At 59.6% G+C, this 115,343-nt stretch carries 97 protein-coding genes, 2 tRNA genes and 8 pseudogenes (1 of these 107 running past the window's edge); 37 read left to right on the top strand and 70 right to left on the bottom strand.

Translation table 11 applies throughout. The annotated features are described in order from the left end of the window. Window positions 1-2,010: the 3' portion of a glycosyl hydrolase 2 galactose-binding domain-containing protein gene (locus tag LRP59_RS06365; protein ID WP_002513684.1), read on the top strand. The gene continues 555 nt to the left of window position 1, outside the view; 2,010 of the gene's 2,565 nt are visible here — the last part of the coding sequence; the start codon falls outside the window, past its left edge; the stop codon is at window positions 2,008-2,010. Between the two features lie 70 nt (window positions 2,011-2,080). On the opposite strand, the gene LRP59_RS06370 is transcribed toward LRP59_RS06365, so the two are convergent. Then, window positions 2,081-3,613 (bottom strand): RNA polymerase sigma factor, encoded by a 1,533-nt coding sequence (locus tag LRP59_RS06370; protein WP_002513685.1) that lies wholly within the window; start codon window positions 3,611-3,613, stop codon window positions 2,081-2,083. A gap of 346 nt (window positions 3,614-3,959) precedes the next feature. Here LRP59_RS06370 and LRP59_RS06375 point away from each other — a divergent pair, with 346 nt between their 5' ends. After that, window positions 3,960-4,898 carry an RNA polymerase sigma factor RpoD/SigA gene (locus LRP59_RS06375; protein ID WP_002513686.1) on the top strand — a complete coding sequence of 313 codons (939 nt, stop codon included), beginning with the start codon at window positions 3,960-3,962 and terminating at the stop codon, window positions 4,896-4,898. A 56-nt stretch (window positions 4,899-4,954) separates the two neighbouring features. Here LRP59_RS06375 and LRP59_RS06380 read toward each other — a convergent pair. The 7 genes and pseudogenes from LRP59_RS06380 to LRP59_RS06410 all read right to left on the bottom strand — a co-directional run bounded on the left by LRP59_RS06380 (window position 4,955) and on the right by LRP59_RS06410 (window position 16,594). Continuing rightward, window positions 4,955-5,850: pseudogene (locus LRP59_RS06380) on the bottom strand (acyl-CoA thioesterase). A gap of 163 nt (window positions 5,851-6,013) precedes the next feature. After that, window positions 6,014-10,099, bottom strand: coding sequence for an ATP-dependent RNA helicase HrpA (hrpA, locus tag LRP59_RS06385; RefSeq protein ID WP_002513688.1), 4,086 nt, complete (start codon window positions 10,097-10,099; stop codon window positions 6,014-6,016). A gap of 444 nt (window positions 10,100-10,543) precedes the next feature. Further along, complete coding sequence (locus tag LRP59_RS06390) at window positions 10,544-11,398, bottom strand: universal stress protein (protein WP_002513689.1); 855 nt, start codon at window positions 11,396-11,398, stop codon at window positions 10,544-10,546. Window positions 11,399-11,481: 83 nt separating this feature from the next. Beyond that, a complete protein-coding gene (locus tag LRP59_RS06395) occupies window positions 11,482-12,414 on the bottom strand; it encodes a T3SS (YopN, CesT) and YbjN peptide-binding chaperone 1 (protein ID WP_002521694.1) in 933 nt (310 codons plus the stop codon). Window positions 12,415-12,578: 164 nt separating this feature from the next. Then, window positions 12,579-15,431: a vitamin B12-dependent ribonucleotide reductase gene (locus LRP59_RS06400; protein WP_002513692.1), complete on the bottom strand. Its 2,853-nt coding sequence runs from the start codon at window positions 15,429-15,431 to the stop codon at window positions 12,579-12,581. A gap of 81 nt (window positions 15,432-15,512) precedes the next feature. Continuing rightward, a complete protein-coding gene (gene nrdR / locus LRP59_RS06405) occupies window positions 15,513-16,019 on the bottom strand; it encodes a transcriptional regulator NrdR (protein ID WP_014604456.1) in 507 nt (168 codons plus the stop codon). A 224-nt stretch (window positions 16,020-16,243) separates the two neighbouring features. After that, window positions 16,244-16,594, bottom strand: coding sequence for a hypothetical protein (locus LRP59_RS06410; RefSeq protein ID WP_002513694.1), 351 nt, complete (start codon window positions 16,592-16,594; stop codon window positions 16,244-16,246). A 267-nt stretch (window positions 16,595-16,861) separates the two neighbouring features. Here LRP59_RS06410 and LRP59_RS06415 point away from each other — a divergent pair, with 267 nt between their 5' ends. After that, a complete protein-coding gene (locus tag LRP59_RS06415; RefSeq protein ID WP_148378340.1) occupies window positions 16,862-17,536 on the top strand; it encodes a LexA family transcriptional regulator in 675 nt (224 codons plus the stop codon). A 109-nt stretch (window positions 17,537-17,645) separates the two neighbouring features. Here the strand turns inward: LRP59_RS06415 and LRP59_RS06420 are convergent, their stop codons facing one another. The 4 genes from LRP59_RS06420 to miaA are packed head-to-tail and all read right to left on the bottom strand — an operon-like array spanning window position 17,646 to window position 22,921. Next, a complete protein-coding gene (locus LRP59_RS06420) occupies window positions 17,646-19,694 on the bottom strand; it encodes an ATP-dependent DNA helicase (protein ID WP_002533081.1) in 2,049 nt (682 codons plus the stop codon). Further along, window positions 19,684-21,165 (bottom strand): GTPase HflX, encoded by a 1,482-nt coding sequence (gene hflX / locus LRP59_RS06425; protein ID WP_148378338.1) that lies wholly within the window; start codon window positions 21,163-21,165, stop codon window positions 19,684-19,686. The genes LRP59_RS06420 and hflX overlap by 11 nt, the downstream gene beginning before the upstream one ends. A gap of 54 nt (window positions 21,166-21,219) precedes the next feature. Continuing rightward, window positions 21,220-22,041 (bottom strand): diaminopimelate epimerase, encoded by an 822-nt coding sequence (gene dapF / locus LRP59_RS06430; RefSeq protein ID WP_002513698.1) that lies wholly within the window; start codon window positions 22,039-22,041, stop codon window positions 21,220-21,222. 4 nt (window positions 22,042-22,045) lie between these two features. After that, window positions 22,046-22,921, bottom strand: coding sequence for a tRNA (adenosine(37)-N6)-dimethylallyltransferase MiaA (gene miaA / locus LRP59_RS06435; RefSeq protein ID WP_230606396.1), 876 nt, complete (start codon window positions 22,919-22,921; stop codon window positions 22,046-22,048). Between the two features lie 202 nt (window positions 22,922-23,123). Here miaA and LRP59_RS06440 point away from each other — a divergent pair, with 202 nt between their 5' ends. Continuing rightward, a complete protein-coding gene (locus LRP59_RS06440; RefSeq protein WP_002513700.1) occupies window positions 23,124-23,324 on the top strand; it encodes an antitoxin in 201 nt (66 codons plus the stop codon). Between the two features lie 150 nt (window positions 23,325-23,474). Here the strand turns inward: LRP59_RS06440 and miaB are convergent, their stop codons facing one another. Continuing rightward, complete coding sequence (miaB, locus tag LRP59_RS06445; RefSeq protein WP_002513701.1) at window positions 23,475-24,953, bottom strand: tRNA (N6-isopentenyl adenosine(37)-C2)-methylthiotransferase MiaB; 1,479 nt, start codon at window positions 24,951-24,953, stop codon at window positions 23,475-23,477. Between the two features lie 60 nt (window positions 24,954-25,013). Beyond that, window positions 25,014-26,555, bottom strand: coding sequence for a YfcC family protein (locus LRP59_RS06450; protein ID WP_002513702.1), 1,542 nt, complete (start codon window positions 26,553-26,555; stop codon window positions 25,014-25,016). Between the two features lie 163 nt (window positions 26,556-26,718). Between LRP59_RS06450 and LRP59_RS06455 the strand changes: the two genes are divergently transcribed. Continuing rightward, window positions 26,719-27,618 carry an aldose 1-epimerase family protein gene (locus tag LRP59_RS06455; protein WP_002513703.1) on the top strand — a complete coding sequence of 300 codons (900 nt, stop codon included), beginning with the start codon at window positions 26,719-26,721 and terminating at the stop codon, window positions 27,616-27,618. A 40-nt stretch (window positions 27,619-27,658) separates the two neighbouring features. Here LRP59_RS06455 and rny read toward each other — a convergent pair whose 3' ends face one another. From rny to recA, 3 genes are read right to left on the bottom strand one after another with little or no spacing between them, the layout of a single operon-like run. Continuing rightward, a complete protein-coding gene (rny, locus tag LRP59_RS06460; protein WP_002513704.1) occupies window positions 27,659-29,365 on the bottom strand; it encodes a ribonuclease Y in 1,707 nt (568 codons plus the stop codon). Window positions 29,366-29,390: 25 nt separating this feature from the next. Next, window positions 29,391-29,939 carry a recombination regulator RecX gene (gene recX, locus LRP59_RS06465; RefSeq protein WP_074025685.1) on the bottom strand — a complete coding sequence of 183 codons (549 nt, stop codon included), beginning with the start codon at window positions 29,937-29,939 and terminating at the stop codon, window positions 29,391-29,393. Next, a complete protein-coding gene (gene recA, locus LRP59_RS06470) occupies window positions 29,936-30,982 on the bottom strand; it encodes a recombinase RecA (protein WP_002513706.1) in 1,047 nt (348 codons plus the stop codon). The genes recX and recA overlap by 4 nt, the downstream gene beginning before the upstream one ends. Before the next feature lie 151 nt (window positions 30,983-31,133). Between recA and LRP59_RS06475 the strand changes: the two genes are divergently transcribed. Beyond that, window positions 31,134-31,319, top strand: coding sequence for a hypothetical protein (locus tag LRP59_RS06475; protein WP_002532826.1), 186 nt, complete (start codon window positions 31,134-31,136; stop codon window positions 31,317-31,319). Here the strand turns inward: LRP59_RS06475 and LRP59_RS06480 are convergent. Then, on the bottom strand, window positions 31,293-31,487 hold the full coding sequence (locus LRP59_RS06480) for a DUF3046 domain-containing protein (RefSeq protein ID WP_002532130.1): 195 nt from the start codon (window positions 31,485-31,487) through the stop codon (window positions 31,293-31,295). The two genes, LRP59_RS06475 and LRP59_RS06480, sit on opposite strands and share 27 nt — an antisense overlap. A 396-nt stretch (window positions 31,488-31,883) precedes the next feature. Between LRP59_RS06480 and LRP59_RS06485 the strand changes: the two genes are divergently transcribed. Beyond that, a complete protein-coding gene (locus tag LRP59_RS06485) occupies window positions 31,884-32,642 on the top strand; it encodes a DeoR/GlpR family DNA-binding transcription regulator (protein WP_002517774.1) in 759 nt (252 codons plus the stop codon). 101 nt (window positions 32,643-32,743) lie between these two features. Here the strand turns inward: LRP59_RS06485 and LRP59_RS06490 are convergent, their stop codons facing one another. The 4 genes from LRP59_RS06490 to rimO form a co-directional block, all read right to left on the bottom strand. After that, on the bottom strand, window positions 32,744-33,019 hold the full coding sequence (locus LRP59_RS06490) for a helix-turn-helix domain-containing protein (protein ID WP_002513709.1): 276 nt from the start codon (window positions 33,017-33,019) through the stop codon (window positions 32,744-32,746). Window positions 33,020-33,120: 101 nt separating this feature from the next. After that, on the bottom strand, window positions 33,121-33,606 hold the full coding sequence (locus tag LRP59_RS06495) for a CinA family protein (RefSeq protein WP_002513710.1): 486 nt from the start codon (window positions 33,604-33,606) through the stop codon (window positions 33,121-33,123). Next, window positions 33,603-34,217: a CDP-diacylglycerol--glycerol-3-phosphate 3-phosphatidyltransferase gene (gene pgsA, locus LRP59_RS06500; RefSeq protein ID WP_148378332.1), complete on the bottom strand. Its 615-nt coding sequence runs from the start codon at window positions 34,215-34,217 to the stop codon at window positions 33,603-33,605. Before pgsA ends, LRP59_RS06495 begins: the two co-directional genes overlap by 4 nt. A gap of 108 nt (window positions 34,218-34,325) precedes the next feature. Beyond that, window positions 34,326-35,750 (bottom strand): 30S ribosomal protein S12 methylthiotransferase RimO, encoded by a 1,425-nt coding sequence (gene rimO / locus LRP59_RS06505; RefSeq protein ID WP_002521706.1) that lies wholly within the window; start codon window positions 35,748-35,750, stop codon window positions 34,326-34,328. Window positions 35,751-35,781: 31 nt separating this feature from the next. Here rimO and LRP59_RS06510 point away from each other — a divergent pair, with 31 nt between their 5' ends. Continuing rightward, a complete protein-coding gene (locus tag LRP59_RS06510; RefSeq protein WP_002513713.1) occupies window positions 35,782-36,588 on the top strand; it encodes a fructosamine kinase family protein in 807 nt (268 codons plus the stop codon). A gap of 381 nt (window positions 36,589-36,969) precedes the next feature. Here the strand turns inward: LRP59_RS06510 and pyrE are convergent, their stop codons facing one another. The 10 genes from pyrE to mgrA form a co-directional block, all read right to left on the bottom strand. Further along, entirely contained in the window at window positions 36,970-37,620 is a 651-nt protein-coding gene (pyrE, locus tag LRP59_RS06515; protein ID WP_002513714.1) for an orotate phosphoribosyltransferase, read from the bottom strand. Window positions 37,621-37,647: 27 nt separating this feature from the next. Further along, on the bottom strand, window positions 37,648-38,358 hold the full coding sequence (gene pyrF / locus LRP59_RS06520) for an orotidine-5'-phosphate decarboxylase (RefSeq protein ID WP_002513715.1): 711 nt from the start codon (window positions 38,356-38,358) through the stop codon (window positions 37,648-37,650). Window positions 38,359-38,383: 25 nt separating this feature from the next. Next, window positions 38,384-39,307, bottom strand: coding sequence for a dihydroorotate dehydrogenase (locus LRP59_RS06525; RefSeq protein WP_002513716.1), 924 nt, complete (start codon window positions 39,305-39,307; stop codon window positions 38,384-38,386). After that, window positions 39,304-40,098, bottom strand: coding sequence for a dihydroorotate dehydrogenase electron transfer subunit (locus LRP59_RS06530; protein ID WP_002513717.1), 795 nt, complete (start codon window positions 40,096-40,098; stop codon window positions 39,304-39,306). The genes LRP59_RS06525 and LRP59_RS06530 overlap by 4 nt, the downstream gene beginning before the upstream one ends. Beyond that, complete coding sequence (gene carB / locus LRP59_RS06535; RefSeq protein ID WP_002513718.1) at window positions 40,098-43,304, bottom strand: carbamoyl-phosphate synthase large subunit; 3,207 nt, start codon at window positions 43,302-43,304, stop codon at window positions 40,098-40,100. Before carB ends, LRP59_RS06530 begins: the two co-directional genes overlap by 1 nt. Further along, the gene (locus LRP59_RS06540) at window positions 43,304-44,392 is read right to left on the bottom strand and encodes a carbamoyl phosphate synthase small subunit (RefSeq protein ID WP_002513719.1); all 1,089 of its coding nucleotides are present in this window, start codon (window positions 44,390-44,392) and stop codon (window positions 43,304-43,306) included. Before LRP59_RS06540 ends, carB begins: the two co-directional genes overlap by 1 nt. Then, window positions 44,389-45,726: a dihydroorotase gene (locus LRP59_RS06545; RefSeq protein ID WP_002513720.1), complete on the bottom strand. Its 1,338-nt coding sequence runs from the start codon at window positions 45,724-45,726 to the stop codon at window positions 44,389-44,391. The genes LRP59_RS06540 and LRP59_RS06545 overlap by 4 nt, the downstream gene beginning before the upstream one ends. Further along, entirely contained in the window at window positions 45,723-46,667 is a 945-nt protein-coding gene (locus LRP59_RS06550) for an aspartate carbamoyltransferase catalytic subunit (protein ID WP_002513721.1), read from the bottom strand. The genes LRP59_RS06545 and LRP59_RS06550 overlap by 4 nt, the downstream gene beginning before the upstream one ends. Continuing rightward, window positions 46,664-47,239, bottom strand: coding sequence for a bifunctional pyr operon transcriptional regulator/uracil phosphoribosyltransferase PyrR (gene pyrR, locus LRP59_RS06555; RefSeq protein ID WP_002513722.1), 576 nt, complete (start codon window positions 47,237-47,239; stop codon window positions 46,664-46,666). Before pyrR ends, LRP59_RS06550 begins: the two co-directional genes overlap by 4 nt. A gap of 151 nt (window positions 47,240-47,390) precedes the next feature. Then, complete coding sequence (gene mgrA, locus LRP59_RS06560) at window positions 47,391-48,401, bottom strand: L-glyceraldehyde 3-phosphate reductase (protein WP_002532134.1); 1,011 nt, start codon at window positions 48,399-48,401, stop codon at window positions 47,391-47,393. Window positions 48,402-48,445: 44 nt separating this feature from the next. Between mgrA and LRP59_RS06565 the strand changes: the two genes are divergently transcribed. The 3 genes from LRP59_RS06565 (at window position 48,446) to LRP59_RS06575 (ending at window position 51,363) form a co-directional block, all read left to right on the top strand. Then, entirely contained in the window at window positions 48,446-49,027 is a 582-nt protein-coding gene (locus LRP59_RS06565; RefSeq protein WP_002513724.1) for an isochorismatase family protein, read from the top strand. A 99-nt stretch (window positions 49,028-49,126) separates the two neighbouring features. Further along, window positions 49,127-49,618 (top strand): glycoside hydrolase family 3 N-terminal domain-containing protein, encoded by a 492-nt coding sequence (locus LRP59_RS06570; RefSeq protein WP_252236831.1) that lies wholly within the window; start codon window positions 49,127-49,129, stop codon window positions 49,616-49,618. Further along, window positions 49,549-51,363 (top strand): glycoside hydrolase family 3 C-terminal domain-containing protein, encoded by a 1,815-nt coding sequence (locus tag LRP59_RS06575; RefSeq protein WP_097920930.1) that lies wholly within the window; start codon window positions 49,549-49,551, stop codon window positions 51,361-51,363. Before LRP59_RS06570 ends, LRP59_RS06575 begins: the two co-directional genes overlap by 70 nt. Before the next feature lie 104 nt (window positions 51,364-51,467). On the opposite strand, the gene LRP59_RS06580 is transcribed toward LRP59_RS06575, so the two are convergent. From LRP59_RS06580 to aceE, 3 genes and pseudogenes are all read right to left on the bottom strand, one after another. Next, complete coding sequence (locus tag LRP59_RS06580; protein ID WP_002521710.1) at window positions 51,468-51,923, bottom strand: DUF3052 domain-containing protein; 456 nt, start codon at window positions 51,921-51,923, stop codon at window positions 51,468-51,470. Between the two features lie 65 nt (window positions 51,924-51,988). Then, a pseudogene (locus LRP59_RS06585) lies at window positions 51,989-52,766 on the bottom strand (endo-beta-N-acetylglucosaminidase H). A 291-nt stretch (window positions 52,767-53,057) separates the two neighbouring features. After that, on the bottom strand, window positions 53,058-55,844 hold the full coding sequence (gene aceE, locus LRP59_RS06590) for a pyruvate dehydrogenase (acetyl-transferring), homodimeric type (RefSeq protein ID WP_002513731.1): 2,787 nt from the start codon (window positions 55,842-55,844) through the stop codon (window positions 53,058-53,060). Window positions 55,845-56,181: 337 nt separating this feature from the next. Here aceE and LRP59_RS06595 point away from each other — a divergent pair, with 337 nt between their 5' ends. Continuing rightward, on the top strand, window positions 56,182-57,303 hold the full coding sequence (locus LRP59_RS06595) for a CdaR family transcriptional regulator (RefSeq protein ID WP_002525627.1): 1,122 nt from the start codon (window positions 56,182-56,184) through the stop codon (window positions 57,301-57,303). A gap of 21 nt (window positions 57,304-57,324) precedes the next feature. Here LRP59_RS06595 and LRP59_RS06600 read toward each other — a convergent pair whose 3' ends face one another. Then, window positions 57,325-58,770 (bottom strand): sugar porter family MFS transporter, encoded by a 1,446-nt coding sequence (locus LRP59_RS06600; RefSeq protein WP_002513734.1) that lies wholly within the window; start codon window positions 58,768-58,770, stop codon window positions 57,325-57,327. Between the two features lie 162 nt (window positions 58,771-58,932). On the opposite strand from LRP59_RS06600, the pseudogene LRP59_RS06605 reads away from it, so the two are divergent. The 6 genes and pseudogenes from LRP59_RS06605 to LRP59_RS06630 all read left to right on the top strand — a co-directional run bounded on the left by LRP59_RS06605 (window position 58,933) and on the right by LRP59_RS06630 (window position 63,943). Continuing rightward, window positions 58,933-59,303 (top strand): annotated as a pseudogene (locus tag LRP59_RS06605) (NifB/NifX family molybdenum-iron cluster-binding protein). Continuing rightward, complete coding sequence (locus LRP59_RS06610) at window positions 59,300-60,214, top strand: 2-dehydropantoate 2-reductase (protein WP_002513736.1); 915 nt, start codon at window positions 59,300-59,302, stop codon at window positions 60,212-60,214. The pseudogene LRP59_RS06605 and the gene LRP59_RS06610 overlap by 4 nt, the downstream one beginning before the upstream one ends. A gap of 188 nt (window positions 60,215-60,402) precedes the next feature. Beyond that, complete coding sequence (locus tag LRP59_RS06615) at window positions 60,403-61,275, top strand: ACP S-malonyltransferase (RefSeq protein ID WP_002533088.1); 873 nt, start codon at window positions 60,403-60,405, stop codon at window positions 61,273-61,275. Beyond that, a complete protein-coding gene (locus tag LRP59_RS06620; RefSeq protein WP_002513738.1) occupies window positions 61,272-62,270 on the top strand; it encodes a beta-ketoacyl-ACP synthase III in 999 nt (332 codons plus the stop codon). Before LRP59_RS06615 ends, LRP59_RS06620 begins: the two co-directional genes overlap by 4 nt. A gap of 82 nt (window positions 62,271-62,352) precedes the next feature. Next, window positions 62,353-62,598: an acyl carrier protein gene (locus LRP59_RS06625; RefSeq protein ID WP_002513739.1), complete on the top strand. Its 246-nt coding sequence runs from the start codon at window positions 62,353-62,355 to the stop codon at window positions 62,596-62,598. 73 nt (window positions 62,599-62,671) lie between these two features. Then, window positions 62,672-63,943: a beta-ketoacyl synthase gene (locus LRP59_RS06630; RefSeq protein ID WP_002513740.1), complete on the top strand. Its 1,272-nt coding sequence runs from the start codon at window positions 62,672-62,674 to the stop codon at window positions 63,941-63,943. A gap of 83 nt (window positions 63,944-64,026) precedes the next feature. Here LRP59_RS06630 and LRP59_RS06635 read toward each other — a convergent pair whose 3' ends face one another. The 6 genes from LRP59_RS06635 to LRP59_RS06660 all read right to left on the bottom strand — a co-directional run bounded on the left by LRP59_RS06635 (window position 64,027) and on the right by LRP59_RS06660 (window position 69,526). Continuing rightward, window positions 64,027-64,524, bottom strand: coding sequence for a DUF3145 family protein (locus LRP59_RS06635; protein ID WP_002513741.1), 498 nt, complete (start codon window positions 64,522-64,524; stop codon window positions 64,027-64,029). 77 nt (window positions 64,525-64,601) lie between these two features. After that, a complete protein-coding gene (locus LRP59_RS06640) occupies window positions 64,602-65,318 on the bottom strand; it encodes a YggS family pyridoxal phosphate-dependent enzyme (RefSeq protein ID WP_002513742.1) in 717 nt (238 codons plus the stop codon). A 48-nt stretch (window positions 65,319-65,366) separates the two neighbouring features. Then, window positions 65,367-66,329: a VWA domain-containing protein gene (locus tag LRP59_RS06645; RefSeq protein ID WP_002533090.1), complete on the bottom strand. Its 963-nt coding sequence runs from the start codon at window positions 66,327-66,329 to the stop codon at window positions 65,367-65,369. Next, window positions 66,320-67,288: a VWA domain-containing protein gene (locus tag LRP59_RS06650; RefSeq protein WP_002513744.1), complete on the bottom strand. Its 969-nt coding sequence runs from the start codon at window positions 67,286-67,288 to the stop codon at window positions 66,320-66,322. Before LRP59_RS06650 ends, LRP59_RS06645 begins: the two co-directional genes overlap by 10 nt. Further along, window positions 67,285-68,289, bottom strand: a complete 1,005-nt coding sequence (locus tag LRP59_RS06655) for a DUF58 domain-containing protein (RefSeq protein ID WP_002533091.1) — start codon at window positions 68,287-68,289, stop codon at window positions 67,285-67,287. The genes LRP59_RS06650 and LRP59_RS06655 overlap by 4 nt, the downstream gene beginning before the upstream one ends. Before the next feature lie 49 nt (window positions 68,290-68,338). Then, window positions 68,339-69,526 carry a MoxR family ATPase gene (locus LRP59_RS06660; RefSeq protein ID WP_148378329.1) on the bottom strand — a complete coding sequence of 396 codons (1,188 nt, stop codon included), beginning with the start codon at window positions 69,524-69,526 and terminating at the stop codon, window positions 68,339-68,341. An 82-nt stretch (window positions 69,527-69,608) separates the two neighbouring features. On the opposite strand from LRP59_RS06660, the gene LRP59_RS06665 reads away from it, so the two are divergent. Further along, window positions 69,609-70,541, top strand: a complete 933-nt coding sequence (locus LRP59_RS06665) for a hypothetical protein (protein WP_002533650.1) — start codon at window positions 69,609-69,611, stop codon at window positions 70,539-70,541. Further along, the gene (locus LRP59_RS06670; protein ID WP_002513749.1) at window positions 70,541-71,338 is read left to right on the top strand and encodes an HAD hydrolase family protein; all 798 of its coding nucleotides are present in this window, start codon (window positions 70,541-70,543) and stop codon (window positions 71,336-71,338) included. Before LRP59_RS06665 ends, LRP59_RS06670 begins: the two co-directional genes overlap by 1 nt. 77 nt (window positions 71,339-71,415) lie before the next feature. On the opposite strand, the pseudogene LRP59_RS06675 reads toward LRP59_RS06670, so the two are convergent. The 3 genes and pseudogenes from LRP59_RS06675 to LRP59_RS06680 all read right to left on the bottom strand — a co-directional run bounded on the left by LRP59_RS06675 (window position 71,416) and on the right by LRP59_RS06680 (window position 72,559). Beyond that, a pseudogene (locus LRP59_RS06675) lies at window positions 71,416-71,600 on the bottom strand (hypothetical protein). Window positions 71,601-72,004: 404 nt separating this feature from the next. Then, the gene (locus LRP59_RS12010; protein ID WP_014604471.1) at window positions 72,005-72,136 is read right to left on the bottom strand and encodes a hypothetical protein; all 132 of its coding nucleotides are present in this window, start codon (window positions 72,134-72,136) and stop codon (window positions 72,005-72,007) included. A 349-nt stretch (window positions 72,137-72,485) separates the two neighbouring features. Next, window positions 72,486-72,559: transfer RNA gene (locus LRP59_RS06680), tRNA-Ile, on the bottom strand. Between the two features lie 220 nt (window positions 72,560-72,779). Here LRP59_RS06680 and LRP59_RS12230 point away from each other — a divergent pair. Together LRP59_RS12230 and LRP59_RS06685 are read left to right on the top strand one after the other, a co-directional pair. After that, window positions 72,780-72,850: pseudogene (locus LRP59_RS12230) on the top strand (cell division protein FtsA); the annotation flags it as partial. Window positions 72,851-73,061: 211 nt separating this feature from the next. Next, the gene (locus LRP59_RS06685; RefSeq protein ID WP_023269138.1) at window positions 73,062-73,265 is read left to right on the top strand and encodes a hypothetical protein; all 204 of its coding nucleotides are present in this window, start codon (window positions 73,062-73,064) and stop codon (window positions 73,263-73,265) included. A 12-nt stretch (window positions 73,266-73,277) separates the two neighbouring features. Here LRP59_RS06685 and LRP59_RS06690 read toward each other — a convergent pair whose 3' ends face one another. The 5 genes from LRP59_RS06690 to pdxS all read right to left on the bottom strand — a co-directional run bounded on the left by LRP59_RS06690 (window position 73,278) and on the right by pdxS (window position 78,206). Beyond that, window positions 73,278-74,639: an APC family permease gene (locus tag LRP59_RS06690; RefSeq protein WP_002513751.1), complete on the bottom strand. Its 1,362-nt coding sequence runs from the start codon at window positions 74,637-74,639 to the stop codon at window positions 73,278-73,280. Then, complete coding sequence (bioD, locus tag LRP59_RS06695; RefSeq protein WP_002513752.1) at window positions 74,636-75,340, bottom strand: dethiobiotin synthase; 705 nt, start codon at window positions 75,338-75,340, stop codon at window positions 74,636-74,638. Before bioD ends, LRP59_RS06690 begins: the two co-directional genes overlap by 4 nt. Then, entirely contained in the window at window positions 75,337-76,689 is a 1,353-nt protein-coding gene (gene bioA / locus LRP59_RS06700) for an adenosylmethionine--8-amino-7-oxononanoate transaminase (RefSeq protein WP_148378326.1), read from the bottom strand. The genes bioD and bioA overlap by 4 nt, the downstream gene beginning before the upstream one ends. A gap of 70 nt (window positions 76,690-76,759) precedes the next feature. Continuing rightward, complete coding sequence (gene pdxT, locus LRP59_RS06705; protein ID WP_002533096.1) at window positions 76,760-77,407, bottom strand: pyridoxal 5'-phosphate synthase glutaminase subunit PdxT; 648 nt, start codon at window positions 77,405-77,407, stop codon at window positions 76,760-76,762. Continuing rightward, the gene (gene pdxS / locus LRP59_RS06710) at window positions 77,367-78,206 is read right to left on the bottom strand and encodes a pyridoxal 5'-phosphate synthase lyase subunit PdxS (RefSeq protein WP_002521734.1); all 840 of its coding nucleotides are present in this window, start codon (window positions 78,204-78,206) and stop codon (window positions 77,367-77,369) included. Before pdxS ends, pdxT begins: the two co-directional genes overlap by 41 nt. Window positions 78,207-78,355: 149 nt before the next feature. Here pdxS and LRP59_RS06720 point away from each other — a divergent pair, with 149 nt between their 5' ends. Then, window positions 78,356-79,768 carry a PLP-dependent aminotransferase family protein gene (locus tag LRP59_RS06720; RefSeq protein ID WP_002513756.1) on the top strand — a complete coding sequence of 471 codons (1,413 nt, stop codon included), beginning with the start codon at window positions 78,356-78,358 and terminating at the stop codon, window positions 79,766-79,768. A gap of 61 nt (window positions 79,769-79,829) precedes the next feature. On the opposite strand, the gene cysK is transcribed toward LRP59_RS06720, so the two are convergent. After that, window positions 79,830-80,765, bottom strand: a complete 936-nt coding sequence (gene cysK / locus LRP59_RS06725; protein WP_002513757.1) for a cysteine synthase A — start codon at window positions 80,763-80,765, stop codon at window positions 79,830-79,832. A gap of 263 nt (window positions 80,766-81,028) precedes the next feature. On the opposite strand from cysK, the gene LRP59_RS06730 reads away from it, so the two are divergent. Beyond that, window positions 81,029-81,265 carry a kinetochore protein gene (locus LRP59_RS06730; RefSeq protein ID WP_074025721.1) on the top strand — a complete coding sequence of 79 codons (237 nt, stop codon included), beginning with the start codon at window positions 81,029-81,031 and terminating at the stop codon, window positions 81,263-81,265. A gap of 46 nt (window positions 81,266-81,311) precedes the next feature. Here the strand turns inward: LRP59_RS06730 and otsB are convergent, their stop codons facing one another. After that, a complete protein-coding gene (gene otsB / locus LRP59_RS06735) occupies window positions 81,312-82,205 on the bottom strand; it encodes a trehalose-phosphatase (RefSeq protein WP_148378322.1) in 894 nt (297 codons plus the stop codon). A 124-nt stretch (window positions 82,206-82,329) separates the two neighbouring features. Here otsB and LRP59_RS06740 point away from each other — a divergent pair, with 124 nt between their 5' ends. Then, window positions 82,330-83,733 (top strand): trehalose-6-phosphate synthase, encoded by a 1,404-nt coding sequence (locus LRP59_RS06740; protein ID WP_002513760.1) that lies wholly within the window; start codon window positions 82,330-82,332, stop codon window positions 83,731-83,733. A 41-nt stretch (window positions 83,734-83,774) separates the two neighbouring features. After that, window positions 83,775-84,755, top strand: coding sequence for an MsnO8 family LLM class oxidoreductase (locus LRP59_RS06745; protein ID WP_002513761.1), 981 nt, complete (start codon window positions 83,775-83,777; stop codon window positions 84,753-84,755). 142 nt (window positions 84,756-84,897) lie between these two features. On the opposite strand, the gene LRP59_RS06750 is transcribed toward LRP59_RS06745, so the two are convergent. From LRP59_RS06750 to dnaG, 4 genes are all read right to left on the bottom strand, one after another. Further along, a tRNA-Asn gene (locus LRP59_RS06750) sits at window positions 84,898-84,970 on the bottom strand. Between the two features lie 106 nt (window positions 84,971-85,076). Beyond that, complete coding sequence (locus tag LRP59_RS06755; protein WP_002521738.1) at window positions 85,077-85,592, bottom strand: hypothetical protein; 516 nt, start codon at window positions 85,590-85,592, stop codon at window positions 85,077-85,079. A gap of 4 nt (window positions 85,593-85,596) precedes the next feature. Beyond that, window positions 85,597-86,409, bottom strand: coding sequence for a sigma-70 family RNA polymerase sigma factor (locus LRP59_RS06760; protein ID WP_002513763.1), 813 nt, complete (start codon window positions 86,407-86,409; stop codon window positions 85,597-85,599). Window positions 86,410-86,495: 86 nt separating this feature from the next. Continuing rightward, the gene (gene dnaG, locus LRP59_RS06765) at window positions 86,496-88,367 is read right to left on the bottom strand and encodes a DNA primase (protein ID WP_002521739.1); all 1,872 of its coding nucleotides are present in this window, start codon (window positions 88,365-88,367) and stop codon (window positions 86,496-86,498) included. A gap of 39 nt (window positions 88,368-88,406) precedes the next feature. Here dnaG and LRP59_RS06770 point away from each other — a divergent pair, with 39 nt between their 5' ends. Further along, complete coding sequence (locus tag LRP59_RS06770) at window positions 88,407-89,165, top strand: ABC transporter permease (protein ID WP_370531082.1); 759 nt, start codon at window positions 88,407-88,409, stop codon at window positions 89,163-89,165. Window positions 89,166-89,184: 19 nt separating this feature from the next. Here LRP59_RS06770 and LRP59_RS06775 read toward each other — a convergent pair whose 3' ends face one another. Then, window positions 89,185-90,303, bottom strand: coding sequence for an HD domain-containing protein (locus tag LRP59_RS06775; RefSeq protein ID WP_002513766.1), 1,119 nt, complete (start codon window positions 90,301-90,303; stop codon window positions 89,185-89,187). A gap of 48 nt (window positions 90,304-90,351) precedes the next feature. Beyond that, window positions 90,352-91,581, bottom strand: coding sequence for a tRNA dihydrouridine synthase DusB (dusB, locus tag LRP59_RS06780; protein WP_002521742.1), 1,230 nt, complete (start codon window positions 91,579-91,581; stop codon window positions 90,352-90,354). A 53-nt stretch (window positions 91,582-91,634) separates the two neighbouring features. Here dusB and bluB point away from each other — a divergent pair, with 53 nt between their 5' ends. Next, window positions 91,635-93,404, top strand: coding sequence for a 5,6-dimethylbenzimidazole synthase (bluB, locus tag LRP59_RS06785; RefSeq protein ID WP_002513768.1), 1,770 nt, complete (start codon window positions 91,635-91,637; stop codon window positions 93,402-93,404). 155 nt (window positions 93,405-93,559) lie between these two features. Here the strand turns inward: bluB and LRP59_RS06790 are convergent, their stop codons facing one another. The 4 genes from LRP59_RS06790 to LRP59_RS06805 form a co-directional block, all read right to left on the bottom strand. Next, window positions 93,560-94,318 carry a succinate dehydrogenase/fumarate reductase iron-sulfur subunit gene (locus tag LRP59_RS06790; RefSeq protein ID WP_002521744.1) on the bottom strand — a complete coding sequence of 253 codons (759 nt, stop codon included), beginning with the start codon at window positions 94,316-94,318 and terminating at the stop codon, window positions 93,560-93,562. Then, window positions 94,315-96,447, bottom strand: a complete 2,133-nt coding sequence (locus tag LRP59_RS06795; RefSeq protein WP_002513770.1) for a fumarate reductase/succinate dehydrogenase flavoprotein subunit — start codon at window positions 96,445-96,447, stop codon at window positions 94,315-94,317. Before LRP59_RS06795 ends, LRP59_RS06790 begins: the two co-directional genes overlap by 4 nt. Further along, entirely contained in the window at window positions 96,444-97,208 is a 765-nt protein-coding gene (locus LRP59_RS06800) for a succinate dehydrogenase cytochrome b subunit (protein ID WP_306403105.1), read from the bottom strand. Before LRP59_RS06800 ends, LRP59_RS06795 begins: the two co-directional genes overlap by 4 nt. Window positions 97,209-97,354: 146 nt before the next feature. After that, window positions 97,355-98,773, bottom strand: coding sequence for a glycine--tRNA ligase (locus LRP59_RS06805; RefSeq protein ID WP_325052131.1), 1,419 nt, complete (start codon window positions 98,771-98,773; stop codon window positions 97,355-97,357). A 194-nt stretch (window positions 98,774-98,967) separates the two neighbouring features. On the opposite strand from LRP59_RS06805, the gene LRP59_RS06810 reads away from it, so the two are divergent. After that, the gene (locus LRP59_RS06810) at window positions 98,968-99,384 is read left to right on the top strand and encodes a Fur family transcriptional regulator (protein WP_002521749.1); all 417 of its coding nucleotides are present in this window, start codon (window positions 98,968-98,970) and stop codon (window positions 99,382-99,384) included. Here LRP59_RS06810 and LRP59_RS06815 read toward each other — a convergent pair whose 3' ends face one another. Beyond that, window positions 99,385-100,056, bottom strand: a complete 672-nt coding sequence (locus tag LRP59_RS06815; protein ID WP_002513775.1) for a response regulator transcription factor — start codon at window positions 100,054-100,056, stop codon at window positions 99,385-99,387. It lies immediately after the preceding gene. Between the two features lie 342 nt (window positions 100,057-100,398). Between LRP59_RS06815 and LRP59_RS06820 the strand changes: the two genes are divergently transcribed. Together LRP59_RS06820 and LRP59_RS06825 are read left to right on the top strand one after the other, a co-directional pair. Further along, a complete protein-coding gene (locus LRP59_RS06820; RefSeq protein WP_002532152.1) occupies window positions 100,399-100,581 on the top strand; it encodes a hypothetical protein in 183 nt (60 codons plus the stop codon). A 52-nt stretch (window positions 100,582-100,633) separates the two neighbouring features. Continuing rightward, entirely contained in the window at window positions 100,634-101,797 is a 1,164-nt protein-coding gene (locus LRP59_RS06825; RefSeq protein ID WP_002513777.1) for a sensor histidine kinase, read from the top strand. Window positions 101,798-101,894: 97 nt separating this feature from the next. Here the strand turns inward: LRP59_RS06825 and recO are convergent, their stop codons facing one another. Continuing rightward, window positions 101,895-102,635 carry a DNA repair protein RecO gene (gene recO / locus LRP59_RS06830; RefSeq protein ID WP_002513778.1) on the bottom strand — a complete coding sequence of 247 codons (741 nt, stop codon included), beginning with the start codon at window positions 102,633-102,635 and terminating at the stop codon, window positions 101,895-101,897. A gap of 119 nt (window positions 102,636-102,754) precedes the next feature. On the opposite strand from recO, the gene LRP59_RS06835 reads away from it, so the two are divergent. Both LRP59_RS06835 and LRP59_RS06840 read left to right on the top strand, forming a co-directional pair. After that, window positions 102,755-103,420 (top strand): membrane protein, encoded by a 666-nt coding sequence (locus LRP59_RS06835; protein WP_002513779.1) that lies wholly within the window; start codon window positions 102,755-102,757, stop codon window positions 103,418-103,420. A 212-nt stretch (window positions 103,421-103,632) separates the two neighbouring features. Then, window positions 103,633-104,328 carry an isoprenyl transferase gene (locus LRP59_RS06840; protein ID WP_002521752.1) on the top strand — a complete coding sequence of 232 codons (696 nt, stop codon included), beginning with the start codon at window positions 103,633-103,635 and terminating at the stop codon, window positions 104,326-104,328. Window positions 104,329-104,336: 8 nt separating this feature from the next. On the opposite strand, the gene leuA is transcribed toward LRP59_RS06840, so the two are convergent. Then, on the bottom strand, window positions 104,337-106,082 hold the full coding sequence (gene leuA / locus LRP59_RS06845) for a 2-isopropylmalate synthase (protein WP_014604479.1): 1,746 nt from the start codon (window positions 106,080-106,082) through the stop codon (window positions 104,337-104,339). 201 nt (window positions 106,083-106,283) lie between these two features. On the opposite strand from leuA, the gene LRP59_RS06850 reads away from it, so the two are divergent. Beyond that, the gene (locus tag LRP59_RS06850; RefSeq protein WP_002513782.1) at window positions 106,284-107,774 is read left to right on the top strand and encodes an amidohydrolase; all 1,491 of its coding nucleotides are present in this window, start codon (window positions 106,284-106,286) and stop codon (window positions 107,772-107,774) included. 28 nt (window positions 107,775-107,802) lie between these two features. Here the strand turns inward: LRP59_RS06850 and era are convergent, their stop codons facing one another. The 4 genes from era to LRP59_RS06870 are packed head-to-tail and all read right to left on the bottom strand — an operon-like array spanning window position 107,803 to window position 111,596. Then, on the bottom strand, window positions 107,803-108,831 hold the full coding sequence (gene era / locus LRP59_RS06855; RefSeq protein WP_002531427.1) for a GTPase Era: 1,029 nt from the start codon (window positions 108,829-108,831) through the stop codon (window positions 107,803-107,805). Next, entirely contained in the window at window positions 108,818-110,116 is a 1,299-nt protein-coding gene (locus LRP59_RS06860; RefSeq protein WP_002513784.1) for a hemolysin family protein, read from the bottom strand. The genes era and LRP59_RS06860 overlap by 14 nt, the downstream gene beginning before the upstream one ends. Beyond that, on the bottom strand, window positions 110,113-110,580 hold the full coding sequence (gene ybeY / locus LRP59_RS06865) for an rRNA maturation RNase YbeY (RefSeq protein ID WP_002513785.1): 468 nt from the start codon (window positions 110,578-110,580) through the stop codon (window positions 110,113-110,115). The genes LRP59_RS06860 and ybeY overlap by 4 nt, the downstream gene beginning before the upstream one ends. Continuing rightward, on the bottom strand, window positions 110,577-111,596 hold the full coding sequence (locus LRP59_RS06870; RefSeq protein WP_148378317.1) for a PhoH family protein: 1,020 nt from the start codon (window positions 111,594-111,596) through the stop codon (window positions 110,577-110,579). Before LRP59_RS06870 ends, ybeY begins: the two co-directional genes overlap by 4 nt. 36 nt (window positions 111,597-111,632) lie before the next feature. Here LRP59_RS06870 and LRP59_RS06875 point away from each other — a divergent pair. After that, window positions 111,633-112,823 (top strand): annotated as a pseudogene (locus LRP59_RS06875) (phosphotransferase). A gap of 17 nt (window positions 112,824-112,840) precedes the next feature. After that, window positions 112,841-113,253: pseudogene (locus tag LRP59_RS06880) on the top strand (hypothetical protein). A gap of 133 nt (window positions 113,254-113,386) precedes the next feature. Here LRP59_RS06880 and pip read toward each other — a convergent pair. Beyond that, a pseudogene (gene pip, locus LRP59_RS06885) lies at window positions 113,387-114,394 on the bottom strand (prolyl aminopeptidase). A gap of 37 nt (window positions 114,395-114,431) precedes the next feature. Between pip and LRP59_RS06890 the strand changes: the two are divergent. After that, window positions 114,432-115,184 carry a queuosine precursor transporter gene (locus LRP59_RS06890; protein ID WP_002513793.1) on the top strand — a complete coding sequence of 251 codons (753 nt, stop codon included), beginning with the start codon at window positions 114,432-114,434 and terminating at the stop codon, window positions 115,182-115,184. Window positions 115,185-115,343: the final 159 nt, after the last annotated feature.

Below are 115,343 nucleotides of genomic sequence, written 5' to 3' on the forward strand. Positions count from 1 at the left end.
GATTTTGCTCCCCGTATCCCCTCGATCGGCTTGACGGGTCCGGTGGAGTTAACCCGTCGTTCACCGATCGAGGTGAGCCATCACGTCGACACGATGGCCATCGGTGACGGCGACAGTGCAGACGTCAACGTCGTGGTGTCCACTGCCCACCACGACGGCCCTGCACCCTGTACCGTTGACGTCACCCTCACTTCGCCAGATGGTGATCGCGTCAGTGGACACGCCCAACTCAAGCATGGTTCAGCCACCGTGGATCTTCAGCTGGATAACCCGCAACTGTGGTGGACCCATGACCTGGGCAAGCCTTCCCTCTACCAGGTCGACATCAAGATCTGCGATAAGGACGCCAACACGATCGCTACTGATTCCGGCATGGCAGGTATCCGCACTATTGAGGTGGACTGCTCCCCCGACACAGACGATCCCGAAATCGACGGGCCTGCCCGTCACTTCACGTTCATTCTCAATGGCGTGTCAGTCTTTGCCCGTGGCGCCAATCTGGTCCCGCAGTCGATGCTGCCGGGATCGGTGACTCCTCAGCAGGATCACGACCTCGTCCGAGCCTGCCGCGATGCCAATATGACGATGGTGCGCGTCTGGGGCGGCGGTGTCTACGCTTCCGACGCCTTCATGACTGCCTGTGACGAATACGGCATCCTCGTGTGGCACGATTTTATGTTCACCTGCATTGACTATCCCGGCGACGATGAAGACTTCATGTCCGAGGTCCGTACCGAGGCTGACTATCAAACCCGCCGTCTCGCTAATCATCCGAGTCTGGCGCTGTGGGCTGGAGGCAATGAGGTGCAGGCCATGCACCAGGCGGTCTGGAACAATCTTAACCCGGGCCCATGGGGATCCGAGATCTTCGACGAGATCTTGCCTGAGGCGATTCGTCGCAACAGCCCCACCGTGAACTATTGGGCCAACAGCCCGGCCACTGATGTTGACACCGATCCTCGCGTTAATGGCACCAGGGCCGGTGATCGTCACGCTTGGGAAGTGTGGCATGGCGCGGACGTGGGAGCAGGGACACACGAGGATTATTCCAGCCCTGCCGAAGCCATGCACTATCACCGCTATAGCTACGACACCGGGCGGTTCATTAGCGAGTTTGGCATCCACGCCAGTGCTGACCTGCCCGCCCTCGGCAGGTGGTTAGGGGATGATCACCTCAACCTCGACGACCCCATTCTTCTCGCGCGTAATAAGGACACCCCGAAGGCCAAAGGGATGGCCCTCATTGATTACGAAGTAGGCAAACCGACATCAGTTCAGTCCTACGTCACCTACAGCCAGGTGGTGCAGGCCGAGGGACTCAAATTCGGCATCGAGCATTACCGGCGCCGTTGGCCTCACTGCGCTGGCGCCCTAGTGTGGCAGCTCAATGAACCTTGGCCTGGAATGACGTGGTCCCTGCTCGACCACGACCTCGGGGCCAAGCCGGGCTACTACGCTACAGCTCGAGCCTTCGCCCCGGCGCTGTCCATCCTGCGCCTGACTGACGATTCACTGGAGGTGTGGGTCAGCAATGCGCGCCCCGCCCGAGTCACCGATACCATGACAGTCACAATCGAAGGATTTGACGGAAGCGTCGACCAGACACATCAAGTCAAAGTATCCGTTCCTGCGTCCACCTCCCAGATGGTGTGGTCAGTACCGCGCGCCCAGATCCCCGTCAACGGCAGCCACTACATATGGGTCGAAGGATCGGTTCTGCCCGCTAACCGGCTCTTCCTGACGCGCATCGGTGACCTCAACCTGCCCGAAGCGCACCTCGACGTCAAGGTAAACGTGACGGAGCCAACTACGGCCACAGTGACGGTGGCAACGACGACGTTCGCCTACTTTGTGCGAGTTCTAACGCCGTGGCCGGGTGCGCGACCCGACATCTCAGCCCTTGATCTACGTCCCGGAACGAAGGCCGTCGTCACTGTGACTGGTCTTCCCGAAGGGTTCGACCCCGGTGAGATCATGGTTCGCCACTTCCTCGACGACGTTGACCGATGATGTCGTCGGAATGACCGGCTCAACATGGAGGGGCGCCCCAGTGGGCACCCCTCGCTCATCTGCTAAATCCTCAGTCGAGGTAGTCGCGCAGTACCTGAGAGCGACTCGGATGACGCAGCTTCGACATGGTCTTGGACTCGATCTGGCGGATGCGCTCCCGAGTAACACCGTAGACTTTGCCGATCTCATCCAGGGTCTTGGGCTGTCCGTCGGTCAAGCCGAATCGCATCGACACGACACCGGCCTCTCGCTCGGACAAGGTATCGAGGACATCATGCAGCTGCTCCTGCAACAGGGTGAAGTTGACGGCGTCTGCTGGCACGATGGCCTCGGAATCCTCAATAAGGTCACCGAACTCAGAATCGCCATCCTCACCCAGTGGGGTATGCAGCGAGATCGGCTCGCGACCGTATTTCTGCACCTCAATGACCTTCTCTGCGGTCATATCGAGTTCGTTGGCAAGCTCTTCCGGGGTGGGCTCACGACCTAGGTCCTGGAGCATCTGACGCTGGACGCGAGCCAGCTTGTTGATGACCTCGACCATATGCACAGGGATACGAATAGTACGAGCCTGGTCGGCCATGGCGCGGGTAATGGCCTGCTTGATCCACCACGTCGCGTACGTGGAGAATTTGTAGCCCTTGGTGTAGTCGAATTTCTCGACGGCACGAATGAGACCGAGGTTGCCCTCCTGAATGAGGTCAAGGAAGAGCATGCCGCGACCGGTGTAACGCTTAGCCAAGGAGACGACCAGACGGAGGTTGGCCTCCAATAGGTGGTTCTTCGCTACCTTGCCGTCCTCGGCGATCCACTCGTAATCCTCGCGGTCCTTCTCCCGGATCTTGGCATCCGGGTCGGCTAGCTGCTCGCCGGCAAACAGACCGGCCTCAATGCGCTTGGCGAGATCAACCTCTTCGACGGCATTGAGCAGAGCTACTTTGCCGATCTGCTTAAGGTAATCCTTAACGGGATCTGCGGTAGCGCCGGCGACCATGACGGTCTGCTCGGGCTCGTCAGCGTCATCGTTATCAGACAAGGAGAACGCCTCGGTCTCCTTGTTGATCTGCTGCTCGTCCTTAGCAGCCTCGGCCGGGTCGTAGTCACGCTCGTCAACATCGTCGAGGGAGCGCTTCTTGCCGCCAATAGTCAGCACAACGTCGTCACCGTCGCGCTCCACGGTCACATCGACCTCACCGGATGCGGCTTCAGCGACGGTCGTTTCCTTCTTCGCCTTAGTGGTCCGCCTCTTAGTTGTCGACTTTTTGGCACCACCGGACGACACGTTTCCAACAGTCTTCGTACCCGAAGACTTCGTCGTCTTACTCGCCGCTGTCTTGGTGGACTTCGCGGCCGTCTTAGTGCTGGTGGGCTTCGTCGTGGTTTTGGCCCCAGATGACTTAGCCGTGGGAGCCTTGGCCCCACCAGCGGACTTGTGAGCCGACGACTGGCTTGCCTTCGTCGTGGCCTTCGTCGCAGTAGTCTTCTTCGCCCGACCGGTCGTACCGGTCTTAGCAGAGGTGGAACGTGTACTCTTCCTCGCGGTGGCTGTCTTCGCCTCCTCGTCTGCAGCGGTGTTTGCAGTGCTGGACGTGGTGGTCGACACGGGTATCCTCTCTAAGGACTGACCAGTCCTTCAGTGCTGTCCCCTCCAAATGGGCCCATAAAGATCGACGATCACCGCCCCATGAGACCCAAGGGCATACGGCGCCCGGGAGGCGTCAAGACCCTGCGTTCATTGTGGCATCATCCGCGCGCTAACACAAACTGGCTCTCGCCAGTTCCCTTCTCCTGCCACGGAATGGCTGCGTCGAGCAGCCATGTACGACCACAGTCTGATCCTCTGATGTTACCCACGACCGCAGACACTCATCGGCCGTTCAGGGATGACATTCGACCCTCTATGACGTTGATATAGGTGTCAACCAGTCCGACGGAGAAAGGCGAAGCATATGGACACCAAGTCCCGGGTTCGTACCACCGATGGCATTGATGGTAAGGACGCAGTCGGCCTCTACCTAGACGGGATCGCCCGCACGCCCCTACTCAATGCCGCAGAGGAGGTCGCGTTAGCCCGCCGGATCGAAGCGGGTGTATTTGCACGCGCCGTTCTCGAAGGCCACGCGGAGACCACATCGGATGCCACCACAGAGGAACTACACCAGATTGCAGCCGACGGAGACGAAGCCTTGGCCCACTTCGTGCGCGCTAACCTGCGTCTGGTCGTGTCGGTGGCCCGCAAATACGGTCGCTCTCAGATGCCGCTACTTGACCTCGTGCAGGAAGGCAATACCGGGCTCATACGCGCCGTCGAGAAATTCGACTACGCCAAGGGATTCAAGTTCTCGACCTACGCCACCTGGTGGGTCCGTCAGGCTATCAGCCGAGGCATCGCGCAGCAGGGTCGCATCGTCCGGCTTCCGGTGCACGTCGCTGAACAGGTGAATCAGGTGTCGGCTGCCCGCCGCAACCTCGAGCGTCAGCTGGGTCGCGAACCCGAAACCTTCGAAATCGCCGACGAGTTGGAGATCACCGAGGAGCGTGTCATCGAGCTCATCCGCTTTGGACGCGACCACGTCTCTCTCGACGCTCCGGTTGAGGACGACGGCGACACTAGCCTGGGCGACCTCATCGCCCGCGAGACCTCTCCTGGTCCTGACGACATTGTGCTCGACGCCGAGGACCGCAGTCGACTTGAAGGGCTCCTTGACGATCTCGACGAGCGCTCTGCCGACGTGGTGCGTCGCCGCTATGGACTCGTCGATGGACGCCAAGCCAAGCTTGCCGACATCGGCAAGGTGTGGGGAATCACCGCCGAACGCGTGCGTCAGATCGAACGTGCTGCCCTAGCCAGCATGCGTCAACGTAACCTCGCCACGATGGCGGCCTGACATCTGCACACGGTGGCTCCGAACCTATCCGGGGCCACCGTCGCGTTCAGAGGACATCACGTGCCACGGCCAAGCGGAAACGTTACTGAGGCGTCGAGGTCGTTCACATCTACCAGCCTCATGACCCCCTCCTGGCAGCAGGACGCGATGAGTTTGCCATCCTGCATCAGTCGGCCCATGGAGAAACCGAGCAGGCCTGACGCGCTCGGAGAAACCTGGTCGTAGAGCATCCAGCGGTCAGCCTCGGCAGTCCGGTGGAACCACATGGCGTGATCCAGCGATGCCGGATTGACGACCATACCCGATGGCACCGATCCCAGGTGTGGCATAACGGCACCAGCCATGAGACTGATATCGGAAATGTAGGCGAGGATCGCACGCTGCACAACACGGTCGTCAGGAAGGCTCGCGGTAGTGCGTACCCACAGACTCAAGTGGGTGACGTGGTTGGGGTCGACGAGCTGCGAGCCGTCACCGGCCAACCGCACGTCGAGCGCATCCCACTCCTTGACGGTGGGCATAGGGCGCCCGAACATCTGTTCGAGGGCCTGGGCTAGGGTCGGACAGTGATCCGGGTCGGAAGATAGTCCGGCATCGGATCGGAGTGCTCCGGGCCGTCCTCGCGGTTCTTGAAGGACAGTTCCGCGGTGAAGATCGTCCGACCGTGTTGGCGAGCGTTGACACGGCGAGTGCTGAAGGTGCGACCGTCACGAATTCTCTCGACATCAAAGATCATCGGCAGATCGGTGCGTCCAGCATGTAGGAACAGCGCGTGCATGGAATGGGCGGTCCGCTCAGGAATAGTGCGGGCACCAGCAACCAGAGCCTGAGCCAGTACCTGGCCCCCGAAGGTCCGCTGCCACGTCGTGTGTGGTTGTCGGCCTCGAAACAGATCGAGATCGAGGTCTTCAAGATCGAGCAGGTCAAGCAGTTCAGCAGTCGTCGATGGCACCTAACCACTGTGCCAGATCAGGCAACGTGTCACGGCAGCTCTCGCCAAGGCGGCGCACTCACTAGCAACAACGGTTGAAGAAATCGATCCACGCCTGAAAGAACTGGGAGGGCAAAAGACCGAGCGTAGGCTCGGATCTCGCGCACATAGCCAGTGCACGACGTTAGGACAGCTTGGCTATCGCCATATGAATTCGCTTGGGTGACACACTGACACGAGTACCGAGTTTTTGAGCGAAGTACTGGACGCGCAACTCCTCCAACATGAACCCAATCTCCTCGACCTCGGCGGGTAGTTTTCCGGCCGGTTGCTCCTCGCACAGGGCGTCATAGTCGGCCAGGAGAGGCTCCAGCTCGGCCATCTGACGGGGATCGCGCGAGGGGTTGGTCATCAGGGACTCGATCCGCACGCTCACCCCCTGAATCCAGCGCGGCATGTCGTCATACCAAGGGTCCGGGGTAGCCGAAATGAAATTCTCGAAGACGAGGTCATCAATCTGAGCGACGATGTCAGCACGGATCGCCGGATCCGAGACAGTTACCAGAGCCTGACGAGCAGCGACGACACGACTGAGGATCCTGCCAGCAGTACGCACCACTCGAGCCATCCGGTCGGCCTGGTCTTGACGAACGACTAAAGCGAGGTCGTCGAATGTCTTCTTGTCGCGAATCCCTGACAAGTCACCCGCCTTCTCCTGAGCCACCGAAGCCACCGCCTTATGACGGGCATCGGCCAGTAAGGCTGAGACGCTGGGGTACGGAGACGTTGCCAGGGCCAGCTTGGTGGCGTTATCCATATGCGTAACAACCCACTTCGTCGGGTCAGGAAGGTTGAGGATAAGCAACTTCACGACACCGGAAGCATGGCTGGTGCGCTGGGCACGAGGAGTGTCGAGAAGAGTGGTGCCGACGGAGTTACCTTCATCGACCAGGCATGGGTAGCCGACGGCGTCAGGGCCCTTGCGCGACAGATCAACCCGTTTCGGAATTGGGTCGAAGGTCCACTCCTTCGCACCGTGGATCTGGGGTTGGTCCGCGGCCTTAGTCAAAGATTGGGACACCTTGGGAGCCAAAACAATCTGCAGGGCCTCGAGATCCTCGGAGCGGGCAATGGATGCGGACTGGGATCCCTTGAGTTTGTCCTTACCATTCTTTCTGGATTTCTTACCGACGGGTCTCCCCTCGGCGTCAGTAATGTCGAAACCAATCCGCAAATGGGCCGGAATAGCGGCAGTATTCCAGTCATCAGGGTTGATGATGACCCCGGTGAGAGTTCTCAGGGCTCGTCCGAGTTCAGCGGTGAACGGGGCGTGGCGGTCAGCATCGTGGTCTTCCAGCCAGGTTAGCGCCGCTCGGGCACGGTCGGGGGCAGGTACCAGTTGAGTGCGAATGCGCTTAGGAAGGGCGCGGATGAGTTCCGTCGCCAACTCGGTGCGCAAGCCTGGCACCTGCCAGCTGAACGGTGCTGTGGGCACCTGGTTGAGCAGTGCTAGCGGGATAGTGACGGTGACGCCGTCGTGGCCGGATCCCGGCTCAAAAACGTAGCGCACTGGAAGTTCGAGGTTTCCGACTTTCCAGTGGTCAGGGAAAGCGTCGGCGTCCACGGAGCCGGAGTCGACGAGATCGTCGATCGACAAGTCAAGCTGGTGACGGTCTTGCACCCGACGCCACCAAGCGTCGAAATGGGAGCCAGAGACGATACCGTCAGGGATCCGACGGTCGTAAAAAGCGAAGATGGCGTCGTCGTCGGCCACCAGGCCGCGCTGACGGCTGCGCTCCTCAAGATCAGTGGCCTCGTCGCGAACTCGATCGTTGTGTTTGAGGAATCCATGATCGGATCGCCAGTTTCGCTCTACGAGAGCCGAACGGATAAAAATCTGTCGGGACGCCACCGGATCGATGCGGCCATAAGTGACGCGACGATCAGCCCATAACGGCACCCCAAAGAGGGTGCCACGCTCAGTAGCGACCACTGACGCCGTTGATGCTGCCCAATGCGGAGCCGCCCAGGAACGCTTGATGAGAGGGCCCGCGACCTCCTCCACCCACTCGGGCTGAACCGCGGCAACTGTCCTGGCCCACAGCCGAGAGGTCTCCACCAGCTCAACAGCCACGACGAGTTCGGGCGACTTACGTGCCAGCAGCGATCCGGGATTAATGGCGAACTTCGTGCCGCGAGCACCGAGGTATTCCTGAGGCCCGGGGCGCTGGCCGTGCCGTTTGGCCGACTGCCGGACCTGGACCAGCCCGATGTGAGACAACAGTCCCGAGAGTAGGGCGACAAGAACCCGGTCGATTGGGGCTGAGGTGCGGTTGACCTCCAGGTGCAGTTCCTTGGCGATCTGGCGGAGTTGGCTGTGCAAATCGTCCCACTCACGCACCCGCAGATAGTTAATGTACTCGGCCCGACACATTCGACGGAAGGCTGAGGACCCCATGTGACGACGCTGGTGACGCAGGTAACGCCATAGCCGGTGGATGGCCATGATGTCGCCACCCTCCTCAATGCCACCCGCCTGGGGGCATGGGGAGATCTTCCCCTTGGTGTGCGGGGTATGACGTGCCGGAGATCCTGGTTTAGCAGTGTTGGCGGCCTCCTGGTGAATATGCTGGCGGCGGACCTGAGACCAATCTCCCACCCGGTTGTTATCGGTGTTGTCAGCCGCTTGGAGGGTCTGCAGTAGGTTGGCCTCGGTGGCAAAACGGCGATGAAAAGCGTCGGCCTCCTCGCGCTTGTCTGCGGGACGCTCCCGGACGTCGCGAATCGATAGAGCCGCGACGATGACCAAGACCTCGGCCAGGCTGCCTTGCCTCGCTCCTTCAAGGAGCATACGTCCCAGCCGTGGGTCCAATGGCACCCGGGCCAGCTGGTGTCCAATCTTTGTTAGGCGCGGAGCGTCACGGTGTCCCGGTTTGAGAGCTCCTAGTTCGTCGAGGAGCCGGATTCCGTCATTGATCCGGGAGCGGTCTGGGGCTTCGACGAAAGGAAAGTCGGTGATGGCTCCGAGCCTGGCCTGGGCCATCTGGAGGATGACCGCGGCTAAATTGGTGCGCAGGATCTCCGGCTCGGTGAATTCTGGACGAGACTCGAAACTGCTCTGGGAATACAGCCGGATGCAGATGCCCGGTGCCACGCGGCCACATCGTCCGGCCCGCTGGTTGGCACTGGCCTGAGAGACCGGCTCGATAGGCAGGCGCTGGACCTTGGTGCGCACCGAGTACCGCGAGATACGGGCAGTTCCCGGATCAATGACGTAGCGGATTCCAGGCACGGTCAGGGAGGTCTCGGCGACGTTGGTGGCCAGCACGATCCGTCGTCCAGCATGCGGGGTGAAAACCCGATGCTGTTCTGCGGCCGACAGGCGGGCAAAGAGTGGCAGGACTTCGGTGTTAGACAGATTGAGGTCCGCCAGGGCCTCGGCGGTCTCATGGATCTCCTGCTCACCAGCTAGGAATACCAGGATGTCACCGCTCTCCTCGCGGCAAAGTTCCTGGACTGCCCGGCAGATACCGGTGACTTGGTCGACAACCTCGTCATCCGGGCTCGTCAGGGACGGGGCTGATGGACGATGGAGGAGCTCATCTTCGTCGTCAATGTCATCTTCGTCATCGGGGCGGATTTGCTCAGAGGGATCCAGCGGGCGATAACGCACCTCAACGGGGTACGTGCGCCCCGAGACCTCAATAACTGGCGCGTCGTCGAAGTGGGCGGAAAACCTGGCGGTGTCGATAGTGGCCGAGGTGATGATGACTTTGAGGTCTGGACGTCGTGGCAGCAACTGTTTTAGGTAACCCAGCAAGAAGTCGATATTGAGGCTGCGCTCGTGAGCCTCGTCAATAATGATGGTGTCATGGGCGCACAAGTCGCGATCATGGGAAATCTCAGCAAGCAGTACGCCGTCAGTCATGACAGTCAGCGCGGTGTCGGAGGTAGCGCGCCGGGTGAAGCGCACTTGATAGCCGACCTGCACCCCCAGCTCGACCCCCATTTCCTCGGCAACTCGTTCTGCGACGCTGCGCGCGGCGATCCGTCGGGGCTGGGTATGGGCAATCTGACGACGTCCCAAGGCCAGGCAGATCTTGGGTAGCTGGGTCGTCTTTCCCGAACCGGTCTCGCCTGCCACCACCACGACTTGGTGGTGCTTGATGAGGTCAGCAATCTCGTCGGCGTGTGCCGCTATCGGAAGGTCAGTGTCGAAGGTGACGACTCCCCCACCAGGCAGCTCACCTTCCAGTCGTGAATTAGGCATGACCGGTTTAGTCTATGCGGGGCTTCCAACACCCGGCGACCACTAGCCGTTATCAAGCCGAGAAGATCTCCGTCTGTGTGGATTCGGTTGAACGCCTTGGCAATCTTGCCAATGCCTACGCACCTGACCAACCGCCGGTAGCTTTCACAATTCGGCTCGTAGGCGAGGATACTTCACCGGTCAGGCCTCCACAGGGGTTCAGGGACGGTGCCTTCGTCAATCCCGGTATTCGGCGTGAACTTAGTGTCACCACCCGCAGCACGTCCGGCTGTCTCGAACCTGGCTGCACTATGACGACCTATGGCCGACAGCGAGAGATCCGCAGACACGCCGGACGACTGTTTCCTCAACGTCGGTACATAGTGTTGTAGACGACGGTGAAACGCAGGCGAACGCGTCCTGAAGCCGCCGACACGGCGAGAACAGCAGGCCAGCAGCTCGATATCAGTGGCAGATAGCCAGCGGCGACTGAGCGTGCGCCATGATGCCGCGACTCACACCACCTGCGGTCCAGCCCAAAATCGGGTGCTTCTTCATACCAACCACGAGGAGGTCAACGCTGCCCGAGAGGTCGACTAAAGCGTCGACGGGCTCTCCGGACAGCACGCGGGTCTCTACCTCGACATGGGGATGCTCATTGGCGAGCGGCTTGACAACCTCGTTGAGTCGTTTGAGGGCCTCGTCGCGCACCTCTTCGGAGTCGTTACCAGGAACCGTCACTGCGAGCAGCTTGCAGCCACGGTGGTCAGCTTCAGCGAATCCGAATCCGACAGCTGCAGTTCCTACGCTCTGGGGGCCGACCGCGACCGCAACACATTTCTTGCCACCAGTCGGATCCGGGGTCGAAGCGCGGGAGATGACCACGACGGGCGCTGCCGACATACCCGCCACAGCCACAGATGTCGACCCGACGAACATACGCTCCAGACCCGAGGTAGCACGACGGCCGAGCACAACGAGCTGGGCATCGGCGCTGCGATCGGCCAGAATGGCCGCCGGGTTACCCAAGACGACCTCTCCAGAGATCCGATCGGGGTCCATCCCCCGCTCAGTCGCAACGTGGATGGCGTCATCAACAACGACCTGACCGGCATCCTGCAGAGCGGTCGGGTCGTAGACGACTCCCCAGGCGCCCGCAACGGCAGCGTCATCAACGGCGTGAAGGACAATAAGATCAGCATCTCTCTTAATCGCTGATACTGCGGCGTAACGGGCGGCACGTAGGCCGTCCTCGGAGCCATCGACTCCGACGATGATGACAGTGCGTTGAGCCTTCGATGAGGTTCGGTCGTCAGTCATGGTGGTCCTCCTCAGTGAGACATCAAAGGCATTGGCCCTTGTCACATTGTCCCACCATTTGCCCTGAGACAAAGGGGGTCCGGTCAGGAGCCCTCTTCAAAAGTGGTTCTCCCCCGCAGTTTGCGGGCCAATTCGTTGTCCAGTCCATCGGCCAGTCGGGACATGATGGAGACGGCCTGGTGAAGATGCGCGGCGACGAAGGGGCGGGCCATCACCGACATCGTCACGAACACTCGATCTTGATGAAGGGCGAAACGCCCATAGCGGGATTGCACATTGAGGTCATTGAGTACCTCAACGGCACGAGAACGCCCCTCAACGTCATGGACGAGAGCAGCAAAAAGCAACAATTCCGAGGCATCGGGGGTGGTACGTACGAAAACCATGCACGTCCCCACTCGGATAGCAAAGTCGCCCTCGCTATCGCGGATGGCCGGATGGCCAAACATGTGGGACAACTCATCAGCAACGAGGCGGTCGAGGTGACCTTTGTCTACCGGCATGATGGCGGGGACGCTAGCCGCCTCTGTAGGCGACAACGGGGGCTCGGGCTGTAAAATCTCCGCAAGCTGGTCAGGGGCCAGGAACACTGGATGCGGAACACCGAAAATGTCACGCAAAGTCGTTACTGCCAATTCGGCAAGTTGCTCAGAATCGTCCTGACTGCGGTACACCCAGTAGTTATCGGTTTGGTGGACCTTGCAGGTTCCAGGGTCCTGCCATCCTAGAGAGCTCAGGCCGTCAAGCTGGCCCGGCGTAAGGCATGCACTCTCCGGTAAACAGTTATTGCTGGATGCTTCGGCAAGAATCATCGCGGTGTCGTCGCTGCAACCAGGATCATCTTGCACGAAGCGGATAAAGGGAGCCGTGTCAGTGCGCGCGGACAGGGTTGAGATCGTTAGTTCGCCGTCGTCGTCAATGACAGAGACGACCTCCGCCAGACGCTCGGCGAACTGGTTCCACGCCTGCGCTGTGCTGCGATCCAGGTCGAACGCAAAGTCTGGTGGCTCGTCCATGGTTCCAACCTAGTAGGTCGCGCCGCTATCTGCAGCTGCCTCTCACTATCCTGCCATCCAACGCATAGCTATCGACCTCTGACAGCCGTTATGGATCACACGTGGAGTTATAAAGACACAACAGCGGGGGCGTAGCTCTCACCCCGCCCCCGCTCATAGCGTCATCAGCTACAGCCGCTGGTTGAACCGCACCCCTCGCAGACGTAGCACGATCCCGAGGGACGCATCTTCGTCCCGCAGGTCAAGCACAGGGGGGCGTCAACTTCACGACCGATCTGCTCTTCGAGAAGCTCAGCACTGGTGTGTGCTTCACCGACCTGCTCGACCGCCTCCTGAGTTGCGAAAAGACCGGGCTGGTTAGCTCCGTCCTCATGCACCCGGACGCGGTCGGCCGGCGTGTCTTTGAGGGTCTCAGAGTCGATAAGCTCATCCTCCTCATCAGACAGGTAGGACCCCGTCTGGACGTAGCGAGCACGCTCGGCAGCGGTGTAGATACCCAGCTCGGCACGCTCATCAAAGTCAAGGTAGTCGAGGGCCAGACGACGGAAGACATAGTCAATGATCGACGAGGAAATCCGAATGTCAGGGTCGTCGGTCATGCCAGCTGGCTCAAACTTGAGGTTGGAGAACTTTTGGGCGAAGGATTCCAGCGGCACACCATATTGCAAACCGATAGACACCGCGATAGAAAAAGCGTCCATAACACCGGCAAGGGTGGATCCCTGCTTACCAAGCTTGAGGAAGATCTCGCCCAAGCGCCCGGAGTCGTAAGCGCCAGTAGTGAGGTAACCGCCGGCTCCTGCGACCTGGAAGCTGGTGGTGCGGCCCATGCGCGACTTCGGTAGACGCTGACGACGCGGGCGGTACTCGATGCGGACTTCCGGTTCGGCCTTCTTTTCCTCTTCCTTTTTCTTGGCCTCAGAGAGAGGCTGACCGACCTTACAGTTGTCGCGGTAGACAGCCAGAGCCTTGAGGCCAAGCTTCCAACCCTCCATGTAAACCCCGGCGATATCCTCAACCGTAGAAGACTCCGGCAGGTTGACAGTCTTAGAGATGGCACCGGACAGGAAGGGCTGAACGGCAGCCATCATCCGTACGTGACCCATCGGGGCGATGAACCGGGTGCCCATGGCGCAATCGAAAACCTCGTAGTGGGCCTCATCGAGATCAGGAGCACCAACGACCGAACCGTTGTCGGCGATGTAGGCGACGATCTTCTCAGCCTGCTCGGGGGTGTAGCCGAGGTTCTTGAGGGCACGCGGCACCGTCTGGTTGACGATCTGCATCGAGCCGCCGCCGACCATCTTCTTGAACTTGACCAGCGAGAAGTCTGGTTCGATACCGGTGGTATCGCAGTCCATCATGAAGCCAATGGTGCCAGTCGGGGCAAGAACGGACGCTTGGGCATTGCGGAAACCATTGGTATGCCCGAGCTTGACGACCTTGTCCCACTCTGCCTTGGCGGCGGTCAAGACAGCGGTGTCATTGTTGTGCAAAGGGTGAACCTGACGGTTGGCATCGCGATGCTTAGCCATGACTGCCTGATGTGGCTCAGCGTTTTCGGCGTATCCGCTATAGGGACCGACGATGGCAGCCAGTTCAGCGGAACGTCGGTAGGAGACGCCAGTCATGAGGGACGTGATGGCAGCTGCGAGGGCACGTCCACCATCCGAGTCGTAACCCAGGCCCAGCGCCATGAGAAGGGCGCCCAGGTTGGCGTATCCGATACCGAGCTGACGGAAGTTACGTGTCGTCTTACTAATGGCCTCAGTCGGGAAGTCAGCAAAGCAAATGGAGATATCCATTGCGGTGATGACGAGTTCAATAGCTCTGGTGAATTTCTCGACGTCGAAATGGTCATTTTCGTCGAGGAACTTCAGCAGGTTGAGGCTAGCCAAGTTACATGAGGAATTGTCTAGGCTCATGTACTCCGAGCACGGGTTGGACGCGTTGATCCGTCCGGAATTCGGGGTGGTATGCCAGGCATTGATGGTGTCGTCATATTGCAAGCCGGGATCGGCGCACTCCCAAGCAGCCTGAGCAATCTTGCCAAAAAGTTCCTTGGCGTCAACGGTGTCAAGCACCTTGTCAGGCTCGGTGCGGGACATCAGACCGAAGGGCTTACCCTGCTCAACAGCGGCCATGAAGGCATCGGAGACACGCACCGAGTTGTTGGCGTTCTGATACTGAACGCTGACGATGTCGCGCCCGCCCAGGTCCATGTCGAACCCGGCATCGCGCAGAGCACGAATCTTGTCCTCCTCGCGCGCCTTGGTCTCGATGAACTCTTCGATATCGGGGTGATCGATGTCAAGGACGACCATCTTGGCAGCACGACGAGTGGCGCCGCCTGATTTGATGGTTCCCGCTGAAGCATCAGCACCACGCATAAAGGAGACTGGACCAGAAGCCGTGCCACCGGAGCTCAGTAGTTCCTTCGAGGAACGGATACGAGAAATATTGAGACCAGCACCAGAACCACCTTTAAAGATGAATCCTTCTTCTCGGTACCAATTGAGGATCGACTCCATCGAGTCATCCACCGAAAGAATGAAGCAAGCGCTAACCTGTTGGGGACTCGTGGTACCGACGTTGAACCACACCGGGGAGTTGAAGCTGAAGTACTGGTGTACCAATAGCCAGGTCAGTTCCTCGCCGAAGACCTTGGCGTCGTCATCAGACGCGAAATAACCGTTCTTTCGCCCAGTGGTCACATAGGTATTGACGACTCGGTCGATGAGGGTCTTGAGGCTATCCTCGCGGGCCGGGGTACCTAGAGCACCACGGAAATACTTATTGGTAACGATGGTCGAGGCGTTAACGCTCCAGAAGTCGGGGAACTCGACCCCGCGCTGCTCAAAGACCACATCGCCGGTACGCCAGTTCGTTTGCACGACATCACGGCGTTCCCAGGTCACCTCGTCATAAGGATGAACACCTTCAGTGCTGAAGATGCGCTCAACGTGCAGCCCCTTAGAGCGGCTCGTCCTGCGTGGTGCGGACTTGGTCTCGGTCATGGCTCCCTCAGAATTTTCGGTGATACGGGTGGTTGGTGTCGGTACTTAGTGCGAACTGTGGCACGCTCGGCACACAGCTCGTCAGAACAGTGGCTCGTCCTGCTTTGAAAGCCGTTTACGACTCGAGGACTTCGTTTTATCGGAGGACTCGTCGCGCAACCGATCAATCTCAGTAGCAAAGTCCTCGATAGTGTTGTACTTCAAGTAAACGCTGGCAAACCTCAGGTAAGCGATGGGATCAAGCTCACGCAGTGGCCCCAGGATCGCCAACCCGATTTCCTCGCTGGGTATCTCCGCGACCCCTCGGGCCCGTAGACCGTCCTCGACGCGTTGTCCCAGCAAAGCTAGATCGGCATCTGTAACCGGGCGTCCCTTGCATGCGTTGCGCACACCACGGATCACCTTGTCACGGGAGAAGGGCTCCTCGATGCCGTTGCGCTTGTGAACCGTCATCTGCATGCGTTCGATGGTCGTAAACCGTCGCTCACACATCGGGCACTGCCGCCTTCGACGGATCGCAGTACCGTCTTCGCATACCCGCGAATCCAGGACTCGAGAGTCATCATGCTGACAGAACGGGCAGCGCATCATCGCCTCCTTCCCCAACCTCACGAGGTTCCGAACAGCTGACTTACCGTCGTCCTGAAAGACTACTCCTAACTGGGGTCAAAAACACAACTTATAGGGATCATGAAACTACCTGCCACAACATCTGGTATCCAAGGGTGATTTTTCGAGGACGGTGCTGGACCCTGCGTCAAGTCGCCACGCGCGACACGCCGAAGACGAACGCCCCTGCGACCGGCCCCTCGTCAGGATCCGGCATCGGAGGGTGCCCCAGGTTGATGCGCGTCAACCGGGGCAACGCCCATATGATCCTCATGCTCACTGGCAGGATCCCCTTGCCACATCTGGCCGAGGCGCCCTAGGGCGAGAATCACCCCGACGATCATGACAGCGATAGTTGCCAGCACAGCAGCATCCCAGAACCGGTCGTGGAGGGACTTACGGCGCGCAATAGCGCTAGGGCGTCCCGCCATCAATTCCCGTCGATCGATAACGACCACCGGTTCGGCCAACTCATCCTGCCACGGTCCGACGACCAGGCCACCTCGGCGACTGGACGCCGTCTCGATATACCACTCGTACGTCTGCGCACTCATCGGATCACCTCTCTGTCGACGAGAGCCATCCGCTCCCGTCAGCGGCCCCGGAAGATATCCCAGGGAGGGTCCGGCGGCCACAGGTCCGCCGGTGTCATCAATGACATTCCCCCGAACCGACAAGTTCGCCGTCATCACTATGGAACACGAGGAGAACAACCTAGTCAGAGCGGATTAGGTGCCCAGTTTTTGCCCCCACACTCCTCGCACGGAGCCAAAACGCCACTGATGGGGAAACTGTCGTAGCTGCCCTATACCGTGACTGCCATGATCACCGATACGCCCGGAACCGATACCTCGGACCCGGCCGCCGTCTCGTCGGCTGTTCCGTTCACGAATACCCGTGAGCCCTCTGCCAAGGAACGCGAAGTCTTGGCAGCCGTCAAGGAAGGGCTGCGTCGCGACGGCAAAGCCCCAACAGTTCGCGCCCTTGCTGAGACGACAGGAGCTGCGAGCACATCAACAGTCCAGCGGCGTATTTCGTCCCTCATCGAGTTAGGGCTGCTACGTCGAACCAATGGCACCCTCGAGGTGGTCGAAGAAACCGTCGAGGCTTGCGATCCGCACGGACCGCAAGCCTTTCAAGTCAAACTCCTCAATCCGAGTAACGAAGAACACGATGAAACCGTCATCGCGGTGCCACCCCAGCTTCTAAGTCACGGCGAGCACGCAGTGATCATCGTCCGCGACGACGGAATGTCTCCCCATATCCACTCCGGAGATCTCGTAGTGGTGCGACGTATATCGGTAAGCGATCTACCCGACGATCCACCTGAGACATACCTCGTAGCAGCCACAGCGGGCGGAACGACCGTCGTTCGCACCTTATCCAACGTCTCGGGACGGCGATGGCTGTTGGCATCCAACCCTACCCACTCACCAATTAATCTCGATGATGCTTCTCTGCTGGGTCAGGCTGTGTCATTGCTGAGACGACTCTAAAGCGGCCCCATAAAACACCTAGCCGCAGGGCTCTCTTCCCTATCCTTGGTGTGCCTCGGCCGAAATCGATCACGACGAAAATACCGGGTCGGGATCAAGAACTTCATCATTATTCCCCCAGTCTTCGCAACGCCCCAACAGCCATCTCTCGATCGGTCGTAGTCCAGAAGGGCGGCATCGACGCCCGCAGAAAATTGCCGTACCTGGCAGTCACCAGCCGTGGGTCGAGAACGGCGACCACCCCGCGATCGTCAGCACGACGGATGAGACGACCAGCCCCCTGGGCCAACAAGAGCGCGGCATGGCCAGCCGACACCGTCATAAATCCGTTGCCACCAGCGTCCTCAACAGCCTTACTCCGGGCTGCCATGAGCGGGTCATCAGGGCGTGGAAACGGAACCCGATCAATAACAACCAGACGGCAAGTGTCGCCAGGAATATCGACCCCCTGCCACAGCGACACAGTTCCAAATAGACAAGTACGCGGATCAGCCGCGAATCGCCGAGTGAGATCAGCCAGGTGCCCTTCTCCCTGGCACAGGACCGGAATATCAGGCATAGCACTGCGCATGTGCTCAGCAGCAGCTACAGCATTGCGCTGGGAAGAAAACAGTCCTAAAGTCCTCCCACCGGCTGCCCACACGAGTTCAGCAAGATCATCAAGAACCTCAGGTGCAATACCGTCGCGCCCCGGGCGGGGCAACGACCTACCGACATAAAGAATTCCTTGCTTCGAATAGTCGAAGGGTGAACCAACATCAACTCCCCGCCATCCCATCTGAGTCTCGAAGACTTCCGGAGCGTCTCCCTCAATTTGCCCGCGCGGGGACAGTCCGACATCGCGCGCTATCGCGAGAAAATTACCACCAATGCATAAGGTCGCCGAAGTTAATATCGTCGTGGACTGAGCAAAGACATTTTCTCGTAGCAAGCCGCCAACACTCAGCGGAGCGACGTGAATGCTGCGGTATCCCTTCTCAGACTCAGAGACCCACACCACGTCGGCGGCGGCCAGCCCCACCATGCGTTCGGCGGTCTCGAAAACCTCCCGCATCGCGGCTTGAGCCTGTACTCTCTCCGCATCGACTGGCTCCCTAGAGTCCTCGTCGTTTCGGTCCAGCTGGCTGACTGCCACGCGAGCAAGGTCACGCAACACAGCACAGGTCTGGATGACTTGGGCGTCCGGCGTGGTGACCCGACCTGGGGCGATGGCCTCCAGGGCATGGGCCATGGAATCAGCCTGATTCAACAGGTCGGCGCCCACGTCGTCATCGAGCCAAGTCATAGCCCGCTTCGCCGTCATCGTCACGATAGCTGGAGAGAGGTCCTTCGAAGCGGCCCTGGTAAACCGGTTTACCAACTCATGGGCTTCGTCGATAATGACCGTGTCATGCTCCGGTAGGACGCGTCCGCCATTGAGAGCATCGATCGCGAGCATCGCGTGATTGGTGACCACCAGGTCAGCATTTCGAGCCTGCTCCCGTGCAGCCTCCGAGAGGCACTCACTGCCAAACGGGCACCGCTGAACCCCAAGGCACTCATTGGCTGGCACGCTCACCTGAGCCCATGCGAGCGGAGTATGGGCAGGAGCATCGTCGCGATCACCCAGTCCAGATTCCTCAACCTGTTTTTCGGCCCATTCCCGCAACATGACAACCTCGGCGCCCAGCGTAGATTCCGGAGCTGCTTCGACCTCCCGACCGTCGTCGGCAGCGACAACGAGATCTGCGCCGGGGACAAGGGCATCCTGTCCCTTGGTGCGGGTTGAACTACCCCGCACCTTGTGCAGGCAAATATGGTTGTTTCGTCCTTTGAGGACTGCCACCCTCGGCCTACGAGACAAAACCTTCTCAGATGCGTCAAGGATGGTCGGAATATCTTTGTAGGCAAGCTGAGCCTGCAAGGCAAGCGTAGCGGTAGCGACGATGACTTGTGCCCCTTTTTCGACGCAATAGACCAGGGCCGGAGCCAAGTATCCGAGGGACTTTCCCGTTCCTGTGCCGGCCTGGACCAACAAGTGCAACTTGTCGCGCATAGCTTGGTCGACAGCTTTAGCCATCGCGACTTGGCCCGGCCTCTCTTGACCACCCATCTCAGAGACGGCAGTGCTGAGCAGGTCACGACACATCTGGCTGACGTCTGCCGGCTCAGACCCCATCACAAGCCTCTTCAACCTCGGCCGCTAGAGCAGGGTGAAGGTGAGCGACGACATGAGTGCCATCAGCAGTGTGATCAATGAATCCGATAGTTCCGTTGTGGTGAATCTTGTCCATAAGATCCCCGCGCGCATAAGGAATAACGACGTCGACGCGCTGGGAAGGTATGGGAAGTACGTCCTCGATGGCCTCAACAAGTTTATCGGTTCCTTCACCTGTATGAGCAGAGACTAAGTAAGCCCCCGGGAAGGTAGAGCGCAAGGTCAAGATGGTTTCATCGCTAAGACGATCAATCTTGTTAAGGACGAGAATCTCAGGAATATTACTGGCCCCAATTCCCGACAGCACCCCGCGTACTGCGTCGACCTGGCCAAGTGGATCTGGATCATCCGCATCCACAACGTGGAGGAGCACATCGGCCATCGCCGTCTCCTCCAGAGTAGATGCAAAGGCCTCGACGAGGTCGTGCGGCAAGTGTCGAACGAACCCCACCGTGTCAGTGAGGGTGTAGACCCGACCGTCGGAAGTGGTGGCGCGTCGAGTCGTGGGGTCAAGGGTTGCAAACAGAGCATTCTCGACGAGTACCCCGGCGCGGGTGAGCCTGTTGAGCAAGGAGGACTTACCAGCGTTGGTGTACCCGACAATAGCCACCGATGGCACCTTGTTTCGGATGCGATCGGCCCGTTTGGAGGCACGGGTGGACTCGATGTGCGTGAGACGACGACGCAACACCGCAATCCGATGGCTAATACGTCGACGGTCAGTCTCGATACGGGTCTCACCGGGACCACGACCACCGATACCAGCGCCTCCGGCGGCTCGTCCACCAGTCTGACGCGAGAGATTGCCGCCCCAACCACGCAATCTCTGCTTGAGGTAATTAAGCTGAGCCAGTTCCACCTGAGTACGACCCTCAACGCTGCGCGCATGTTGAGCGAATATGTCGAGAATCAGGGCCGTCCGGTCCACAACTTTGACCTTGACCCGATCCTCGAGGTTGCGCAACTGAGCGGCGTCAAGTTCACCGTCACAAATGACAGTATCGGCACCAGTCGCCCGCACCACCTCGGCAAGCTCAGCCACCTTGCCCGAACCAATGTACGTCGCCGGATCCGGGGTAGTCCGACGTTGCATGACAGCTTCGAGTACCTGAGATCCCGCCATTTCAGCAAGGGCTTTCAGCTCCGCCATAGCGTTCTCGGCGTCTGCGGCAGTTCCCTGAGTCCACACCGAACACAGCACCACTCGTTCCAGCCTCAGTTGACGGTACTCAACCTCGGAAATATCCGACAGATCAGTTGACATACCTGGCACGCGTGTCAGCGATAGGCGTGCATCCAGATCAAATTGGTCACCGTCGTAGTCGCTCTGGTCATCGCTAAAACCGTTGTTGCTCTTCAGCGCGTCTTCGCGCTCGTTGTCGATTTGTTCGATCTCGCTCACCCGGTACCCGTCCTCACACCCCAGTGCCATCGCGCTAAGTGTAGGAGGACGTTCCGACAGGTTGACAAGGGCGTGTTCGCCCTCTCATCCATTCGGCAGATCCACCTTGCCAGCGGCCAGGATCACGGCAGGACCGGTAAGGATAGCCCGGTAGCCGTCATCGGAAGGGCTCAGCGTGACGACGACTCGCCCACCCGGAACTTGGACGGTCCACGGTCCTCGATGTCCGGTGCGAGTGGCCATGGTTGCAGCAACTGCCACCGTCCCCGTACCGCAAGACATCGTCTCCCCCGGGCCCCTCTCATGGACTCGCATCGCCACGGTGTGCTGGTCTATCTGCTCGACAAATTCGACGTTGACGCCATCAGGGAATGCAGATCGTGGCCGCCAAGTCGGTGAGTCATTAAGGTTAATACCACAGACTGTGGTGTGGTCGGTCACAACAACAGCATGCGGGTTGCCCACGTCAACCTTGCACGCCGGCCACCACATATCTTGATGCTCGATGGTCACCTTGTCGGACTCAACCCGGACTGTTCCCATAGTCACGGACACATCACCGTCGTCATGCAGTTTGACGTGACGCACCCCAGCGCGCGTCGCGACGTCAGCCTCAGTAGTCGTCATGCGCCCAGTCTGGACGAGATAGCGTGCGAAGACACGCAAACCGTTGCCACACATTTCAGCGATCGTGCCGTCAGCGTTGCGATAATCCATGAACCACAGGTCAGGATCGCCATTCCAGTCCTCAACATCACCGGCCCGCAGAGCTTGCAGAGTACCGTCGGCCCCGATCCCGAATCGGCGATGGCACAGCCAACGCACCTGCGCGGAAGTCAGCGGGTCCTGCTGGTCGACGATGACGAAGTCATTGCCGGTGCCGTGTCCTTTCCAGAAGGTCGTCATAGCGTCAATCCTCCTCGTCGGTCCTCAAGGCGGTCAACACCCTCGCCACAACCCGGTCATCAAGGTCTGGGGCGAGGGCATTGAACCACTCAATGCGGTCGTCACGGCGGTACCACATGAGCTGTTTACGGGCGAAGCGACGAGTGCCAATGATGGTCCTACGGCGGGCCTCATCCTCGTCGTAGTCCCCATTCAGATATTCCAGCACCTGGCGGTACCCCAACGCACGGCTCGCCGTCAGCCCTTCGCGGAGACCGACGTTAGCTAGGGAACGCACTTCGTCGACGAAACCGTCTGCCCACATCTGGTCGACCCGATCAGCAATACGCTGGTCTATGTCTTTGCGCGGTAGTTCTAAGCCCATTTGCACCGTCTTAGGCCAGTGGAGGGTCCCGTCGGGGATCGTGGCAGTAAAGGCCCCTGTCAGGTCAATAACTTCGAGGGCACGAACGATTCGCCTGCCGTTGCCGGGCAAGATTGACTCAGCCGCCTTGGGATCGCGACGGGCAAGCTCGTCATGCAGAACTTGCGGCCCCTCAGCATCTAGCTTCTCCTGCCACCGAGCCCTCACTTCCGGATTAGTTGGCGGGATGGACATTTCGTCAATGATGGCCTTGGTGTACAGCGCAGACCCTCCCACCAAGACAGGGATGACACCACGCGACAGACAATCCTCGACGGCATCACGGGCCAGCGTCTGCATCAGTACTAGCGAGGAGGGCACAGTCACATCAAGAATCGACACCAGGTGATGCACTACCGTGCGCTGCTCGCGCAGTGTAGGGGTGGCAGTGCCAATGTCCATTCCGCGATACACCACCATCGAGTCAGTATTAATAATTTCGGCGGGGTGCTCATCGACATACAAGCGGCGGCACACTCGCACCGCTAGCCCTGATTTTCCGCTAGCAGTGGGCCCGACGAGGCAGATGACCGGCAAATTCACATATTCATTTTTGCGCACCGTCGCGACATCCTTACAACAACGCGTAGAGCGAAAAGCCTCGCAAGGGTGGACTATCCCGTGTGTAGCCTTGCAAGAGTCATCCCCGAGAGGGGGAAAACTCCCGAAAGGAGATCACATGGGACTCTTCGATAAGGCCAAGGACGCCATCAGCGACCACCAGGACGACATCAAGAATCAGGCCAGCCAGCACAGCGATCAGGTCGAGCAGGGCATCGACAAGGCTGGCAACGCTGTCGACGACAAGACCGGTGGCAAGTTCTCCGATCAGATCGACAAGGGCCAGGACGCCCTCAAAGACAAGCTTGGCGACCTCTGAGTCGTCCACAACATAACGCAGTCTGTCCCAGGGACCCGCTCCGGATGGGAGCAGAAGTGCTGCAACACGAGGGGTGGTGCTCCATTGAGCGCCATCCCTCGTCTATCTTCCCCACTGTCAGTAAAATGCCATACCTGTAAGACCCATCGGTCAGTGTCTCGGCACTCCCACGGTGGGAAGTCCGAGCACCGTAGGAGTACCCCGGGACTCCTGACGGGCGTGCCACGCGTCTCCCCCGCGAGTGCGACGTAAATTCACCAAGCCACCATCAGCGACCAAGTGATGCGGGTGACCAGACGTAATAACAACCTCACCGATATCACCGGGACGCGGCACATCATCACCGGGGTTAAGACTGACGTGAACCAAGCGGTTGTCGCGGGCACGGCCCGTAACGCGATGGGTAGCTTCGTCCTTGCGACCCTCCCCTTGCGCAAACATGACCTCGACAGCCCGTCCAATCTGGGCCTTGTTCTCTTGCCAAGCAATGTCGTCAACGAGCTCGACAAGTTGCTCGTAGCGCTCCTGAACGACCGGTTTCGGAACCTGATCCTCCATGACGCCAGCCGGAGTGTTAGGACGGATAGAATATTGGAACGTGAAAGCCGCAGAGAATCTCGACTCCTCAACGATTCGCATCGTCTCGGCGAAATCTTTGTCGGTTTCACCCGGAAAACCGACAATAATATCAGTAGTAATAGCAGCGTGAGGGATGGCCTCGCGCACCCGGTCGAGGATGCCCAGAAACTTCGTGGATCGATACGAACGGCGCATCCGACGCAGCACCTCGTCAGAACCGGACTGCAGCGGCATGTGCAAGCTTGGCATGACGTTAGGAGTCTCAGCCATAGCCTCGATAACGTCGTCGGTAAAAGCGGCCGGATGTGGGGAAGTGAACCTCACCCTCTCTAGGCCGTCGATGTTTCCGCAGGCGCGGAGCAGCTTAGCAAAAGCGCCACGATCACCGAATTGAACTCCATAGGAATTGACGTTTTGACCCAGTAACGTAATCTCCTGGACTCCCTCGTCAACGAGAGCACGGATCTCAGACAGGATCTCGCCGGGACGGCGGTCAGTTTCTTTGCCACGCAACTGCGGGACGATGCAGAAAGTACACGTATTGTTGCAGCCCACCGAGATGGACACCCACGCCGAGTAGGCGGAATCGCGCCTGGCAGGCAAGTTCGATGGAAAGGTGACCAGAGACTCCTCAATCTCCACCTGAGCTGTTGCATTGTGGCGAGCTCTCTTAAGTAGAACCGGCAGCGAGCCAACGTTGTGGGTGCCAAAAACGACGTCAACCCACGGAGCTCGCGCAACCACGGTGTCCTTGTCCTTCTGAGCCATGCAGCCGCCGACAGCTAGCTGCATCCCAGGATGGGCCGACTTTACTGCAGCCATGTGGCCGAGGGTGCCATAAAGACGGTTATCAGCGTTCTCTCGCACCGCGCAGGTGTTGAAGACAACGACATCAGCTGGCGCCAAGGTGTCAGTTCTAGGATCGGGAACGTAGCCGGCCTCCTCGAGAAGCCCGGCGATGCGCTCGGAGTCATGGACATTCATCTGACACCCGTAGGTCACGACTCGATAGGTCGGGGCCTCGGTGTGCTGCAAGGTGTTATTGGGCATGGCGCACACACTCTACGTCATGTACTCGTCGCAACGTGTACTCGCTGACGAACGTGCCGATCACACCACCGTCTGAAGCACGAGCAGTATCCCGCCATAGACGAGGACAAATACCACCAACGGCCACACGAACTTCAGCCAGTGTGAGTACTTAATGTCCAGCATCTGCAGGGTTGCCATTACCAGGCCAGTAGGCGCCAAGAAGAGCATCGCGTACTGACCCCACTGATACGCACACAGCACAGTAGCCCGCGAGACTCCTGCGGTGTCTCCTAGCGGCGCCATGATCGGCAAGGCCAAGACTGCCAGTCCTGACGATGACGGCACGATGAAGCCGAGCAAAAAGAATACGATCAACAAGGACAGTACAAAGACCGGACCGCTGACATGAGAGACGACCTTTGCCGACTCATACAGCAACGTGTCAGAAATCAATCCTTCATTGAGAATGTGGTTAATCCCACGCGCCAAGCCAATAATAAGAGAGACGGCAACAAGGCTAGATGACCCCGCACTAAAGGAGTCGACCAATTCTTTCTCACTGAGCTTGTTCGGCCCCATAGCGGCAATAAACATGATGATAATCGTGATAGCAAGAAAGGACGAGGCCATAGCTGGGAACCACCAGCCTCGAGCCATCACTCCCCAGACCATAATCGGGAAAGCTGCGGCAAAGAGGAACAGGATAACCTTACGCCGCCAGTCGAAACCGATCTCAGCACCGTCATTACCCAGCGACCACTGGGCTGCGAAATCTTCCCGGTCTTCCCACGCATAGGAGAATTCAGGATTGGCCTTGACCTTCTTTGAGTACCACGCCAAATAGATCACCACGGCAATAGCACCTCCGACAAGTCCAATGACGCGCCAGGTCATCCCTTCAGTAAGCCGGATACCAGCGGCGTTCGCACCAATTGCAGAGGAGAACGGATTGATAGTCGAGAAGCAGGTACCAATCGATCCAGCAAGGAAGATTGAGCCCACAACAACGAGGGCATCATATCCCATCACTATAAATACCGGTGCTAAGATTGGATAGAAAGCAACTGCCTCTTCTTCGAGTCCACAGGTCGTACCACCTACGATCATGAAGAGAGATACGAAGAGGACAAGCAAAAACTCCTTGCCCTTCGATCTCGCAGTGAGTCGACCAAGGCCAGCCTCGAATGCGCCGCTCGCTTTCACTACCCCAATGAGTCCGCCCAAAACGAGAATGAAGACAATAATGTCGACGGCCTCAATCGTGCCGGTCACCATCCCGTTAGTGATATCTCCAATGCCTGCGGGGTGAGAAGCGACTCGCTCATAGGTGCCTGGCACTGACACTGATCCCGTTATTGACCCCGATGTAAATTCCGAGATCTTCATTGCGACACCGTACTTGTCGAGAGTCGCCTGGGTTGCAGTATGCTTCGTCGTCGCTCCACTGGGGTCCACAATGACCAACTGGTTAGAGCCAGCGGCGTAACTCATCTTTGAGTAACTCCCCGCCGGAACAAACCAGGTACAGACAACAGCTAGCACCGTCAGTACAAAAAGGATGGTAAAAGCCGAGGGAACCCGTAAACGATGGCGGGCCTCGATAGCATCGTTACTAGACAAGGTGCACCTACTTTCTTCTCGCCAGAGCGAAACGACCGATGACGCTGACGGACCCTTCACTGGGCACCGTTACGCCATCAACAATAGCGTCACCACCGGAAATTCGTAGACACCGGGGTTTAAAGACTCGTGCCCGCAAAGCGCACGGCGCTAGTCTTTCGCCATGATCAATGACGCCATCCTCCCCACCGGCACCCAGTATGAGATCTCCCATGGCCCTTGGCAGGCCATCGTCACGGAGCAGGGCGCCACCCTTCGCAGCCTTCGCTATGAGGGAGCAGACGTCGTCAAATCCTTCGATGCTGATCAGTCGCCGACCTCGTCTCAGGGCCAACAGCTCCTCCCCTGGCCCAACCGCATCCGTGACGGTCACTACACCTTCGACGGTATGGAGCAGCAGCTGGCCGTGAGCGAGGTCGATCGCCACAACGCTATTCACGGACTAGTGGCATGGTCTCGCTGGTCTTTAGTGGAGCATACCGACACATCGGTGACTCAAACGATCCGAATCATGGCTCGTCCTGGTTGGCCTGGAACCATTAACGTACGCCTCACCCATCGCTTAAGCGACGCCGGTCTAGCTGTCGAAGTCACCGCGCGCAATGTCGGTACGACAGCGGTGCCGTTTGGATACGCAGCACACCCCTATCTCTGTCTGGGTGGCACCATCGACGACTGGACAGTCGACGCCCCGTTTACCTCGTGGCTACAGGTCGATGATCGGCTGCTACCAGTACAGATGCGCGAGATGGATAGCATCCACGCGCTGAACGGTCTCACGGTCGGACAGCGCACCTTCGATACCGCTTACACCGTGAAAGGAGACGGAACCGTCGGATCGCCCGCATGGCGTATCCGGGTCTCCAACGGTGAAACGAGCCACGAATTGTGGGGCGACGCCGCGATGAGCTGGGTGCAAGTCTACACTCCAGACGACCGCCACAGTCTGGCCATCGAGCCAATGACCTGCGGCCCAGATGCATTTAATGAGGGCCCGACCCACGGTGACGTCATTCGACTGGAGCCCGGTAATGACGTCACACTGCACTGGGGCATCGCCTAACCCGCGGAAGCTCGAAAGGACAAGGACGGGAAGGCAGGATTCACGCGTCCCCGACGGTCTCTATTGCCTGGAACGAACGGATCACAGTAACCCGGGTCCGTCCGGGAACAGTGACCTGCTCCCCTATTGCAAGGGCGATCTGGCGGGCAAGGCGCGAGGCTTGGTGATCGTCGACGGCGCCCGGGTCGACAAGAATCTGCACCTCACGCCCTGCTTGCAGCGCAAACGCGCGCACGACCCCGGGAAAGCTGGTAGCCATCTCTTCGATGGTGTCCATCCGCCGAACGTGGGCTTCGAGGGACTCACGTCGAGCCCCAGGCCGAGCAGCAGAGATAGCATCCGCGGCCTTGACGATGAAGTCAGTGACACTCACCGGATCAATCTCGTCGTGATGAGCAGCGATAGCGTGAATAACCTCCTCCGATTCACCATAACGACGTGCTAGCTCGGCACCAATAGCAGCATGACTACTTCCCTCGACACCTGGAGTGAGGGACTTGCCGAGGTCGTGTAAAAACGCAGCCCGACGGCAGATCTCGATATCAGCTCCAATTTCGGCAGCCAGATTGGCTGCCAGCTGAGCGCACTCGACGCAGTGATCTAGCACCTGCTGACCATAGGAGGTCCGGAATCTCAATGAGCCGAGGATCGGCAGCAGACGGTCATCAATATCGTCAATTCCCGCCTTCGACAGAGCGTCAGCGGCAGCGTCAAGGCACATGTCCTCGATGCGGTCGACCGCTCGTTGATGGGCTCTTTCGATACTGATGGGGTGAATTCGCCCGTCCTCGACCAAATCGGTGAGAGCCTGCCGAGCCACCTCACGTCGCATTGGATCGAAGCAACTCAATAGCACGATTTCCGGGGTGTCATCAATGATGACGGTCACTCCAGTGACTTGCTCAAAGGTGCGAATATTGCGACCTTCTCGACCAATGACTCGGCCTTTCATCTCGTTGCTAGGCAACGGCACGACACTGACGACGGTGTCAGCAACCATCTCGGAAGAACACCGCTGGATAACCTCCGCCACGATATGGCGAGCCTTAGCCTCAGCCGACGCCGTCGCTTCGGTGACGATGGCACGGGCACTGTTTTCGGCGAAAACGCGAGCCTCCCGTCCCAGATGCTCAACGAGCTCATCGCGGGCCTCATCGAGGGACATCCCGGCGGCCCGTTCCAATTCGGTAACGATCTGACCATGACGTCGATCAAGCTCGGCATCACGCTCATCAAGTTGTGAACTACGTTCGGCTAGCTCCAACCGGTCCTGCTCGATCTTGTCGAGCCCCTCTTCGAGATGGCGGCGAGCTTCTTGCAGCCGGTGATCGCGTTCGGTCAGTTCTTCAACGGAGCGACGATTAATCTCTAAGAGGGCCTCGGCGCTACGCCGGGCTTGATCAGCATGGTCGGCACGGCGAGCTTCATCGGAGGCCCGGGTGCGGCTGGACTCGAGCTCCGCTCGAGCCTTAGCGACATCCTTGCGGCTATCGGCGAGATCTTGACTTGCCCGGGACAACCGTTCTTGACTTCGGGAGAGCTCCAAGGCCTTGACGTCGCGCTCTGACTCCGCTCGCTCCGCCCTTCTGCCAATGGCTCGACGGTCTGCCAGCGAGCCGATAATAGCTGCTACTGCGAGCACCGACACTGCGATGAGTGCGATGAGCATGGCCCTGTCCTCTCTCACATCCTGACTCGGATCTGCATCGTCGCCCTCACCGTGCCCGGTACGAGGATCGTCAGACACGAGGTAAGCGGTAAACGATACGACTTTAGTCGAACAGCCCAGTCGTCGGGGCCTCGGGGGGCTCCTCACCGAGCTCATCACGTGCCGCACGAATGGCAGCCCACGCAATATGGGGACCGTACCCTTTACGGGCCAGCGTCCCAAGGACTCGTCGGGTCAGCCGAGCTTCTTCAATTCCGCGTCCTGCACGCAGTTTGGTTATCGCCAGTTCCGTGGCGGCATCGAGTTCGTCAGCGTCGGTGATCTGAGACGTCGCATCCTCGATGATTTGAGAGTCGACCCCCTTACGAGACAGCTCGGCAGCCACGGCTCTACGTGATAATCCTCTCATCCCATGTCGAGATGCCGCCCAGCGGTTCGCAAAGTCAGCGTCGTCAATAAGCCCCACCTCGGTGAGGCGATCGAGGACCGCCTCACGCACAGGTTCGGGCACCCCTTTGGAATCGAGGACGTCCGCGAGCTCACCGCGGGTGTTAGCCCGACGATCCAGTCGCTTGAGGCAGATCTCCCGAGCTTCCTCATACCACTGGTCATCAGTCAGCTCTGGCTGCGGATCCTGGCGTCGGCGACTCAGAATTCCACCTCGCCAGTTCGGGGATCGACACCCTCAGGAACCTCGGCTTCGCGCAGGCCGAGGTGAGTCAGGATCTTGTCCTCAATCTCATTGGCAACATCCGGGTTACCTTTGAGGAACTTTCGGACGTTCTCCTTACCCTGACCCAACTGCTCATTGTTGTAGCTGAACCACGAACCGGATTTGGTGATGATGCCGCAATCTACGCCCATGTCGATGAGGCTTCCCTCGCGAGAAATGCCCTGTCCGTAGAGGATGTCAAACTCTGCCTGCTTAAAAGGTGGGGCGACCTTGTTCTTGGCAACCTTGACACGAGTGCGGTTACCGACCATCTCTGATCCGTCTTTAAGAGTTTCGACACGCCGCACGTCGAGGCGCACGGACGAGTAGAACTTGAGGGCGCGACCACCTGTCGTTGTCTCCGGGGAGCCAAACATGACACCGATCTTCTCGCGCAGCTGATTAATGAAGATGGCAGTGGTACCGGCCGCATTTAACGCACCGGTCATCTTGCGCAGGGCCTGGCTCATAAGGCGGGCCTGCAAACCAACATGGGAATCACCCATCTCGCCCTCGATCTCAGCCTTCGGGGTCAGAGCGGCCACCGAGTCAACAACGACGAGCTCCAAGGCACCCGAGCGGACGAGGGTGTCAGCAATCTCGAGAGCCTGCTCACCATTGTCAGGCTGGCTCACCAGCAGGGAATCTGTATCGACCCCGAGTTTGCGTGCGTATTCCGGGTCGAGAGCGTGCTCGGCGTCAATAAAGGCACAGATGCCGCCTTCAGCCTGGGCATTAGCGATTGCGTGCAAAGCCACCGTCGTCTTGCCAGAGGATTCGGGACCATAGATCTCCACGATCCTGCCACGTGGGAGGCCTCCGACACCCAACGCGACGTCGAGGGCCACCGAGCCCGTGGGGATAGCGGCGATCTTAACGGTCTCCTGCTCGCCAAGGCGCATGATAGAGCCTTTGCCGTGCTGCTTCTCGATCTGCTGCAAGGCCGTGGCAAGGGCCTTTTCGCGGTCAGCGGTCGCTGCCATGTCGTTCCTTCCTCGAAGGCGGTCTCCCGCCCCATTTGACGCGCGGCACCGCCGCGACGTTGGTCATATGTGGCGATGAGGGAACCCCACCGGGCTCCCGGAGCCATCACCCAAACTGTAGGAGCGGAGTCGGACAATTCGTCAGGCAATTTTGTACCTGTGGATAACTTGCCAACGTGCCCGTCCGCTCAGCTGTGGACAACCCTCCCAAATACCACCGACGACTATCGAGCACGCCATGTTCCGGTTTTGTTCCGCTGCTGTTCGGCTCCGCAACCATGTCGCCGTAGCTGACCGCTACACCTCCAGATCACCGCAAGGAATCGGACAGCTCTAAGGTTTTCCAACACGCCCGCCAGATCATCTTAGCGTCGACTCTATCGGCCAACGCTTCCTGTACGGTCCGCGAGTCAAGACCCGGAACCGCCTGCTGCGCAGCCCAAATGCGGCAGTAGTCGTCGCCAAGCACCTCAGCTAACCGCGTCCACAATTGGGTCTCCGTCATAGTCCAAGCCTATGCGCTTTCGCGCAACCGGGCCCTGCCCATCCCCACCATATGTACTTCCAAAGCCATCACGAGCACCACGAGGGGGCAATAGTGATCGCCAAGAAACGCCGTTACTGTGCTCACCGGTGTGGCCCTACCTGATCGGAACGCCGGGGAATCGGCGCAACAGACTACGACACGGCATACCTGTCGTATCACGCTTCCATTATCGAGCATCACGTGATGGGGGCCACAAACGATGTCAACTATGCTGCACCCTTGCTCCCATCACTGCTACCAGCACGGTAGGATCAGCGCAGAAACGCTCACAATGTCACACAAGCCCGTCAGGCGAACTGGGAGGGGACAATGCCATCGGACGCCCATTCGACGTCTTCTCGCCGCAATGATCGCATGGTGGCCATTTTGGCTATGCTACGGGATCGCGACGAGGTTCCCCTCCGCGACATGGCATCAGCCTTGGGGGCCAGCGCGGCCACGATTCGGCGCGATGTCGTCTCCTTGGCCGAGCAAGGCTTGCTTATTCGTTCACACGGAACTGCGCGTCGCGCCGGAACTGGCGCTGAACTACCCGTCAATCTACGGGACGGTCGCCGTCGTCGCGCCAAAGAAGCCATCGCCCACGCCGTAGCTTCCGAGCTGCCGATCGGACGTCACGCTATTGGTCTGACCGGCGGAACCACGACAACCGAAATCGTCCGGGCCCTGCATCATCGCCACGACCTGACCCTCATCACAAACTCTGTCAGCATTGCCCTCGAAGCTGCTAGTCAGGGCCAGCAAAGGGTCCTGATTACTGGTGGGGTTCTGCGACCATCTTCCCTCGAGCTCGTCGGTTCCTTGGCCGAATCCACCTTCAAACAGGTCAATGTCGGAACAGCCATCGTCGGCTGCGACGGCATGAGCGCCGAGGGTGGTCTGACGACTCATGACGGTATCGAGGCAGCTACTAACCACACCATGATCAAACGGGCAGCACACATTATTGCGGCTGTCGATGGGTCGAAAATCGGTCGAGTAACCCTCGCCAAGCTGGCTGAGGCCAAGGACGTCGACCTCCTCATTACAGACGACTCTGCTGACCCCGAAGAACTAGCCCGGCTGCGCGCGCTTGGTATCGCGATTCGAATCGTCCACGCGCCTATCGACTGACGGCCCCTCAGCCACCCGCTAGGGCGCTAACTATCCGCTGTCTTGTCTAAATGTAGACGTTCCCGGCCCCCGGGACCGGGAACCTGACAAGCTTGGTACGTTCAAGCCGCAACAGTGATGCGATGTTCCGGGGCGTCTTCGTTCTTGAGCATCTTGTCACTGACAATGCGCATGAGATCGGACTGGGGAAGATCCAGAGCAGTACAGATGGCCGAGATAAGCTCGCTAGAAGCTTCTTTCTGGCCTCGCTCCACCTCCGACAGGTATCCAAGGGACACGCGTGCGGCAGAAGACACCTCACGCAGGGTTCGCCCCTGTGCGAACCTCTGCTCCCGCAGAGACTCGCCGAGCATTTCACGCAACAGAGTTGATTTCATGGGTATCTCCTCCTAGGTGGTTCATCCATGACAACGCATCGCCCTCATGAAACATTCCCCACACCGCGGAATTTTTCACTTCTTGCTTGAGATACGCGTCCTCAGCCTTCCGAACCGCGAACAACCTCACATCCCAAATCGAGGAGACGCTCCACTGTGCCGCACCGAATCTCCTCGCGTGAACCCTCAAGTTGGAGACGTTTAACGACCGGGGCCCCGCGGTAGACCACCGCGATAAACACAGTCCCAGCCTCTTCGCCGTCCTGGGGATCAGGCCCAGCAACTCCGGTACATGCCATCCCGACATCAGCGCCGCAAACCTTGCGACACCCCATGGCCATCTGGGCGGCAGTAATGGAGTTGATCACGCCGTTCTCCGCTATCCACTGTGCGTCTACCCTTGCCAAGGTAGATTTGAGCTCGCTGGCATAGGTGACCAGGCCGCCACGAAACACTGTTGATGCCCCCGGAACGGTGGTAATCGTCGCAGCGACAAGACCAGCCGTTAGAGATTCGCAGGTCGCGGCCGTCAGTCCGTGCTCAGAAAGCACCGCAATAAGCCGACGGGCTCCTTCATTGCCAGTCATTTGAGCGTGCGCTTCCGGGCCGGCCTGGACTCGGTCATCTTTGCGCGGTTACGAATGTGAATGACGTCGCGGATGTACACCAGGCCGGTAATCACTGTGAGGACGAAAGCAATGATCATGACCGCCCAGGCGATGACGTAGACAAAAATAGGCATGCGCCACAAGCCCAGGCAGAACAGCGTAATCGCCAGCGACTGCATGGCCGTTTTGAGTTTGCCGCCCTTGTTAGCCGCCATCACCTCGTACTTGAGCATCTTCATTCGCATGACGGTGATGCCCCATTCACGCAACAGGATGATGATCGTCATCCACCACGGGAGCTCGCCGATAATCGAGAAGCCGATAAAGGCCATGCCGGTCAGTGCTTTGTCAGCAATCGAATCACCGATCTTGCCGAAGTTGGTGACGAGGTTGTATTTACGAGCAACCTTGCCATCGACGAAGTCGGTGAGGATCGCCACCATGAAAACGATCGTCGTCGCCGTCCGCCAGCCGCCTTCGTGGGCATGGGCTAACAGCATCCATCCGAAGATGGGAACCGCAACAACCCTCAGCAAGGTCAGCGCATTGGGAACGTTGATGCTGCTGGGACGGTCCTTCTTCGTGGCCATAGGCTCAGTATGTCGCGTGACGATGCCTCATGCGACTCACCACCCTGGAAAGGACTCGGATTGATCACTCTTTGGCAGCGCGCTGAGATCGACGGCTAGTCGCGAGGCTTAGACATTCGCAGGCAGCGCGACGAGATCAACACCGTCAGAACCGACAAATTCGACGTCGACGATATCCCCCACGCTCACTGCGGCTGCGTCGACCAGGGTGACGCAGCCATCGACTTCTGGCCCCTGATGTTCGGCCCTGCCAATAACAGCCTCATCGATCTCCTCGACCATCACCCGCCCCCGGGTTCCAATCCGGTCCTCAGCACGCTGGGAAACGAGTTCGTCGGTCAGATCAGCGAGGTCTTCGCGGCGAGCAGTGATGACGTCCTCGTCTACGTGTCCGTCAAGTCCGGCGGCCTCGGTGCCCTCCTCGTCGGAGTAAGCGAAGATGCCGGCAACATCGAGGCGGGCGCGCTGTAAAAAGTCAGCCAGAACCGCGACGTCCGCATCGGTCTCACCAGGGAAGCCGGTAATGAAGTTCGACCTAAACCCGGCCTCCGGGCAGCGAGAACGGATGGAATCAATGATGTTGAGGAATGATTCGGCGTCACCGAATCGACGCATGCTACGCAGCACCGGCCCCGACGCATGTTGGAAGGACAGATCGAAATAGGGCACGACCTTGTCCGCGGCCAATATCGTGTCAATAAGCCCTGGTCGCAGCTCTGCTGGCTGTAAATAAGACACCCGGATCCATTCCAGACCATCAACCTGATCAAGGGTGACGAGCAACTTCTCCAACAGCCTGAGATCTCTTAGATCCTTACCGTAGGAGCTGGAATTCTCGCTGACGAGGAATACTTCCTTGACACCGTGGTCCACCAACCAACGAGCCTCCTCGACGATTTCTGCGATCGGGCGGGAAAGGTAAGAGCCGCGAAAACGCGGGATAGCACAGAACGCGCAACGACGGTCACAACCCGAAGCCATCTTCAGCGGTGCACTGGGCCCTGTCCCGAGCCGCCGCCGGGTGGGTCGGGGACCGGACTCCGGAGCCACGGAGGCCGGAAGGTCGGGGGCCGTGCCGTGCCCGGGAACAGAAACCTCAGCGCGTGCGATTGGTCGATCGACCGGACTAATCGGCAACAGGGTACGTCGGTCACGGGGAACATGGGTCTCAAGCGATCCGCCGTCCAAGATGGTTCGCAACCGGCCCGCGATGTCGCCGTAATCGTCGAAACCCAGCACCGCGTCGGCCTCAGGAAGAGACTCAGCGAGCTCACGCCCGTAACGCTCGGCCATGCACCCGACCGCAACGACTGAGGTCGTGGTGCCATTCCCCCTGAGATCGGCAGCAGCCAGCAAAGTATCAACGGAGTCCTTCTTGGCCTGCTCGATGAAGCCACAGGTATTAACGACGACGGTCTCCGCCTCGGCGGGGTCGTCGACGAGGCGGAACCCACCAGCCTCCATCCGGGCCGCAAGCTCCTCAGAGTCAACGTCGTTGCGGGCGCAGCCCATCGACACTAGATGGACTGTCATGAGGTGATCAGCGGCAGACACGAGACTCCTGATGGACGAGGTGGTTTCGGCTGCATCCTACGCGTCTACCGTGGGATCCATGACCTTCCGCAAGACCGACCACCACAAGAACGCCATTGACTACGAGGTCGCCGGACTAATGTGGCTCGCCGCTGCCCGGCCAGATGGGGCCGGCATCGTCGAGGTGCTCGACCACGGCAAGGGATGGCTCACCGAACCCGAATTGTCCACTGTGCATCCCACCCGCGAGGCAGCCGAGGACTTTGGCCGCCGACTGGCTCACACCCACGCAGCCGGGGCCTCACACCTGGGGGCTGCACCTGACGGGTTTGTTCCCGACGATGGGTATATCGGCCGTGCTCCCCTGCCCCTGCCGTCCGAACCAATCTCCTCCTGGGGAGAGTTTTACGCTCAGTACCGCATCGAACCATATATGGACAGTCTCGACGCTGACGCTCGCGCGCTCATGTCCAAGTTCGTCGACCGACTGGCAAGCGGGGCGCTTGATCACGATGAGCCGGCGTTAGTCACCTGCCCTGCAGCTCGCACCCACGGGGACATGTGGGCTGGCAACCTCATGTGGACCCCCGACGGTGTCGTCCTCATTGACCCTGCCGCTCAGGGTGGTCACGCCGAAGAAGATCTCGCGGCCCTGTCGGTATTCGGTGCCCCATTCGCCGAGCGAATCCGGGCCGCCTACAACGAGGAATCGCCGCTGGCTGACGGTTGGGAGGACCGAATCGGGCTGCACCAACTCCATATGCTCATTGTGCACTGCTGGCTCTTCGGCGGCGGATACGTCGACCAAACCGTCGCGATCGCCCGGCAATGGGTGTGATCCCGTTCCGTGGTCACGCACCTCTCACCGTGGTCTCATAGCGAACGGACCGGGCCACCACCAAGGTTCCATGTGGTCGGCGCATGACCACAACTGCTCGACGTGCAGGGCAAAAACGCCACTGCCACCCAACCAGCTAGTGTGTCCGACACCTCTGACACCCGAACAGTTCGGCCGACCCGATAGCCGCGAACCGCCTCTGTGATCAGCGTTTGGTGGCGGCTTTCAGGGCCAGGGCCGGAACACGCTGCACGTCGTCGATGGCAAGGGCCCTGCCCGGCACCTGCTCCAGGAATCCACGCGGATTCGCCAACGAGATCGCGAGGATTCGCCACCCGGAGACGAGATTCCGTCAGCGGGTCAAGAACGCCAGCGGGCTCATCAGTGCGCGTCCGACCAGGCTTGTGGATCCGACGACCACGTCGCCAAAGTCGCCTGCTGCTCGGATGTGATCCGCCCAGACTCGGCAGCCACCTCGATCAGAGTCGGGTAATTCGACAGGGTGTACAGCGGCACTCCCGCTTTCTCGAAGGCGCGGTGTCCCTTCTCCAGCTCGTAGGAGAAGAGAGCGAGGACGCCAACTACCGTCGATCCCTCACGCTCTACCGCCTGGGCAGCTTTGAGCACCGAGCCACCTGTGGAGATGAGGTCCTCGACCATGATGACCTTCGAATGAGCTGGAATACGCCCTTCAATCTGGTTGCCTCGCCCATGATCCTTTGGAGCAGAGCGCACATAGGCCATGGGTGCGCCAAGCCGATCGGCGGCAAGAGCAGCATGGGCAATGCCGGCAGTAGCAGTGCCTGCCACGACGTCGACCTGATGGAAATTGGTGCGAACAAGTGAAGCCAGCCCATCAGCAATGAGATCGCGAGTCTGCGGATCCGAAAGGGTCACCCGATTGTCGCAGTAGATGGGCGAGTGTAGCCCGGATGCCCAAGTGAACGGGGCATCCGGGGACAGCGACACGGCCTCGATGGCTAGCAGGCGCTCAGCAAACTCGCGGGCGATCTCGTTATTGCTCACGGTCATTGTGATTTCCTCCAGGTCGTGTTGTCGTCAGGCCTTACGTCCGGCATTCCAGTCATCGCGAATAGCGTGATAAGCAGCTACCGGGTCGTCAGCTTTGGTAATGGGCCGCCCGACCACGATCGCCGAAGACCCCATCGAGGCGGCGTTGCTTGGAGTGGCGACCCTGGACTGATCCCCTATTGCGGACCCTGCCGGACGAATTCCCGGCGTGACGCGCAGGAAGTTTGGACCGGTTACCGAGGCGATATCGGCGGCCTCGTGAGCCGAACAGACGACTCCGGCCAGTCCAGCAGCCTGGGCGAGCTTGGCGTAGTTGCGCACCGACTCGACAAGCGGCACATCCACTAGCTGCTCAGTTTTCACCGCCTCCGGGGAGGTGGAGGTGAGTTGAGTAATGGCGATGACACGAGTGGTCTCGGCGGCATCTCCCAGGCCCTCAAGCGAAGCTTCCATCATGCTCCTACCACCGGCTGCATGGACGGTGAGTAGGTCCGCGCCCAGCTTGGAGAGGCTCGAAGCGGCGCCCTTGACGGTATTGGGAATGTCGTGAAGCTTGAGGTCACAGAAGACGTTGTGCCCGGCCTCCTTGAGGCTGGTCACCACGCTAGGCCCCGCTGCGTAAAACAACTCCATGCCGACTTTGACGAAAAGGTTCTCCCCGTCGAATCGACCTACGAAGTCAAGAGCTGCCTCGGCGCTGGGAAGATCGAGAGCGATGATCGGGCGGGTGATATCCATATGAACTCCTTGAGTGGTGGTCGGATCAACGAGACTGCCTAACCTGAGTCCGAAGGTCCTCAAGGCTGGCAATGCCTAGGTCATCCATGAGCGGCTCAAGACCGTTAATGATCTTGGGACAGGCCAACGGATCAGTGAAGTTAGCGGTTCCGACGCCAACTGCCGAAGCCCCAGCTATCATGAGTTCGAGGGCGTCGGCACTTGTCACCACGCCGCCCATACCGATGACGGGGATGTCGACGACCCGGGTAACGGCGTCAATCATCCTCACCGCGATAGGCAGAACGGCTGGTCCAGACAGACCACCGGTGGCGTTAGCAATAACAGGCGTACGTCGTGCCAGGTTGATCCTCATCCCGGTGAGAGTGTTGATGAGGGTTAGACCGTTAGCACCGGCATCGGCGGTCGCACGCGCGATCTCGGTAATGTCGGTGACATTGGGCGACAACTTGACGTAGACGGGCACACTAGCGGCTGCGACGACGGCCTGCGTCAGGTCATGGGCTGCGGTCGCATTAGTGCCGAAAGTAATTCCACCGCGCTTGACGTTGGGACAAGAGATGTTAATCTCCACAGCGGCCACATTGGGGGCCGTCGAGATTACCTCGCAGACCCTGACGTAGTCCTCGGTGGTGTAACCGGCGACGTTTGCGATGATGGGCAGGTCCGGGAAGTGCTCAGCCAACCACGGCAGCTTCTCGGCCATGACGACGTCGAGGCCAGGATTTTGCAGGCCGATGGCGTTGAGCATGCCTCCTGGGGTTTCAGCCACCCGAATAACCGGATTGCCACGGCGAGGCTCGAGGGTGGTCGCCTTGACCATGATCGACCCAAGCACCGACAGGTCGTAGTACTCCGCGTACTCGGCGCCAAAACCAAAACACCCGCTGGCGGGCATGATCGGGTTCTTAAGGTTCAGGCCCGGAAGGGACACGGCCAATCTAGTCACAGCAGAACCTCCTCGGCCGCGAGCACGGGACCGTCGAAGCACACCCGAAACTGGTGATCGGGATCTCGGGCATCACCGACGACGCAGGCGTAGCACGCGCCTACACCGCAAGCCATTCTCTCCTCCAGAGATAGCTGGGTACGCACGGTCGGCGCCAGTACAGACTTCACCCATCTCAGCATGGGGAGAGGCCCGCAGGCCTGCACGAGATCGGGGACAAAACGACGAGCCTCGTCAGTCTCGGCAATCTGAGCGACAGTTCCTTTCGTCCCGACCGACCCGTCGCCAGTGGAGACGAGAACCTCACCGAGCTGGCCGAAGCGCTCAGCCCAAAAGATGTCGTTTCGATCACGGAATCCCAGCCGGAACTGCACCTCGACGCCACGTTCAACAAGTCGCCGTCCCAACAAGTACAGCGGCGGGATCCCAACTCCTCCACCAATAAGCAGGGCCCGTCCCCCGGGCTGAACCGCGTCAACGTCGTACCCATGACCGAGCGGACCCAAGACGTCTACCTCTGCTCCGATCGGCTTTACCGAGAGCGCGTCGGTCCCCTTCCCTACCACCCGAAAGATAAGGGTGTATCCCTCGTCATCGGCGTCCGCGATAGACAATGGCCGGCGCAGCACGTGCCCACCACCGAGCAACAGATCAAGAAAAGTCCCTGGTACAACGTGTGGCACAGGTTCATGAGGGATGAGTCGCACCGAATATATTCCGGTGGCAATCTCGTGACGGTCGGCAAGTCGCATCATCTGTGGGCCACAACGAAACCCAGTCGTCTTTGTCATCAGATCGACTCCGTCGAGAAGACCCGCGATTCCATGACCCGGCAAATCGCCGCAGCGGTATCCAGTGAGGTGAAAAGTGGGATGCCACGGGCGATGGCTTCGCGGCGAATCTGTTTACCGTCGATGATGGTGTCCTGGCCGTTGCCCATGACATTGATGACGGCGTCGCAGCCGTTGCGGCTAATGAGGTCGAGGACGGATTCCGTCGATCCAGCCTCCCCTGACCCAATCTTCTCAGCAACATCGATGCTTAAACCGCCCTCGTCAAAGAAGCGAGCAGTACCCATCGTTCCCACGAGCTGGAACCCAATCCGATCGAAGCGACGAGCCAGCTGAAGTGCCTCTGGCTTGGCGTCATCGGCCACTGTGATGAGGATCTTGCCATATTCGGGAACATGTAGGTTCGCTGCCTCGAACACCTTGTACAGCGCCTTTTCGACGGTGTCGTCGGATCCCATGACCTCACCGGTCGACTTCATCTCCGGGCCAAGGTGGGAATCAACGAGATCGAGTTTCGAGAAACTGAATACCGGGGACTTGACGTGGATGCGCCTCGAGAACGGCAATAGGCCAGGATGCAATCCCAAGTCGGCGAGGGTCTCGCCGAGGATGATTCGGGTGGCTACCTCAGCCATCGACACCCCAGTTACCTTCGATAGGAAGGGCACGGTACGCGAGGCTCTCGGGTTAGCCTCAATGACGTAGACCGTCTCCTCACCGGTCGCCGGATCATCGGCAACGACAAACTGGATGTTGAGAATACCCTTAGTCTTAAGGCCTTTAGCCAGCTTCGTCGTCACCTCAATAATCCGGTCGGCAACCTGCTGGCTCATCCGCTGCGGCGGGTAGACGGCCATCGAGTCACCGGAGTGCACACCTGCGCGCTCGATGTGCTCCATGATGCCGGGGATCAGGACGTCAGTACCGTCACAGATCGCGTCGACCTCACACTCCAGACCATTGAGGTAGCGATCCACCAACACCGGCTTGTCGGGGCTGGCGTGCACAGCATCACGCATGTACCGCTTAAGTTCCTCAGCACTCGTGACGATGGCCATGGCACGCCCACCGATGACGTATGAGGGGCGCACCAGTACCGGATAACCGAGTTCCTCAGCAACTGCAAATGCCTCTTCGGAAGACCGTGCTGTGCCACCTGGGGCTTGCGGAATACCCAATTCGGCGAGCAGAGACTCGAATCCTTCCCGGTCCTCAGCACGGTCAAGATCGGCCACCTGGGTTCCTAAGATCGGCACCCCGGCCGCCGAGAGCGGTCCGGCCAAGTTAATCGCCGTCTGACCACCGAACTGGACGATGACACCGTCGGGCTGCTCGAGGTCGATGACGTTCATGACGTCCTCAAAGGTCAACGGCTCGAAATACAGCTTGTCGGAGATGGAGAAGTCGGTAGACACCGTTTCCGGATTCGAGTTCATGATGATGGCCTCGTACCCGGCAGCCTGGATGGCCTTGACGGAGTGGACGGTGGCGTAGTCGAACTCGATCCCCTGGCCAATACGGATCGGCCCAGAACCCAAGACGAGAATGCTGGGACGCTGCGACTTTTTCGACTCGTTCTCCATTTCGTAGGTCGAGTAGAAATATGGGGTTGAGGATTCGAACTCACCGGCACAGGTATCGACCATCTTGTACACCGGCACAATCCCGTTATCGACCCGATGAACCCGCACCTCGTCAGGGGTTTTGCCCCAAATCCGTGCGATGGCCGGGTCGGAGAAACCATTGCGCTTGGCAATCCACAGCGCCTCCGGATCCTCGGGACAGGCTCGCAGTCTCTCCTCGATGTCAAGGATGTGGGCGATCTTGTCGAGGAAGAACACGTCAATTCTGGTCTGTTCGTGCAGCTCTTGCACCGTGCGTCCGCGTCGGATCGCCTCAGTCAAGCAAAACAGACGGTCGTCGCGAGCATGCAGCAACCGCTCTTCAAGGATATCGTCAGGTAGATCGGCGACCTCACGCAGAGCTAAGTGGTCGACGCCGATCTCTAGAGAACGCACCGCCTTGAGCAGGGACTCCTCGATGGTACGTCCCAAGGCCATGACCTCACCAGTCGCCTTCATCTGGGTGCCTAGACGACGATCAGCCCGAGCGAACTTGTCGAAGGGCCAGCGTGGGATCTTGGCGACAACGTAGTCAAGCATGGGCTCGAACATCGACCACGTCGTCCCGGTGACGGGGTTGCGGATCTCGTCAAGGGTCAATCCGACGGCGATCTTGGCGGCAATCTTGGCGATCGGGTAGCCAGTGGCCTTTGAGGCCAGGGCTGAGGAGCGCGAAACTCGTGGGTTGACCTCGATGACGTAATACTGGAAGGAATTCGGATCGAGAGCGAGCTGGACGTTACAGCCGCCCTCGATCCCAAGCACCCGAGCGATCTCAATCGACGCATCGCGCAGCATCTCGTGTTCGACGTCGGTGAGGGTTTGGGTAGGAGCAAAAACGATGGAGTCGCCGGTGTGGACCCCGACCGGGTCAAAGTTCTCCATGGTGCAGACCACCATGGTATTGTCAGCGCCATCGCGCATCATCTCGTACTCAATCTCCTTGTACCCAGCGATCGACTGCTCAACCAGGCACTCGGAGACCGGGGACAGCTCTAGTCCCTTCCCGACGATACGTACGAGTTCGGCCTCATCGCAGCACATACCACCGCCAGTGCCACCGAGGGTGTATGCGGGACGGACGATGAGCGGGTACCCGATGGTGTTCCCAACCTTGACCGCCTCATCAACGGTGTGAACGACCTCGGAGGCCGGAACCGGCTGACCAAGCTCATCCATGAGCTGCTTGAAAAGATCACGGTCTTCGGCCTTCTCGATGGCCGAGAGCTTGGTGCCGAGCAACTCGATGCCAAGCTCATCAAGTATACCGGACGTAGCCAGCTCAGTGGCCATATTGAGGCCAGTCTGACCCCCCAGGGTGGGGACGATGGCGTCGGGGCGCTCCCGCCGCAAAATTGAAGAGACGAATTCGAGGGTGATCGGCTCGATGTAGACCTTGTCGGCGACGTCACGGTCGGTCATGATCGTGGCGGGATTAGAGTTGACGAGGATGACCTCGTACCCCTCCTCCTTGAGTGCCAGACAGGCCTGAGTACCGGCATAGTCGAACTCGGCAGCCTGACCGATGAGGATCGGCCCGGACCCGATGACGAGAATGCGGTGCAGGTCGGTACGGCGGGGCATCAGTTCTGGCCTCCAGTGTGATCGGCGTCCATGAGAGCGACAAAGTCGTCGAAGACGTGAGCGGCATCGTGAGGTCCAGCGGCGGCGTCGGGGTGGTACTGCACCGAAAAAGAACCGAGTCGGGTATGACGCACACCCATGACGGTCTCGTCATTAATCTCGATGTGGGTCACTTCCAACTCAGTGCCGGCCACCGATTCGGGATCGACGGCGTAGCCATGGTTCTGGCTGGTGAAGTCGATCCGACCGGTCGACAGCTCGCGGACGGGGTGGTTGAAGCCGCGATGGCCGAAACGCAGCTTATAGGTATCGGCACCGTTAGCCAGAGCAAAGATCTGGTGGCCCATGCAAATACCGAAGACCGGGTACTCTTCCTGCAGTTCTCGCACCACATCCTGTACCCCCGGGATGGACTTCGGGTCCCCGGGGCCGTTAGAAAGCATGATGCCGTCGGGCGCCAGGGCCCGCACCCGATCGGCTGAGATGTTCCACGGCACAACGGTCACGGCACAACCTCGCCTGCTCAGCTCCCGCAAGATGGAGTGCTTAAGACCGAAGTCGAAGAGCACCACACTGCGCCCGCCCAAGGGTGACGGGTAGGCAGTGCGGGTGGACACCTGGGCGATCTGGTCGGTAGGCAAGTGGATGTTTCGCAACTTCCCCAGCTCAACGTCGAGATCAGCGTCAGGGGCCAGCAACACACCCTTCATGACTCCCGCGGTGCGCAACCGACGCACCAAAGCACGAGTATCAATCCCAGCCAGACCAGGGATGCCGTGGGTGGTGAGAAATTCGCCAAGGCTACGCCGATTGCGCCAGTTGCTAGCTAGTCGCGGCACCTCGCGGCAGATGACCCCGGCGGTCGTCGGGAATAGCGACTCCATATCATCACGGTTGATTCCGCAATTGCCAATGAGGGGGTAGGTGAAGGTGACGATTTGTCCGTTATAAGACTGGTCGGTCAAAGTTTCCTGGTAGCCGGTCATGCCGGTAGTGAAGACGACCTCGGCACTCACCTCACGATCGGCCCCGAAAGCCTCGCCCTGGTAGCTTGTCCCGTCGGCCAATAACAAGGTGCGTCTGCTCACTGCGGGTCTCCCATCTCGTGCTCGTCAGTCTTCCCTATCGGCTGGCCGCGACGGTAAACCGTCTGGCCACCGACCATCGTCAGCACGCAGTCACCGCGGACGGAACGACCAGCGAAGGGGGTGTTACGCCCCATCCCGGCTCCGTCCCCGGGAATAATCGTCATCTCGGCGCGCAAGTCGAAAGCGGCCAGGTCGGCCGGTCCTCCCACTCGCAGCCGACCGGCCTCCGGTATCCCGAAGGTCTCGGCCGGCCCGATGGTGAGCCAGTCGACAAGCTGGTCGAGTCGGAACCGCCGGTCAAGCACAAAGTTGGTGTACAGCAGGGCAAAGGTGTGCTCGTTAGTGATGACCCCAAAAGCGGCATCGCGGAAGGAACATGCCTTTTCTTCAGCCGCGTGCGGGGCGTTATCGGTGGCGATACAGGTCAAGGTCCCGTCACACAGACCCTCGACCATAGCGTTGAGGTCGTCACGGGTGCGCAGCGGCGGATTCATCTTGTAGAACCCATCATCGTCGGGGATGTCGTCGTCGGCCAGCAGCAGATGGTGCGGAGCCGCCTCACCGGTGACATTCGCGCCGTCCTCACGGCCCCGACGCAGAGTACGAATCGACTGCCGGGTCGAGGCGTGGCACAGATGGTAGTGGGCACCAGTCTCCTCGGCGATCATGACGTCGCGGGCCACCTGCACAGTCTCGGTAAGACGAGTCATGGGAGGTAGGCCGAGTTCCCTAGCCCGACGTCCGTCGTTGATCACCCCGCCCCGCACCAGGGACTCGTCCTCGGCGTGAGCAGCGATCGGACGGTCGACCGCGGCGGCTGACCGCATCGCGTCGTACATGACTCCGGCCAGCTGCACTCCCTTGCCGTCATTGGAGAAGGCCACTGCCCCGGCCCGTGTCAAGGCCTCAACGTCAACAAGGTCATTGCCCGTCAGTCCAACAGTGATGGGGGCGATGGGTAACACCCGCACCACGGCCGATTCCTCAACCCTCCGGTTGAGGTCGGCCATGAGCTCGGGGCTATGGGGGTCAGGAACAGTATTGGGCATCGCACAGATCGTCGTCCAGCCGCCTCGGGCGGCCGCCGCAGTGCCTGAGGCGATAGTCTCCTTATGTTCCTGACCCGGCTCGCGCAGATGAACGTGCAGGTCCACCATCCCGGGAGTCACCAGAGCCCCACCAAGATCGACGACCTCAGCATCGGCCCCGTCGAGGGCGTTGGACCGCCCTCGTGAAATAGCCTCGATCCGCTCATCACGGATGAGGAGCTGGGAGGGAACCGGAGTGGCTCCCACCAGCATAGTCAGCCCGGTGAGGAGGACCCGGCGGCTCATTTTGTCTCCCTGCCATGCAACACCTGTTCCAAAATAGCCATTCGCACCATAACTCCGTTCCCCATCTGCTCAAAAATACGAGACGAGGGAGCCTCTACGAGGTGACCGGAAATTTCACATCCTCGGTTTACAGGAGCCGGGTGCATGATGATCGCATGAGGCTTCATTCGCTCTGCGCGCTCGTCTGTGAGCCCAAACGTATGCAAGTAATCAGTTGCAGAGAAGTCTGGGCCAGCATCGAATCTCTCGTGCTGGACGCGTAGCATCATCGCGACGTCGACATCAGCAATGACCTCGTCGAGAGTCGCCATCGTGCCAAGTCGGGCGACGTCGTGGTCCATCCACTCACGCGGTCCAGTAAAGACAACGTTGGCCCCAAGCCTGGTGAGGATCTGAGCATCAGAACGAGCTACTCGCGAGTGCACGATATCGCCGCTGATCGCAACCGTTAGACCGTCGACATGGCCAAACTCCTCAGCGATAGTCATGAGGTCCAGCATGCACTGACTAGGGTGTTGACCAGATCCATCCCCACCATTGACGACCGACAAGCCGAGCATCCCGGTTGCGAGCAGGTAATCGTAGTAGTGGTTGGTGGAGTGACGTATGACGGCAACCTCGGCGCCAATGGCGTCGACGGTGCGCACCGAGTCGTAGAGGCTCTCCCCCTTAGTGACGCTGGAGTGGCCCGGATCGAAGTCGAGGATCTTCATGCCGAGACGGTGCTCAGCCATCTGAAAGCTGGTCATCGTTCGGGTGGAGTTCTCGAAGAACATGTTGATAGCGACGTGACCCGGCTCCACGCGCGGAGCGTCACCGGCCTTGAATTGCCGACCACGCTCGATGATCCGCATGACGTCATCACTGGACATGTCTTCGACCGACAAAAAGTGACGTCCGGTGTAGTCGGCGCCGAACTCTTCAACAACCTCGGTGCTCATCGGGAAGCCACCTTTCGAATCGTGACGGAGTCTTCGCCATCAACTTCGGTGACGTGGACGTCCACGGCCTCATCCAACGAAGTGGGGATGTTTTTACCAACGAAATCAGCGCGGACCGGAAGCTCTCGGTGGCCGCGATCAACCATGACCGCCAGCAGAATACGGTCGGGACGTCCGGTATCGACCAAGGCGTCAAGGGCCGCCCGGACGGTACGACCGGTGAACAGCACGTCGTCAACAAGCACGACGGTCTTACCAGCCAAGTTTGAAGGAACGTTATTGCCCGAAAGCACCGGGGTTTTCGGGCGCTCGCGGTGCTCATTGGGGTCGAGGTCGTCTCGATACAAGGTGATATCGAGCTCGCTGACAGGAACGTCGACATCGCCGAGGGAAGACAGCTTGGTAGCCATGCGCCGTGCAAGATACGCACCACGGGTGCGAATTCCGACGATGACCAACTGGTCGAGCCCCTCGTTGCGCTCGACGATTTCGTAACAAATTCTCGTCCGTGCCCGCTCCAAAGCCTTGGAATCGAGGACGGTCACTGGACCAGATGACTGGGTGAGTTGCATAGCAGGCTCCTACCTCTGGACACCGCAGGTGCGAGGGTAGAGCACGCCGGACGACGCGCATATACGCAATCGCCTACTGGCACGACCTTCGCGACCTCACGGGATCGCCATTAAAGGGCGTCTCTAGGAGAGTAGCACGACTCGAGACAGATCAGAGGACGTGGTCGGCCAACACCGACTCAATACGCACTCTCTCGTCGTCGGTGAACGGGGTAGTTCTAAGCGCATCGATATCCGAATCCAGTTGTGGTACCGAGGAAGCCCCCACAAGCACGCTGGTAATGCGGGGCTCACGCAGGATCCACGAGAGGGCCATCTGGGCCAACGTCTGGTCACGGTCTTTGGCAACCTCGTTGAGGGCAGCAATTGCAGCGCGGGTGGCGTCGTCGATCTGATCGGGTCGCAGCGAGACCGCTCCCATGCCAGCACGCGACTGGGCGGGAACACCCCTCAGGTATTTGTCGGTGAGGATTCCCTGAGCCAACGGAGAGAAACAGATGATGCCCATCCCCTCCTGCTCACAGGTATCGACGAGACCATCCTCAATCCATCGATCAAACATGTTGTAACGCGGCTGGTGGATGAGTAACGGGGTGCCAAGGTCACGCGCAATGGTGGCAGCACGTTCTGTCTCCTTGGGATCGTATGAGGAAATACCTGCATACAAGGCACGGCCTGATCGCACGATCCGGTCGAGAGCTCCCATTGTCTCCTCGAGCGGAGTTTCCGGATCGAACCGGTGAGAATAAAAGATGTCGACGTAGTCCAGCCCCATCCGTTTAAGAGACTGGTCACAGGAGGCGATGAGGTACTTGCGAGACCCACCCTGCCCATAAGGGCCTGGCCACATATCGTAGCCAGCCTTGGAACTAATAATGAGTTCGTCCCGGTAGGGCTTGAAATCAGTCGCCATGATGCGACCGAAATTGATCTCGGCCTGTCCATAGGGCGGACCGTAATTATTAGCGAGGTCGAAGTGGGTGATGCCGCGATCGAAAGCGCGACGCAGCACGGCACGCTGCGTAGATCCGGGGTGAAAATCTCCAAAATTGTGCCACAGCCCTAGGGAGACAGCGGGGAGTAATAAGCCGCTCGTTCCGCAACGTCGATACTCCATGGTGTCGTAACGATCCTGGGCTGCCTCATAGGTGCTCACTGCCATGGCGTCAGCGTACCTACAACCAGACGTGGTGAAAGGATGTGTCCATGACTTCGTCACACCGTGCCCTTCTCGTCGTGGACGTCCAGCCGACCTTCTGCGAGGGAGGCGCTCTGGCTGTCACGGGTGGCAATGCCTGCGCCGAGCGGATCGCGACGTATATCCCAACCCACCACAATTGTTACGACATGGTCGTCACCACTCAGGATTGGCATATTGATCCCGGTAACCATTTCTCCAACAACCCCGACTTTGTGGACTCCTGGCCGCCACATGGAGTTGTTGGCACCGACGAAGCTGAGATTCATCCGGCGATCGCTAAGATTCCTGTCGGCGCACGGGTTAAGAAAGGCCAATACGCTGCGGCCTATTCCGGTTTCGAAGGGACTACCGAGGACGGGTCAATTCTCGAGACGGTATTGCGTGATCGCGGAATCGAGGCTGTCGACATCGTCGGCTTGGCTCTGTCCCACTGCGTCAAAGACACGGCTCTAGACGCCCAGCGTCTCAGGTTCGTCACGACATGCCTGACCGACCTCAGCGAGCCGGTCAGCCCAGAGATGGGCAAGGCAGCCGTGGCGGTTATGGAAGATGCCGGAGTAACGGTCACCACTAGTTCACAGCTCTGAGCGTCACTAACGAACCTTCGTCATCCCGATACATCGCTGTCGCGAATCTGTCCTAGGTCCCGACGATAATCGGTGTCGACGTCGACGAAGGAGCCAGCTATGACCGCATCTCAGATCACCGACATCATTGGCCAACTCACCCTTGAGGAAAAAGCCTCTCTGTGCCCAGGCAGTGACGCCTGGCACCTTCAGGCGATCGAACGCCTTGGCATTTCCGGACCGATGATCACCGACGGCCTGCACGGACTGCGCAAGGTGTCAGACGGGTCACCAGCAGACATCTACAACTCTATCCCCGCCACCTGCTTCCCCACCGCCGCCGGACTGGCGTCGACCTGGAACCCCGACCTCATCGCAGAGGTTGGAGTCGCACTAGGTCAGGAGACACGAGCCGAGCGCGTAGGTGTGTTACTCGGTCCTGGTATCAACATGAAGCGTTCTCCGTTGTACGGCCGTAACTTCGAGTACTTTTCCGAGGATCCTGTCCTCACCGGGGTCATCGCGACTGAACTGGTGGCGGTATCCAGTCCCAGGGGGTCGGTGCCTCTCTTAAGCATTTCGCTGCCAATAACCAGGAGACCGACCGTTTGAGAGTCAGTGCTGACATCGACGAACGCACGCTACGCGAGATCTACCTACCTGCCTTCGAGGCGGTCGTCAAACGGGCACATCCATGGACGGTCATGTGCGCCTACAACGCCGTCAACGGTGTCTTCTCCAGCCAGAATCACTGGCTGCTGACCGAGGTGCTTCGTGACGAATGGGGCTATGACGGGATGGTGGTGTCAGATTGGGGCGCAGTCGTCGACCGAGTCGAGGGGCTGCGTGCCGGACTCGATCTCGAAATGCCCGGACCCGCCCCACGCAACGACAAGCGCATCGTGCAAGCTGTTCGTAATGGCTCCTTGGATGAGGCGATCCTCGACACGGCGGTAGCCAGAATCCTTACCCTGGTCTCGCGCGCTTCGGCAGCTGCGACTGATTCTTACAGCTGTGACATCGAAGCGCACCACCTACTAGCGCGACGGGCAGCCGCGGCCTCTGCCGTCCCTCTCAAGAACGACAGTGCCGTCCTGCCTATTACCAGCCCTGACGATGTCGTCGTCATCGGTGAGTTTGCCCGTACCTCACGCTACCAGGGAGCCGGGTCGTCGAAGGTTAATCCGACCCGCCTTGATACTGCCCTCAACGCACTACAGGAAGTGTGGGGCGACGTGCCCTTCTCTCCCGGATTTTCCCTCTCCGATCAGCCCAATCCCCAGCTTGCCGACGAGGCAGTCTCGATGGCGAAGGGACACATAGCCGTCCTGTTCTTGGGCTTACCAGACATCATGGAATCGGAGGGGTACGACCGCACTTCAACTGCCTTACCAGCGGATCAAGTCGACCTCTTGCGCCGAGTAGGGGAGGTGGCCATCCACACAGTCGTGGTGCTATCAAACGGCTCGTCGATCAGCGTCTCCGAATGGGATCACGACGCAGACGCGATCCTCGAATGCTGGTTGGGTGGACAGGCAAGCGGTAGCGGAGCCGTCGACGTCCTCACAGGCAAGGTCAATCCCTCCGGCCATCTAGCCGAGACCATCGCCGTCGAACTGTCCGACATCCCTGCTCAGCTCAACTTCCCCGGAGAATTCCAGCACGTGCACTACGGGGAGGGCAGATACATCGGCTACCGAGGTCTCGACGCCACGAATCGTCCGGTCGCCTATCCCTTCGGTCACGGCCTGAGCTACACCAACTTCGCCTACTCCAGCCTTGATCTAGCCATCTGCCCTGTCGCCAAGTCCACCGGGCAAGACACACCAGTGCTAACCGTCACCTTCACCGTCTCCAACACCGGAGACCGCGCCGGCGCTGCTGTGCCTCAGGTCTACCTGGGTTTCCCCGACGCCACCATTGACCGCTGCGTGCGCGAACTCAAAGCCTTCCGTCGTGTGGAACTGAAGCCCGGTCAGAGGCAGACGGTCACCGTCGCGCTGACCCGGCGCGACCTGTCCTACTGGGACATCCTGCTGCACTCCTGGACAGTCGAACCTGGAACTGTGCGTGTCGAGGTGGGTGCGTCCAGCCGTGATCTGCCACTCGTGGCTGATATCGCCCTCGATGCCCCGCAGGTGCATTACCCACTGCACCGCGACTCCACCGTCGCGGAATGGATGGCCAACGACGAGAACTTCGCAGCGAAAGTCCGCCACGCGACACGGAAAATAGGCATCGACCTTGACAGCGATCCGACGGTAGCGGCCTTCGTGCTTAACATGCCGGCCTACAAGATGCTGCAGATGGCTCCGATTATGACCCCAGAAGAACTGGACGAAATACTCGGCGAATGATGTGAGGACCGTGTATTGGCGGGCCTTTCCAGGTCCACCAATACGTTGGGCATGCTACACCGCCCACGGGGCTATGCCGCAGGCAGCATATGAAAGAAGACGGGTCAGCGCCGCCCGCCGCGCGGGCGCACAACTTTGTGGGCCTGCCAGTCCTTACTAACGTCGTAGCTGGTAGTCAGCACCATTCCAGCAGTGTCTGTGCCGTCAGACAGATCAGCCGGATCGATAGTGCCCGGGCGTCCCACCTTCGGGGTGACGAGAACGATGAACCCATCATCAGACAAATCACGCATAGCATCAACCAAGCCGTCGGCTACATCACCGTCATCGGCACGCAACCACAACCAGACGATATCAACGGCGTCGATCGAATCTTCAATCATGTCACCGTCGATGATGTCCATAACCTCTTGACGGAGGTCCTCGTCAACGTCATCGTCCCAACCGAGCTCCTGGACGACCTGCCCGGCCTCGAAACCGAGCTTGTCCAAATCGCTGCCGCTTCCCACGAAATCCTTCGCTTTCCCTTGCTCTGCGTGACAGGAAGTTCTCACCTTCATCAGTGTGCCAGAACATCCCGCCGACGACCACCGTGGGGCCCTTTCTTCGACGGTCACTGTCGAAGTCACCACCTTCCTTCCAAGGCCGTTGTCATGGCCTGCACGAGGGACGGGTTCGTCGACACCCGCAAGTCGTACGTCATGAAGACGCCATAACCGTCACGGATCGTTTGGCAAGCCATCGTCTGGATCATTTCGATCGACGTATGTCCCCAGTCAACTGCCGCCGCCCCCACATGACTTCGAGGCATACCCAGCACCGATGGTTCCTGATAGGTGCCGTACCACGGGTTCCACGCATAATCGAGGTCATCTGATGCATTGCCCGCGGACGAAACAGTTCGATCAACCGATGGCCCAATCGAGTACAAGGCGAGGAGTTTATGAGGCCCCAGGTGGCGTCGTAGCGCACGAACAAACCAAACAAAAGAGTCTTCATTGGGCTGACCGGTACCATTTTTGCCATATTCAGAATATTCGTCATCTAGGTCGACGCCATCAAGATGATACCTATGAACAACCCTTGCTACCTGAGCCGCGAACCGGTCAGCGTCATGCCGGGTTGGAAAGTTGGCGAATCCGGCGCCCTCATGATTGCCAAGGAGCGACAAGAGTACCTTCGTCCCACGACGCTGCAACGGACGAATCTGAGTTTCAGCAGCTCTGAGCGTTTCCATGACTCGCTCGTTCAGGTGCAGGTAAGCCGTGCACCCGTCATAGTTGATATTGGCCGCAAAAAATCATAGCCAGATCGAAGACCGGGCGGTGAACCCCTTCTCGGACGAAGGCCCCGACAGTCGCGGGATCCTCGTGATTGACCTCGATGTAGACCGCAGTGGTCACTGCCTTAGAAGTCCTACGAGGCCTTGCAAACGCGATACCTACGGGCGTCTGTGCCGTGATCAACGCCGTCGAAACTACCCCAACAGTACTAGCGAGCACGTGACGACGACTCAACCTCATGTGTCCTGCTCCTTTGATCTCCACCCCTCGCAGCACCGTTACCACGAGAGCTAATTCGGTTTAGTTTAGACGCTAAAAAGCGCTAGCAGGAGTATGGCGGAGGCAACGGACTTCAACGAAACCGGGGCAGCCCACATCATGGAATGCCCCGGTTATTCGACGATCTATCGATCAGGCGTCGCCACCAGCATTACCGGACGCCCCCGCGTTGACGTTGAGGAGGTCGTACTTCTCGGCAGCCTTGGCAGGCCAGTCCTCGGGAACCTCACCACGCTCGACAAGCATCTGGAGGGCACGCACTGTCATGGACGGTCCATCGATGTGGAAGAATCGGCGCGCTGCCGCACGGGTGTCGGAGAACCCGAATCCGTCAGCACCTAAGGAGGCATAATCCCCCGGCACCCACTGGGCGATCTGATCGGGCACCTGACGCGTGTAATCGGTGGTCGCAACGACTGGACCAGGGGCGTCGGCCAGGCATTGGGTGATATACGGGGTGCGCCTGCCCTGTTCGGGGTGTAGGAAAGTCTGTTCCTCGGCCTCCATAGCGTCACGACGTAGGTTGTTCCACGACGTCACCGACCACACGTCGGCAACAACGCCAAAGTCACCCTTAAGGAGCTGCTGAGCCTCAATGGCCCACGGCACGGCGACGCCGGAGGCCAGCAGCTGAACGCGGCGGGCATCCTCACCGACGCCCTCAAAGGAGCCCTTCGAGAGCAGGTACATGCCCTTGACGATGCCCTCGGCGTCAACGCCCTCTGGCTCAGCCGGCTGGACGATCGGCTCGTTGTACACCGTCAGGTAGTACATGACGTCTTCGGCGTTCTCGCCGTACATGTGCTCCAGACCTGCCTGAACAATGTGGGAGATCTCGTAAGAATAAGCCGGATCGTAGGAGATGACCGCTGGGTTCGTCGCAGCCAGAACCGGCGAATGGCCATCCATGTGCTGGGTGCCCTCACCGGTCAGCGTGGTGCGTCCGGCAGTGGCGCCAATAATGAATCCCTTCGTCATCTGATCACCAGCTGCCCAGAAAGAATCACCGGTACGCTGGAACCCGAACATCGAGTAGAACAGGTAGATCGGCACCATCGGTACGCCCTGAGTGGAGTATGCCGAGCCTGCGGCAATGAAAGCAGCCGCTGAACCAGCCTCATTGATGCCAGTGTGAATGATCTGCCCGTTCTTGGCCTCGCGGTAGCTGAGCATGAGCTCGTGGTCGACAGGGGTGTAGTTCTGGCCGTGAGGATTGTAGATCTTGATCGTCGGGAAGAACGAGTCCATGCCAAAGGTACGGGCCTCGTCAGGAATGATCGGGACGACGTGCGGAGCGAAATTCTTGTCGCGCATAAGGTCCTTGAGCAGACGCACGAAGGCCATCGTGGTGGCGACCTCCTGTTTGCCCGACCCACGCTTGACACCATCGAAGGCCTTCTGCGCCGGGATGGGTAGTGGCGTGTGCCTCGTACGGCGCTCCGGCACGAAACCGCCGAGAGCGCGACGACGCTCCATGAGGTACTGGATGCGCTCGTCGTCGGCTCCGGGATGGAAGTAGGGAGCACGGTAGGGGTCGGCCTCCAGCACCTTGTCCGAAATCGGAATTTCGAGACGATCGCGGAACTGCTTGAGGTCGTCAAGGGCCAGCTTCTTCATCTGGTGGGTAGCGTTGCGGCCCGCAAAGTGAGTACCAAGATCGTAACCTTTAATAGTGCAGGCAAGCACCACGGTCGGCGCTCCCTTGAACTCCGTAGCCGCCTTGTAGGCGTTGTAAATCTTGCGGTAGTCGTGACCGCCACGGCGTAACGCCCAAATCTGTTCGTCAGTCCACTTCTCGACCATCTTGGCAGTGCGCGGGTCGCGGCCAAAGAAGTGCTCGCGGACATAGGCGCCGTCGTTGGCCTTGAAGGTTTGGTAGTCGCCATCACGGGTGTTGTTCATGATATCAACGAGGGCACCGTCACGGTCTGCCTGCAGCAGCGGGTCCCAGCCAGATCCCCAAATGACCTTGATGACGTTCCAGCCAGCACCACGGAAGACAGCCTCAAGTTCCTGGACAATCTTGCCGTTGCCACGCACCGGTCCGTCTAGACGCTGCAGGTTGCAGTTGATGACGAAGGTGAGGTTGTCGAGCTCCTCGTTGGCAGCGACCTGCAGGAATCCGCGCGACTCCGGCTCGTCCATCTCACCGTCGCCAAGGAAAGCCCACACGTGCTGATCTGCGCAGTCCTTGACACCGCGATTGGTGAGGTACTTATTCATAGACGCCTGGTAAATGGAATCCATCGGGCCCAGACCCATCGACACCGTCGGGAACTGCCAGAAGTCGGGCAACATGCGAGGGTGCGGGTAAGAGGGTAGACCATGCCCGGCCTTCGACTTCTCCTGACGGAACCCATCGAGGTCGTCCTCACTGAGACGTCCCTCCAAGAACGCGCGAGCGTACATACCGGGCGCGGCGTGCCCCTGGAAGAAAACTTGGTCACCGCCGCCGGGGGCGTCCTGCCCGCGCCAGAAGTGGTTCTGACCGACCTCATAGAGGGTCACGGCAGAGGCATAGGTGGAGATATGACCGCCGACGCCAATACCGGGACGCTGCGCGCGATGCACGGTAATGGCGGAATTCCAGCGCAGCAGACGACGGATGTTCCGCTCGATCTCGGCGTCGCCGGGGTATTCTTCCTCGTCCTCGGCTGCAATGGTGTTGATGTAGTCGGTGGAGGTGAGCGCTGACAGCCCGAGACGACTGTGACTACGAGCCCGCTCCAACATCTTGAGCAGCACGATCCGGGCACGGTTCGGACCATCAGTCTCGACCATCTTGTCGAGGGACTCGATCCACTCCTGGGTCTCCTCGGGATCGACGTCAGGCAGGGTTGTCGGAAGTCCGTTGAGGACTGGTCCGCGTTCTTCGCGTGGGATCACGCCGGGTCCTTTCTCATCGACAGCGACGCACAACCGGCGACATCACCGGTGACGGTTCAAAGCGGCAGCCCGAGGGCCCGCCGTCAACATATTGTGTCGTCTTATGGAAGAAAAGTCACTCGGAAGTGCCGTAAATCGTCCCAGCGCGTCGTCCCCCGGATCTGTTCGCCATCTGCTGTCGCCCCTGTGCTTGAGGCGTCACCCCACTAGACTGACCGAAGTCTCGCCGAGGGAGGCTAGGGAGGCTTAGGTGGCCAGGAACGACATCGGGACGACGTCTACGCGTCGAATAGGTAGCGGACGTACGTCGAGTACCGGCCGTACGGTGGTGTCTTCTGACCGCACGCGCAGAGCTATCGCTAAAAGATTGATGGCCCGCACCTCAGCTATGACGACGGCCACTCTAGAGGAAATGGGTCGTCGACACTCCTGGTTCCGTGATCTGTCAGCCGAAGAAAGATCGTGGATCTCGATCGTGGCTCGCTCAGGTATTGACGGCTTCGTCCAGTGGTTTGCTGACGATGACGCCGAGCCCTACTCCCCCACCGACGTCTTCGACGTGGCGCCCCGGTCCATGACCCGCAAGATCTCCTTGCACCAGACAGTCGAGCTCGTCCGCACCACGATTGACGTCGTTGAGGCACAAATTGAGACCGAAATGCCACGCGGTGATCGCCAAGTGCTGCGCACTGCCATCGTTCACTACTCCCGCGAGGTGGCCTTCGCCGCCGCCGAGGTTTACGCGCGAGCCGCCGAACGTCGCGGTACCTGGGATGAACGTCTGGAATCCCTCGTCGTTGATGCCGTCGTGCGAGCCGACGCCGATGAACAGCTCATCTCGCGAGCTTCTACTCTCGGCTGGCGCCCGGGCATCAACCTCTGCGTCGTTGTCGGGCGGGCCCCGACGACCGAGCATGAACTCCACGTGCTGCGACGTGATGGAGAACGCATGCAGATGACGGTGCTAGCCGCCGTACAGTCCGACCGGTTAGTTGTCATTTTGGCCGGTGAGAAACTCGTTGACGACCCGGCAGCCGTAGCCGCAAGCGAAGCTCTCGCAAACCACTTCGCGCCAGGGCCAATCGTCGTCGGACCCGTCGTGGCCGATCTCACGCTGGCCCCAGCATCCGCTCGTGCCGCCCTCTCCGGAATACGTGCGGCACGAGCTTGGCCGGAAGGTCCGCAAGTCATGGCAGCCGTCGACTTACTACCCGAGCAAGTCCTCTCCGGTGATACAGATGCCATTGCGTGGCTCGTCAACGAGGTCTACAGCCCCCTCGCGACAGCCAGTGGAGACCTCATGGACACAACTGTCTCCTTCCTCGATCACGGCTGCTCAGTGGAAGGCACGGGTCGGGCGATGTTCATTCACCCCAACACCGTGCGCTACCGACTCAAACGGATCCAAGACGTCACTGGCTACTCCCCGTCGGATCCTCGAGAAGCCTATGTGCTGCGCCTAGCAATCACCTTGGGGCGGCTGAGGAGCTGACGCCATGAACCCATCTCGCACTCACCCCATCGAAGGCGAGTCAGCCTTGGGCCACCGAGCACCGTTGTTCCAGTAGTCCTGGATCTCCTCAAGCGAGCGACCGGACGTTTCCGGGGCGTACCGCAGCAGGAATAGCAGCGCAACGACGAGGAGCCCACCGTAGACCCCGAATGTTCCTGCCAGCCCGATACCGTCGAGCATCGCAGCTCCCAATTGGGCAGTGATCGCATTCGCGATCAAGTCTGCCGTAAGCACCAGGGATGCACCGAGTGAGCGGTAGCGAGCCGGGAAAATCTCACCTGCGTAAACCCATACGATGGAACCGAAACCGAAGGTAAACCCCATAGTAAAAAGGGACATCCCAACGAGACCAATAACACCGGCAACAGCACCTTCGAAACCACTCGCCAAATATGTCACGATGAGCACGATAGTCGCTACGATCATCGTAGATATTCCCGTGATAAGAACAAATCGACGCCCTACCTTATCAATAACGAGCATCGAGATGACAACACTTATCAATGAGAGGAACTGTACCAAGGATGGCACCAGATAGGTTGTCGCAGTGTCAGTAAATCCCATTCGCGAATAGATTCCAGGCGCATAATAGATTGTTGCATTAATTCCAGTGATCTGGATTGAAAATCCCAGAACGATAGCAAAGATCGTGGCACGAGCCATGCCCCCATGGAACATCTCACGCAACCGCCTCCACACAGATCCAGAGGGTCGAGAAGACAAGGAGTTGCGGATCTCATCGAGGCTCGGCTCAACCAATTCAGCAACCTCGATGCGCTCCATGGCGCGACGAGCCTCATCTTCACGCCCCTTGAGCATGTACCAGGAGGGGGTTTCCTGGGTGCGAACAAGCATCAGGAGCACAATAAATGCTGGGACGGCTGCGACACCGAGAATCCAACGCCACGTGTCCGTAGGCAGCAGGGAATAACCGACGAGGTACCCCAAGATGATTCCGACGACGCACGTCACTTGATACGCGGTTGCCAGCCCGCCCCGCCGCGATGCCGGAGCGGATTCGGCGATAAACACCGGCACGACGGTGATGGAAAGCCCGATGGTGATACCCAACAGAACCCGCATAGCAAGGAACAGTCCAGCGGACAGAGAGAGTGCTGTCAGGATAGCGAAAACAGTATATCCAGCCGCGATAACCAGCATTGACTTCTTACGTCCGATGGCATTCGCCATAGGGCCACCAAGAATGGCACCTGCTATTTGACCTACCACGGAGGCCGTGTTGATGGCGCTATAGATACCAAAGTCTCGCTGCACAAATTGCAAAGCGGCCGCGGTATTAGAAATATCATAACCATAAGTGATTCCCAGAGCTGCTGCCGTCACCGCAATGAAGACGGCCCGGCTCGTCTGGCTATTTCTCGTCGCACCAGCTGACCCGGAATCACCAGGCTTCATCTCTACGCGCGCATGACCATTCGACGCCATAAAACCGCTTTCTCTAAAACTGAATTGCAAACCTCAACCGAGCTCCTATTGCTCGGTCAAGACCCTAACGCTACAGCTCACGGCCATCACTGCGCCTCTCAGCCCACCGCATCGGGTCGCTTCCGCCACCGAACTCGCCATCGTGAGAGCTAGGCTCTCATTATGAACGTCATGATCCCCGTTCGTCCGGACGGCTCAGTGGAGCCACGATTAGGTAAGGCACCTATGGTAGCCGTCGCACAGGTTAACAACGACGGTCATATCACCGACTGGCACACCTTTCAGGTTGAGTGGGACCGCCTCCATGATGAGGGTACTGAAGGTAGCCACCACGCCCGCATCGTTCGCTTCCTGCGCGAGCACGACGTCGTAGCATGCGTCGCCACCCACGCTGGGATGGGAATGCAGCGCACCCTGGCAGCGATGAAGGTCCCGTTACTGCCGGCCACGTTGCCTCGCCTCATGCCAGGGAATCAGTGGAGCACGCCATGGTTTCGGCATATGCGGACACCAAGGGCACGGAGGAGTCATGAAAGCAGCAATCATCGGTGCCGGGGCCATCGGCGGTTTCTACGGGGCAGCCCTCGCAGATGCCGGGATGGACGTCTCCTTCATTGCCCGTGGCAAAACTCTCATCGCCATCCGTGAGCACGGCCTGCGCCTAGTCGGCAATACGGAGTTGACCCTTGATGTACCCGTCACTGACAACGCAGCCGAGATCGGCCAGGTTGACGTCGTTTTGCTATGTACCAAGACCTTTCAAGTTGCAGAGGCCGCACGCACATACCTGCCCGCGCTTATGGGCCCCCACACCCTGGTCGTAACCACCCAAAATGGCGTCATCGCGCCACACGAGCTTTCGGCGATTATTGGCCCTGAGCATGTCGCACCAGGGGTATGCCGACAGTGGGTCAAGATCGTGGAGCCAGGTCTGATTATGGACTTGGGCGGCCCTCGAATGTTCGAGGTCTCGACTATTGACGATTCCCCCAATACCCTCGTCAATGAGTTACGAGAGGCTTGCCGGAAGGGCGGTCTCACCTCTCCCGACGTGGAGAACATCACCACCACTTTGTGGGTCAAGATGTGTTCCGTCGTCCCCCAAGGAGCCTGTGGTGCAGTACTCGACGTCTCCTTAGGCGACCTCCTTGGCCCCTACCGCGATGTCTTTGCTCGGTGTATCGACGAAACTGTTCTGGTGGCCCGCGCTCACAGCGCCAGGATCGCCGACGACTTCGTCGAGAAGAACCTCACATTCCTTGCTGGACAGGATCCCGCGTCAACAACCTCCTTCCAGCGCGACATCCTTGCTGGACGCCCCAGCGAATACGCTGCTCAGGTGGGAGCTGTCCCCCGATTGGGTGACGAGGTCGGCGTCGATACCCCGATCAATGACGTCATTGCTGCCGTCCTAGGACGACGGGAAGCTCAGAATCGCGCCTGATACGACCCACACATCCTGTTTTTGGAGGATCCCCCCTGTCATTTTGTGGGGATCCCACAATGACCACCGTGGGTACTTCGTCGGTTCCCTGTCTCGCGTCCGGCCCTTCAAGGGGGCACAGTGGGGATGTGCTTGCAATTGTTGCTCCGGGCCAAGGGGCCCAGAAACCAGGATTCCTGTCGGATTGGATGTCAGACGCCACCTTCTCTGACCACCTTGCATGGCTCTCAGCGGTGGCAGATATCGATCTGGTGACCCATGGCACGACTTCTGACGAAGCAACCATCAAGGACACTGCGGTTGCCCAGCCACTGCTGGTCGCCGCCGCGCTGGCCACAGCCTGGTCAGTTGATCCCGAGATTTTCTCTCAGGCCGACCTGCTCGCCGGCCACTCTGTCGGGGAGATTGCCGCTGGCGCTGCTGCTGGGGCTTTCTCTACCGAAGCCGCCATGGTTCTTGTGCGCGAGCGCGGTCGGGCCATGGCCGAGGCCGCGTCACGCACTGCCACCTCCATGACTGCTGTCATCGGGGGCGATGCCGACGAGGTGCTGGCCGCCATTAAGGCCGCTGGGCTCACCCCAGCCAACCACAATGGCAAAGGCCAGATCGTAGCCGCAGGCACCGTCGAACAGCTCGAAGCTTTCGCGGCCGAGCCGCCGTCTCGTACCCGACTCTTCCCGTTGTCGGTCGCGGGGGCCTTCCACACGGTTCATATGGAGCCGGCGGTCGATCACCTGCGCGAAGTGGCCGCTGCCATGCCGACCACGATCCCGACGGTGGCCCTGCTGTCCAACCTTGATGGAGCCGTCGTCGCAGATGGTCGTGAATTCGCTGATCGTCTGGTCCAGCAGGTGGCCCATCCGGTGCGATGGGACCTCTGCATGGACACCATGGCTCAGCGCGGTATCACCGGACTGCTCGAGCTCACGCCCGCCGGAACACTGACAGGCATCGCCAAGCGCAACGTGAAGGGAGTGGAGTTGTTCAACCTCAACACCCCCGATCAGATCCCGGATGCCCGCGAGTTCATCACGACTCACTCCAGCAGGGAGAATGCATGACGGCCATCAAGACCCGTCCCGTCCACGGCTACTCGAAGTTCCTGTCCACCGGATCAGCTCGCGGATCGCGAGTAGTCACCAACGAGGAGATGTGCACGCTCATCGACTCCACCCCGGAGTGGATCGAACAGCGTACCGGCATTACCGAGCGGCGCTGGGCCACCAGCTCTGAGACTGTGGCGTCCATGGGCACCACGGCCGCCCGTACCGCCCTAGAGCGATCCGGACTGGAGGCATCCCAGATCGATGCCATCATCGTGGCGACCGTGTCACATCACCGTCCTTCCCCCAGCTTGGCGGCTTACATCGCCCGGGAGCTCGGCTTGGGTGATGCTGCTGCGTTTGACCTCAACGGCGCATGTGCTGGGTTTTGCTACTCAACCGCTCTGGCTGACTCGATGATCCGCACCGGATCGGCGAATTACGTCCTCGTTATCGGTGTCGAGAAGCTTTCGGAAATGACGAATCTTGACGACCGCTCCACCGCCTTCCTCTTCTCTGACGGGGCTGGTGCCGCAATCATCAGTGCCAGCGATGAGCCGGGGATCGGCCCGGTGGTGTGGGGATCTCGCTCTGATCAGCTCAAAACTATCGAGCTCGAGGATTGGCCGACGGCTAGCGCTGATCCCAACAAGATCCACCCCCTCATTCGCATGGAAGGTCGCGCGGTCTTCAAGTGGGCTATGACTGACGTCGCCAAGCGCGCCGCCGAGGCCGTCGCCGAGGCCGGAATCACCCCCGCCGACCTCGATGTCTTCATCCCCCATCAGGCTAACGACCGGATTACCGACGTCGTGTCCCGCCACCTCAAGCTGCCTGAGTCAGTGACGGTGTGTCACGACATCGCGGATATGGGAAACACCTCCGCCGCATCCGTGCCGATCGCCATTGACCGTATGCTTCAGCGTGGACAGGCCCACAGCGGGGACCTCGCCCTCATCATCGGATTCGGAGCCGGGCTGGTCTACGCCGGTCAAGTCATCCGCCTCCCCTGAACCCCACGTTCATCACGAGGAAAACACCCACAGACTTCGGGCGCACAGCCCGAGGATAACGACAAGAAGAGGAACAATCATCATGGCTGACAAAGACCAGATCCTTGCCGACATGGCTGACATCGTCAATGACATCACTGGTGTCGACCAGTCCGAGGTCACCCTTGAGAAGTCCTTCGTTGACGACCTCGACGTCGACTCGCTGTCCATGGTCGAGATCATCTACGCCTGCGACGAGAAATTCGGCGTTGAGATCCCTGACGAAGAGTCCAAGAACATCAAGACCGTTGGCGACGCCGTCAACTACATCATCGAGCACCAGGGCTGACTTCCACGGCGTCCGGGGCTCGCCGGCCCCGGACTGCGGCCCACATAACCCATCCACCGATACTGGAGAACTCATGAGCGACGTCGTCATCACTGGTTTCGGGACCACCACACCGTTGGGACCCGATGCCCCCACCACCTGGCAGGGGCTGCTGGAAGGGCGAAACGGGGTACACACCCTCGACTTCGACTGGATTGACGACGTTCCCGTCAAATTCGCCGCACCGGCAGTCGATGATCCAACCAACCACCTGCCCCGTCCCCAGGCCCGCCGTCTAGACCGCTCAAGCCAGCTGGCCCTTGTCGCTGCCAAGGAGGCCTGGGCCGACGCCGGCCTGGAGCTTCCCGAAGCCGACGACAATTCCGGTTCCAACGGCATCGACCCCGAACGCTTGGTGGTGTGCTGTGCTACCGGTATTGGTGGCCTGCACTCGTTGCTCGGTCAGTGGGACGTTCAGAAGGACAAGGGCTTCAAACGGGTTAGTCCCTTTACCGTCCCGATGCTGATGGCCAATGCACCGGCGGCCAATATTGGCTTGATGGTGCATGCCAAGGCCGGCGTCCATACCCCCGTTTCGGCTTGCGCTTCATCTTCCGAAGCAATCTCGCTCGGCCTGGATCAGCTTCATCTGGGGCGAGCCGATATTGCCGTCGTCGGCGGCGCCGAGGCCATCATCCATCCGTTGCCGGTGGCTGCTTTCGCCCAAATGAAAGCCCTGTCGACTCGCAACGACGATCCTGAGCACGCCTCACGTCCATGGGACGTTGATCGTGACGGCTTCGTCATCGGCGAGGGAGCGGCGATCATGGTCATTGAGACACTCGAGCATGCTCAAGCCCGCGGGGCAAAGATCTACGGCACTCTTGCCGGATCCGGTATTTCGGCTGATTCGCACGATATCGTTCAGCCAGATCCCACTGGTTCCGGCCAGGCATCCGCGATGCACAAGGCTCTTGCATCCGCCGGGCTATCCCCCTCCGACGTCAACCACGTCAACGCCCACGCCACCTCGACCCCACTCGGTGACACTGCGGAGGCCCACTCCATCGCCGCGGTCCTAGGGAAAGCCACTGACCAGGTGCTTATCAACGGCACCAAGTCGATGACGGGACACCTGTTGGGCGGAGCTGGGGCTTTGGAATCCTTCGCAGCGGTGATGGCCCTACTGAAGCGCCAGGTGCCTGGCACCATCAACGTCGAACACCTCGAAGAGGGCTTGGAAGTCAACGTCGTCACCGAGACGACCGACCTACCCGACGGTGATCTAGCTGCTCTTAATAACTCTTTCGGGTTCGGGGGACACAACGTCACCTTGGCGTTCACTAACGCCAACGCCACTCGCTGACATCCATGGGATGAGGAGGCTGGTCATCGTGATCAGCCCCCTCATGGTTCCTTGTCCTTGGACTCCCGACCGAGCATCCCCTGTTACCCGGCAGACAGCCACGGCACCTGCAGCGACGGGTCACAGGCTCGATACGGTTCCAGCTCAACGTCCCACGGCTCGCCCAGCAAGTCGCAAATCTCATCATCGAGACGTAGCCCAGTGCGACGTGCAGCGGCAATCGCCGAACGTAACCTCATCTCATCAACGAGAACCGAGCCGGCCTCATCGATGGGCGCGGAAAAAATACCCAGATCGGGAGTGACGCTCCAGCGATGCGGGGCAGCCCCTGTTTCGACGGTCAGTTCGACCCGCACCCGCTGCCAGGCGGCGAGCGTGGAAATGAACGTGCGGGCATCAACGACGTCACCACGCCACGCCGATTCTGCTCTCCAAGTCCCCGGCTCTACTGGTTGGCTGGTCCACCGCAGCGGCGCGGGCATGGCAAATGCGGCATCGGCTGCCCATTCAATATGGCTGCGCAATGCCGTCGAAGCCGAGTGAATAAAGAGAGTTCCACTGGCCAGCTGTGTCGTTTCCACGGTCGTCCTCCCGATACCACGTGCCTTCCCCTGCAGTGGTGCGGTACGGACTTAACGATAACGATAGACGACTGAACTTACGGACGCCATGTCCGTACTGGATCGCGAGTGCCGAAGATGTCAGTGCCGATACGTACCTGGGTGGAACCATGAGCAATGGCGATCTCCAGATCCCCTGACATTCCCATAGACAATTCGGACCAGTCGCTAGTATCGCCCGCCTCCTGGCGCAGCTTCTCTTGAGTTGCAACAACGAGGTCAAAACAGTCGGCCACGGCCCGCTGGTCAGAACTATTGAGGGCCACCGTCATGAGGCCGCGCACATCGAGAGAATCAAAGGCGGCCAGTTCACGGGCGAAGTCGACAGCTTCCTCGGGAGCGATCCCAGATTTTTGGGGCTCAGCCGAGGAATTCATCTGGACCAATACCCGTAGCTGACGTCCTTCCTTTTGTAACCTCTTGTCGAGTTCATGGGCAATCTTGAGCGAATCGAGAGCTTGAAACTCAGTGGCGAAGCGGGCCACGTATTTGGCCTTGTTGGTCTGCAAGCCGCCGATGATGGACCATTCCAACCCAGGATGATCGTCATCCATGAGTTCAGATTTCGCGAGTGCATCTTGCACCTTGTTTTCGCCGAAAAGCCGGTAGCCAGCCCGATACGCCTCATCGACCATGCTGGGAGGCTTGGTTTTGGAGACTGGTAGCAACGACACCTCACCGGGATTTCGATCACAAGCTCGGCAGGCATCATCAATGCGGGTACGCACCGCCGCTAAGTTGTCAGCCACACTCATGGGAAACTCCTTACAAGACGCCAATGAATCTACTCTGGAGGCAAGGGATTAGGGCCAACGGGCGCATAAACTGATGACAGAGGCCACCGTCAGCACCACGAGAGCTAAGGCGACGCCAACGTACTTGTCAGTCACTTCCCCAAAAACCTTCTCATACCCCACCGATTGGGCGATGGACTTATAGACGTCTGACAACTGACCTAAGGACTCTGCGGAGAACTTCTCGCCTCCGGAGGCCTTCGCTATCGCCGCCAACTCATAGTGGTTAACAGGGACAGGCTGACGCTGGCCACCTTCGACGACATACCCGCCCGCGGTGCCGTAAGCGATGGTGTACACCGGCACATGCTGACGTCCGGCCTCCTTGGCTGCTTCAAGAGAAGGACGGCCAACATTCGTTGCACCGTCAGAAAGGAGCACGATCGCCGCTGGTGGCTTCTGTCCGGGATGCTTCGGATCGTCCGGAACCAGTTTGAGAGCGTTGAGGGAGGAATAAATCCCCTCGCCGATCGCGGTAGATGGCAGCACCTGGAGGTTCGTGATCGCGGTCGATACCGCAGCACGATCGGTCGTGGGGGGTACCACGACCTGAGCAGATGCTGCGAACTTCACCAAGGAGACATTGAACCGTGGCGGCAAATCCCCCAGGAAATCTTTCGCAGCAGTCTTAGCAGCGGAAAGTCGAGAGGGCTCAACGTCCGTCGCCACCATTGAGCGCGACACGTCAATAGCAACAACGACAGTCGCTCGATCTCTCGGTACCTCGTGGTAGGCCTTTGGCTGGGCGAATGCCAACACCATGATGGCCATCGAGAGTACTGACAACCCCATCGCCAGATGCTGCTTCCACGGCCGCGAGCTAGGCAACAACCGCTTCAACTCATTCCGGCCCTGGTGCGGCTGGCGACGCCACATCACCACTACAAGGTAAACAGCGAGGAAGACTACCGGCACCACGAGCCACCACAGTCGTCCAGGGCGTCCAAAAGCAATCAGGGTCATCATGGCCATCTCACCGCCACTGACAAGGTGGCCAGCCCAGAGACGACGGCAAAGCAGAAGGCGTAGAAAGCCCACGTTGCCGCCACTTCCTTTCTTACCGGCTCGTAACCCACCGACGAGTGCACCTGCTGATAAACCTCCTGGAGCTTGTCCGCCGAGTCGGCGGTCCACGATTTAGCGTGAGTACGGTCGGCGACAGTAGATAAGAGTTTGGTATCGGGTGCAACTCTCTCTCGCTGCCCGTCAAGGTCGACATACCCGGTCTCGGTACCAAAGGCGATGGTGTACACCGAGACTTTGGCCGCGGCAGCTCGGTTGGCCGCCACCAGGGGAGAACCGCCTTGGGTATTATTCCCGTCACTGAGCATGACAATGGCGGCCGGAGCCGGATTTTTAGACCCCCCGGGAGCCATCTTGACGGCTTCAAGAGACTTATCGATGGCGCCACCCAGCGCAGTGCCATCCTGCAGCTCGATTCCGTCAACAGCACGTAACACGGTAGGCCGGTCGGTCGACGGTGGCATCCGAATCTCCGGATGCTCGGAAATGCTCATCACTGCGACATTGAATCCGGTCGGAAGACTATTGATGAAATCCTTGGCCTTGGCCTTGGCCGCGGCGAGACGAGTGGGGGAAACGTCGTCAGCTTTCATCGACAAAGATGAGTCGATGGCAACAACGATAGTGGCGTGGTTGCGCGGCACCTGTTCGATACCCATCGGCCGAGCCCATGCAACAGTGGTAGTTGCCACGCATAGCAAAGCAGCAGCAACGGCGATGTGCCTCTTCCACTGCGGCTGCTTACTCATCACCGCGCCAAGGATGGCGGTATTGGTAAATCTCATCGCCGTGGATCGGCTGCGATGCGACGCCCAGATGTAGAAGACCAGCAGCACCGGGACGAGCAGCAACAGCCAGAGCACCCACGGCGACTTGACCTCAGGTAGGCCGAGAAAGAGCGGCGTCATTTGGTCACCCCCTGAGGCGGCTGATGCAAGATTGCAGCAGTGCGCCGGTATCCGAGGACGAAGCGTGCGATATCGGTAACCCAGTCGGAGTCGGTGCGCAACTGTAGGTGTCCTGCCCCCGCACGTCGGATGGCCGCCGAGATCCGCTCGCGCTGGGCGCGGGAGGCAGCGTTCATCCGCTCGCGGGTGGCCTTGTCAGCGGTATTGACATAGCGGGCGAAAGACGTTTCTGGGTCTCGGACCATGACGTCACCCACGTCGGGAAAGTCCAGCTCAGCAGCGTCAACAACTTCGATGCACAGCACCTGGTTTCGCACCGACAACCGACGTAGGGACCGTTCCCACTCCGGGCGATCATCGGGATTCAGAACATCGTCACCGGGAGAAAGGAAGTCAGAAACGACGACCTTCATACCGCGACGCCTCCCCGAGGCAGCGAGATTTTCGATGCTTTTGGCCAGAGTCACCCGTCCGGGAGCGTTGTCGGCGACGATCGGCTCAGTCAGCATCGAGCGCAGCAGTCCATAAAGGGCTGTTCGCCCGGACCGGGCCGGCAAACGACGCACCGAATCGGGGCGCATAATGACCCCGCCAAACCGGTCCCCCATTCGCTGGGAGAGGAAACCGATGGTCGCAATAGCGGCGATACCCAAGTCACGTTTCGTCATGGACACCGTGCCCCAGTTCATGGAACCGGTCACGTCGAGAAGTGCCCATACCTCGAGTTCACGGTCGGCAATGGTCTCACGTACGTGGGGGACGGTGGTACGGGCTGTAACGGCCCAATCCATCATGCGCACATCGTCTTGACCGGGTTCGTAGGGACGGGCGTCGTTAACGTCGGCTCCAGTCCCGGGCAGCAGACCCAAGTGGTCACCGTGGAGGAATCCCTCCAATCGGCGCACGATCGTGAGTTCCAAGCGACGCAGCGCGGCCTCGGGGGCAAGCTGGTTAAGCGGCAGAGTCGCCCCAGTAGGTGGACTCACCAGCGTCTGCGCCACTGACGGTGGCTGCGGATCGCGAAATGTTGGTCGCGCCATAACGGACGCCTCAGAACTGGGCGGGCGGGGTCGTCGGAGCAGGGTATTGGCCCAGATCGTTAGGGTAATTGTGCTGAGCAGTCTGACGCTGCTCCTCGTTCCACACCGGGGTTGGCGGCGGCACCATGGCGACAACCCTCTCAATAACGTCGGAAGCGGACACATTGTCAGCAATAGCGTCAAAGCTGAGCACCAAGCGGTGAGCCATAACATCAACAGCCACAGCCTGGACGTCGGTCGGAAGGACGTAATCGCGACCGTGGACCAGTGCCAAGGCTCGAGCCGCTGCGACTAGACCGAGGGTAGCTCGAGGGGAGCAACCAACTTGAATGACGTTGGCGAGGTCAGACATCCCGAAATCACCAGGATTACGGGTAGCCAGGACCAGACGCACGACGTACTCGGCGACCAGGTTGTGTACGAAGACGTCGGAGGCCATATCCTGCAGGGCGACGACAGCCTCAGGTGTCAACACTTGCTGAGGCTGGGGAGCCTTGACGCTCATCCGGCGTAAAATCTCAAATTCCTCATTTCCACGTGGGTATGGAACGTCGATCTTGAGCAAGAAGCGGTCGCGCTGAGCCTCGGGAAGCGGGTAGACACCCTCAGATTCCACCGGGTTCTGGGTAGCGATGACGCTAAACGGGTGAGGTGCGGGGAAAGTCTGCCCGGCGATCGATACCTGCCTTTCAGCCATGAGTTCGAGCATGGCCGACTGCACCTTTGCGGGAGCTCGGTTAATTTCATCGGCCAGCACGAAGTTCACGAAGACTGGACCGAGCTCGATATCGAAAGTTTCCTTCGATGCCGAGTAGATGCGGGTGCCGACGATGTCGGAAGGAACGAGGTCCGGGGTGAACTGGACGCGTGCGAAACTGCCGCCCAAAACGGTCGCAAAGGAGCGTACGGCAAGGGTCTTAGCAACGCCTGGAACACCCTCAAGGAGGATGTGGCCCTTGGCAAGCACCCCGACCATGAGCTGCTCGACCATGCGCTCCTGGCCAACGATGACCCGTTGTACTTGCCCGATGGCTTGACCGATGAGACGAGCTGCCTCGTCGTTCGACATCGGGGCATCCTGGTTCCCCTTACCGATGTCCTGACCATCCGAGTAGTGCTGGGTGCTCACTGACGTCTCCTGCCTGGCTTGCGCAAGACCCGCGACGGGCCCGCACTCACGATACCGTGACAGTGCCACAGCCCAAGAACGGCGAAGAACCAGTGCAAGCAAGCACCCGTCGTTCGCGGGTCGTGGCCCAAATGTGGTGAGATGATAGACGATGTCGAGTAATCCATGGCCTCCTGAGGCACTACCCTTGCAACCGTCTGACCCGCCGCGGGTCGACGAGTTTTGGCTCGACGCCCGTCTCCTAACGATGCCATCAGGCACAGTGTTTTCCGCCCATGATGACGACGGTCAGGGTGTCCTCGTTATTGTGTTATCTCATGGCGCTGCCAGTGATCCCGCCTCATGGGACCGGCTTGCAGGGGAGGTCAACCATCTCCATTCCGACACTGTTATTGCCCGCGGTGGCGCCGGACAGAACACAGGTCGCCTCAGTGGGTTGTACCGCCCCGGTACTGGTCCCGAAAACGGTGGTCCGTCGTTGGCCCCGTGGGTCGCCCTGGTCAATGATGGCTCACGTGCTGCAGTGGCAGAGGCACGCCGGATCCTCGACGCCGTCGACATGTCGGCTCTGTCGGGAACCCCGGTAGCTGGCCCACGTTTCCGTTTGCACTGGATCGACGACACCGCCGCGGGCCGGGTTCGTACGTGGCCGTTGCCATGGCCGGGTCGTCGCGACAAGGCTGGTTCATCAACCACCGTGATCGCCTGGTTACTGACCCTCTTCATCGCCTTGACAGGTCTGCTCATCGCAGTGTTGCTCTTCCAAAATGTGCCGCCATCTCCCCCGCCTCCCCCAGTTCCGACGTCTGCATCGTCGAATCGTTCGGCACACAGCTCCTCAAGTCCCACCCCAAGTCAGAGTTCGGGGCAGAGCGCATCGCCGTCTCACAGCAGCAAATCGCCGAGTCCCTCAAAGGGGCAGACTCCCTCACCGACCAGTACGTCCCCCTCGACAGGTCGTAGCGGGTCTCCTACGCCGTCGAATAATCCGTCGACGTCACCATCGCGCACCCCATCAATGCAGTCACCAGGTGCAGGTACCGGAACCTCGTCAGGTACCCCGACTGGACGAGGAAGGCTGTAATGATTGCGCTCATTGCCACTGATTTGGACGGCACTTTCCTAGGCGCCGACAAGCTGCCCAGTGCCGAAAACACCGAGGCTATGTTCGCTGCTGCAGATGCCGGCGTACACGTCGTCTTCGCCACCGGACGTCCTTACCGCTGGCTGACCGTCCTCGACCCATTCCGCCCGATCCACCCAACACTGTTGGCTTCCAACGGAGCGGTGAGCGTCGATGCCGCTACCGGAAAGGTTCTGCACGACCTATACATGACCCCGCAGACGGTCACCGGCATTGTCTGTGACGTCCGCCAAGCACTCCCGCACGCACTGTTTTGTACCGAGGAGGCCACCCAGTGGTTCTCCGAAGAAGGGTTCGACCGCTGGCAGATCAGCGGCCCGCCGGACGGCGAGGGCCAGATCGAGAGTTTCTTGGGAGACGATCACCGCATCGTCAAGCTGCTAGTGCGAACCTTTGGCTTTCCCAGCGACGAGTTATTCCAGATCGTCAAACCCATCGTCGGGGACCGTGGCACAGTAACATTTTCCGCAACAATGACGGATGGTCTGGTAGAGATCGCCGGACGGGGGATCTCCAAGGGTTCAGCGTTGAAGCAGGTCTGCGATGATCTAGGCATCGATCCGGCCGACGCTGCCGCCTTCGGCGACATGCCAAACGACCTCACGATGCTGGAAACGGTCGGACACCCCTACATCGTGTCAGGGGCTCACCCGGTACTGCGCGACCGTGGATTCGCCATCATCGGCAACCACGACGAGTCGGCAGTGGGACGGAAAGTACGGGCTTTACTGGGTTGAGTCGCGCGTCAACCCCAGACCCGCCTCACCGTCCTCCCCGGTCGTCATTACCCCCACCGACGAGGCTAGCGGTCGCCTTAACTTTGTCCGGAGGGCAGGGTGTTGAAGACGACCTGGAAGGCAACCGGATCGTAGGTAAACCCGAGGCGGTCATCCCGCCATCACTGGGCTCACCGCGGAAGGTAGATCCTGCAAGCTGCTGTGGCAACGACTCGACGTTGTGCCTGTCTGCACAGCGGGCTCAGGCTGCCGGGACGGTCAAGACCAGCCAACGTGGCTAGACCGTAAGACACTCGTGCGTGTGTTCGACGGGACGAGGCCAATATTTATTGACATAATAAGCCAGAAATGCGGCAGTAGAACGAATATCACCGGCGATGGCGGCCCATTCTCGAGGTGGGTCTGGAATGTTGTGATTAAGGGTGAATAGGAACAGGCCAGCCAATTTAAGCTGGGGCGCGTAATACGACCATGTTGCGAACGCATCCTCGCAGGTGTCGATGAGAGTAACAGGGCAAGTGACTAGGGCAGGCCTACACGTAACGTCGTTAACGCCTTTAAGATTGGCCCCCGCATGCGAGTGCGAGTACTGTGAGGCCACGAGCCAGGTGTAGAATTGTGGTCCTGTGCCATTAAACGGCACACCATCGGGACTATGCGGAGCGGCTACGTCGCCGGGGTGATCGGGAGTGATTCCCGAGTAGCCCACGAGGTACTGGCCACCATGGTCATCGGTAGCGCAGTCGCGGCAGCCGCGACGACAGCGAGGACCAACCTGCGTAGCTTGGTAGATCTCATGAATGCCACTCCTTATCGATCAATAACCTGGCTCCTATGCCAAGGTGACAATCACGCTACTGGGATAATGGTGCACTTCAGTCCACCATTACCAAAACGACCAATCGTGCAGCCCCTGCAGCATCTCAACGCACAGTTCCCCGCTTGACGGCAGGCCCATATACGTCATTTACCTGATACCTGAGCATCCGATTGAATGATTCCTTTCATCATGTGAATGAACGACCACCTACAGCACGTTCATTCCGGGCTCGACGGACGATGTCACACCTCGACGCCACGGAACCCATAACCGCAGTGGCGGGTGCTAACCAGGGACTACCCGGGTAAATTGCAGGATCGTATGAAGTGGGGCGTGCGGGGCTCGAACCCGCGACCCAGGGATTATGAGTCCCCTGCTCTGACCGGCTGAGCTAACGCCCCGAGACAAGTAGCTACCTTACCGGGTAAAACGTCCGCGAGCACCTTGCGTTGCTGACCCTGGCGTCTGACCACCGAACGGCCCCGGTAGTTGACAGCCTCGCGGTAGCACTTCTGGGTGACGTCGTGGTGGCTGGAAGCCTCAAGCATGGCCATCCTCGTTATCGTGATGATGTTTGCCTTTGTTCGCCCCCATCGTGGCCTGCCAGAAGCCACCATTGCAGTGACCGGTATGCCTGATCGGGGGGCTATCAGCTGGACGGAAGTTGGCCATCAGATCGCGACTATGGAGCCCCATCGCCCACCTGGCCAATACTGCCTCCCTGCTACTGCCAGTCTCCAATCTCACCAACTTGCTGACGGTAGCGGCGATGACCAAAACTCACCTTCGAACGATTTCACCGCCATCACGGCTATACCCTGGCTACTGTCAATCAACAACCTACCCGCAGTATTGGTACTGATCCCCTTCGTTTTCTCTGCGGGTTGGGTGGCAGTTTTGACCATGCTTATCGGAGTCAATATCGGGCCGAACCTCAGCTGTGCTGGATTATTGGCGACTTTGTTATGGCGTCGCATCATCGGAGCACATGACCGGCCGGCCCGGCAGGTTTACTCGCCTCGGCGTACTCACGGTCCACGCAAACATCCTCGTCTCGGTATGCACGATATGAGCAATGAGCGGGTTTCGGAATGGGACTGCGGTTAAACTGAGGTGTCGTCAAGATGCCCCTGTGCCCACGTGATGCGAATGACGCACCCGGGCAATAACTGCACCGATGATTCCCGCCGCAAGCCAACTCAGACCCACAATGCGGGTCATCTCCTCAGTCTTTGCCAAAGCAACCAGGAGGGTAAGCACACCAAGAATCGGGACAATGAGGTGACGCACCCAGTTGTGTGACCTTTCTTTGACGATGCACTGGACGATGACGTCAGCATGCAACAAGACATAACTAGACAGGGCCCCGAACGTCACCAGAGTCGTCATAGTCTCAACGTGGGAGTCAAAGGTGATAGCCAGGATCGCGGTAACGGTCGCTACGACGACGATGGCCACCCACGGGACGCCTTTGGAGTTGGTATGCGAGAGCACCGGAGGCATGACCTTGTCACGAGCCATTGCGAAGATCAGCCGGGCCGTCGAGGAATGCGCGACCACAAGACAGGCAAAGATAGCGACAAAGGCGTTGACGACAGTGAAGACCGGAATAAACCATGCTGGGCAGACGGTGTCGACGGCGTGATAAAAGGCCCGGTCTGTCGCCCCACCGGGGGCGAAATGAGTGACATCGGAAACCAATCCGGCAGCCATCACCTGAATCCCGAACAAGACGGCGAGCAGACCAACCAGGGACAGGGTGGCTATGCCGACGGCACGGCCCCCATCACGGGCTTCCTCGTTCAGGGTGGCAACGGCGTCAAACCCCAGGTAACTCAGCGCCGCAATAGAGACGGCGGAAGCTACCGAAGTCCATGATGTTCCCGAACGCCACAACGCGTGCCAGCTCCAGACAACGCCTCCGCCAGCCAACCCAAGTCCGACGCACACCAGGAAGAAGGCGATCGTTGCGAGCTGGATGGTCAACAGCACGATGCCCACCCGTGTCGTGACAGTCATGCCCTGCAAATTGAGTGCCATAGAAGCGAACACAAAAGCAAGGGAGAAAATCCCCATGGGGACGCTGGGCCAAATGTGGGCCAGTGCGACCGCCGAGAGCACCGTGAGCAGTGCGGGCATAAGGATGTAGTCGAGCAGGATGAGCCATCCGGCTATGAATCCTGGGGTACGTCCCAAAGAGAAACGGGTGTACCCGTAAACCGATCCCGCTACCGGAAAGCGCAATGCCATCTCGCGGTAGCTGATAGCTGATAGCCCCATAACGGCTGCTGCTACCAGGTATACCAACACCGGCACGCCTCCGGAACGGTTAACCACCAGCCCAAAGACGGCCACCGGGGCCATCGGGACGAAGAAGAGCAGCCCATAGACCAATAACGAGCCAAAGGGTAGCTGCCGGTTGAGGCTGGGCTGGTAGCCCAGGTCCTCCAACTGGGAGTCAGGGGCGAGGGTTGTGCTCACTGAATCTCTCCAAGGTTCCGGGCCGTCTGCTGGACGGCTTCGGGGTCTTGACCTATGCCAGCGGGAATGACTCCGACCAACGGAGCTCCGGCGGCATCCTCGATTTCTTCGAGGTTGCACCTCTCGGCAAGGTCGGGCCGGTCCGGCCACGAGCCGATAACGATAGCGTCGACCTGATGCCCCCGATCGCGGATGGCATGACAAGTCAGACCAGTGTGGTTGAGGGTACCGAGCACTGAGCGAGTGACGACGATGACGTGGGGCTCGTGCCCACGCCGGGTAAGAGCATCCATGAGGTCAAGGACTCCAGACCCGTCATTGTCCAAACCAACGAGAACGCCGCCTGCTCCTTCGACGAGAGTGGCGTCATGGCCGTCGGAGTCGACGAGAATGCGGGTTGCGACTTCCTCGATCGAGGGAATGGTCATACCAGCTCGGGCAGCCGACGTGGTCGGGGCCAGCGGTTCGGGGCACCGCACATACTCCAGCACGTTGTCGGCGTCAATGCTGGCGAGCCATCCAGCGTCGTGAACGTCGCCAGGCTCATCGTGATCCAGACCGGTCTGGTACGGCTTGATGATGGTGACATCTTTGCCAGATTGCTTGAGTGCTGAGGCGATGACCGCAGTAGTGACTGTCTTGCCGACGTCGGTGTCAGTTCCGGTAACGATGACAATTCCGTTGAGATCGGTAATGTTCATGATTCCTTCCGATAATCGGTATTGTCCTGGGCAGCATCAAGTTGATCTATGACAACGGCACGCATCCCAGCGGCCATGGCCTCCAGATCATCGTTGGTACAGATATAGGGCGGCATGGCGTAGACGAGATCACGGAAGGGTCGAAGCCACACCCCGTTCTCGACGGCAGTGCGAGTCGCCCTTCGCATGGCAATCGGGGTGTCGACCTGGACCGCGGCGATAGCTCCGAAGACGCGGACATCGATGACCCCGGGCACATTGCGCAGTGACGCTAGCTCCCTGGACATCACATCGGCGATGCGGGTGACGTCGTCGTTCCACTGCCCCTGGGAGATGATCGCTAGGCTCGCTGCAGTGACGGCACTGGCCAAAGGGTTTCCCATGAAAGTGGGGCCGTGCATAAGGGATCCGCCTGGGCCTCGGCTGACCTCACTGGCCAGCTCGTCGGAACACAGCACGGCCGACTGGGTCAGATATCCGCCAGTCATGGATTTCCCAACCACCATGATGTCAGGAACGATATCGGCCCACTCGCATGCGAAAAGTTTGCCAGTCCGCCCAAATCCAGTAGCGACCTCGTCGGCGATAAGAACTAGGTCAAGCTCGTCAGCACGACGGCGCAGGTGCTTCAGACAGGACGGAGACCACGGCCACATGCCTCCGGCTCCTTGCAAGATAGGCTCGACGATGATCCCGGCCAGGTCGTCGCGGTGGGCGTCCAGGATTTCATCGGCCTCGCTGCACCACGTCTCCACGTCGGCCCCGTCGGCGGCGAAGGAAGGAGGGCGCGGCAGGAAGATCTGCTGGGGAATAGAGTCGCTGAACATGGCGTGCATGCCACCGATAGGGTCGCACACGCTCATAGCACCGAGAGTGTCACCGTGATAGGCGCCTCGCAGAGCGGCAACGCGTGTCCTCGTCAAAGTGCCGCCGCGCGCTGCGGTGCGAGCGATTTGCACCTGACGAACCAATTTGAGACTCACCTCGACGCCGACAGACCCGGAATCAGCCAGGAAGATCCGGTCGAGGGGCCCCGGGGCCAGGCGCACTAGGGATATGACGGCGTCAACCGCGGCCTTATGGGTGAGTCCGCCAAACATGACGTGACTGAACTGGGAGCTTTGACGGTTGAGGGCCTCGTCGAGGACCGGGTTTCGGTAACCGTGAATCTGGCACCACCACGAGGCCATCGCATCGATGACCTCGTGGCGGTGTTCCCCATCATGCAGCTGCAGCCAGACTCCGTTGGCAGCCGTCACTGCAAGCATTGGGTCTGCCCCGATCGTCGGGGCGTAGGGGTGCCAGACATGACGTCGGTCATATTCGAGAAGCTGCTGTTCAGGACTCACAGCGAGGAATGCTAGCCGTCGCCCTTGAACAGTGTTCAGGAGGGGTCGTCATGAGCCCTTGCGGTAACTGTCAGACCTCCTCAGACACCTGGCGCAACCAGGTGCGGTGTACCCGGTCGTCGTCAGTCTCTTCAGGGTGGAATGACAGGGCGAGGACGTTTCTCTGCCTCACGCCGACGATGGCCCCGCTTGCGTTGCCTGCCTCGTCAGGCAGCTGAGCAATGACCTCGACGCCGGGTCCCACCCGGGTAACGACGGGAGCCCGGATGAAGGTAGCCGAGACCCCATCCCCAACCCCGTCGATGTCGAGGGTCCCCTCAAAGGAATCCAACTGGGACCCGAAGGCGTTGCGACGCACAGTAACGTCGAGCAAGCTGAGGGTGTGTTGGCCTTTTGCCGCGTCCTCCAGATCAGCAGCTAGCACGACGAGCCCGGCACAGGTGGCCAGCACCGGAAGGCCTCTGCGCACGGCATCTTTAAGCGGTTCCGCCAAGCTGAACGACCTCATGAGCTTGTCGATCACGGTCGACTCTCCGCCTGGTAAGACAATCCCGTCGAGACCCTGAAGATCAGCGCTCCGACGAACCCGACGGGTATTGGCCCCAAGCGACTCGAGAACCTCCATGTGCTCGGCGAACCCGCCCTGCAGGGCTACCACCCCGACAAGCGGGGCCATCTCACCAACCTCGCTCAGCCAGACGGTGCGGGGCTGGTACATCAGCGACATTGATGCCGACCATGGCCTCGCCCAAACCACGGGAAACCTCGGCAATTGTGTCGGGATCGTCGTAGGCGGTCGTTGCCTTGACGATAGCCGCGGCTCGAGCTGCCGGGTTACCGGACTTGAAGATGCCCGAACCCACGAAGACGCCCTGGGCGCCCATCTGCATAACCAGGGCGGCATCGGCGGGCGTGGCCACTCCCCCAGCGACAAAAAGCACCACCGGCAGCTCTCCTGTGCGAGCTACCTCGGCAACGAGGTCGTAAGGAGCCTGCAGCTCTTTGGCCGCAACATAGAGCTCGTCGGGAGACATGCTGCTCAACCGCGCCATTTCGGCACGGATGGTACGCAGGTGACGGACGGCCTCGGAAACATCTCCGGTGCCCGCCTCTCCCTTAGATCGGATCATCGCAGCGCCCTCGGTGATGCGGCGCAGAGCCTCGCCCAGGTTCGTCGCCCCACACACGAAGGGGACGCCAAAGGCCCACTTATCGATGTGATTGGCGTAGTCAGCCGGGCTAAGCACTTCCGACTCATCGATAAAGTCCACCTTGAGGGACTCGAGCACTTGGGCCTCGACGAAGTGGCCGATCCTGGCTTTGGCCATGACAGGGATGGAGACAGCCTCGATGATGCCCTCGATAAGGTCGGGGTCGCTCATCCTTGCCACGCCACCCTGAGCTCGGATATCGGCAGGGACTCTTTCTAGGGCCATAACGGCACAAGCTCCGGCATTCTCGGCGATCTTCGCCTGCTCGGGGGTGACGACGTCCATGATGACGCCACCTTTGAGCATGTCGGCCAGTCCACGCTTGACTCGTGTCGTTCCAGTGCTATTCGTTGCAGGGATGTGTTCACTCATGGACCCCATGAAATCCACGATTGTGGTTCATGACAAGATCCATATATGACCACTTTCGTTAGACCACTTTTCGGTCCACCGTCATGAGACCAGACCTCGTCGTCGACCTGCCGCTACATCTGCCTGACGATCCGCGTCCGTTACCGGTCCGGATCTGCGAAGAAGTGCGTGGACTCATTATGGACGGCGTACTCGCTCCCGGGGATCACCTACCAAGCACCCGAGTCCTGTCAGCACAACTCAGGGTGTCACGGGGGACCGTCGTCGCCTCCTACGAACAGCTTGAAGCGGAGGGCTATCTCGTGGCCGCCGCCGGCTCAGGGACCCAGATCAATCCCGACCTGCGTGGCGTTCATCGTCGCTCTGCCACCACGGCATCGGTCCCCCGACCTCAACGCCATCGGGGAATCGACCTCACCCCTGGAGTCCCGGACACCGCTGGACTGGCGAACTCGGCATGGCGCTCGGCTTGGCATCGAAGTTGCGTCAACCCGTCCCGTATCACCGACCCGCTGGGTTCACCGCACCTGCGCCACGAGATTGCCGAACATCTGCGTCAGATGCGCAGCTTACTGGCCGATCCGCGTCAGGTCGTCGTCACTGGAGGCGCCCGAGCAGGGCTGGCAGAGCTCATCCAGGTGCTGTGTGATGGGTCCCGCCGCCTGACGATCGGTGTGGAAAGCCCGGGATACCCCAGCCTGAGGAGGGTACCGACGGCCCTCGGACATCGGATCGCTGGGCTGACGACCGACGACCAAGGTCTGGACCCTGCCAGCCTCCCCACCGGACGTGATAGGAAGCGCCTAGACGCTGTGCTCATCACCCCAAGCCACCAGTACCCGTGGGGCGGGTCACTGTCAGCAAGCCGCCGAGCAGCCGTCATCGAGTGGGCGGAGATGGCCTCATGCTGGATTGTTGAAGACGACTTCGATTCTGAACTGCGTCATGTAGGCGTGCCTCTGCCAGCCCTGGCCTCTCTAGACGAAGAGCACACCATCCTGTTAGGAACCTTCTCCTCCGTGCTCACCCCAGCGCTCGGGTGTGGCTATCTTGTCGTACCTGCCGCTCTCGTCCATTCGTTCGCTCGGCAGCGTCGAGCTACCGGCCAACCCGTTCCAGCCATTGTCCAAGAAGCCGTGGCGGATTACCTCTCCACTGGGGCGCTGCGCCGGCGCACCCAACGAATGCGTCAGGTCTACCGACGTCGACGCCGCACCGTCATCGACACCTTGGGATCGTTACCGGGGACAACCCTGCAACCGATCGACGGCGGGCTGCACGCTGTCCTGGTATTTGATGGGTCCGAGGATGACGTCGTCCAGCGATGTCGGCAGGAGGGAGTCGGCGTCACACCATTGTCAGCATACTGGGGATCTAGCGACGCCGGAGTGGCAGGGATCGTCCTCGGTTTCGGCAGCCACAACGACGCGACCCTTGCTTCCGCGCTGAAGATCATCGCCGGTGTCGTAACCGCGCATGGCCGCACATCGTCGTAACAGGGTCATGCGGTAGCCGGCACCCCAAACGATGCCGGTCAGATACCCAACGAATGTGTCCTCAATCGAGGAGGCTGTCGAAGAGAGCGGTCGACAGGTAGCGCTCACCGGTGTCAGCGATAACGACGACGATCGTCTTTCCAGCGAACTCTGGACGGGTGACTACCTGACCGGCAGCTTGCAGGGCCCCGCCACCGGAGATACCCGTGATAATGCCCTCTTCTGCGGCAGCGCGACGGGCGAAGGCGATGGCCTCATCACCGGGAACCAGCAGGATCTCGTCAACGACGGACTTGTCGAGGTTATCCGGGACAAAGCCCGGGCCCCAGCCCTGGATCTTGTGCGGGGCCTTGTCACCCTTAGTAATGACGGGGGACTCGGCGGGCTCGGCACCGAAGATCTTGATCTCGGGATCCTTCTCCTTGAGGTACTTGCCAGCGCCAGAGATGGTGCCGCCGGTACCGATACCGGCGACGATGGCGTCGACCTCGCCCTCGGTATCGTTCCAGATCTCCTCACCAGTGCGATCATGGTGGATCGCGGGATTAGCGGGGTTGTCGAACTGGCTGGCCAGGATGGCACCGGGGGTGTTCTCGACGATCTCGGCAGCCTTGCTGTTGGCTCCTGGCACGCCGTCAGCGCCTGGGGTGAGCACCAGCTCGGCACCCAGCAGACGGATGATGGCGCGGCGCTCCTTCGACATTGTCTCGGGCATCGTGATGATGACCTTGTAGCCGCGAGCCGCGCCAACCAGAGCCAGACCGACACCTGTATTACCGGACGTGGCTTCAACAATCGTGCCTCCCGGATTGAGCTGGCCGGAAGCCTCAGCCGCGTCAATGATCGACTTAGCGATACGGTCCTTGACGCTCGAGGCCGGGTTGTAGAACTCGAGCTTGGCCAATACGGTGGCCTGGGAGTCCGGGAACAGTTTGTTGATCTTGACCAGCGGGGTATTGCCGATGAGCTCGGTAATGTCGTTAGCGATCTTCGCCATGGTGATAAGTCCTTTCGATTGACTATCTGGTGATTGAAATTGCTGGTGTGCGTAGGTGTGGGGTCATGTCTTTTCGGCGGTAATTTCCCAGCCGGCATCACCTCTTTCCAACAAGATGGCCGGTAAGGGTCATGGCGAATTCCATTCACAACGTTTCGACGACTCCAACACAGGGGTCACCTTGACTACGAATTCACCGAATGTCATGGATCATGATGCGCACCTCTCAGGCACGAAAGCGATATGCATCCACGGAGCCGCTCATGCTCGTCATGCTGTCTAAATCAGCAACAACACCAACACAAACACATCTTCATGGCGGAGGTCATAACCGATTGACCGGCACGATTACTCCAGACACGGTGTGTGCTCACCATTCCACCTTTCCGCCAATTAGCCACGACCATCGACCGAACCGCAACATTTATCGGCTTTCGAGCTACCCCGTGCGGCGTCAGTCATCAATGGCGTCAGAAAGCATGCAAGCACAGCTGCCCTGACCTTTCAAGAAAATGCCGGATTTGTCTTATATTACGAGATTACATATCATATTTCGACACAGGCGCGATCTGCGAGGTCTCTCAGAAAGGCTGAGATCCCCTCGGTCTGATCACAGATGACATCGGCGTAGTCAGCCATTAATGGCTGCTCTCCGGAAAAACTGACCACGCGGGCACCAGGGTGCCCCGCATTGATCCACTCGGCTACCACTTCGAGAGCAGGGACATCACCCAAATCATCACCGCACATGATAAGAATCTGCGGCTCGACCTCGTCAATGAGCTCGCGCAAGGCCTGAGCCTTCGTCGTGGCGGCCGATTTCACCTCGATGATATTGCGCCCATCTTCACAGTGCAGGTCCAGGTCGGTGGCGATCTCACGCACCCTCGGCACGGCGGTAGCCAGGGCATGAGTCGGGTCGGAGGCTCGCCGGGTGTGCAGTGCGACGGCGCGCCCTTTGTCCTCGATCCAACAACCCTTATCTCGCGGATCCTCCCGGCCGAGCTCCTCCGCAAGCTCTTCAAGACGCCTCTTGGCAAGGCGCACCGCTTCGGGAACTTCCGGATCTCGGACGGCACCAGAAGCAGCGTCGTACCGCTCCACTCCGTACTGTCCGAGTACCACCAAGTGCTCCAAGCCTGGTTGCTGGTCGACGGCCGTCATACGTCGCACTGCCGCAACTTCTCGTCCGGTGACGATGGCCATCGCGGCTAACTTGCCGTCCATGCGGGACATCGCCTCCCGGGACCCCTGTGCCATCATCGAGAAAGCGGGGTCGTCAACGATGGGAGCCAAGGTCCCATCAAAGTCCAATGCGAGCACAACGGTGGCCGGAGCAGTCGCCACAGCGTCCAGGATTCCCCTCCCGGCATCGGTCAAAGCGGTCCACGACTTATCGGCTGGTACAGGACGGTCCGTCATGAGGCAATCGTCACACATACCAGACTCATGGTGGGTCCGAGCCGCCAAATAGCAAAGAACAACCTCGAATGGGAACCAACGGTTGGTAGCGTGAAAGTGGCCTTGCTGCACAGCATGACCGCCATGAGAGGTGTGATCAAAGATGTCGGAGACCGTCCAGGACAAGGTCGACTTCCTTGTCATTGCAAACCGCTTACCCGTAGACCGCAAGGTCGACGACGACGGCAGCGTGAGTTGGAAGTCCTCCCCCGGCGGCCTCGTCACCGCTTTGGAGCCTGTCATGCAACACAAGGGCGGCGCATGGATCGGATGGCATGGCGCGCCTGACGAAGTCGTCAAACCCTTCCACCATGACGGTTATGACATCCACCCGGTACCACTGAGCGCCCAGGAGGTCGAGGAGTACTACGAGGGGTTCTCTAACGCGACCCTGTGGCCGCTGTACCACGACTGCATTGTCGAACCGGTCTTCCACCGTGAGTGGTGGGACGCATTCCAGAACGTCAACACGAGGTTTGCCGAGCAAGCTGCTGAACAGGCTGCAGAGGGCGCCACCGTGTGGGTGCAGGATTACCAGCTCAACCTCGTACCGAAGTACCTGCGTGAGATGCGACCAGATCTGCGCATTGGATTCTTCCTTCACATTCCGTTCCCGCCGATTGAGCTTTACAGCCGTCTGCCGTGGCGCGAAGAGCTCGTCGAGGGCTTGCTGGGAGCTGACCTCATCGGGTTCCAGACTCCCGGAGCTGCTGCCAATTTCCAGCGGTTGGCAAGGCACCGCCCGGGGGTCACTGCCGCTCGTGGTCGCGCTCATACCCCGGATGGCCGCACCGTCGTCATCCGTGACTTCCCGATCTCGATCGACTCACGTGGTTTCCATGAACTGGCCACCTCAGAGAAAGTCAAGGCCGAAGCTGCCAAGCTTCGCGAGGACCTAGGTCACCCAGGGACGATCATCTTCGGCGTCGACCGTCTCGACTACACCAAGGGTCTTCGTCAACGTATCCGTGCCGTCGGAGAGCTGTTCAAAGAGGGCAAGCTCGATCCCCACGAGGTCGTCTTCCTACAGCTAGCCACCCCGTCACGGGAACGCGTCGAGGAATACAAGATCCTGCGCGACGACATCAACCTGCTCGTCGGCCAGATCAATTCGAAGGTCGGGTCGATCGCCAACCGCGCGCTGGTCTACCGCAATGAGTCAGTTCCGCGTGAAGTGCTAGCAGCGATGTACCAGATGGCTGATCTTATGCTCGTCACCCCGGTACGTGACGGCATGAACCTGGTCGCCAAGGAGTACATTGCCTGCCGCTCGAACGACGACTCCGCGCTGGTACTTTCCGAGTTCGCTGGTGCGGCCCGTGAGCTCAAGCAGGCCTACATGGTGAACCCGTATGACATTGACGGTATGAAGGCCACCATCATGAAAGCGCTCACGGACTCCCCCAAGATCAAAGCCCGCAAGATGCGTTCCATGCGTCGTCAAGTCTTCGACAAGACGATCGATGTCTGGGCAGACGACTTCCTCACCGAGCTAGAAGGCCAGTGAGGGCACATAGCTGTACCACTGGATGAGAAAGGACGAGACCGTTGAAACTGAGCGCCTTGGAGCAAATTCCGCTGTTTGTCGGACATGACGTCACCCAAACCCTTGACGAGACCGTCACCTTGGCACAAAAACTTGAGGAAATCGGTTTCCATCGGTTTTGGCTGGCCGAGCACCACAACATCGATCACTTCCTGTCGAGTGCACCAGATCTGCTCATGGCGCGCATTGCGACGGCAACGCAGTCGATCCGGCTTGGGTCTGGTGGGGTGATGGCCATGCACTACGGGTCGCTGCAAATAGCGGAACGGTTTTCGACCCTCACAGCGCTCTTCGGTGATCGTATCGACATGGGGCTGGGCCGGGCTCCCGGCGGTGACATGCTCTCCGCCCATGCTCTCAATCAGGGGCAGGTCATCCGCCCTGAGGCCATTAATTCCCTCATCGCCGAAACGGTAGGGTTCGTGCGCGAAATGCTACCGTCGAAGCATCCGTACGCAAAGGTCGTCGTGACCCCGGCAGGTCAGATCCAGCCACAGACGTGGCTGCTGGGATCGTCGGGCCAGTCAGCAGCGTGGGCTGGTGAGCAGGGTATGGACTACGCCTACGCCCAGTTTTTCACCGGGCGCCAGGACACCGGGATCATGGATCACTACCGCGCGCACCTGTCCGACGGCTTCCCCGGCAGGACCCTCTCGGCAGTGTGTGTATCGGCTGCTCCGACGCGTCCGGAGGCCTTGGAGCAGTCGCTCATGGCGGCGAACTTCCGGGTGAGTCTGGGGACGGGGCGGCCGGTAACCTTTGTCACGGCCTCTCAGATGGACGCAGAGACCCGTTCGCTGCTGACGAGCTACGTCCTATCGAACGAGGACACGATTTTCGTTGGGGATTACGACGAGGTGGCCGACAAACTCACCGCCTTTCAGGATGCTCACCACGTCGACGAGTTGATGCTCATCAGTTACATCGACAACGTGCAGACCAAAGTGGAGCAGTACCGTCAGCTCGCAAAGCGGCTAATCTGACCGTGGGAGTGTCAGGGGCGCGGTCCATCGATTGTAGTCGCATCGAGGAGTGTTTGGCCCTATCTGGCTGACACGCGGTATCGAGTTATTAGCTCTCAGGCCACTGCCCGACTTAATTTCAGCGGGAAATCACTTCAAAAAGCTCCCCCGACTGGACTCGAACCAGTAACCCTCTGATTAACAGTCAGATGCTCTGCCAATTGAGCTACAGGGGATCAGCGCCCTAGCGCGAGATGAAACACTAGCAGCATCGCTCGTACGAAAACAAATCACGCCATGTGCACAGCCCTGAGCCCCCTCATACCACTGCACCGCATCACGTCATCCCCACTCGTTCTTCAGGGAATCAGTTGCCTCCATAACTGCCTGACGCGTCTCAGGATCGTTGAAGTCAGCCGAGTCTCTTGCCACCGCCGTCCAGGTAATGGCTCCATCGGCATCGGCCAGGCATCCAGCCGGAATACGGCCCGCAATGAGGACATTCCCACCGTGCACAGGCACTGTTCTCGTCGCTGCAATGGACTCGGTAATCTTGGCTCGGAACACTTCGGGGATCTTGCCCGGTTTGCTCAATACCACTGAAGCGCCGGACCCATCCAGGAACTCCCAGCTGAGAGTCGACGTTTCACCATTCCACCTGCCGCGAACGATCTCGTGCCACGCCACCGCCGAGTCAACCTCGTCGGTGAGCACGACCAATCCCTCGGTCACGGCGATAACGATAGCCCCGTCGCCCCACCCGTGAGCGAGCACCTTGACGTCGTTAAACCCGAGAACCGCTCGCAGTCGGGCCATCTCGTCAGCACTTGGTCCCTTCATCCACCACATGCCCTCCATCCTGTCACGCAGCCACGACCTGCTGCAGATGACGCCTCAGCCGTCCGAGAGCTCGCTGCTCGATGCGTCTGACGTTCGACGCCGATAGTCCTAACTCATGGGCAACTGCAGTGATCGTCATAGGCTCACCTTCAAAACCGTGCCTCAGCTCCACGATGCGTCTCTCCTGACCTGTCAGCAGGCCAATGAGCCCAGACTCGGGATCGTCGCAACTTTTCTGAACAACAGCCACCTGCTCGAAAAAACTGGTTTCTACCTCCCAACGTTCGACCCTCCTCTTCTCCACCCACATAACGTCCTTGCCCATCTGCGCCGCAATCGCATCGCTACTGGGCACACTGTGCCAGCGTGCCGTCAGTTCCTCTTCGATACGAGCAACCTCTGCCGCCTCTCGCATCACTGACCGCGATCTGGCCCCGCTTAATCGGACAACCTCTTCACCGATGCGACGACGAATCCACGTCCAGGCAACGGTAGAAAACCGTGCTCCGCGACGTACGTCGTACCTCTCGATAGCCTCTCCCAATCCGACGCAGCCGGCTTGGATGAGGTCCTCGACGCTGCACCGGTAGGACACAGCCGCCTGACGAGCATGGGTCAAAACGATCGCCAACATTTGACGCCACAGCGTTTGTCTGGCGCCCACTCCGTCGTCGGAGATCCTACGCAGCTCTGCCTCACTGACCGGGACTGCTGCCAGGAAGCGCCCAGCGAGAATAGCATCGGCAATGGCACCAGCATCGAGCCTGCGAAACAGATCGCGCTCCTCCGCAGGATCCAAGATTCCGACGCCGTCGATGAAATCCGTGTATCTCATGGTCCGACAATGACGCGCATTGGACCATGATGGAACCTCTCATAGACAATCTGTGGACACAGAAAAAGTTGTCCACAGATGCCACGTCAGGCTGAGGCAGCTCCGCCCGCCACAATAAGACTCTTGCGTAGCGCCTCAAGGGTTACCAGATCAGAGAACATGGCGTTGTAGAGCTTGCGGTCCTGGTTCGGGTTCGTGCGTTGCAGGCGCGATTTCAGGTTGGCGATATCGTCGGTAATTGACAATAGCCGCACCCGAGCCGCGTACGCCTCTGCGTAATCCCGGTCAGGCTCTTCGCGCAACACCGGCTCCACCAACAAGGCCACTTCAAGTTGCTTCACTTGCGGATCCGGGGTCGCCTCACTAACTTTCTCCGTCCATCTGTCCTGGCCACGCGGCACAGCCAGCACAGCCTCGAACACGGCTTGGTAGGCCGGATGGCGCAAATCCTCGACCTCGACCTGGTCCCATTCTTCGTTAAAGAGGTCGGGATGTTGCAGAGCAAGTTTGAGGAATCCTCTTTCCGCTGACAAGGAAACATCAGCCGGATCCGGCCACGGAATCCCCGAACCTTGCTCCGATTTAGGAGGGGGAACGATGGTCAACTGCGGCTCAGAACGATGCTGCCTTCGGGCACGCGAGACCTCTCGACGTACCAGGTCAACATCAGTACCTACCACTTGGGAGAGTTCACGCAGATAGCCGTCCACTAAGGACTGGTCGCGAATGCTGGTAACTAGAGGGGCTGCTGCCCTAATAGCGGCAACACGGCCGTCCGCACGGTCAAGGTCGAACTGGTTAACGGTGTTCTCCATGACATAGCGATACAGCGGGATTCGACGTGCTACGAGCTCTCGAACGGCTTCTGGTCCGCGTTGCATGAGTAGGTCGCACGGATCTAGCCCAGTGGGCTCGACGGCGACGTAGGTCTGAGAGGAGAACTGGTTATCGCCACGAAACACCTTGAGGGCTGCCTTCTGGCCGGCAGCGTCACCGTCAAAAGTGAAGATGACCTCTCCGTTGAGAGATCCGCTGTTACCCATGAGGCGCTGAATGAGCCGAGCATGGTCATCGCCAAAAGCAGTGCCACAGGCCGCGACGGCAGTATCTATGCCGGACAGGTGCGCTGCCATGACGTCGGTGTACCCCTCGACGATGACGGCCTGGCTCTTCTTGCCGATGTTGGCCCGGGCCAGGTCCAGTCCGTACAGGACATGTGATTTTTTGTAGACCGGAGTTTCGGGGGTATTGACGTACTTGGCGGGCAGACGGTCATCGTCGTAGACCCGTCTAGCACCGAAGCCGAGCACGGACTTGCCAGAGTCTTTGATCGGCCACAACACTCGTCCCTGGAAAAAGTCCCATCCTTGGGAGCGCACCAGACCTGACTCAATGAGGACTTTGGGAGCAAAGCCCTTCGCCATCAGGTGGTCGCGCAGCACGTGGCCATCGCGCGGTGCGTAACCCATCCCGAACTGCACGGCAGCATCGGGGGAAAAACCTCTTCCAGCGACAAATTCCCGAGCGATACGACCCTCATCGGTCGACATCTGGGACTGGAAGAACTCCGCTGCTGCCTCATTGGCGGCGAGGATCTGCATCCGCAGGCCTGGCTCAAGGCCAGGACGACCATCGTCGATGATGCGTAGCTGGACGCCAACCTTGTCGGCAAGACGCTGAACAGCCTCGACGAAGGTGAGGTTGTCGATCTTCTGAACGAAAGAGATCGTGTCGCCACCCTCACCGCAGCCGAAACAGTAGAACAGGCCGCGCGAGGGTGTCACTTGGAAGCTGGGGGTCTTCTCGTCATGAAAGGGACATAGGCCTTTCAGAGAGTCGCCGCCGGCATGGCGCAAGGTGACGTACTCACCAACGACTTCGTCGATCCGGGCCCGTTCCCGAACCAGGGCGATGTCCTCCTCGTTGATCCGGCCAGCCATACCTACGATCCTACCCATGTGTGGCCGGAGCACCCGAATGGTGCAAAACTGTCCGCCGTGACCGTAAACCCTACTTGGCAGCTCGGGTTAGCAATGATGCTGCTCGTCGCACTGGCCGTCATTGCTTCCCTTCTTGGACATCTGGGTATCGCCAAGGCTTCCGTTATCGCCTCTGTGCGGGCAGTGGTGCAGCTCGGAATCGTCTCCGTCATCCTTGTCTATGCTCTGGCCCATATGTGGGCGGCATGTCTATTCACGGTGCTCATGTTCGCCATCGCTGTGCATACGACTGCGAATCGTTCGGGGGTCTCTGCAGCATGGATGTGGGCAGCAATAGCCATGATCGCCGGCGTCCTTCCGGTGCTTCTTATCATCTTTGCGACTGGCTGTGCCCCGTTGAGTCCGGCGTCCCTGATCCCAGTGGCTGGCATCATCATCGGCAACATTATGAGTGGTCACACCTTGGCCTGCCGTCGTTTTTTCGCCGATTTGCGCGAGGGAATCGGTATCTTCGAGGCGGGCCTAGCTGTCGGTTTTCCACGTCGTGACGCCATTGCGCTGGTTACCGAACCCAGCGTCACCGAATCGGTACTGCCGACTGTCGACCGCACCGCGACCGTCGGCCTGGTGACCTTGCCGGGCGCCTTCGTCGGCGTGCTCTTAGGCGGCGGCTCAGCCCTGCAAGCAGGTGCTGCACAAGCCCTCGTTCTCATCGGCATTCTGGCTGGCCAGGCGGTAACCGTCATCGTCGCTCACGAACTCGTTAAAAGAGCCAAGCTGCTACCTGAAGATCTCACAGGCAAGCTTCACCCGTGAGTAAATTCATGCCATCTTGTCAAAAGCCCCTACCCATACCTCTAGGCAGACGGCGTCGGTCCCATCCCAACAGCTCGGCGGCATGGGAAAAAGCGAATTGATCCGTCATTCCCCCCACATACGCGACGACCTGGTGAATCCGGTCAGCGTCAGTCTCAAGAAACTCTGTAGGCACCTGGTCTATATGGCCTTGGTAATAAGCCACCAGCCCGTGCAAGACCTCGACGACAGCCTCTGCTTGCCCGAGTGACTCACGGCGCGTATAAATCCGCTCATAATTAAAGGCTCTCAGCGCTGCCAGAGCCTCAGCAACGTCTGCGGCCATCCCGACTCGACCAGTAGCACAGGTAGTGTCAATGACACAGCGGATGAAAACCGACAGCTGGGTGCGTCGATCTGTTCCAGCCACCTCGGTAACAACCTGCGGCAATTCTTTAACGGTTACAATCCCTGCTTTGATGGCATCTTCAAGGTCGTGAGCACAGTAGGCAATCCGGTCGGCAAAGGAAACCACCTCTCCCTCCACCGTGCCTGGCGCCGGACGCGACCAGGAATGGTTACGAATGCCATCGAGAGTTTCAGCACATAAATTCAGGCTGGCCAAGCTGACGTCAGCTCCCCATGGACCGTGGTCAAATCCTTCCGGGATAAAGGCGTCAAAGGCCTGCTCGGAGGCGTGCCCTCCCGGCCCGTGACCGCAGTCGTGGCCTAGAGCCATAGCGTCGGCCAGGGTGATATTCGCCCCGATCCCCGCCGCGATCGACCGTGCGACCTGAGCCACTTCGAGGGCATGGGTGAGGCGAGTGCGCTGGTGATCAGTGGGGTGGACGACGACCTGGGTTTTGCCAGCCAGCCGTCGGAACGATGTGGAATGGACGATACGATCCCGATCACGCTCGAAACACGTACGCTCCGGATCTGGATCCTCGGCAACAGCACGATTGCCGGCACCCTTAGCTCGAGTAGCTCCTGGACGCAGTAGCAGGTTCTCGCGCTCCTCGCGGGCTTCACGTCCAACGACCTCGCCGATGTCGATCCGCGCGGTACCCAATGGATGGGCGTGAACAATGTCGTCAAAGCCACGGTGGCCGGCCATTGTCAGAGCCCAGGCTCGAGCGCGTTCTCCCACTTCGGACATGTCCCTATACTGTCCTAACCAGAGTCGCGGGACCAGCCCGAGGCGAGATCATCCCCCGGAAGCGTCGATCTCAGCAGCGGACAGATCATCGTCGTCAAGGGTGTGAGTGTCCAGCCATCCGTGCGGCATGACGACCTTTCGCCGCGGGGCACCCTGACGGCCACGGGCCTTGCCAAGCTCCTTAACTGGGAAAGGGGCGTCGTGGTCAAGGACGGCCAGCAAGGAATCGAGTTCGTCGAAACTGGAAATCTGACCGAGGGCATGACGGGTTTCCCCACCTACGGGGAATCCCTTAAGATACCAAGCCATATGTTTGCGCATGTCCACCAGACCATGCATTCCCTGATATTTCACCAGCAGTTCGGCATGGCGACGGATCATGGCGCACACTTCACCCAAGGTCGGCAAGGTGGTGGTGTCACGACCGGCGAAGGCATCGGCCAAGTCACGGAACAGCCACGGGCGACCGAGGCAACCGCGACCAACCTCGACGCCGGCACAACCCGTTTGCCCGACCATAGCCATTGCGTCGCTGGCCTCCCAAATGTCACCGTTTCCAATGACGGGGACATCGACGGTCTTGACAAGCTCGCCAATGGCATCCCAGTGGGAGTGCCCAGCGTAGGCCTCGGCGACAGTACGAGCGTGCAAACACACCGCAGCGGCGCCGGAATCGACCGCAGCCCGGGCTGAATCAATGTAGGTGATGTGGTCGGGGTCGATGCCGATCCGAGTCTTGACGGTGACCGGAACCCCATGGGCGTCACCGGCCTGGACAGCCGCAGAAACCACGGCCGCGAACCGGTCGAGCTTCCACGGCAGGACTCCCCCACCGCCCTTGCGGGTGACCTTGGGCACTGGACAGCCGAAATTAAGGTCAACGTGATTGACCCCGTATTTCTCGCACAGGATCGATGTCGCCTCGCCCACCATTCCCGGGTCGACGCCATAGAGCTGAACGGACCGGACATCTTCACACTCGGCGAAGGCAAGCATGCCGTGGGTTTTGTGGTCCCCGTAGACCAGGCCACGCGACGTGATCATTTCGCAGACATAGAGGCCCGCACCCTGCTCGGCACAAAGCTGGCGGAATGCGGCATTGGTAACGCCGGCCATGGGGGCCAGCACCACCGGGGTATCCACCGAAACGGTGCCTCCAGAGGGCGCGATCAGGGTGAGGGGATCGGAAAACACCAGCCCATGGTAAGCGTGGCACTCCGGTTCAGCAGAAACCGTCGTGCCAGCGCCAGTGGCACAACGAGACATCACAACCCGCATTGCCACACCATCCCGGCCACAGGCGGCTGCGGGCCGAGCACTACCCTCATGCTGTGATCATCCCTGACGAGAACCCATCTACCAGTCGGCGCTGGGACCGCCCTATTCCCCGAATCGGAGACACCACTTCTTCTGCCACCCGAGCCGCAGACCCCACCGGATGGTCCCTGGGCGACCAGGTACAACAGGGGTTGGACATCGCGATCGACACTCGACGTGACATCCGCCGTTACCGCCACGATGACGTCCCCAAAGAACTCGTCAACACCGTGTTGTGGGCCGGCCATCGCGCTCCGAGCGTTGGCCATAGCCAGCCGTGGCGGTTCGTCGTGGTGCGCGACGCCGACATTCGTGATCGCGCTGCCGTGATGGCCGACCGAGAGCGACTGCGTCAGGCTGATCTCCTCACCCCCGGTCGGCGCGCCCACCTCCTCGACCTCCAGCTCGAAGGGATCCGCGAGGCCCCCGTCGGCATCGTTGTCGCATGTGACCGTCGAGTACCGGCCTCAGGGGTACTGGGACGCAACACGTTCACCGACGCCGACATGTGGAGTTGCGCCTGCGCCATCGAGAATATGTGGCTCACTGCCCGAGCTCACGGCCTGGGGATGGGGTGGGTGACCCTCTTCCAGCCCGAAGAACTGGCCGAGCTACTTCACCTTCCGAACGACGTTGAGACCCTGGGTTGGCTATGCCTAGGGTGGCCCGACGAACGTCCGCCGGCTCCTGGTCTTGAGAGACGCGGTTGGTCGCGTCGTGTGCCGCTCAGCGACGTCACCTTGGCGGACCGCTGGCCCGCCGATAGTGCTCAGCCCGAGGCACCCGTTTCGGCCTTACGTCAGACCCTGCACTCCCCCAATCGTTACCAGGTTGTCGCCGCTCACGACGACGCCGACCAGCTCCTCACCCCGCCCGGGTCCCTTGGCCTGCTCGACCAGACCCTCGACCGAGTCGAGGCTGCGGGTGGAACCGAGATCACCGGCGGCACCCTTGTCTTAGTCGGAGCGGACCACCCCGTCGCTCACCTCGGCGTCACGGCCTTCAAGGCCTCGGTGACGCACGACGTCATGGCAGCCTCTGTCGCCGGAACCGGGCTGGGCGTTTCCACCGCGACTGCCGCCGGGCTGTCCCACCTTGTCGTCGACGCCGGGGTTGCTCAGCCGGTACAGGGTGCCAGATCCGTCCGCATCCGCGGAGAGCGTGGCGACCTCCACCACTCTGACGCCATGACCCCTGTCCAGGTAGAAGCTCTGCTGCGTGACGGGCAGGCCCTGGGGGCAGAAGCATCCCATGATGGACTGGTATGTCTCGGCGAAGTCGGGGTCGGTAACACCACCATCGCCACAACCCTAGCCTGCGCTATGACCGGGTTGGACCCCGACGAGGCCGTCGGTTTGGGAGCTGGAAGCGATACCGCCATGGTGGAACGTAAGGCCGAGGTCATCAAGGCTGCTCTGACCCGTACTCACACCGACCCCAACGACCCCGAGCGCCTTCTTGCCGCCTTGGGAGGCCCTGAGTTCGCTGTTCTGGCAGGGGTGTGCCTGGGTGCCGCCGAGGCCGGCTCCCCACTCATCCTTGACGGTCTGGCTACCAGCGTTGCAGCCCTCATCGCGACCAAGTTCTCGCCGGGTCTCCACGGCTGGCTCGTCGCTTCGCAGGCATCACGAGAACAGGTTCATCAAATTGTGCTGGCTGAGTTGGGCCTGGAAGCCCTCATGGAGTTGCGGATGCGCGCTGGCGAAGGCGTCGGAGCATGTTTTGGGGCCCAGATGATTCTCACCGGTCTGCAGGTTCGCCGTACCGCCGCGCGAACCTGCTGAGCTCGTGAGCTTGTTTTCTTTAACCTTCTCTCCACATCACCCACTTCGCCCCGATTCTCGACATTGGCCTGGACTTCGACTGCGCCCGCAACTGCATGCCGAGGGCTGGTACCCGGGACCTCCGGGTACCAGCCCTTCACTGCGCGACCAAACGCTCAGTTGTCCTTACTGCGTGCTCCCCGGAATCCGGCACGCCAACGCTCCCGGTTGACCCGGGCGACGGCTACCAACGGAATACTCACCGGGCAGGCCTCAACGCACTCGCCATACAGGGAACACGGGCCAAACTCCTCATCAAGGGCGTTGATCATGCGTCGCGCACGCTTCGAACGCTCCTGACGCCCCTGCGGCATCATCGCCAGGTGCGACAGCTTCGCGCCGGCGAAAAGCATCGCCGCGCCATTTGGACAAGCCGCCACGCACGCTCCGCATCCAATACACGATGCGAAGTCGAGAGCTTGCTCGGCCTCGGCATGCGGCTGCGGCACCGAATCTGCATCAGGGGCTGTGCCCGTCATAACGTCGACCGTTCCACCGCCCTGTATCAGGTGGTCCATGCTCGTGCGGTCGATGGCTAGGTCACGGATGACCGGAAAGGCTGCCGAGCGGAATGGCTCAATTTTGAAGTGGGTGATACGGGGGAATGCCCTCAAATGCTGACGACACGCCGGAGTATTCGGCAGCGGACCATGGGGCTTGCCGTTGACCATGAACCCACAGCACCCGCACACCCCCTCACGACAATCAGACTCGAAAACAATCGGATCACCGTCATTTTCGACGATCTGATCGTTGAGCCGGTCGAGCAATTCCAGCAGGCTCCACTCCGGCTCGGCATCTTCGACAACGTGGTGCTCAAAATGTCCTTTGGCGTCAGGGCCGTTCTGACGCCAAATATCCAGTTCCACCTTCATCGGTAATCCCTCACCTGCAGATCGATCAACGAGAACGACAACGGTTCGCTATGCCGCACCTTGGTGCCATCAGGGCGTGTCTCCCATGCCGAAACCGCACACCAGTCATCGTCATTACGTTTGGCTTCACCGGCTTCGGTGGCGTACTCGTTACGGAAGTGTGCACCTGCCGATTCCCGGCGGTCCAGGGCGTCAAGAATCATGACCTCGCCGAGCTCGATGAAGTCGGCCACTCGACCGGCCTTCTCGAGTTCCTGGTTGAGTCGGTTTCCCGTTCCGACCACCTTGACGTCACGCCAGAACTCCTCACGCAGCTCGCGCGCCTTTGTAAGGGCGTCGAGCAGCCCGGCCTCGTCGCGGGCGACCCCGCACCCCTCATAGAGGATGTCGCCGAGCTTGCGGTGGAACCATTCCGGGCGGTGTGTTCCGCCGCAGTTGAGCAAGGCATCAGTGCGCTTCTGCACCCTCTCAATGGCTGCGCTGACCTCGGGGGCGTCCAGGGGTAACACGGGCTTTCCGACGAACCCAGCCAAATAGTTCGGCACCGTCAGTGGCAGGGTGAACCACCCATCGACACTGGCCGACAGCAAGGAGTTGGCCCCCAATCGGTTCGCGCCGTGGTAGTTGTTTGACGCCTCACCACCGACGAACAGACCCGGGATGGTACTCATCTGGTCGTAGTCAACCCACAGACCGCCCATCGTAAAATGGGCTCCTGGGGCGATGCGCATAGGCACCTCGTAGGGGTTCTCCCCCGTGGCGTCGAGGTACATGTCGAACAGATTGCCGTAGCGCTCGGCAATCGTCTTCTTTCCTAGACGCTCAATGGCATCACGGAAGTCCAGGTACACCGAGTTCTTAAGCGGGCCAACTCCGTGGCCACTCTCGATCTGAGTCCGAGCATTGCGGGAGGCGACGTCGCGCGGCGTTAGGTTTCCGAAGGCCGGGTACTTGCGCTCCAGATAGTAGTCGCGCTCCTCTTCCGGGATGTCATTGGCTGGACGATCATCACCAGCTTTCTTGGGCACCCAGATCCGGCCGTCGTTGCGCAACGACTCGCTCATGAGCGTGGTCTTGGACTGCCAGTGCGAACTGACGGGCAGCGCGGTCGGGTGGAACTGCACGAAGCAGGGGCTGGCGAAGTATGCACCTTGACGGTGAGCACGCCATGTCGCGGTGGCGTTGGACCCTTTGGCCAAGGTGGACCAGTGGTACACCGATCCATATCCGCCGGTGCATAGGATGACGACGTGGGCCGTCCATGCCTTGATCTCGCCGGTGAGAAGGTCACGGGTGACGATGCCCTGAGCCTTGCCGTCAGCAACGATGAGGTCAAGCATCTCGGTGCGGTTGTGCATCGTCACCGAACCGGCATCAATTTGTGCATGGAGGGCCTGGGAGCAGGCTACTTCGAGCTGCTGACCGGTCTCTCCGCGGGTGTAGTAGGTGCGCGAAACCTGCACGCCTCCGAAAGATCGGGTAGCCAACTGACCGCCATATTCTCGGGCGAACGGGGCGCCAATGGCGTACATATGGTCAATAACCCGTACCGATTCGGTGCCGAGTCGAACAACGTCGGCCTCCCGGCCCCGGTAATCACCACCTTTGACAGTGTCCTTGACGAACCTCTTGAGGGAATCGCCGTCGACCTTGCGGGCACGTGCAGCGTTGATACCTCCCTGGGCAGCAACTGAGTGGGCTCGACGCGGAGAGTCGTGGAAGCAAAAAGCGTCAACGTGGTAACCGAGCTGGCCGAGAGTTGCGGCAACCCCGGAACCAGAGAGGCCAGTTCCCACCACGATGACGTTCATCTTGCGACGGTTCGCGGGATTGACGAGCTTGTACTCGCTTTGACGACGGGTCCACGCGGTGAGCGGGTCCCCCTCGGGAGCTTTGCCGTCCAGTTCGTCACCAACAAGGTAGCCGGCCTTCTTCTGCGCCGGGCCAAGGATGTCACGGGCTTTGGAACCTTTGGCAGCCCGTCTCGCCACTGACGACGGCTCAGCCCGTCTGGGCTGGAGCTGCTCGGGTTTCACCAGCTCAGCGCCAGACTCCTCGGGCCTGGCGCCCGCATGGCGCCCAGTAATCATCTCGAGAGGCTTCTTGACGGCCTCAACCCAGTTATTCATGAGATCACCCCGGCAAGTATGAGCATGGGAAGTGCGCCGTTGCACACCACAATGGCCAGCGCGATAAGGAGACCAATCACCGTCCAAATAGCACGCAGTCGGCGTCCTGTGCCACCAAAATCATTGATGGTGTTGCGTACGCCCTGGGCGATGTGCAGCCCAATGATGATCATGACGACGGTGTAAAAGATCGCCATCCACGGACGCGACAGGCTGGCGACGAGGTTCTGGTATGCGGTGATGTGGATGTCGGGAGTTCCCTCATTAGCTGGCGCCCGGAAAGATGAGGACTGTACGCCCATGCCCAAGGTTAGATCTAGGATATGCACCACGACGAAAGCCAAGATGACAATTCCTGACAGCACCATCGTGCGGGCTCCCCAACCCAGGGCTTTCATGTTATGCCGGGAAAATCGGCCGCGTGCTCGTCGCCCCCTCACCCAGATCGTCAAGCCGGCCCACACATGCAAGACTAAGCACACGAGTAAAACAATCCGGAAGCACCACAAAACCCCACCAACGGGAAATAGCGGGTACAACACGGTTCGGAGAAACTCGGCGTAAGCGTTGTAGTCTCCTGGCCCCATAAAGGCCTTCAGGTTTCCGACCATATGGACGAAGACGAATAACGCGAATATCGTCCCCGTAATGGCCATGATCAATTTTAATGTGACGTTGGAAGGACGTGCCGCGCTATGCGTATGAACGGCTACGGCATCTCCCCCGCGTTCAAGGTCACGGCGGTCTCGAACGTCAGGCACACTCATGGAGTCATCACCCTTTCGCTGCTACACGACCAGCCTAAAGGATGATGTTTTCCCCAACGACACCGGGGTCAGGATAACCGTCGTGAGTACCCCGACCCCGCTGTGCAGAGATGCCTTCTTGCATAAAAAGTATATGCAGATCAGCAGCCGAGAAGTCTGCCGCCAAGGTATTCCTCAACCTTGTCAATGCTGACACGCTGTTGAGCCATGGTGTCACGCTCACGCACCGTCACGGCGTCATCCTCGAGAGAATCGAAGTCGACGGTGATGCAGAACGGGGTACCGATCTCATCCTGCCGGCGGTAGCGCTTGCCAATAGCCTGGGCATCATCGAAGTCAACATTCCAATGCTCACGTAAACGAGCAGCAAGATCGCGGGCCTTCGGCGACAAGTCAGAATTACGGCTCAGTGGCAGCACCGCAGCCTTGACCGGAGAAAGACGCGGATCCAGCTTGAGCACGGTGCGCTTGTCAACCCCACCCTTGGCATTGGGCGCCTCGTCCTCGGTGTAAGCATCCACCATGAACGCCATGAGCGATCGGGTCAATCCCGCAGCCGGCTCAATAACATAAGGCAAGTAGCGCTTGTTGTTGGCCTGGTCGTAGTACGACAGATCCTTACCAGAGTGCCTGGAATGGTTACCCAAATCGAAATCAGTGCGGTTAGCAATACCTTCAAGCTCGCCCCAGTCAGACCCGGTAAACCCAAACTTGTACTCAACGTCGACAGTGCGCTTCGAGTAGTGGGAGAGCTTTTCCTTGGGATGCTCGTAGTGACGCAGATTATCCGGGTTGATGCCGAGGTCGGTATACCACGCGGTGCGGGCGTCAATCCAGTACTGATGCCACTCCTCGTCGGTGCCGGGTTCGACGAAGAACTCCATCTCCATCTGCTCGAACTCACGGGTACGGAAGATGAAGTTCCCAGGCGTGATCTCGTTGCGGAACGACTTACCTGTCTGCGCGATGCCGAACGGCGGCTTCTTGCGGGCACTGGTGAGCACGTTCTGGAAATTGACGAAAATGCCCTGGGCGGTCTCGGGACGCAGGTAGTGCAGACCTGACTTATCCTCGACGGGGCCGAGGTAAGTCTTAAGCATCATGTTGAAGTCTCGGGGTTCGGTCCACTGCCCCTTGTTGCCGCAGTTGGGACAGTTGACCTCCTCGAGCGAGATGGAATCAGGGTCGGCGATCCCGTGCTTGGCTGCGTGGCCCTCCTGCAGATGATCAGCGCGCATCCGCTTGTGACACGACAGGCACTCAGTCAGAGGGTCGTTGAACACTCCGACGTGTCCCGAGGCCACCCACACCTCACGAGGCAGGATGACCGAGGAGTCAAGACCAACGACGTCATCGCGGCGGGTGACCATGGCACGCCACCACTGCCTCTTGATGTTCTCCTTAAGCTCGACGCCGAATGGGCCGTAATCCCACGCAGCACGGGTGCCGCCATAGATCTCCCCACACGGGAAAACGAATCCGCGTCGCTTACAGAGGTTGATGACATTGTCGAGTGTGCTAGTGGAGGCCACAGCCGTCCCTTTCTTCCAAGTCCTCATTGGAGTGGACACCCGGATGGCGCCCACGCGGGCAGCGCCGCCTACGGAACATATCTGGGCGGCGAGGCCGTTAACTAGCTTAACGGTAACTACACGACGCATGACTACCTCGTCAGCCAGCAGACAGCCACTGGGAAATCGACAAGCTACTGGAGTACATTTGGCCTAGCTCGACCCCCGGCAGTGAGGTGATCATGGTGGAGAACCGGCGGCGCACGACCAAACAGCGCGTTGCCATTCGTGCTCTGTTTGACGACGAGCCGTTCTTCCTCACCGCCCAGCAGGTCCATGATCAGCTACGCAACCGCGGAGATCAGGTTGGTCTGGCAACCGTCTATCGGAACTTGCAGACGATGGCTGAGGACGGAGAGCTCGATGCCATTCGCGCTGAAGACGGCGAAATGACCTATCGCCGTTGTTCCTCAGCGCACCACCATCACCTGGTGTGCCGCAATTGCGGCAAGGCTGTCGAAATTGGGCCTGAGAAAATCCTGGAGGATTGGGCTCGCGATATCGCCGCGAAATATGAGTTCAGCGAGACCGGTCACGAACTGGAATTGTTCGGCATCTGTTCGGAGTGCTCCGCAGTGCGCACCAGGTCAGTGTCGTAATCAGCGACGCAGCCGGGGGATGACTAAGCCCAGCTCGCATGCTCTCACGAGAACCTCAAGACGACTACGCACTCCCAGTTTCTTTGCTAGATGACCAAGACGCTGCTTAACCGCGGACTCGCTGAGACATAGTTCATCTGCGATGGCAGCGTTCGACAACCCTTCGGCGAGAAGCTTCAGAACGTCATCATCAGCATCAGACAATTTCACCGGAGTCAAATCAATCTGATGAGACCCCCCACCACAGGGCCGAGCTGAAAAGACCTCAACAACACCTCGGGCAATCTCCGGAGACACTGTCACTTGACCTGCCATAACAGCGCGAACCCCTGCGATAACGGCCTCCGGCTCAGATTCCTTCAGAAGGTATCCGGCAGCACCAGCAAGGATGGCCTCAACGACGATATCCCGACGAGCAAAAGTCGTCAGGGCAACAACACGGACCGAAGGATGGCGCGAGACGATCATTCGGGTAGCTGTGAGACCGTCCATTTCAGGCATCTTGAGGTCCATAAGGACAACGTCGGGCAATAGCTGATCAACAAGCTCAACGGCTTCACGACCATTAGTGGCCTGGCCGACGACCTCCATCTCCTCAACACGAGAGAAATAGCCGGCAAGAGCCTGCCTCATGATCGGATGATCGTCAGTAACCACGAGTCGAACTGACATCACTCCTCCTTACTCTCACGTTGGGCACTGCTGAGCCCAAGTGAACCTCCTCACCCACGGTGATCACGCGGCGCCAACGATCAGACATATAACGCCTGCGACGCGAAGTATCTTGTCAACCTCACATTACTTCCCATCCTCGCATGCCGCAGCAGTCTGTATAGCAGCAGCGGGTTAGCAACGTGACTACCGGTAACCAAATGTCTATGGTTGAGTCGGCCACCTGGTCAGATGATCAGCCAACCGGCGCGTCCTGCGGCTTGTCTCTGCACGTGCCGGTCTCCTCGTATCACTTGTGCCCGACCGTTGTGGAGAGCCCCTCGAAGGAGATACATTGTGCCCATGAAGAAGATCATCACCGGCATCGTGGCTGCCTTAGCAATCAGCTCCTTCTCGGTCGCCATCCCCGCTCAGGCCACCACTGACTCCGCCCCCACTCAGAACGCTGTAAATGCCCATAAGGCCCATGTTGAGGGAATCATAGACGGCCTTTGCACCCTCTACCCCGACTGGTGTTTTAACTGATCCCGCGCCTATGCCCAATGCATGGGCTGTCTAACACGCGGAGAACGCATCAATGAATAGTGGTTCGCCTGGCCGCAGCTTCATCTTCAAAAAGAGCAGTCGAATCACTGTCGTTACGGCTGTTACCATCGCCGTATTGGTGCTGTCCGGGCTGGACGATCTACGTGTAGCTGTCGTAACTCACCGAAGCGACAGTGCGACAGTCTGGATGGTTGTCGTATACGTCTTTAGTATGGCCGCGCTCTTATGTTGGAAGCGCCCCCTGGTACAGGAATTGTTGCTTCTCGTCGGCCTGGTCAGCAGCGCCATCGCCGGAGACATAGCGTTTAGCATTCCGCTGTTGGTTGTGCTGGCCTTCTTAGCTAGCCAGCATGGCCTGAAGCGCCATTGTATTCCGCTGATTATCGGCGCCACGGTCATCGCTGCTATGGCGGCCGTTTATACGGAACGCTGGGTATCCATTTTTTTGGTGGCATGCCTTGCTTGCGCAATCGGCATCGGATTCGGCTCCGCCTTCCGCTGGCTCGATAACCGCCGCGAACAGGCCGAGGAACAAGCTGCCGACGCTCTTCAGCAGGCAGCGCACGCCCGCGAAGAAGAACGTCAACAGCTTGCGGCCGAACTCCACGACGTCGTTGCCAAGGACCTCACCGTCATCACCATGCTGGCAGGTTCCTTACGCCTCAACACCGCCAATGAGGACATCATCACGGCCTCCAAATCGATCGAAAACACGTCTAGAGCTGCCCTAGACGATCTCCAGCGTCTACTCTTAGTGCTGCGTAACCGTAACCTTCCATTCATCTCCTCTCCCACCCACGAGGATTCCGTCGAGGCTACGGTGGCCGCTATGGTCACACGGCTGGAAACGCTCGGCTGGCATGTCGAGTCGTCGGTTGCGTGCGCTCCAATGCCGGTGAGCGTCTCCGATGCCATCAACCGAATACTTGACGAATCCACTGCCAATGTCATCAAGCACAACGGTCCCGCTACCGCCAGGATCACCGTCATGGATGAAGGGGACGACGTCGTAGTAACCGTCTCCAACCCCACCACCGACCCGGAGATAGAACCCGTTCGATCGACTGGAATGGGTATTGCTCGTCTCAAGGAGCGCGTCTCTCTTCTTCGTGGCAAGATCTCTATCGGTCTGCGCAATGGTTGGTGGGTGGTTAATGCCCGTATTCCACGCGCAAAGCCAGTTCGTGAGACCTGACCCGGGAACGACAATTGACGCGCCACGCCAATCGAAAAGACGAATCAGGGCTGAGCTCCGTATGCCGAAGGCCGCTCGTAGTGCAACTGGTTTGCGATCAACGCTCCAGAAGGGGCATTGACCGCAAACCACGATCCATATGCCAAGACACAAATGCTGCCACCAGTCCGGACCCCTCCCGGACCCTCGACCACGCAACATCACGCGTCGCAGTCCAGTCCCCCACCAGCAAAGCCCGCAGGTACGAAATCGTCTCCTCGTGCGGATGAGGAGTTCCGGGCGGCTGACAATTAATACACACCACGCCCCCCAAACTGGGCGAAAAACCCTGGTGCGGCCCAGGTGTCCCACACCGGACACAGTCGACCAGATCCGGGGCATATCCGGATGCTGAAAGAGAGCGCAACAGGTAAGAGTCCAGCACCATCTCGGGTGGCCGTGGGCCATCCGTCGTCCCCTGGCCGAGCACCCGCAGAGCTCCTGCCAACAATCGGTATTGTGCCGGGGCCGGTTCACGGTCCACCGGCACCAGGTGGTCGGCAGCCTCCACCATGACCTCAGCCGCGGTGAACAGAGAATAGTCCTGACGCAGCGGCGCCGAGTAAGGATGCAAACACTCCACCTGGGCGACGACGTCGAGGTTGCGTCCCTGAACCAACTGCAGGTCAACCAGATTGAACGGATCCAGACGGGCACCAAATTTGCTGGAGGTGCGTCGAATCCCTCGTGCCACCGCCCGAATCTTGCCGTGCTCACGCGACAACATCGACACGATCCGATCAGCCTCACCTAGCTTGTGCGTGCGCAGAACGACGGCTTGGTCACGGTAGGTGGGCATGACACCTATTGTCTCCCCGTATGGCGTGCAGCCGAAACATGCTCTGCACAGAATCGCTGTGAGAGGGTAGGAGGTGTTCATCGCAGGTCGACTACCGTTGGAACCCCCAGGAGACGCCCATGGATTCCTTTGTCGCGCTGCTCGGGAGCGTCTGGTACCTGGTGCTCGTTGCTGCTATCAGTCCCGTCATGATCCTCAACGCAAACGCGGCGGTTCACGGCCAAAAACAGAACCACGGTTGGGCTTTTGTCTCTGGGGCAGGTCTGGTGCTTGGCGCCATCGGCGTCACGAGTTTCGGCCTGCTGGGAAGCGCTGCCACCGACTTCGCCTCTCGTCAGCTGGCCTCACGTACCGTCGACCGTGTACTGGGCGTTTTACTCTTCTTATTCGGCTGCTATCTGGCGCGGACGAAATGGGTATCCCACCGCGTCCAAAAATCTCGAGTCAAGAAAACTTCTGGGCCGCGGTCCGCTGGTGCCCACGGCATGTTCACCTGGGGGGCTCTCGGAATGGCTACGAATTTCACTACCATTCCGTTATTCATCTCGTCGAGTCAGCGCATCGGGACTGCCGATCTGCCACTCGTCGTCAGAATTCTGACGCTCATTATCTCATGGTGGATCGTCCTCATTCCGGCATGGCTTCCAGTCGTCATTGATCGGCTGCGACCCAATTCCTCCGGTATTTCTGGGCGCACTCGGGAACGTATCAGTCATTGGACGAGCGTTGCCTCGATCATCGCCTGTCTCGGCTCCGGAATTATCATCGTGTGGACGACCCTGTGACATCATCGAGGCCTTGAACCTCGGATAACTTACCGTTGTCACCGTCACGAGGGCACCAGTCCGGCCCCACTACCGTCCTCGACGCCACTACGCTGTGACCCATGGCCCGAATCACACCGCGACCCCCGAAGCGCGGCCCGCTGCCGCATCCGTCTGGAGCTCGTCCACCCGAGCTGCCACCGGAACTCATCCCCCAACACGTCGCCATCGTCATGGACGGCAACGGACGTTGGGCCAGGCAACGCGGTCTTAGGCGCACTGAGGGTCACGCACGTGGCGAGGATGCTCTCTTCGATGTTATCGAGGGCGCCATCGAGATGGGTATCCCCTATTTGAGCGCCTATGCGTTTTCCACCGAAAACTGGAAGCGCTCGCCCGACGAAGTTCGGTGGCTTATGGGCTTCAATCGTGACGTCATCCACCGTCGTCGCGATCAACTCGACGCCATGGGAGTACGCATCCGTTGGGCTGGACGTCGTCCCAAGCTGTGGAAGTCAGTCATCAAGGAATTGGAATCAGCCGAGAAACAGTCGGCTGATAACACCGTCCTCACCCTCCAGTTCTGCGTCAATTACGGCGGTCGGGCAGAGATCGTTGACGCGGTGCGTGATATTGCCCGGCTAACCGCTGAGGGCAAGATCGACCCCGACCACATCACGGAGAAGACCTTCCGTACTCACCTTGACGAGCCCGAGGTCCCCGACGTCGACCTATTCTGGCGCTCCTCCGGGGAACAGCGCACATCGAATTTCCTCCTGTGGCAATCGGCCTACGCCGAAATGGTGTTCTCCGACGTTTTGTGGCCCGACGTTGACCGCCGCGACCTCTGGGCCGCAGTGATGGAATACGCCAAGCGGGACCGGAGATTTGGTGGGGCCGTCCCCAATGAGGTCAACCCCACCCCATGATCACGGCGTCATGACTCCCTATCCAAGGTTTGCCGACGGGAGCGGTTTACCGCGTTGACGACCGCCTTCAGGGAAGCCTGGGTGATATCAGGGTCAATGCCGACTCCCCATAGAATTTGTGAGGTCTCGCCGTCCCCAATTTCACACTCGACATACGCGGCGGCCCTCGCAGTACCACCCGCTGTCATGGCGTGCTCGGAGTAGTCGAGCACGTGGACAACGATGTCGAGGGAGACCAGTGCGTCGATGAAAGCCGACATCGCACCGTTACCCTCACCACGGATCTGAGTGTCCGCCCCATTAATCCGAAGGTTGGCGGTGAGCTGATAGGTACCGGTTTCGGTGGACGTCGTGCGGCTCACCAGCTCGATGCCAGGCACTTGCAGATACTCGCGGTTAAACAGATCCCAGATCTCGTCGTGGCTGATCTCGCGGGCTTGGTCATCGGTGTAATTCTGCACTGCACGGGAGAACTCGATCTGCAGACGACGCGGCAGGTCGACTTGGTGCTCGGTCTTCAGGAGGTAGGCCATGCCGCCCTTACCGGACTGGCTGTTGACGCGAATGACAGCCTCGTAGGTGCGTCCGACGTCGTGTGGGTCGATGGTCAGGTAGGGGGCCTGCCAGTCAACCTCGTGGATACCGATGCCCTGCTCCTGGGCCTGGCGTTCGAGGTCCTCCAGGCCTTTCTTGATAGCGTCTTGGTGCGAGCCCGAAAAGGCTGTGAAGACGAGGTCGCCGGCGTAGGGCTGGCGTGCCGGCACCGGTAGTCCAGTGCAGTACTCGACGGTGCGGCGGATTTTTGGCATGTCAGAGAAGTCGATACCCGCGTCAACTCCCTGGCTGACAAGATTCATACCTAAGGTGACGAGATCAACGTTGCCGGTGCGCTCGCCGTGGCCAAAGAGACAGCCCTCGACGCGATCGGCGCCCGCCATCTGCGCGAACTCGGCGGCCGCGATCGCCGTGCCACGATCATTGTGCGGGTGCAAAGAGACGCACACGTGCTCACGATCACGGATATTGCGGCAGAAGTACTCGATTTGGTCGGCGTAGGTGTTCGGAGTACTCATCTCGACGGTAGCCGGCAGATTAAGGATAATCTCACGGCCTGGCCCCGGCTGCCACACGTCCATCACGGAGTGACAGACGTCGATAGCGAAGTCCGTGCGGGTCTGGCTAAACATCTCCGGAGAGTACTCGTAGCCGAACTCAACGTCGCCGAGGTACTTGTCGGCGTACCTGACGACCCACTCAGTACCACGGTGCGCCAGGTCAATGCACTGCTTTTCGTCGATGTTGAAGACAACGCGTCGGAAGAGTTCGGCAACTGCATTATACATGTGGACAGTGGCACGGTGAGCGCCGACTAAGCTCCGCATGGTGCGCTCGATGAGATCCTCACGGGCCTGGGTCAGCACCGAAATAGTGACGTCGTCAGGGACAATGCCGGACTCAATAACCTGCCGAACGAAGTCGAAATCCGTTTGAGAAGCTGAGGGGAAGCCAATTTCAATCTCCTTGTACCCCATCCCAACAAGAAGTTCGAACATCCGCATCTTGCGAGCCGGAGTCATGGGGTCAACAAGCGCCTGGTTGCCATCACGCAAATCAGTGGACAGCCACCGCGGAGCATGGTCCAAGGTCTTGTCTGGCCAGGTACGATCCGGCAACGTGTGCGGAACGAAAGGTTTATAACGCCCGCTGGGCATCGGGCTAGTCAGCTGGCAGGGACGGGGCTGAATGTGCGTCATGGTGTCTCCCGTGTGTGATGTGTAGGGCAGCCCGATCACCCGCAGCAAGGAGGCCGCCCCTTCAACGGGCCTCACTGCGGCACACCAGGGGAAGCGCGCACGACATGCGGGTTACAGTACACCGCGATCGACCCAGCATGGGATATTTCTCAAAATCGTCTCACGTGTGACATCGCCCGCTGTCGGTGGGAATATCTGGGAATGTTGTTGCTTCACAATGCCAGAATCCTCGACCTCACCGACGGGTCGACGGGCGAGCCCACCGATGTACTGCTATCGGATCGTGTCCTTGCCCTCGGTCCCGAAGCACAGCAGCAGGCCCACAGTGCGAGGGTGCGAAGTATTGACCTTGGCGGTCGCCTCCTCATGCCTGGTCTGTGGGACGAGCACGTCCACGTCGGGCAGTGGGCGTTGGCGTCCCGGAGGTTCCTTGTCAGCCAAACCGCGAGTTGCGAGACGGCGCTCGAGGAAGTCGCCACCCATGTCAAACGACGCGAAGGCAGCGACGAGCCGATTCTGCAGGGATTCGGGTTCCGTCCCTCGCTATGGGGCTCAAATCCCAACGCCCGTCAGCTTGACGCCGTCACCGGTGATCGTGCCGTTATCCTCGTCTCCGCCGACCTACATTCCTCGTGGTGCAATACCGCTGCTATGCGCAAACTCGGTATCGAAGGAGACGGATTTCTGCGCGAGCAGACCAGTTTCGACGTTCAAACCCAGCTCTCACAGGTCAACCCTCACGTGTTGGATGGTTGGGTGGGAAGCTGCAGCACCGCGGCGGCGCGCCTGGGGATCACTGGCATCCGCGATATGGAGTTCAGCACTGACGTCGAGACGTGGCTACAGCGCAAAGCTGATGGCCGGTGCCCGCTACGAGTCGAGGTGAGTGTGTACCCCGAACGCCTGGACGAGGCAATTGCGCAGGTGCTGGCGACTGGCCAAGCCCCCGCCACTGATAAGCCTGGTCCAAGCCGAGTATCTATGGGCCCGCTCAAGGTCATCGTCGACGGGTCGATGTCGACGCGCACTGCCTGGTGCATGGATTCCTATCCGGCGGGAGCCGGTCCAGATGGGGCCGGAATTGACTCGGTGACGCCGGAGGATTTGGTCGACCTCATGAATCGAGCCAAAACTGGCAACCTGCAATGCGCGGCTCACGCCATAGGAGACCGAGCGGCCAAAGAGGTCCTCAATGCTTTCGAGGTGACCGGGATTTCTGGGTCGATCGAACACGCTCAAGTGCTCACTGACGCAGACGTTCGACGATTTGCGGCTCTCGGGGTGCGAGCAAGCGTCCAACCTCTACACCTCGTCGACGACCGGGACGCCACCGACGTCATGTGGTCAGACCGCGCTGATCGCTGCTTCCGGTTCGCCGACATGGTGCGAGCCGGGACCGAGTTAGCACTGGGATCAGACGCCCCAGTCTCCCCCGTCGATCCGTGGGGCGCGATCCGCGTGGCCGTCGAGAGAACCGGTGACCGGCGCCCAAGCTGGCACCCTGAGCAGGCTCTTACTCTGTCCCAGGCCATCACAGCCAGCACCCGTCACGTAACACAGGTGGTCACGGGCGGACCAGGAGACGTCATCGCTGTGGCCCACAATCCCTTCGACCTGTCCGGTAATGCATTGGCAGGCATCACCAGCGACTTAACAGTCGTCGGTGGAGAGGTGACGGCCGCAGCACTGTGAGACCATCACTTCCCACCGACCCAATATTTCAAAACCCCAATCGATTGAGGTATTTCGGGTCGGACTGCCAGTTCGGCAACACCTTGACCTGAAGGTCTAAGTGGATTGGCGTTCCCAACAGGGCCGCGATCTGTCGCCTGGCGTGGGTACGAACCTGCTTGATATGGGAACCATGATGACCGATCATGATGCCCTTCTGGGAATCACGTTCCACTATGAGGGATGCGTAGACGTCCAGTAGGGGACGATCCTCCGGCTGACCTTCTCGAGGCCCCATCTCCACAATCTCCACAGCCAGAGAGTGGGGAAGCTCCTCGCGCACACCTTCAAGCGCCGCCTCGCGGATCAGCTCGGCGACAAGGGTTTCGGTCGGTTCGTCAGTCACCTCACCATCTGGGTAGTAGGCCGGCCCTTCAGGCAGCAGGGAAGCAATGACGTCGCGGACCTCGTCGACCTGCTCGCCGGAGACCGCAGAGCACGGGACGATTTCAACGAACTCGATGCCGACCTCTCCTTGCAGCTTGTCAATGGTGGCCAGATGCTCAGCCATCCGCGCCTTGGACACGAGGTCGGACTTCGTTGCCAGGGCGACAAGCGTGGGGCGACGAGGAAGTTCGGCGATTTGCGATACAAGATAGGTGTCACCTGGCCCAATTCGCTGGTTGGAAGGCAAACACACCCCGATAACGTCGACCTGGGTCCAAGTGTCGAAAACGAGGTCGTTGAGCCGCTGACCCAGTAGGGTGCGTGGCTTATGGAGTCCCGGGGTGTCGATGACGACGATCTGAGATTTCTCGTCAGTGACTACGCCACGGATGACGTGACGGGTGGTCTGAGGCTTCGAAGAGGCAATGGCGATCTTGGAACCAACCAGGGCGTTGGTGAGAGTCGACTTGCCGGCATTTGGGCGCCCGACGAAGCAGACGAACCCGGAGTGGAATCCGGCTCGGGTAGATTCAGCTACCCTGGCGGTCACATAGTCAACGTCGGAAATATCCTCGTCATCGCCATCCATGAGATCGGCCAACGAAGGCATCTCGTCGTCACTCATCGTCATACTCCTGATCGGGGGTTTCTTCGGGGGCCCGCTTTACCAGGCAGGTGTCCACCTGGTGACGGCGACCGGTCGCCTTCTCGGCGGTGATCTCTAACCCCTCCCAGATGATGACAGATCCCGGGATGGGTACTACAGACAGTTCCTTGGCCATGAGGCCACCAACCGTCTCGACGTCGTCATCGTCGACCTTAAGATCGAACAGTTCGCCCAGATCATCGACCGGCAAACGCGAGGATATTCGAAAGACGCCGTCTTCGATCTCTTCCGTGAGGGTGGGCTCGGCGTCATACTCGTCAACAATCTCGCCAACGATCTCCTCGACGATGTCCTCGATCGTCACTAGGCCAGCCGTGCCGCCAAACTCGTCTACGACGATGACGAGATGGTTACGGTCTCGCTGCATCTCGCGCAGCACCTGGTCGACGGGCTTAGAGTCTGGGCAGAGCACGGCAGGCCGCATGATCGATTCGACGCTTTCGGTGGCGTAACCGTCAGGATTGTCGAGTACCCGCTGGGAGAGATCCTTGAGATAGACGACGCCACGGATGTCGTCAAAGCCTTCGCCAACGACCGGAATTCGGGAAAACCCAGATCGCAGAGCCAAAGACATCGCCTGACGCAGATTTTTGGTCCGAGGAATATAGACCACGTCGGTACGCGGGACCATGACCTCCTTCGTAAGGGTGTCACCTAGCTCGAAGACTGAGTGGATCATCTCCCGCTCGCCGGCCTCAATGAGGTCGGAAGCCTCGGCGTAGTCGACCATCTCGCGTAGTTCAGCCTCAGAGGTAAAGGGGCCTTCGGCATATCCCTTTCCGGGGGTCAGAGCGTTGCCGATGAGGATAAGCAAGGCCGCGATGGGGCCAAGGACGTGGGCAAGTACTCCCCAAGAACGAGACCAGAAGGTGCAGATAGCGGTGTCATGCTGACGCCCCAAGGTGCGCGCAGCCACTCCCCATGCCAGGAAGTCAACAAGCACCATGATGGCCACGACGACGAGCACCTGCTGCCAGGGCAGGTCGAAGTGGCCGAAAATAAGGAGCGCGACAAGTGCCGTCGCCGTCACCTCGGAAATAACCCTCACTAGCATCGCGGTGTTGATGAAGGGGGCGGGATCGGCGACCATGTCAAGTACTCGTTGGTGCGCAGTTTTACCGTCGGCAGCAAGCTCCTCGGCCTTGGAGTGAGACATGTGTTGAAGGGCCGTCTCCATGGCCACATTGAGGCTTGCCAACACTGTGAAGATGAAGGCGATCGCCAGAACGATCCATTCTTGCCGTGTCACCGCTGACCTGTCTGTTCTCGATGGTCATCCCATGCCGCGATGATCTCGTCGTTGAGTCTAAACATGACGCGCTTCTCTCCGGGTTCAGCATGGTCGTGGCCGAGCAGGTGCAACAACCCGTGGATGAGGAGGTATTCCGCCTCCCCGTCGGGAGTGCGACCATTCTCAGCAGCTTGGCGAGCTGTGACGGTCGGGCACAGCACGATGTCACCGAGTAGCCCAGAAGGCGGATCCTCGTCGTCGCCGGGGGCACGCATCTCATCCATCGGGAAGCTCAAGACATCGGTCGGACCAGGAAGACCCATGAATTTCTCGTGGTAAGCCTCCATCGTTTCCTCGTCGACGAGAATGATCGACAACTCCGAAGAGGGGTGGATACGCAACCGGTCGAGGGCAAATGTCGCCAGGCCGACAAGCCCCTCCTCATTAGACGGAGAACCAGACTCATTAGTGATGTCGATCATCGGGTCTTCCTATTCTTGCGCGAATTTTTGGCGCCACGGGACTCGCAGGCAACGTCGTAAGCAGCAACAATCTTGCCCACCAGACGGTGACGGACGACATCACGGCTGGTGAGGTTACAGAAGGCGATGTCGTCGATACCGTCGAGGATGCCCTGCACCACTCGTAAACCAGACTTCATACCACCGGGCAGGTCGACCTGAGCGATATCGCCGGTAACGACGATCTTTGAGCCGAAGCCGAGACGAGTGAGGAACATCTTCATCTGCTGCGGTGACGTGTTCTGGGCCTCGTCCAAGATAACGAAGGCGTCATTGAGAGTGCGGCCCCGCATATAGGCCAACGGTGCCACTTCAACAGTTCCGGCGCCGACAAGACGTGGCACGGTATCGGGGTCGACCATGTCGCGTAGGGCGTCGTAGAGAGGACGCAAATAGGGGTCGATTTTCTCCGACAATGTGCCGGGTAGGTAACCGATTTTCTCTCCCGCCTCGACGGCCGGGCGGGTAAGGATAATCCGGCTCACCTGCTTGGTCTGAAGGGCCTGCACCGCCTTGGCCATCGCCAGATACGTCTTGCCCGTGCCAGCTGGGCCGATACCAAAGGTGACGGTGTTGGCGTCAATCGCGTCAACATACCGTTTTTGGTTCAGGGTCTTGGGTCGAACTGTCCTGCCGCGATTACTGAGGATGTCAGCCGTCATGATCTCGGCCGGGCCTTCTCCGTTGCGAGTCATGGCAACGACCCGATCGACGTCGTCGGCGGACAGGCCTTGGCCGGTGCGTATGATCGTGATCATCTCCGACAGGATGTCGCCAGCATCGGCCAAATCTGCGGGATGCCCAGTGAGGTGAATCTCGTTACCGCGTACCAAGATGTCGGCGTCAAGGGCGTCCTCAAGTCGTTTGAGGAATTCGTCATTGGGCCCGACCAAAGTCACCATGGGAATCGACGTGGGGACCGCGACGACGCGGCGCGCTGCGCCCTCTTTGCCGGTATCGGTGTTGTGGATGTGCAAGGTCGTGGTCAGGGTTCTCTCCGGTGTGACGGGAATGTGTACTCTCCCACTGTAGACGTAGCCGACGACGGTGCGGCGTACCAGGAGGTAGGGATGGGACTGGGCTGGCTCGATGATGCCGCGTTCGCCTTAGGAACCGAGTTGTCACTGGACAAGGTACTTCACGAGGGGGTGCGCACTAGCGTAGCCCGGTGCTGGGTAGATGGTTCGACGACAGCAACTGCGGGCGCGCGAACGGTCATAGCGAAATGTTTCCGATCAACATCGATGTCACATAATTCCGGCGGGCTGGGGATTGTCCGCGAGATTGCCGGTTTGGGGTGTCTTCCGGAGGCACCGCGGCTGTATGCAGCTGACCTAAGCCTGGGCGTAGTGGTTATGGGCGACGTGTCAGGGATGACCTTGGAATCGATCTTGACCGGCAACGACCCCTCAGCCGCTCTCATCGCCGCACAGATGTAGGGACGAGCGACGGCGACCGTTATGGCGGCATCGATGCGGGAAATGTCTGATCGAGCGGCACGCAACGAGGTCATCCCCGCATTCCAGGACGCCATCCGTCGTCTTGACCCACAGACGCGCTCAGCGGGTGGTCCAGCCTCGCCTCGTCTGCCAGGGCGAGGCCTGGAAAAAATGTGCGCTGCGCGAGAGACTAAAGTACCCGATGATGTGGAGCTCGACTTATTTGAGTCGCTACGAGGAGCCGAAGGAACCGAGGTCGTCACCCAAGCAGACCCGTGCCCAGGCAATGTGCTCGTCACCGAAGATCACGCCAGATTCGTCGACTACGAGGCCACCTCCATTCACCACCCGGCGGTCGACGTCGTCAATCTAGTGATGCCGTGGAGCAGTTGTGACGGGCTCGTGGGAGTCCCCGCAGAGTTTCTCGACGCCGTCCGCGAAGGTTTCCTAGATGGTTCCCGTTACGCAGGTTCTTGGTTGGCCGATGAACCGATGATCGGTCTGGCGGGGACAGCTGCAACACTTCAGTTGACCGAGCTATCTTTAGATTCTCTTCGTCGACACCATCCGAATCAACGAGGCGACATGGCTAGGCGTGCAATGGTGCACCGCTGGACATGGGCCGCAACACATGGCGTGCTGACACCGGTCATCGCGGATCTGTGCGGGCGAATGGCGCGTCGCGCAGTTCAGGACTGGGGATGGTCCAAACATCTGACCATTGCAAACTGTTTTTCACACGAGAAACTCAGGAATCAGAGATGAACAATTTAATCAAGATTATGTCTGCACGCAAGGAATTTGGTGGCGTTATCACCTTCATCGTCCATCCAGATTTCATTCGGGATGGACGATTTTACCCGGTCATCCCGAAGACCATTCAAATGGTCATCAACGAAGCTGCGACCCGACCCGAGAAACTGTACTTCATAGACCAGGACACGAGCGCTCCTGTCAAAAATACGGACAGCGAGATGCTCGTCATGGATGTCTCGGTCTTTACCGTTGGCAGAAATCTCGACAACTTAGTGGTATGATTAATTTAGGAAAGTACTGGGAAAGCGGACCGGACGACGTCCCCAGAGCCGTCATTCGCACCCTCAGCCGGCCCTTGTCAGCGATCATGTTTGAAGAGATCCCCGAGCCACCACTAGAGAAGGATGAAGAGGGATACTACTCCTTCGTCTTAACATAGTCGGGCAAACCCACCCGTCTCTATTCAACTGGCGGCGCGCTATCCCCACCACCATGTCGAAGTCCAGTCGATTTGACCGTGAGTACTCGATCAAATCGACTGGACTTGGGCCTCAACACGCCTGGGCGACAATTCATCGCTCGGCGAATTCGTCACACACCTTCACTAGTTCAGAGGCAATTAATGGCTCAAATGCAGAGTGACCTGCCATCACGATTCACAGATCGGCGCTCGGCAAGGCTCGCGACAAATCGACGGCCGTGACGTCGGGGCAGCACATGTCGTAGCGTCCCTGAACGATAACAGTCGGGATGTCGGCCAGCTTGTGGGCATCACGCAGCAACTGCCCCTCAACCATGAACCCATGATTGACAAAGTAGTGGTTCTCGATGCGGGCGAAGGCCAGCGCGAAGTTTGGATCCGAGAACTCCTCGATGTGGGACCGGTCGAAGGACAACGAGGTCGTCGCGCCCTCCCATGTCGTCCAGGCCACCGCGGCAGGACCGTGGACGTCGGGGTCGTCGTCCCACAGCAGGTCGTAGTAGGCGGCTATGTTGTCACGAGAAAAGTCATGCCCGACGCGGCGCAGCGGCTCGCAGAACTTGTTCCACAGCTCCGGGAAAACCTCGGAGGCACCGAAGTTGTAGTACCAGTCCAACTCCTGCTCACGCATGGTAAAGATGCCACGCAGCACGAGTTCGGTCACCCGCTCGGGATGGGTCTCGGCGTAAGCCAGCGACAAGCAGGATCCCCACGATCCGCCAAAGACCTCCCAACGCTCAATGCCAAGTAACTCCCGGATCTTCTCAAGATCCTCAACAAGTTTCCACGTCGTATTGGTGGCCATCTCACGTGGAGTGTGAGCCTGGGCAATGTGCGGGGTAGACAGGCCGCAGCCCCGCTGATCCAAGATGATGATGCGGTAGGCATCGGGGTTGAAGAAGCGACGCCGCTCGGTACCGCCGCCACCACCAGGGCCACCATGCAGGAAAACCACCGGCTTGCCCTCAGGGTTGCCGCACTGTTCGACGTAGAGCTGCTGACCGTCACCCACGTCAACCATCTGGGTGTCATAGGGCTCAATCGGCGGATAGAGATCCCGGTGCGGGGTGATGTCCAGCTCGGAAGTAGCAAGAGTCACGGAAACCTCCTGTGGGCATGACCGTCATCTCGATGATATGCGCCAACACGGTTACCATTTCGCCGTGACGTCACACTCCACCAGCCTCAGATCATCCGCGGCAGCCCGCCCTGCGTATGCCGATCGAGGGTCGGGGCACTACGACATCCTGCTCACCCTCATGTGCGTTGTCGTCATCCTGTCGAATATCGGCGGTTCAAAAGGGGTGCAGCTCGGCCCCATCACCACCGATGGCGGCTTTTTCTTGTTCCCGCTGGCCTATGTCATGGGAGATATCACCACCGAAATCTACGGGATCAAGGCAGCACGCCGCGCGATCGTCATGGGGTTTATCTGCGCGATCCTCTCTGTACTGTGCTTCTGGGCTATCATCGCCCTTCCTGGATTCACCGATCCCTACTCGGTAGCCCATGACACCGCCCTAAAAATGGCCCTCGGTCCGCTATGGCAGATGGTGCTCGCCGGAGCATGTGGATTTCTGGCCGGACAGTTTACAAACTCGGTCATCATGGTTCGACTCAAGGCCAAGTGGTTAGAGCGCGGTCTGGTCGGCCGACTGATGGGATCCACCGGTGCTGGCGAGGCCGTTGACACCATCATCTTCTGCGCGATCGCGGCACCTGTCGTCGGAATCACCAGCTTCGGCCAATGGTGCAACTACGCCTTCTTCGGGTTCTTGTGGAAAACCCTTGTCGAGTACGCCTGCATCCCCATCACGACTCGGATCATCGCCTGGATCAAAAAACACGAGCCAAGTTATCAGGAGAGGCTGGCAGTGGCCCGGAACTGACGCGATACCTCTGAATCATTGTCTCCATTCCTGCCAAGAAATGTCGATGGTGATGTTGCCGCCCGGTTTTCAGACCACTTCTTGGCAGGTATGGATGACATTACCGCTCGACCGTCGCGACGAAGCAAAACGGTGCGAGTTCCATCGGGGCCTGCCCCG

The sequence above is a fragment of the Cutibacterium sp. 37298 genome, from assembly GCF_023838685.1.
Taxonomy (GTDB): Bacteria; Actinomycetota; Actinomycetes; order Propionibacteriales; family Propionibacteriaceae; genus Cutibacterium; species Cutibacterium acnes.

Excerpts from the sequence above, each read along its gene's own strand:
- LRP59_RS06375 (WP_002513686.1), top strand. The coding sequence starts at position 3,960 with ATGGACACCAAGTCCCGGGTTCGTACCACCGATGGCATTGATGGTAAG.
- hrpA (WP_002513688.1), bottom strand. The coding sequence starts at position 10,099 with ATGCCTAATTCACGACTGGAAGGTGAGCTGCCTGGTGGGGGAGTCGTC.
- LRP59_RS06390 (WP_002513689.1), bottom strand. The coding sequence starts at position 11,398 with ATGACTGACGACCGAACCTCATCGAAGGCTCAACGCACTGTCATCATC.
- LRP59_RS06395 (WP_002521694.1), bottom strand. The coding sequence starts at position 12,414 with ATGGACGAGCCACCAGACTTTGCGTTCGACCTGGATCGCAGCACAGCG.
- LRP59_RS06400 (WP_002513692.1), bottom strand. The coding sequence starts at position 15,431 with ATGACCGAGACCAAGTCCGCACCACGCAGGACGAGCCGCTCTAAGGGG.
- nrdR (WP_014604456.1), bottom strand. The coding sequence starts at position 16,019 with ATGCGCTGCCCGTTCTGTCAGCATGATGACTCTCGAGTCCTGGATTCG.
- LRP59_RS06410 (WP_002513694.1), bottom strand. The coding sequence starts at position 16,594 with ATGAGTGCGCAGACGTACGAGTGGTATATCGAGACGGCGTCCAGTCGC.
- LRP59_RS06415 (WP_148378340.1), top strand. The coding sequence starts at position 16,862 with ATGATCACCGATACGCCCGGAACCGATACCTCGGACCCGGCCGCCGTC.
- LRP59_RS06420 (WP_002533081.1), bottom strand. The coding sequence starts at position 19,694 with ATGGGGTCTGAGCCGGCAGACGTCAGCCAGATGTGTCGTGACCTGCTC.
- hflX (WP_148378338.1), bottom strand. The coding sequence starts at position 21,165 with ATGGCACTGGGGTGTGAGGACGGGTACCGGGTGAGCGAGATCGAACAA.
- dapF (WP_002513698.1), bottom strand. The coding sequence starts at position 22,041 with ATGACGACCTTCTGGAAAGGACACGGCACCGGCAATGACTTCGTCATC.
- LRP59_RS06440 (WP_002513700.1), top strand. The coding sequence starts at position 23,124 with ATGGGACTCTTCGATAAGGCCAAGGACGCCATCAGCGACCACCAGGAC.
- miaB (WP_002513701.1), bottom strand. The coding sequence starts at position 24,953 with ATGCCCAATAACACCTTGCAGCACACCGAGGCCCCGACCTATCGAGTC.
- LRP59_RS06455 (WP_002513703.1), top strand. The coding sequence starts at position 26,719 with ATGATCAATGACGCCATCCTCCCCACCGGCACCCAGTATGAGATCTCC.
- recA (WP_002513706.1), bottom strand. The coding sequence starts at position 30,982 with ATGGCAGCGACCGCTGACCGCGAAAAGGCCCTTGCCACGGCCTTGCAG.
- LRP59_RS06480 (WP_002532130.1), bottom strand. The coding sequence starts at position 31,487 with ATGACGGAGACCCAATTGTGGACGCGGTTAGCTGAGGTGCTTGGCGAC.
- LRP59_RS06485 (WP_002517774.1), top strand. The coding sequence starts at position 31,884 with ATGGTGGCCATTTTGGCTATGCTACGGGATCGCGACGAGGTTCCCCTC.
- LRP59_RS06490 (WP_002513709.1), bottom strand. The coding sequence starts at position 33,019 with ATGAAATCAACTCTGTTGCGTGAAATGCTCGGCGAGTCTCTGCGGGAG.
- LRP59_RS06495 (WP_002513710.1), bottom strand. The coding sequence starts at position 33,606 with ATGACTGGCAATGAAGGAGCCCGTCGGCTTATTGCGGTGCTTTCTGAG.
- pgsA (WP_148378332.1), bottom strand. The coding sequence starts at position 34,217 with ATGGCCACGAAGAAGGACCGTCCCAGCAGCATCAACGTTCCCAATGCG.
- rimO (WP_002521706.1), bottom strand. The coding sequence starts at position 35,750 with ATGACAGTCCATCTAGTGTCGATGGGCTGCGCCCGCAACGACGTTGAC.
- LRP59_RS06510 (WP_002513713.1), top strand. The coding sequence starts at position 35,782 with ATGGACGAGGTGGTTTCGGCTGCATCCTACGCGTCTACCGTGGGATCC.
- pyrE (WP_002513714.1), bottom strand. The coding sequence starts at position 37,620 with ATGACCGTGAGCAATAACGAGATCGCCCGCGAGTTTGCTGAGCGCCTG.
- pyrF (WP_002513715.1), bottom strand. The coding sequence starts at position 38,358 with ATGGATATCACCCGCCCGATCATCGCTCTCGATCTTCCCAGCGCCGAG.
- LRP59_RS06530 (WP_002513717.1), bottom strand. The coding sequence starts at position 40,098 with ATGACAAAGACGACTGGGTTTCGTTGTGGCCCACAGATGATGCGACTT.
- carB (WP_002513718.1), bottom strand. The coding sequence starts at position 43,304 with ATGCCCCGCCGTACCGACCTGCACCGCATTCTCGTCATCGGGTCCGGG.
- LRP59_RS06545 (WP_002513720.1), bottom strand. The coding sequence starts at position 45,726 with ATGAGCCGCCGGGTCCTCCTCACCGGGCTGACTATGCTGGTGGGAGCC.
- LRP59_RS06550 (WP_002513721.1), bottom strand. The coding sequence starts at position 46,667 with ATGAGCACCGAGGTTGTTGAAGAGTTCGGCGCCGACTACACCGGACGT.
- pyrR (WP_002513722.1), bottom strand. The coding sequence starts at position 47,239 with ATGCAACTCACCCAGTCATCTGGTCCAGTGACCGTCCTCGATTCCAAG.
- mgrA (WP_002532134.1), bottom strand. The coding sequence starts at position 48,401 with ATGGCAGTGAGCACCTATGAGGCAGCCCAGGATCGTTACGACACCATG.
- LRP59_RS06565 (WP_002513724.1), top strand. The coding sequence starts at position 48,446 with ATGACTTCGTCACACCGTGCCCTTCTCGTCGTGGACGTCCAGCCGACC.
- LRP59_RS06570 (WP_252236831.1), top strand. The coding sequence starts at position 49,127 with ATGACCGCATCTCAGATCACCGACATCATTGGCCAACTCACCCTTGAG.
- LRP59_RS06580 (WP_002521710.1), bottom strand. The coding sequence starts at position 51,923 with ATGAAGGTGAGAACTTCCTGTCACGCAGAGCAAGGGAAAGCGAAGGAT.
- LRP59_RS06595 (WP_002525627.1), top strand. The coding sequence starts at position 56,182 with ATGGCCCGCACCTCAGCTATGACGACGGCCACTCTAGAGGAAATGGGT.
- LRP59_RS06600 (WP_002513734.1), bottom strand. The coding sequence starts at position 58,770 with ATGGCGTCGAATGGTCATGCGCGCGTAGAGATGAAGCCTGGTGATTCC.
- LRP59_RS06610 (WP_002513736.1), top strand. The coding sequence starts at position 59,300 with ATGAAAGCAGCAATCATCGGTGCCGGGGCCATCGGCGGTTTCTACGGG.
- LRP59_RS06615 (WP_002533088.1), top strand. The coding sequence starts at position 60,403 with ATGTCAGACGCCACCTTCTCTGACCACCTTGCATGGCTCTCAGCGGTG.
- LRP59_RS06620 (WP_002513738.1), top strand. The coding sequence starts at position 61,272 with ATGACGGCCATCAAGACCCGTCCCGTCCACGGCTACTCGAAGTTCCTG.
- LRP59_RS06625 (WP_002513739.1), top strand. The coding sequence starts at position 62,353 with ATGGCTGACAAAGACCAGATCCTTGCCGACATGGCTGACATCGTCAAT.
- LRP59_RS06630 (WP_002513740.1), top strand. The coding sequence starts at position 62,672 with ATGAGCGACGTCGTCATCACTGGTTTCGGGACCACCACACCGTTGGGA.
- LRP59_RS06640 (WP_002513742.1), bottom strand. The coding sequence starts at position 65,318 with ATGAGTGTGGCTGACAACTTAGCGGCGGTGCGTACCCGCATTGATGAT.
- LRP59_RS06645 (WP_002533090.1), bottom strand. The coding sequence starts at position 66,329 with ATGGCCATGATGACCCTGATTGCTTTTGGACGCCCTGGACGACTGTGG.
- LRP59_RS06650 (WP_002513744.1), bottom strand. The coding sequence starts at position 67,288 with ATGACGCCGCTCTTTCTCGGCCTACCTGAGGTCAAGTCGCCGTGGGTG.
- LRP59_RS06665 (WP_002533650.1), top strand. The coding sequence starts at position 69,609 with ATGTCGAGTAATCCATGGCCTCCTGAGGCACTACCCTTGCAACCGTCT.
- LRP59_RS06670 (WP_002513749.1), top strand. The coding sequence starts at position 70,541 with ATGATTGCGCTCATTGCCACTGATTTGGACGGCACTTTCCTAGGCGCC.
- LRP59_RS12010 (WP_014604471.1), bottom strand. The coding sequence starts at position 72,136 with ATGAGATCTACCAAGCTACGCAGGTTGGTCCTCGCTGTCGTCGCGGCT.
- LRP59_RS06685 (WP_023269138.1), top strand. The coding sequence starts at position 73,062 with ATGCTTATCGGAGTCAATATCGGGCCGAACCTCAGCTGTGCTGGATTA.
- bioD (WP_002513752.1), bottom strand. The coding sequence starts at position 75,340 with ATGAACATTACCGATCTCAACGGAATTGTCATCGTTACCGGAACTGAC.
- pdxT (WP_002533096.1), bottom strand. The coding sequence starts at position 77,407 with ATGTACCAGCCCCGCACCGTCTGGCTGAGCGAGGTTGGTGAGATGGCC.
- pdxS (WP_002521734.1), bottom strand. The coding sequence starts at position 78,206 with ATGCTCAAAGGTGGCGTCATCATGGACGTCGTCACCCCCGAGCAGGCG.
- LRP59_RS06720 (WP_002513756.1), top strand. The coding sequence starts at position 78,356 with ATGAGACCAGACCTCGTCGTCGACCTGCCGCTACATCTGCCTGACGAT.
- cysK (WP_002513757.1), bottom strand. The coding sequence starts at position 80,765 with ATGGCGAAGATCGCTAACGACATTACCGAGCTCATCGGCAATACCCCG.
- LRP59_RS06730 (WP_074025721.1), top strand. The coding sequence starts at position 81,029 with ATGCTCGTCATGCTGTCTAAATCAGCAACAACACCAACACAAACACAT.
- otsB (WP_148378322.1), bottom strand. The coding sequence starts at position 82,205 with ATGTGTGACGATTGCCTCATGACGGACCGTCCTGTACCAGCCGATAAG.
- LRP59_RS06740 (WP_002513760.1), top strand. The coding sequence starts at position 82,330 with ATGTCGGAGACCGTCCAGGACAAGGTCGACTTCCTTGTCATTGCAAAC.
- LRP59_RS06755 (WP_002521738.1), bottom strand. The coding sequence starts at position 85,592 with ATGGAGGGCATGTGGTGGATGAAGGGACCAAGTGCTGACGAGATGGCC.
- LRP59_RS06760 (WP_002513763.1), bottom strand. The coding sequence starts at position 86,409 with ATGAGATACACGGATTTCATCGACGGCGTCGGAATCTTGGATCCTGCG.
- dnaG (WP_002521739.1), bottom strand. The coding sequence starts at position 88,367 with ATGGGTAGGATCGTAGGTATGGCTGGCCGGATCAACGAGGAGGACATC.
- LRP59_RS06775 (WP_002513766.1), bottom strand. The coding sequence starts at position 90,303 with ATGTCCGAAGTGGGAGAACGCGCTCGAGCCTGGGCTCTGACAATGGCC.
- dusB (WP_002521742.1), bottom strand. The coding sequence starts at position 91,581 with ATGCGGGTTGTGATGTCTCGTTGTGCCACTGGCGCTGGCACGACGGTT.
- LRP59_RS06790 (WP_002521744.1), bottom strand. The coding sequence starts at position 94,318 with ATGAAGGTGGAACTGGATATTTGGCGTCAGAACGGCCCTGACGCCAAA.
- LRP59_RS06795 (WP_002513770.1), bottom strand. The coding sequence starts at position 96,447 with ATGAATAACTGGGTTGAGGCCGTCAAGAAGCCTCTCGAGATGATTACT.
- LRP59_RS06805 (WP_325052131.1), bottom strand. The coding sequence starts at position 98,773 with ATGAGGACTTGGAAGAAAGGGACGGCTGTGGCCTCCACTAGCACACTC.
- LRP59_RS06810 (WP_002521749.1), top strand. The coding sequence starts at position 98,968 with ATGGTGGAGAACCGGCGGCGCACGACCAAACAGCGCGTTGCCATTCGT.
- LRP59_RS06815 (WP_002513775.1), bottom strand. The coding sequence starts at position 100,056 with ATGTCAGTTCGACTCGTGGTTACTGACGATCATCCGATCATGAGGCAG.
- LRP59_RS06820 (WP_002532152.1), top strand. The coding sequence starts at position 100,399 with ATGAAGAAGATCATCACCGGCATCGTGGCTGCCTTAGCAATCAGCTCC.
- LRP59_RS06825 (WP_002513777.1), top strand. The coding sequence starts at position 100,634 with ATGAATAGTGGTTCGCCTGGCCGCAGCTTCATCTTCAAAAAGAGCAGT.
- recO (WP_002513778.1), bottom strand. The coding sequence starts at position 102,635 with ATGCCCACCTACCGTGACCAAGCCGTCGTTCTGCGCACGCACAAGCTA.
- LRP59_RS06835 (WP_002513779.1), top strand. The coding sequence starts at position 102,755 with ATGGATTCCTTTGTCGCGCTGCTCGGGAGCGTCTGGTACCTGGTGCTC.
- LRP59_RS06840 (WP_002521752.1), top strand. The coding sequence starts at position 103,633 with ATGGACGGCAACGGACGTTGGGCCAGGCAACGCGGTCTTAGGCGCACT.
- leuA (WP_014604479.1), bottom strand. The coding sequence starts at position 106,082 with ATGACGCACATTCAGCCCCGTCCCTGCCAGCTGACTAGCCCGATGCCC.
- LRP59_RS06850 (WP_002513782.1), top strand. The coding sequence starts at position 106,284 with ATGTTGTTGCTTCACAATGCCAGAATCCTCGACCTCACCGACGGGTCG.
- era (WP_002531427.1), bottom strand. The coding sequence starts at position 108,831 with ATGACGATGAGTGACGACGAGATGCCTTCGTTGGCCGATCTCATGGAT.
- ybeY (WP_002513785.1), bottom strand. The coding sequence starts at position 110,580 with ATGATCGACATCACTAATGAGTCTGGTTCTCCGTCTAATGAGGAGGGG.
- LRP59_RS06890 (WP_002513793.1), top strand. The coding sequence starts at position 114,432 with ATGCGCCAACACGGTTACCATTTCGCCGTGACGTCACACTCCACCAGC.